This window comes from Paracholeplasma brassicae, from assembly GCF_000967915.1.
In the GTDB taxonomy this organism is placed as follows: Bacteria; Bacillota_I; Bacilli_A; order Acholeplasmatales; family UBA5453; genus Paracholeplasma; species Paracholeplasma brassicae.
This window is the reverse complement of the sequence record NC_022549.1, coordinates 922,741-1,038,083: the sequence shown is the minus strand read 5'-3', so window position 1 is coordinate 1,038,083 and position 115,343 is coordinate 922,741. Positions and strand designations below refer to the sequence as shown.

The window sequence follows — 115,343 nt, the reverse complement described above, 5'->3', positions numbered from 1 at the left end:
ATGATCCATTCACGACTCAGTTTTATAAGGCGTTAAAGAGTGGGTCAAATACGGTTTATCAAAAAAACATGTCAGAATCAAAAGCGTTTGATGAAACATGGATTAAAACCATTGAATCCTATTTTCCTAGTTTAGATAAAATCACAAAAAATCCGAAATCGTCTTTAAAATACGATGAAGAAATCGTTGCGATTGAAAGGGCAAAAAAAGTCAATAGTCAATCAATCAGACATTTAGCCTCACATACTCATATGATTAAAGAAGTTAGAAGAGACGGTTCTGTGATGCCTAAAAAGATTATGGTTCAAGAATCCGACATTGATTACGGCATTTATGAAAACCGGTTTATTATGACGTTAATTGAACGTTTATTTCATTTTGTGAGATCTCGTTTAGATACGATCAAAGAGAATTTTGATTCGTATGAAAAGAAACATTTTAATTACCAATCAGCGTTTAAGCTAAATCAAACAAATGTGGATCTATCGATTGATGTGACATTAAAAGATGAACTTGATAACCCTGAATTAAACGAATACAATAAAAAGCTGTTAAAACGGGTTGAACACTTAGACAAACTGGTTGCTTCTTTAAAAGGTTCACAGTTTATGCAATTAATGGAAGGGCAAAAAAAAGTCATTCCACCGATTATAAAAACACAAATCATCTTAAAGAATGTGGATTTTAGAAATGCTTACATGCTTTGGTTATTTCTTGATCGTTATAATTTAGTTGCCTACGACGTAACGGTTAAAGAAAAGGATTTAACTTTTGATAAGGCGTATTTAAAAGACGTCGAACGTCTTGCAATGACGTCGTTTATTACCATTACTGCAAATCAAAACAAGCGTAAAGAATTATACGATGAAATTGAGCTTAAAGCGTATCGGAAGAAACACTTTAATGTATCAACAAAACACATTGATGATGTGATTGAAGAACCTTCAGGAATTGAACTCGAAGATACCAACCTAAATCAATACTTTTTAGAACAAAACAAAAAGTTGTTTAAGAAGGATTTGGACGAACAGTTAGAAAAGTCATCCACCTATGAAGTGGGCTTAAAACGTGCCATTCGTGATTTAATCAATATTACGAATGGGGTTTATGAGTCACATTTTCAATTAGATACTGAAACTGATGTGTTTAGACAACTAGTCAAAAATGATGATCCTGAGGTTTTGTTAAAAGAACTTAAAGAAAAACAACGTATTGCTCGAATCATTAGAGAGACAAAAGAAGTCGATTACAACAATGCCATCCGTCTTGAACGTAGTTTGTTAAAAGAAATCGAAAAGAATGACCAACGATTGATCTCAAGTTTATCCAAACGCCAAGAAAAATCAATAACCGAACAAAAAGAACTTGAACGATTAAAAAATGAAAGACAAATGGCCAAAGAAAACGATAAACTGTTGGCTGAAAGCTTAAAGTATACGTCTAAAATGAAAGAAGAACTTCAAAAAGAACGCCAACAAACAGAAGAACTACTCAAAAAATCAGTTGAAGAGCGAAATCACTTAGAAAATGTGAAACTCTTGGCTGAAAAAGAGAAGCTTGATAAGTCTTATGAAGAAAAACTCGCTAAAATAACATCCAAATTTGAGCTTGAAAAGAAACAACAATCTCAAGAAGTAGAAAAGCAAATCAAAGCATTTAAAAAGGAACAAGCAGATAAGCTTAAAGAAGAAAAGAAACGCATTAAGGCTTATTACATGGCAGAATTAAAACAAATTAAAGAAGAAAAACGTCAAAAAGAAGCGCACATTAAAGTCAAACTGCGTGCACAACACGAAAATAATCAAGTTAAGCTTGAAAGTAAGTTTGAAAAACTAAAAGAGCGCACGCTTCACAAACTTGAGGCTGAAAAGACTGCCTATGAAAATGTCTTGAAGTTAAAGAACCAAAAAGAAAAAGAGAAATAGAAGTAAGGAGGGTTAATTATGAGAAGAAACCAAAGTAATCGTTTGTTCTTCTTGACCATTGGGTTATTCATATTAACCCTTGGTCTATTTACGAGCGTTGTTTTCGCATGGATTTCACAGTCAAGAAACGCAAGTGTTTCTCCTTTCGTGGCAAGCGTCAAAGATTTAGCAATCGACTTTGATTTCTATAGATATAACGATGAAGATACATTTGATGGTAGTAGTTCATACACATTAGAAAACAATACGTGTAATAACACAACGTTTTGTTACGATTTCTTAGAAAATCCTACAGCAAGTGCGGTTATACCTCAAAAATTAAAACCTTCTGATAAACTTAGTTTTGCGATTACCATTAGTAATCGTTCAACAACCGATACGACACTCGATTTAAAACTTAATGGTGTTATGTCACTCGGGTTTAACCAAATCAACAATCAAATACAACGCGCTTTTAAATATGAAGTTAAAGCCGTGAAATATCTAAACAACAGCGTAGAATCTGCCGATCAAAAGACCTTATTTAGTTACGCAAACACTTACTTTGTGCCTGAGGTCAGCAATTACACGTTAATTGATGATGTCTCGCTTGCCAAACAAAATGACGCTAATAGTGTGGTAATTATATTTTTTGATTTATATTTTGATCCAAGTATTGGTTCTTATGATACAAATAATGTCCTTCAGAATAATTCTAATGCATTTATGAACCAAGTCTTTAAAATCGATCAACTCTTGATTGATTACGAGGATTAATTATGAAAAAAATCATGAAAATCACAACTTACCTATTAACTGCTTTCATGCTTGTGATCATATTTTCACTTGTTTACGCAGGGACGAAAGCGGTAAGAAACAATGGAATTGTAACGCTGTTTAACCGTGGCTATTCAGTCGTTATGACGGATTCAATGGAACCGACCATTCAAGTGGGTGAGTTCATCATAGTAAAAACTATTAGCTATGATGAGGCTTATCGAATGGTCGAAAACGATGAAGATCCTGTGTTAGTCTATAAATCGTCTCGTGGAATTCACATCGTTCATAGAGCCATTGATATTTCTGATGGCAGTATTCTAATGAAAGGTGATAACCCTAAAGCACCTGTTGACAGTGAATTAGTAACACAAGATAACCTTGTTGGAATAGTGATAGGTCAAACGATGGCATTTGGACTTGGGAAGTTACTAGTCAACTCAAGAAGCTTAATTTTCTTAGTGGCAATCCTTGCATTTGTTGTGTTATTAGTCATGGAAATTTCTTCTATTTTTAAACAAGTAAAAGAACGTAACGAACTAAAGCTTAATGCGCAGTTTGAAGCGGAAAAAGCGCGTATAATAAGTGAAGAAAAAGAACGATTAAGAAAAGAACTCGAAGAAGAATTAAAAAAAGAAGATACAACAGATTAAATTTCTTGACTTATGTGTTCATTAAAAGTATAATATAAATAGAAAATTATATAGGCAAAACTAGAGAAATCTAGCGACGCAAAGCTATAGGGCCTGAAAACGGTAGCCAGTTGCACTTAATCTTTAAGTGGCTGGCTTTTTTTGTCCCTTAAGGATTATTTTTAATCTCGGCAAAACTAGGGAAACCTAGTGACGCAAAGCTATAGGGCCTAAAAATGGTAGCCAGTTGCATCTAAGAAATTAGATCGCTGGCTTTTTATTTTTATAAAGGAGGTGCTAGTGATGAAAAAACGTTCGTTAATCCCATCAATCTTAATCGTTTTGTCATTAATGATGTTATTACCAACGTCTGTTTTTGCTTGGTTTAGCTTCCAAAATAACGTCACACTAGTGAACCTTGAAACGAGTCAAATGGATGTATCGATTGAAGTAGATGAAAATCAATCAGTTCAAGTGATTAGTCAAACCATTACGACAAACACACTTACATACATAGATTTTAATAAAGATATTGTCTTAAATACCTCAGGTGCACTAAACCACATCGCTTCATCTATTGGTATTACCTTATCAAATAGTGAAGACAGCATCACCGTTAAAAATAGAATTAATTTAGATACGTTAAATGAGCAAGCCCTCATTTATTTAGTCGTTGTAGAAGGCAAAAACATCGAAGAAACTCATGAATACATTCGTGACTATTACAACTACATTCAAACCATCATTTCAAGTGGATCTACACTCGAACAACAAAGAAACTTAATCGACTCACACAATCAAAATATGTTACAATATATAGAGTCTGTTTCATTATTTGCCTCTGAAACTTTAACCTTCCAATTGGTGTTTTGGGCAGATTATGATTTATATCAAGGCCCTAATTATTTAGACCATGTCTATAATTTAGCCTTAAATATCGACTCAATCCAAGTGGATGGTGAGTTCTAATGAAGTACATTTCAAAAAAAATAATCGTCACCGTGATTATATTTAGTTTATCGGCATTACTCTTGACCATCAGCAGTTTTGCCTGGTATCGCAGTCAAAGAGTTTTGCCGATTATTTTAGAAAATGGTGAGTTTGATGTTGTGCTCAAAGTTGATTTTGATGGCTTAGAGGTTGGTTTAAATAGTCCTTACTATGACAATCAAAAAAAGATTATCATCATTGATGGTGGCGATTCAAGTGCACCTAACTACATAGGTAAATTAAATATAAGCGTAGAAGTCACAAGTTCTATTGCCTCTAGGTTTCGCTTAAGACTTCAAGATGAGTGGCAATTATTTAGACATTACTATCAATCGAATACTACTGTCTCAAGTGTGATTTATCATGAAAGAACGCCTGAGGGACCAATCGATAACCCATTCATTGTGGATTCAGGATTCTCATATCTTAGTGATAATAACGGATATATCTATTATGACAACATATTGATACCTAATGTGGCATATGAGTTTAAGATAATTGATCGAGGCACGAGATATAACGTTCGTGAAACTGACAATTACTATGAAGAGTGTATTGTACACCTCGATTTCTATTTTGATATTGTACAAGCCAACCGATTTAGCGAACGTTGGCAAATCAGTGAAACTTTCTTTAATTAACGTTTGGAGTTGATCGTATGAAACGACATTATTTAATCAAATTAATGATCGCAGCTTATGTTTTCATAAGCTTTTTTGGTATTGTTTCCTACGTGAATGAAAAAACAATTATTGCACAAGATAGCATTTATGAAAAAACAACAACATTTGATGGCGAAGGTCTAAAAACACCTGTTCAACCAATCGCCTTTACAAATAACTTTATTAAATTTAGTCGTCTCTACTTAGGACAAGAAGCTGTTAATCCGGCTAAAACATACGTAATTGAAAATGCCGTTGATCTCTATTATTTTTCATTAAAGTCCAAAGAAGAACCACAAACGTATTTGAATCTCAATTACGTTTTAGGTAAAGACATCGATTATAATGAAGCATCAACTCAAGGTTTATTCTTTATTCCGGTGGGGTTTAATACCCCGTTCAATGGGACGTTTGATGGCCAAGGTTTTGAAATTACAAATCTATTTTTCTCACCAATTATCCAAGAGTCCGTTTACATCAATGAATACGACGAAGCACTCGTCCATTATTCGATGTTTTCAAACGTTGGAGCCACTGGACAAGTGGTTAATCTTGGGTTAAAAAACGTCTGGATGTATCAACCGATTGCTTGGGGTCAAATGATTTACGCCTCAACCATGATTGGGAAAAATGACGGCCTTGTTTCTCACGTCTACTACATCGATGACCGCTTAGAACCAGGGTTAAACGTGGATGGTGATTTTGAGGTATCTGGATTGATATCGATTAATAATGGGATCTTTAAAGAGGCGTTTGTTTCATTGGTTACCGTTTTATCGGACGCGTCAACCTCAACAATCAATCACACACCGGTCATCAATACAAATAATGGTCAATCATTAGTAAATGTGTATTATGACCAACAAAAATATACAAAAAACAAGTTATCAACGGATTTAAGTGTTGGTTTAACGACGGCACAATTTCAAGAGAGTAACCGTTTTGATTCAAAATGGTATTTTAATAACTCTTATTCTACTAATAACCCGCAAGCGTTAAGAACATTGATTTACCCAACATTAAAAGGTCTAAAGAAAGACCTAACTGGCAACCTATTGATTTCAAACGCAAGAGATTTAGTTGTGATGTCACAACTATTGAATGAAACGAATTATTTTAGAAATCAAAACTACCGTATCAATAATGACATCAATTATGATTCGGTTAGTAAAGACGCTTACATTACGCCTAAGTTTGGTTTTTCAGGTTCGTTAGAATCATTACCTATTTCAAATCCTAGTCAGACGACGCTCTACACAAGAAATTTCATAGTTGGCGCAAGTAACTACTATAGTATTCTTAATCTAGAAATCAACAAAGAAGTAATGATTAATAACTTAGTGACCTATGGCTTATTTGGTGTCTTATTCGGACGAGTTGCAAATTTGAATGTGATTGATATGAAAATGGGAATTACAAATATTACCACACACAGCGAACGTCCTGAGGTATCCATTGGTTCAATTGCTGGTTATTTAAGTGGTGGATCAATTAATAACGTGCATGTCTATGCGGGTATTCAAATCGCTAATGGGACTAACCCAAAAACCTATGTTGGTGGTTTAGTTGGTAAGGCTTTGGTCTTATCAATGAAACGTCGTTTAACGGATTTATTGACACAGGTGTTCATACATATCGAAGTAATGTAAATGAATCCGCAGTTGGTGGGTTAATTGGCTATGCTGAAGGCATTAGTGTAATCAAATCAACCAATAAAGCACCAATCACAGGCTTTAGCTATTTAACGACGAATCAATCGTCTATTTCTTATGTGGGCGGAATTGTTGGCTATGGCCATATCAATCAAATGAATCAGGTCATCAATTTAGGACAAATACAAACATACAATCAAAACCATGCGCACACAAGCATTTATGCTGCTGGTATTATCGGTAACGTCTTATCTGTTGGTGGTGAGTTAAATCACCTCACGAACAAAGGTAATCTTAATTTTCATTATCAGTCATCGACAAGTTCACGAATTTCTGGTGTTTTAAACCTTCATTTAGTCAATGATTTTGTGATGCACGGACTTACGAATGACGCGATTATTAACATTACTTATCCGACATTCACAAACGTAAATTTAAATGCTATCGTTTCAAATGGCTCTTTAGAGGTTGCTGGTAGTGTGTTTGCTTATGGTTCAACAGGTTCATTTTATGGGCTTTATAATAATAAGAATTTTGAAATGAACTTAAGTCTATTTAATCGTTATGCTGGCGTCTTGTTAGCAAACAATGATTTTGTATCAACAGGTAATTATAACAACTTAGGTGTAACTAACGCTAGTAGTAGTTATATCAAGGTTTTTCAGGCATACAATAAAGGGAATATTTCAGTTACCTCAAGTAATACCATTTATCACAATTGGGTGAAAATCAGTGGTGTTGTGGTAGGTAAAAATATGGATTTCGAACAATTAAGAAATAACGGTTCGATTTCGATTAACTTACAAAATGAGATGCCAAATGCATTATTATACTTGCCAAGTGGATCAATTGATGGTTTAGCAAACCCACAAAAGACTTTTAAAGTTAATGGTGTATTTGAAGAAGTCTCACAAAACAGAACTGCAAGAAACATTTATAATGGTGGTAGACTTTCGTTTTACAACGCCAATACTAATTTAGTAGCCAACCTATTCATTTCAGGTATTGGTTACAAAAATGCTAATACGAATTTATATCAACAAAAAGGTATCGATTATACCTCTGTTGATTTCTCACCAGTAGAAGGATCAATCCACAACGCAGTCAATGACGGTGAGATATATGTCGATGCACGAATTAAGGGACAGTCTCGCATGGCTGGTATCGTTTTAATTAACGAATCCATGCTTACAGGTGTAGCAAACACCGGGGATATCTATAATTCTAACGCCATTCAATCATCAAGTGGAACAGGTGTGAGTTGGGAATTTGAAGTTGAAACAGGCGGTATTACGTTCTTGATGGCAACTAGATATGCTCAAATTAGAGACTCTGTTAATTATGGAAACATCGTTTCCTATAGTTCAACAACAAATGGTTGGGTCAATGCCTCGGGGATCGCAACAAGAAATGATAAAAATGAATATAACGTCGATGCAGGTTCTCAAAATAATTTCCAATATTTTGCAAAAATTGCGTTTAGTATTAATTATGGTGACGTCATTGCCTACAACGCAAGAAATAGCGATGGATTAAACATCGCTAACGAAACACATAATAAATCATCGGGCATTTTGTCACTTGGGTTGTTAAGTAGTGTTAATAACCTAAATTATGGTAACATTTATGGTAAAAATTTGGGTAGTGGCATTTACGGATTTGTATTTGTTGATAAATTCGTGAAGTATGGTACCGTAAATAATAATGAAATTTTCATTTCAAACTCGATTAATTATGGCAACGTTAGACGTATTACTAGCGCAAATGCATTTGTTTACAATGGCATCAATCAGGGTATTTCAATCAATCATTCATTTGTCGTAGCATCGAATTTATCAACTAATGCCAATGCATTTGGTGGTCTAATCGCTAAAATTCACACAGGTAGCAACAATAACTGGAACTACAGTACCGGTAACTTCTCAATTGCCCGTGTCACGTTTTCTTATTTAGTCAACTTTGATAGCACTGTTAACGTTTTAGGAAACGCCCCAGCCATCACTGGTTCTAATCAAACGATTATTAACCAAGTTAGTGGCAATATGGCAACGACTAAAGCGGATGACACATCAAAAGAACCATTTAATTTAATTAAGAGTTATTCACTAGATGCAGCAGCACCTACTGGACAAAGTGGGCTTAATAATACAACATTCAGTGGTATTTTCCATACCTCATTTCCACTTAGAACAGCACCAGCGGTTAATAACTTCATGACCGATCAATACATTTCAAACTTTATTCAGTTTATACCGAAATCAAAAGTTAGTGCGCCACTCCTAAATAAGATTGGCTTCCAAAACATCAATCAAACGGCTGGTATTTACGCATTATCATCAACCAAAGGTATTGGTAATGGGTTATTTATGCCAGATAACATTGACTTGAATGCCTTAAATCCAATCACTTATGTGGATGGGGTTGCAATGAGTGATCAAACCTGGCAAGATGAGATTGTTTCAAGAGGACAAAGTATCTACTATAAATTCTTTAGTGGTATGAAACAACTTGAAAAAGCGATAGCAACAACCATATTCGATTTAGAATTATACAAAGAAGACGATCCGAGCGTGACACTAGGTGAACCTGAAATTGATAACGTCAATGGAACAATTATTTATTACGTTGCTAGTAACAGTGATGCGGCTTATGAAACACAACTTCAAACGGTTGTAACAGACTCATACGTACCAATCAATCAACAAACGGCAAACACAAGTATTGCGACATGGGTACCAAATAGCTATGGATCGAATACGGGTACCTGGGTTGGTCATTATTACTTTGATCAAGCATCTGGCAATTATGTTTATGATACCAATCGTTTGTATAACACAACCGATGGGACACATAATGTGACATTTACATCAAACAATCAAAGTTATGAGGATGGAAACCCTACGTATAATCGGTCCACATTCAACCGTTCGGGTACGTCATATGAGTTATTTCAAGTGCGTTCCTCAGGAAACGGTAGACGAGTTAGTTCGGCTACAAACGTTGGTGCTGGGTATGGGGCGTATCGTCAATTACAAGACACTTATGAAGTTTGTACTCGTCAGTTTTGGGGATTTTGTTTGACATGGGAGACTGTGACTTACAATTATTACGAGTACGCAGGACCTAATCAAGAGGTCACCTACCAACGAATTACAACGACAATGACCGAATACACACCTTCAAGTAATTTTGCAATCAACTACAACGACGAAAGTACGTATGAACTCGCATATGGTGCATCATTAAAGTTTAATGGTCAACCTCACAGTGGAAACGATAAAGCGACGATTTTAACTACTTATGGTCCTTATAACATTGATGGTGAGCATTCAGCTTCGCCAGGATTAGACAGTTATCAAGAGCACTATGGAACCGTGCGGGTCTACAGTGAATCATTTACAGGTGATCAGAGTGATTTTGATTATGACGTTACTTATAGAGATTATAAAATATTAATCAAACGAACAAATGATCAATCATTATCATCGATTACAAACGTGCAAGTTGATGGTGTAAACACGACGTTTAGTGGGTCTAACCCAACAAATGTGACTCTTAATACTCAAGTGAACTATCAAGCGACAAATAACCCATCGGTTTCATTTAGATACAACACGGTCAATTTAAAAGATACTTATGAGCTATTGGATCAAATTAAGCTCTATGATGCAAATGATGTCTTAATAGACCCATCACTTTATAGAATCGAAGGTGGCATTGTCAGTGCGCCTGGTGGGTTTAATAATGCAAACGCAACGTATGCAAATGGGACCTTAGACATTCAAGTTTATTTGGATGACGAACTCGATAGTGGGAACTACAAACTAGTGAGCAGCTTATCAGTACTTGCTGCAAACCAACAAGATTACGTGGTTAATTTTACAAAACGACCAAGTAGTGAAAAACTGATTAAATCGATTACTTATGGTGGCATTACGTATGAAATAACGAATAATCAAACCTTAACAACTACCATACCTTATGGGATCTATTTTGATGCTTCAAACCCAGAGACATTTATCGTAGATTTTTCAACGATGGGAAACACAGATAATCCAAGTTACATCAATGGGTTAACGTTATCTCATAAAGCGACGATTGTGAGTGTTGTATTACAAACACCAGTTGTGTTTAACACAACGACAAACCAACATCGTTATACGATTGTTTATACAATTAGAGCTGAGGATAACTCAATAACCACGTTTACACATCGATTAGAAGAAGCAGCACCAGAGCCGAACATCACCAAATCATTTAAAAATGGGGATGCAAGCACAGGACTATTATCTGAATTTAATGTGTTAAGACAAGAAATTGCCAATATTCGCGTGGAATATAACTTGTTAAATGCCTTTGTTAACGATGATAACTTTACAATTAGTTCAACTTATCAAGGGCCAGAACCTCAAACGGCTGTCTTGGGACTTGATTACTTCATCAACCGAATTGATGAGGTCGGATTTGAAGTTGATTTTAATCAAAGTGCGTCGATCGGTGATTATGTATTTAACGTTTCTTATGTTCAACAAGTAAACGTAGCGGGCTTTAATTTAACTTGGAACTATCAAGCGTATGAAGATTTTACTGTTCGCAAACTAAAGAGTGACGATTCACTTATTTCTAATGTGACGTTCATCTCAGATACGGTATACGCTGGATTAAACATTATTATGGACTATGAGTATATTTCAACTATCGATTATGTGGCGTATTTGGATAACCCTGCCTCAAGAACAATCGTCACACTACCATCAACAGGTATTAATTATAACGCGTATGACGATTACAATGCCTACTACATTATCGGGCAAGTACAAATGAGTGATTTATCATTTTATAGCCCAACGTTTTATTTGCCATTTGGTTCAATAATCAGACGAATTACAGATATAGATAATGCAGCAAATCCGGAATTACAATCAGAATTATTATCAACAGATTTTAGTCCAGGCGATGACGACTCGGTCTTTAATTTCATTCAATACCGTGTGTATGCTGAAGACTATGACCAATTTGACTCTAATTATAATACACATTACACTGATTACTTTGTTGCGGTACAAGACATCACGAACAACGTCTATTTTGACTTGACCATTCGTTACGATCAAAACATTGTTAATTTCAGTTTAGAAAAAGTCTTTGTTACCTTTGATTTATTCCAAAGTGGAACAAAAAAGACTTCAATGTCGTTATTTAGTCATTTTAGTGGTTCAAATGTGGGTAGTAACCTACAGTTTAGAAGTTCAATGAGTGGAAACTATAAAGTCAGTATTGATCTACCAGAGGGCTTTACGTTTGTGATTCAGTTTGAATCTTCTTCAATCAATGTATCTGCTGATTCATTTAACATCCCATCGGATATCATTCCAAGGAAATATGCGCTAACCATTACGGTGGTTAGAACCAATCAAACACCGCCGTGGGGACAACAAGAAATTGTTGATTTTAATCCAACGACTTAACACCAGAGAAATCTGGTGTTTTTTTTCTTACTATTTCAATTAAAGTACCGCTTAGTAAGCAAATGAAAAGTAAAATGGCGTGAAATATGTTTTAATAGAATTAAGACAGGAAGGAAGGAATAAGATGAGAAAAGCTTATTTTTCAGGTGGCAGATTTTATGGTTTAATTGAAATCTTCCGATTTACCCCAGGTGTGATAACAGTGACTGGGGGAACAGGTCATTATCGTAATAACAAAGCAGAAGTAGTTGAAGTCAGTTATGACTCATTGTTGCTTGATTACAACTCACTAGTAGACAACTACTTAAAACAAATCGATTTTACGGATAATTTGGGTCAGTTTAGTGATCGTGGTGAGGCATTTAAACCCATCATGTTCTATCAAACCGATAGTGAATTACTCGTCATTCAAGATTCACTAGAGAAACTGAAAAAACGGTTTTCTAATGTGCTTGTTGAATATCAGCAAATCGATTCATTTGAGATTGCTAGTAGTGATCCACTAATGACGGATCAACAGCGCATTTTAAAGCACGAGTTACTAAAAAAGAAAGAGGGTCGTCTTCAAACGATTGCTTTGCTTTGGAAGGATTCTTACAAAGAAAAGCTAAAGACATTAGCGCCGCTTGCCTTTGAAGTTACAAAGAAAAATCACACCGAACGACCTTTTACAAGTTCATTTTCTAAGGGCAATGAACCAGGTATCTATGTTGATGTCATTTCAAATGAGCCTTTATTTTCAACGATAGACCAATTTGATGCTGGCTGTGGCTGGCCTAGTTTTACTAAACCAATCACACAAATTGTAGAGAAAAACGACTTTTCATATGGTATGCACCGAATTGAAATTAGGTCCGTACACTCAGATAGCCATTTAGGCCATGTATTTGATGATGGCCCAATTGAAAAAGGCGGCTTGCGTTATTGTATCAATGGTGCTGCACTTCGTTTTATTCCTTTAAAAGATCTCGAAAAGGAAGGCTTTAAGGCGTATCTTGCCTTATTTCAAAAAAACTTATGATGTATGAAGTAAAAGATCGACTAAAAACATCCAAGTTTATGCTCGTGGGACTATTATTTTTTAGTTTCTTTATTGGTATTTACACCACGCTAGATTATTTTAATGGTGGTTATGCAAAAATGGTAAGCGATTATGGCACTTACTTGGTGATTATTAATGTCATATTAAATGTTGTGATGGCACTTGTATCAGCGCTTATGTTTAATTTATCGACCGCTTTGTTTGATGTAACTAAAAAAGAAGGTAAAGGCACATTTATGACGATGGTATCGGTATTATTTGGTGTGCTTACTTACGGATGCACGAGTTGCGTTATTTCATTTTTTGCTGTCATTGGCATTACTTTTTCAGTGGCGGTGTTACCATTTGCTGGTCTACCATATAAACTATTATCACTCGTGATATTAGCAATTGGGTTTTTATGGTTACTAAAAGAAGTGAAAAATGCCAAGTGTAAGATTTAATAAAAAGGCTTTCAAACGCGTATAAAATATTATTTGATATATGAATGTATTTTCATGTTAATTTTCATAGTAAAGTCCTGTGAATTCCTTATAAAACGATAGATATCAACTAAACGGCTTTTATGATAGTATTTTCATTCAATTGACAGCTCACCTATAGGTGCGTATTTATCTGTCTATTTAATCATATTAAACTCTTTAAAATGGCGATAAAGCGACATTTTGAAAACAAAAATATAAGAACTAAAAAGATTGCATCTTACGTGCAATCTTTTTTTCTTATGATTTCTCATATTATTTTGAAGTTCTTACCTCTTTTTTAAAATATAATTATGTAAGCGCTTGACATCTTGTTTATATTAATTTAAAATGAAAATGTGATATGAATTTTTATTCATGAAAATCATTGACGATTTAAGAAACAGGAGGAGCCAATGAGTAATAAAGTATATATTGTAGGTGCAAAGAGAAGTCCAATCGGCAGTTTTCTTGGTACGTTAAAGGATTTACACCCGGCGGAAATCGGTGTGCAAGTGTTAAAACAGCTTTTCATCGAGTCTAAGATACCAAGAGATCAAATCGATGAAGTGATTGTTGGTAATGTGATCCAAGCCGGTTTAGGACAAAACGTTGCTAGACAAATTGCGATCAAATCAGGTGTACCTCAAGAAGTGCCAGCCTACACTGTCAATATGGTCTGTGGTAGTGGTATGAAGACCGTGATGAACGCATACGTGAGTATAAAAGCAGGTATGTCTAATTTGGTTGTTGCTGGTGGGGTTGAATCCATGAGCTATGCACCGTATATTGTCGATGCTAAAATACGCAGTGGTAATAAGATGGGGAACTTGGAAATGAAGGATTCAATCTTAAAGGATGCGCTTCATGACTCGTTTACTGAAGGCATGCATATGGGCATCACTGCTGAAAATATTGCGTCTAAACATGGTCTTTCAAGAGAAGCACTCGATCAATTTGCTTACGAAAGTCAACAAAAGGCAATCAAAGCGGTAGACGAAGGTCGTTTCAAAGATGAAATTGTTCCAATCGAGATTAAAACAAGAAAAGAAACAATAATATTTGATCAAGACGAATACCCAAACCGTCAGACAAGTTTAGAAAAGATGACAAAACTTCGTCCAGCGTTTAAATCAGACGGTCTTGTGACTGCCGGTTCATCCTCTGGAATTAATGATGGTGCAAGCTTTGTGATATTAGCAAGCGAATCAGCGGTTAAAGCACATAATTTGACGGTGATTGCTGAGGTCGTAGGCATTGGACAAGCAGGTGTTGATCCAAATGTGATGGGCTTAGGTCCAGTTCCAGCAGTGAAACATGCGCTTAATCATGCGAATTTAAAACTAAGTCAAATTGATTTAGTTGAACTTAATGAAGCATTCGCTTCACAAAGTTTAGGTGTGATTGAAGAAGTGATTGCTGAACACCACGTCGATAAAGAAACATTTATGCAAAAGACCAATGTGAATGGTGGGGCAATTGCACTAGGACACCCTGTTGGTGTTTCTGGTAACCGTATTATTGTTACGTTGGTGCATGAAATGAAAAAAAGAAGTCTGACTTATGGCCTCGCTAGCCTTTGTATTGGCGGCGGCATGGGGACAGCGCTCATAATTAAAAGAGGAGAATAAACATGAAATTAGAAAATAAAGTAGCTGTTGTTACCGGTGGAGCTAAAGGGATTGGCATGGAAATTGCCAAAGCCTTTGCTAAAGAAGGCGCAATTGTGATTGCAGCAGATATGGGTGACATGGCATATGAAGAAAAAAATGTACATGGCTATAAACTAAATGTAACTGATTCAGAGGGTTGCAAAGCATTCTTTGATGAAATTATCAGTAAATTTGGAAAAATCGATATTTTAGTTAACAACGCAGGTATTACAAAAGATGCAATGACACGTAAAATGACTGATGAACAGTGGGATGCAGTGATCAATGTAAATCTTAAAGGCGTGTTTAATCTAACACGTTACGTTGGTCCAAAAATGGAAGCACAGGGAAGTGGATCAATCATTAATATATCAAGTGTTGTTGGCTTATTTGGCAACATTGGTCAAGCTAACTATGCCGCAACCAAAGCAGGTGTTATTGGTTTAACCATGACTTGGGCTAAAGAATTCGCAAGAAAGGGTGCTCAAGTGCGTGTCAACGCGATTGCGCCTGGCTATGTCATGACAGACATTTTAAAAACAGTGCCACAGGAACTTCTTGATGGTTTTGCTAAGCTTACAATGCTTGGAAGACTTGGACAACCTGAGGAAGTGGCTAAAGTTGCATTATTCTTAGCATCCGATGACGCCTCCTATATCACAGGTCAAACCATCAGTGTGAATGGCGGTATGCGCTTATAAAATAAAAGTTGCCAAACCTCGGTTTGGCTTCTCTAATAAGCTAGCAATATAGAAAGAAGGTAAATTATGAAGACACACGTTGGGATTGTCGGTACCGGGATTTATCTACCAAAGGGTCGTATGTCTGCTAAAGAAATCGCAGAAAAGACAAATGGTGTTTGGTCTACAGAGGCAATCATCGATAAACTTGGTATCGTTGAAAAAGTAATTCCAGCTTCAATGGAAACCGATGGTACACAAGAAATGGGGGCACTTGCTGCCTTAGACGCAATAAAGAATACAGGGATAAATCCAAAAGATATCGATGTGATTTTATGTGTCACAGAGGAATGGAAAGAATACCCTCTAACCACATCAGCCTTATACGTTCAAGATCGCATTGGTGCGACAAATGCGTGGGGGATTGATGTTCAAAACCGTTGCTGCACGACCGTTTCGGCATTAAAAATGGCGAAAGATATGTTAATTGCCGATGACGAATGTCACGTCATCATGGTCGTTGGTGGGTATCGTAATCTTGATTTTGTTGATTACTCAGATAAAAATATGTCAATGATGTATGATTTAGCTGCCGGTGGTGGTGCCATTATTTTAAAGAAAAACTATGGCAAAAACATGCTACTCGGACATCACATCATCGGTGATGGTTCATTGGCCAGAACGGCTGGTGTTGAGATTGGTGGTATTTGTAACCCAATTACAAAAGATAACATCGAAGAAGCAAAAATGTCGCTTCGTTTAATGGATCCCATCAAGATGAAAAATCGTTTGAATGAAGTATCCATGCCAAACTGGTATAAATGCATTAACGAATCGTTGAGAAAATCACAAATCACAAGAGAAGAATTTAGTAATGATGGCTTTTTGGCAATCCTTCACATGAAACGTTCTGGTCACGTGTCGTTATTAAATGATTTGGGGTTAAAAAAAGAACAATCGATTTATTTAGAAAATTATGGGCACATTGGACAAATTGACCAAATCTTATCCCTTCACCTCGCATTAGAAAGCAAACAAGTTAAAGAAGGCACCATTGTTTGTATGCTTGCGGCAGGGATCGGTTATGTATGGGCAGCTAACATTGTTAGATGGGGGTAATTTATGGCGTTTTTTATTGATATAGTCATTTCGGGCATATTACAAAGTGCCCCACTGGCCTTAGCAACGTTTGCAATCGTTTTAATCTTTAGAACCTCATTTACAACCAACTTTGCTCAAGGGATGGTCGGTACGGTTGCGGCATTTGTTGTTACCTACTTATTAATGCCCTCACCAGATTTAACGGGCTTACTTCCAACCCCGACGTTTTTCCAATATTTAATTGCGATTTTAGCTGGGGTCGTTGTGAGTTTCTTTATCTCAATGCTAATTGATGTGTTGATTTTTAGAAACTCCAAGTTCATCAGTCCTGTGGGAAAACAAATCGTTACCATGGGTGTGGTTTTAATCATTACAGGGTTACTACCAATCGTGTTTGGTATTCTTGATCGTTCATTACCTCGAATCGGATCGAACCTATCAAGAGAAGGAGTTGGGGCATTCTTTTATTTCTTTGTCGATTTGTTTGCCAAAATAAATATCCGTGTTGGTTTGCACACGATGATCTCATTTTTCCTAAGTGCGTCATTACTAACGATCTTATTTGTGATGCTTCGATTTACAAAATGGGGACTCGGCGTACGTGCGACCGCATCGAATGAAAAGGTTGCAAGTATGATGGGGGTTAACACGAAATTTATTACTGCAATGAGTTGGGCGATTGCTGGTGGCCTCGGTGCAATTGCAGCAATCCTAATTTCATCCAGTAAAAATACGTTTGGTAACGTCACGACTTATTTCATGATATCAATTCAAGTTCAAGCCTTTTTCTCTGCCATCTTAGGTGGGTTTTCAACGTTTTATGGTCCAGTGATTGGTGCTGTGATATTTGCAGTACTGAATAACCTCTTTGGTGTTTATTTTAACCCTTGGGGAACCACAGTACTTTATCTAACCATTATGGCCATCGTCCTTGTAAAACCACTAGGTCTATTTGGTAAGAAGATTGCGAAGAAGGTGTAACTATGAAAAATATAATGACTATTTTAAAACAAAAACTGAAGAATCCACTGTATCAATTTATTGGGTTTGGATTCTTACTATTATTAATTCCGATTTTTTCAAGCTTTATTAGTGTCACCATCTTAGATGCATTTGCTAAGACCTTAATTTTCTTTATTGTTGCGCTTGGCTTTGCACTATTGATTGGTTATGGTGGACTTGCTTCCTTAGGAACGTCATCGTTTATTGCGATAGGCACGTTTGTTACTTATGCCGCACTTGATGAATTCAACTTACCGTTTATTCTAACACTGGTGTTAGGTATTGTGATTGCATTACTCGTTGGATCGATTTTTGGGATTGTCTCACTTCGAATTGAAGGAATGTATTTGGCGATTGTCACCTTAGGTCTTTCAGAAATCATGATTGAACTATTCAAAAACTTTGATGATTACACCGGTGGTGTCTCGGGTACGACTTCCTCAGCAATCAAACTGTTTGGGACCTCACTAAACTCAAATCAAACCTTGATTTTGGTGATTGTTTCGGTAGTGATTGCGATGTTGCTAACGTACAATCTAATCAATTCACCCATGGGTAGAGCCTTATTATCAATTAAAAATAACGATTCTGCGGCGCAAGCCATGGGCATTAGCGTGATCAAGTATCGCTTACTAGCCTTTGTGGTATCCACCGTTTACGCCGTTATTGGGGGGATCCTCTACATGGGTTATGTTAGATTCTCGATGGGCTCAACCTGGGGACTTGCAATCTCGTTAAACATACTTGCGGCAGTCGTTGTTGGCGGTGCGAAGTCTATTTGGGGTGTATTACTAGGGACTTTCATGATATTTGGGCTTGATTTAATGGTGTTTAAAGGCATTGATTTCTTAAAAGAATCCAAATGGGCGAATCTTTCATTTGTCTTTAGCGGACTACTCATTATTTTAGTAACCATGTACTACCCAAATGGCTTGGTTGGATTGATTAATCAAATCAAGTTTAAACTAAAGAAAATTAAATTAGAACGTCAGGCAGGTAAAAAATCATGATGAATTTAAATGAAAAAATACTTGCTAGAGATACCAGAAGAATGGCAAGACTTGAAAAGAAAATCAAGTTTTACGAATTAGAAGAAAAAGACCAATCAAATAAAATCAATCGGTTGAAAAATCGAATCAATCAACTTGACGAGAGAGCAACCAAACGATCGTCAAACATTCAATCAGAAACCTTATTAAGAATTAATGCAGTCAAAGAAAAGCTTCAAAACGAAACTAGTTTGACAGAAATTGAAAAATTACAAAAAGAACTTTCGGTGTTTGAAGATAAAGAAACGGCTGTTAATGACGAACATCATTTGATTTCACTTTCGCACGTAACCATGAAGTTTGGTGGTTTAAGAGCGGTGGATGATTTAAGCTTTTCAGTAAAAAAAGGTGAAATATTTGGTTTAATTGGACCCAACGGTGCGGGTAAAACGACGGTGTTTAACTGTATGACACAGTTTTACAAATCAACCGAAGGTAACATCTATTACACCGATAAGTTTGGTGATGTTCATAACCTAAATGATTTTAAAGTCCATCAAATCATCGACTTAGGTATCGCTCGTACGTTTCAAAACGTCGAACTTGTTTGGGAACTATCGATCTTAGATAATTTACTCGTTGGTGCACATTCTCTCTTTACTGCGTCATTCTTTGATCAATTGTTTCACACACCAAAATTGAAAAAAGAAGAACGACTATTAAGAGAAAAAGCATTAACCATTCTAGAATCACTTCAACTCTTAGCCTATAAAGATTTAATCCCCTATGGGCTTCCCTACGGTATTCTTAAGAAAATTGAACTTGCACGTGTCTTGATGACAAACCCAAGATTGATTATTCTAGATGAACCAGCCGCAGGTCTAAATGATCAAGAAACGATGGAACTTGCAAAAACAATCAAGGAAATTCGTCAAACATACGACGTAACCATCATTTTAGTTGAACACGATATGGGGTTAGTCATGGACATCTGTGATCGAATTTGTGCCATGTCATTTGGCCAACGCTTAGCCGTTGGTACACCAAAAGAAATACAGTCCAATGAACAAGTTCAAACGGCCTATTTGGGAGGTGAATGTCGTGAATGCACTAGAAATTAAAGACTTAGTGGTTGATTATGGCATCGTAAAAGCAATTAAAAAAATCAATATGGAAGTTAAAAAAGGATCGATTGTTGCGATACTTGGTGCCAATGGTGCAGGGAAAACCACTTTAATTAAATCGATATCTGGCGCTGTCAAGGTACAGTCCGGACAAATCTTACTTAATGGCGAAGCTATTCAAAATAAAGATCCATATAAGATTGCACAAAAACAAGTGTTGCAATCCCCTGAGGGAAGAATGATTTTAAGAGGGTTAACCGTTGAGGACAATTTATTAGTCGGTGCTTACTCGATCAAATCAACTAAAAAAGAGGTCGAGGTTGATGGGGTTAAAACGACAATCAAACTGTCTAAGAAAAAAAGAGTTGCACAATTACTTGATGTGGTTTATGGTTACTTTCCAGTTCTAAAAGAAAGAAAAAAACAACAGGCATCAACACTTTCAGGTGGTGAGCAACAAATGCTTGCGATTGGCAGAGCGTTAATGGGCGATCCAGAGCTCTTACTACTTGATGAACCCTCCTTAGGGTTAGCGCCATTAATAGTAAGAGATATTTTCAATATTATTTCGAAAATTAGAGATGAAGGCAAGTCAATATTAATTGTTGAACAAAACGCCTATCAAACACTTAAAATTGCAGACTATGCATATGTCTTAGAACTTGGTAAAATAAAGATGGAAGGGAAAGCCCTTACATTGTTAAATAACGATGAGCTAATCAATGCTTATCTTGGTGAAAAGAAATAAAAATTTAAAAAAGGGAACTATCCAAGAAAAAAACTTGGAAAATATAAAGGAGAAAAATATGAAAAAATTAGTATTGGTATTCGTTTTTATGCTAACTTTAACGTTAGCGGCATGTGGTACTTCACTACCTAATCTTGATGTTGAAGAATTAGATGTGCCTGCTGTACCATCTGGTTTAGTTCAAGGCGTCACTGCCACTGAAATTAAAGTAGGAAACACAGCCTCAAAGACTGGTGTTTTCGGGGCAGTCGGTGTGCCATTTAGTGCGGCAATTAAAGCTGTATTTGATGCATACAACGCTAGAGAAGATGTGATTCAAAAGATTAATTACATCACTTACGATGATGCAACTGACCCTTCAATTGGTCAAACTAACGTTAAAAAACTAGTCGAAGAAGATAAAGTATTCGCACTTGTTGGCCACGTCGGTACAGGTACCGTTGGGGCAACCTTGCCATACTTACTTGAAAACCACATTCCAATGGTTTACGCAGCTACTGGTATTAACCAATTGTATTTCGGTGACACCCCAGGTAACCCAATTTTCGCTGTTCAACCAATTTATAAGACAGATGGACGTATCGCATACGCTAGAGCAATCAATGAAAAATTATTCGGTGCTAATGGCGATCAAAAATTAGCAAGCGATGCTAAGGTTGGTGTCCTTTATACAAATGATGATGCTGGTAAGTCAATTGCTGCTGGTATCATTGAAGAAGCGAAGAATCAAAAGAGAGAAAATGACTTAATCGTTATGTCATTCTTAACGGACACAACCGAATCAGTGGTTAAGAGTATGATGGCTAAAAACCCTGATGTGATCATTGTTGCTGGTAACCAAGCACCGTTTAATGAAGCGTTAATCGCATTAGATGACCAAGGTAGTAAAACACCAGTAATCACCTCTTATGTGAATACAAATGCGTCAACCATTACAGTTCAAGAATACGGTTTTGATGTTTATGGTTCTGCATGGATTGACATCGTTGATCCAGAAGGTACTGCCGGTTTTGCTCAATCTTATTGGGATTTTGCCAATTTAATGATCGCTTCAGGTAACGCACAATACGCAGCGAACGCATTCGCGATGGCTGGTTATGTTGCCGCTAACGTATTCTTATCAGGTCTTCAAAGAGTTGAAGGCGAATTAACGTTTGAAACATTCATTCAAGCAATGGAAGCTGGTCCAATTGATGTACCAATGGGTGGCGAAATTGATTTCTCAGACGGTAAACGTTGGGGTATTGCATCCATGGCGCTATCAAAATTAGTTTATACTGCTGAAAGTGTGGGTGACAATCCAGCGACAGCAGATGTCGTTGAAACAGACTTTGTTACACCAGCATCACACGCATTCGTTAAAGTGGCTGGTATCCAATCACTTGATGAAATCTACGGTAGATAATTAACAAATAAGCTCAATGATTAAGGGAGTCAGTGAGGCTCCCTTAATCACTTTAATAAGAAAGAGGGTTCTTTTATGAAACAACCAACGTACATTTCCATTCAAGAAATGCTAGATTTAGTTAAAGATCAAGATGAGATTGTGGTAGGAATGGCAGCTAATGAACCACAAACGTTCATGGCGAATCTACACAAAATCGCAAATCGTATTGAGCACGTCTCTGTAACAAACTGTTTACCAATTACAAATGCGGATTTTTTTATTGACGAACAATATCGTCATAAGTTTACACTTGATGGCTGGTTTTATACCGGTGTATTAAGAAAAGCACATCAACATGGCAATATATCGTTTATCCCAAACCATCTTCATTTGGCGGGGTATAAACGTTTATTTCATAAAAAACCAAACATTTTTATCTCTGCGGCTGCAATGCCTGATGCCAATGGTTATGTTTCCTTATCGTTATCAAACGTTTATGAAAAACAAATGATTGAAGCGGCAGACATTGTGATATTAGAGATTAATCCGAATTTTCCTAGAACCTTAGGTGACTTAGAGGTTCATCTATCAGAAGTGGACTATTTAGTTAAAGTTGACTACCCAGTGCCGACCCTTCCAGACATTGAACCAAATGAAAAAGACATGGTTATTGGTAAGTTAATTGCTGAAAAAATCAATGATGGCGATACCATTCAATTAGGTATTGGTGGGATGCCAAATGCCGTTGCAAAATCACTCTATGGTAAAAAAGATTTAGGTATTCATACCGAAATGTTTACAAGTGAAATGGCAAAATTAATCAAAGCAGGGGTAATCACAGGGAAAAATAAAACATTACATCGAGGAAAGCACGTGTGTTGTTTTGCCTATGGAAATCAAGAACTTTACGATTTCATTAACGACAACCCGTCGGTTTGGATTTTGAATGGTCACTACGTCAATGATCCAAACGTGATCGGTAAAAATAAGCAACAAGTGTCGATTAACTCAACCATTGAAATTGATTTATCTGGCCAATGCGCAAGTGAGTCTTTGGGTACACAACAATTTTCAGGAACTGGTGGTCAAGCAGATACGGCCATTGGTGCACAAATATCCGAAGGCGGCAGAAGTTTCATTGCGTTATATTCAACGGCGATGGTGAAGAACCCTGAGACGGGATTAAGAGAAGAAACCTCTAAAATTGTAACGACATTAAAAACCGGTGCTGCAGTCACTTTATCTAGAAACGACGTGGATTATGTGGTGACTGAGTATGGCATGGTATCACTTAGAGGAACGAACATTAGAGAGCGAGCACTACTACTAATTAGTATCGCACATCCGAAGTTTAGAGAACAATTATTAAAAGAAGCGATTGAAGTGGGTTACTTACATGAGTCATTTTTGGTATAATAAGTATAAAGTATATTATTGTGTTGAAGGAAAAGGACGACCGATTGTTTTACTCAATGGGATTATGATGTCAACCAAAAGTTGGCAACCGTTTGTCAATAGCTTTACCAAAAACAATCAATTGATTCGTGTGGATTTCCTCGATCAGGGTGGCTCAGATCGATTAGAGGGTAATTACACACATGAAATTCAAGTGGATTTGGTTAAAGCACTGATCGATCACTTAAACTTAGACAAGGTAAACATTGTTGGGATTTCATATGGCGGTGAAATTGCCTTAGAGTTTGCGATTAAATACAAAGAAAACGTTGACCGAATGGTGGTTTACAACACCACATCAAGAACATCGGAATGGTTAAGAGACATCGGTAGAGGGTGGATCTTGGCCGGAAGAACTAGAAACCCGGATGCGTATTACAATGTGGCCATCCCAGTGATTTATTCACCAATCTTTTATCAACAAAACATTGAGTGGATGGAACAAAGACGAAAAGTATTAAAACCGGTATTTAGTGACCCTGAATTCCTAGATCGAATGGAACGATTAACTAACTCGAGTGAACCTTATGACATCACAGACAAATTAAGTGAAATCGAGGCATATACGCTAATCATCTCAGCCGAAGAAGACTATTTGACGCCAGTAAAAGATCAAGAATTACTGCAAAGACAAATAAAGAACGCTTCTTGGGTCAAGATACCTGGGGCTGGTCACGCATCGATGTATGAAAAACCACTTTTATTTATGACGTTTTGTTTAGGCTTTATCAACACAGCAGATACGAACTATCTTATATAGGAGGTATTTCTCATGGGAAAGAAATACATAGAACTAAAAAACGGTGAAACCTACGCGTATCTTGAAAAAGGCAGCGGAGATAACGTTTTGATTTTGATTCACGGTAATTTATCCTCTGGGCTCTATTTTAAGCCATTAATGGATCGATTACCTGATGATATTCACGTGTTTTCTCTTGATTTAAGAGGATTTGGCGACTCTAGTTACCAAAATCCTTATCACTCGTTAAAAGAACTTGCGACAGACGTTAAGTTATTTATGAGTGCATTAAAGATTGAGAAAGCGAGTATTGCAGGTTGGTCATTAGGTGGTGGGGTTGCGATGGAGTTTGCAGCCATTCATCACAGTTCCGTTGATAAATTAATTTTAATCAATTCAACAACACATAAAGGCTATCCGATATTTAAGAAAGACGAGTCAAACGCACCAATCTTTACCATGGGCTATAAAGACAAGGATGAGATGGCAAAAGATCCGGTTCAAGTAAAACCAATGCTTGAAGCATTGGCTACTCAAAACAAATTTTTTATGTCTTATGTCTATGATTTAACTATCTACTCGAATCACAAACCAACACAAGAAGACAACGACCTCTACATCAAAGAAACACTCAAGCAACGTTGCTTAGTGGATGCCGATTGGGCTTTAGCAAACCTAAATATGTCTGATATTCCAAATCTTTATCACAAAGGTGATGGAACAATTAAACAAATTAAAGCACCCGTGCTAATGTTTTGGGGCGCCATGGATAAGACAGTACCTGAATACATGGTACTAGATAATTATAATGCGCTTAAAAATCAATCAAAGTATATCCGTTTTGAATCTTGTGGTCATTCACCACTCGTCGATAAACCTGATGAACTAAAAGAAGCGATTTATGATTTTATCAAATAATCTTTAGCCAAGCATTTGCTTGGCTATTTTTTTTGAAGGTATTAAGTGATTTCTAGATTACGTCTTAAAAAAAGACGGATTCTATTGTATAATAGAAGTACCAGGAGGTTTTCATATGGCAACCGATTTAGAAAACAAATTACTTCATGAAACCTTATTACAAACACCAAAAGAATTTATCGATGAAACCGAACGCTACCAAGAACTCATGATGACCTACTTTGCGGCAATGAGGGAAGTTCAAACCAAATTAGAAATCCTTAATGATGAATTTAAAGTGGTCAAACGTCGTAATCCAATTGAAATGATCAAAGTACGTCTAAAAAAGACCGACAGTATCATGCAAAAATTACATCGTTATGGGTTATCAAAAACACTTGATAACATCAAACAAATCAATGACATTGCGGGCGTAAGAGTGATTTGTACCTATTTTGATGACATTTATGAGTTAGCGAACATGTTAGTTAAACAAGACGATGTCATTTTAGTCCAAATTAAAGACTACATTAAAAAACCAAAACAAAATGGGTATCGTAGCTTACATTTAGTCGTCGAACTGCCGGTGTATTTTTCAACAACCAAGCGCATGATGCGAGTTGAGGTTCAAATTAGGACCATTGCGATGGATTTTTGGGCAAGTTTGGAACACGACATGAAATACAAAAACAACAATAATCTCGATCCAGGTTTAAAAGACGAATTACGACTTTGTGCGGATGTGATTGCAGACACAGATAAACGGATGCAAAAAATCAAAGCTGAATTAGATAAGATGGGGTAGATGACATGATTAGTTTATTCGATCCAATTACAATCAAAGACCAAACCATTAAAAATCGTATTGTGATGCCACCCATGTGTATGTATAGTGCCGAGGGTGGTTATGCAACGGATTTTCATGTAATTCATTACGCAAGCAGGGCAATTGGTGGGGTTGGACTGATTATTGTTGAGGCAACCGCCGTTCTACCAAACGGACGAATTACAAATCAAGATTTAGGCCTTTATGAAGATGAACACGTCAAAAGCTTAAAATGGATAACCAAACAAATAAGGCAATACGATTCGGTTTCTTGTATCCAATTGAATCACGCCGGTCGCAAATCAAAAGCGGATGGCAAACTAATGGCACCTAGTGCAATTGCATTTGGTACGAATGACGTACCTGTTGCCATGTCAATTGATGATATTAAAGAAGTTATTAATGCTTTTCGTAGTGCGGCTCATCGAGCCCTTGAGGCCGGATTTGACATGATTGAAATACACGCCGCTCATGGGTATTTATTACATGAGTTTATGAGTCCGCTAGCAAACAAACGTACGGATCACTACGGTGGCATTCTTGAAAATCGATCACGATTACTGCGTGAAGTAGTAGAAGCGGTAAGGGATGTATTTCCAATGGATAAACCGGTATCATTAAGAATTAGTGCCGAAGATTATGTCAAAGAAGGGCTACACCCAACTGATTGGGTTGAAGCAATCAAATTGATTCCTCATGGTTACGTTGATCTAATCCACGTCAGTTCTGGTGGCATTGTTTTAGTTGATATTGACGCTTATCCAGGGTATCAACTGTCATTTGCAAAAAAAATCAAGAGAGAGACACGTATACCGACCATTGCAGGTGGACTTATTGAGGATCCTTTTATGGCAAGTGGTGTGCTACAGGAAAATGAAGCTGATTTAATTTATTTTGGAAGATTAAGTCTAAGAGAACCATATTTTCCACTGCGATTTGCTAAACAGTTACGCATTGATTTGCCTTGGCCCAAGCAGTATGAACGTTCAAAAAAATAGAATTTTTCTTAATAGCCTCGAATTCGAGGTTTTTTTCTTGTTTTAGTCAATGAGATATCATATACTAAAGATACCCTACCAGGGGGGGAGGTATATAATGAAACATAAAGACGCATTAAGTTCCATCAAAATTGCCAAAGGGCAAATTGATTTTATTCAAACAATGATTACAGAAGACCGATATTGTATTGATATATCCAATCAAATTGAAGCGGTCGTCTCATTATTGAGAAAAACACAAAAAAGCATTGTTAAGAATCATCTAGATCACTGTGTCAAAGAAGCAATCGAATCAAAAGATGCGACACAAAAAATCGATGAGATTAAACAATTACTAGATAAGGTGATAAAATGAAGAAGCAGTTAAAAATTGAAGGGATGACCTGCAGTGCTTGCGCTGTCAGTATTGAAAAGTCAACAAAAAAACTATCAGGTGTTACCTCGTCTTCAGTAAATTTAGCGACTGAAACACTCCAAATCGATTTTGATGAATCGAAACTTTCACTAGATGAGATTAAATCAACCATTGAAAAGACCGGGTATAAAGTGAAGAAAAACGAAACAACTGAGACCTTTGATGTCAGCGGTATGACTTGTAGTGCTTGCAGTAGAACTGTCGAGCGAATCACGAATAAACAAGTAGGTGTCATACAGGCTAATGTCAATTTAGCTCAAGAGAAACTGACGATTACATATAACGACGAACTAAATTTGAATGAATTATTTAAAAAAGTGATGATTGCTGGCTACAAAGTAACAAAAGCAGCATCTTATGAGGATAACAAAAAGAAGAAAGATAAGACAATCTCAGTCATGCGATTTAAACTGATTCTCGCGTTTATCTTTATGTTACCGCTACTTTATGTCTCGATGGGTCACATGATCGGTCTGCCATTACCAGCCGTACTGCATCCGACCCATGAAGCCTTTAATTTTGCACTTGCTCAATTAATTCTAACCATCCCAATAGTGATGGTGGGTTACAAATTTTATACGATTGGGTTTAAGACATTGATCAAAGGCAATCCAAACATGGATTCACTGGTTGCTTTGGGTACCTCAGCGGCTTTCATCTTTGGTGTCTACGCATTTATTCGAATCATTGCAGGGGACGTCCATTACGTTCATAATTTATATTTTGAGACAACAGGTGTCATCATTACTTTAATTCTCTTAGGTAAGTACTTTGAGACCGTTTCAAAAGGTAAAACAAGTGAGGCCATTAAAAAACTGCTTGATTTGACGCCAAAAAAGGCAAATGTCGTCAAAGATAATCAAATCATTGAAACACCGATCGAACAGGTATTTGAAGGCGATATCATTTTAGTCAAACCTGGTGAGCGATTACCAGTCGATGGCATTATTATTGAAGGTGAAACTGCCATTGATGAATCGATGATTACGGGTGAATCAATGCCAATCGAAAAAAGTGTGAATGACAAAGTCATTGGTGCAAGTATTAACACCAACGGCTCAATCAAATATCAAGCAACCAAAGTAGGTAAGGACACGGTCCTTGCACAAATTGTTAAACTCGTCGAAGAAGCTCAAGGATCAAAAGCACCAATTGCTAAACTAGCAGATCAAGTCTCAGGCATTTTTGTTCCTATCGTCATGAGTCTTGCCATTTTGTCTTTTATCTTTTGGTTACTAATGGGTAAGGAATTGACATTTGCCATCGAAATTCTCGTTGCCGTTTTAGTCATTGCATGCCCGTGTGCCTTAGGACTTGCGACACCAACAGCAATCATGGTTGGTACTGGTAAGGGCGCAGAACTAGGCATTCTAATTAAAAGTGGCGAAGCACTTGAGGTGTTTCACAAGACGAATGTCGTTGTATTAGATAAAACAGGAACGATTACAAAAGGTGTCCCAGAATTAACAGACATCGTAACAACGAATATTTACGATGAAATGCAAATATTACAGATTGCAGCATCTATCGAAGCTAAAAGCGAACACCCAATTGCCAAGGCAATCGTTGATAAAGCGAGTCAAAAAGGCATTAAACTTAAAGAAACAACGGCATTTAAAAACGTTGTCGGACATGGGATAGAAGCCATCATTGATGAAAAAACAATTCTTATCGGTAATAAGCGATTGATGGAAAAATATGAAATAAAACTCGGTCAAACGCTTAAAATAACCGACGAATTAGCAAGTGCTGGAAAAACACCGATGTATTTGGCCATCGATAAAACGCTATCAGGAATCATCGCTGTTTCAGATCCAATTAAGCCATCATCAGTTAATGCCATAAAACAATTGAAGGCACAAGGCCTACGAGTGGTCATGCTGACAGGTGATAATGAAATAACAGCAAAAGCGATTAGTAATCAAGTGGGTATCACTGAATACGTGGCAGAGGTTCTGCCAGAAGACAAAAAAGACGAAGTAGAAAAACTTCAAATTGAAGGCAATATTGTAGCCATGGTTGGCGATGGCATTAATGATGCGCCAGCACTTGCCATTGCAGATGTTGGTGTTGCTATCGGATCAGGTACCGATGTAGCGATTGAATCGGCGGACATCGTCTTAATGAAATCCGATTTGAATGACGTTGCACTTGCAATTGATTTATCGAATAAGACAATCAAAAACATTAAAGAAAATCTCTTTTGGGCATTTTTCTATAACGTGATTGGTATCCCGGTTGCAATGGGCGTATTGTATTTGTTTAATGGGCCATTATTGGACCCAATGCTTGCGGGTGCTGCGATGAGTTTTTCTAGTGTATCCGTGGTTTTAAATGCATTGAGATTAAAAAAATTACAAAAAAGGAAGAATTTTAAAATGACAAAGGTAATTAAAATAGAAGGAATGAGCTGCATGCACTGTGTAAAAAGAGTGGATCAAGCGTTAAAGACACTTGATGGTGTGACTGGTGTTAGCGTGAACTTAGAGCTAAAACAAGCGTCTGTTGACTACCAAGGTTCAATTAACGATGAAGTCATTAAATCAGTAATTGATGACGCAGGCTATGATGTTTTAAGTATCGAAGAAAGTCTTTAAATCGAATCATAACGTACAAAAAAAACTCGCGACACATGACTGTGTGGCGAGTTTTACTCTTATTCGTTAATCTCATCATAAATGGGTGACATGATGTGAGTGATTGCTTCTAATACTTTATACATTGGAATATCACTGCTAATCGTATTGTCTTTATCCCCAGCAAAGTGAATGCCAACAAGTCTACCAGCGGTATCAAAAACGGCACCACCAGAAGAACCAGGGCCTTGAGATGCGCTGGTTTGAAATGCGTCACAACCGGTTTGACACAAGGTATCTTGATCATCTAAGAATGTGTCATAGTCTAGTGTGACAACCACACCTTCTTTGACGTCATTAAAGTTTTCAGGACCACCTGGAGAACCAACGGCAAATATGGTTTGATTTAATACCAAATCCACTGGGGTTTTGGTTATGAACTGATCATCATCTAAAACAGTCAGTACTTTTTGATCATAAGTAATCTTAATGATCGCAAGATCCGTATCAATTGTGTATAGACCGATTAACTCACCACCGGCCTTGTACGTGTGTTCTGAAAAATATACTTGGAAATGATCCCCACCTAAGACAACATGCGCGTTAGTAAGAATATAATAATCATAGTAGGTTTTTGTCGTTAAAGGTGATACTTGAACGGTTCGCTCAATCATATCGAAAATCACACCAGACCCCCATGATTTACAACTAACACCAGCCAAGTCTTGTGTACAATTTCTAATACCGACGACACTTTTTGATTTCTCAGTAACAATGGCATCATCGAGTGATTTAAACGCAAATGCTTTTAGGTTTAGTTCAAGTAACTGCGTCATGTTTTTACGTTCGTAACTAATGGAGGTAAGAACAAGCGTCTGGTTAGGCTCATTTTCCTCAAACGAAACGAATAGAGGAATTTCAACCACTAACTTAGTACTTGATGACTTTATTATCTCAAATTCGTCATAATAAACATCATCAATTGTTAACCCTAGCAGTTCATCCTTACTAACAAATGTCATTGTTACGACAGCAAAGTATTGATTTTCTTCATCTTTTCTTATTTTAAAATCGCTAGCTGTCGGCTCTTTTTTAAACCAATCAACCATATCATCAACAAATTGATAAGTATTTTTACCTGCGTCTAAAAAAAGTTGATTCAGTGAATGACCTTCAATTCGGATATCCACGAAAAAACTGACGACAAACAACAACCCCATGCCAACAAAGATGTTCTTAATTGCTTTGAAGAATTTCTTCATCTAAATCCCTCCCCAACGATAAACACAAGTAATAATTCGTTATAATTATAACACAATAAGCTCGTATTCGACCAGCAAAAAGAATAATTTTATGTATTTCAAGTTAGATAAAAAAACAACAATAATTGTGTGATAACGCACGATTTTAGGTTAAAAACATTTACAAAATTTTATGTTATGTTATAATAAAATAGGCTTAGGAGGAATATAGATGAAATTTGAAAAAATATCAAGTAATCGTGTAAAGTTTACGTTTGAAGTAACCCCACACGAATTTGAACATGGATTAGACCACGCTTTTGAACACGCGGTAAAAGATGTTGAAATTAAGGGATTTAGAAAAGGTCATGTACCAAGAAACATTTTTGAACAAAAGTTTGGTGTGGAATCATTATTCGAAGACGCATTAAACCACGTTATCTCACATAAATATCAAGAAATTTTCACTGTAGATTCAATTGTAATCGTTGGTGAACCAAAACTTGATTTAGACCCAACTGCGGTTAAGAGAAACGAAACATTTGAATTATCAATTATTGCAGCTATCAAACCAGAAGTAGAGTTAGGTGAATATAAAGGACTAGAAGTGCCTAAAAAAGACGTAACGGTTTCTGATGAAGATATCAACAAAGAAATTGAAACATTATTAAATCAAAACGCATCATTAGAACCAAAAGAATCAAACGTATTAGAAAATGGCGACACCGCTATTTTTGATTTCGAAGGATTCCAAGATGGTGTTGCTTTTGATGGTGGTAAGGCTGAAAACTACGAAATGGTTATCGGTTCTAATCAATTCATTCCAGGATTTGAAGAACAAATGGTTGGTATGACAATTGGTGAAGAAAAAGACATTAACGTGACTTTCCCAGAACAATATCAATCAGAGTCACTTGCTGGTAAACCTGCCGTATTCAAAGTGAAATTACACGAATTGAAAGTTCAAAAAGGTGAAACGTTATCAGATGAATTCGTTAAAGGATTAAATCGTGATGGTGTTGAAACCGTTGAACAATTAAAAGAAGACATCAAAAAATCATTAACTTCACAAAAAGAAGTTTCTGAAAAAGATCGTATTACCGGATCAGCTGTGAAATTCGCTTGTGATAACGCTAAAGTTGAAATTCCAGAAGAAATGATTCAAGCGGAAGTTGCACAATTAAGACAAAACGTTGAAAACCAAGCAAAACAATATCAAATTGATTTTGAAATGTTTGTTCAACTTAATGGCTTAACGATGGAACAATTCAATACAGAAATGGAAAAACAAGCAAACGATCGCGTGTTAACCTCACTTGTTATTGAAGCGGTTGCTATCAAGGAAAACTTGAGTGCGACTGAAGAAGAAATAAATGCAAAATACCAAGAAATTGCTGACATGTACAAGATGCCTGTTGACGCAGTTAAAAAACAATTAACTGACGACGTTATAACTAACGAAGTATCTTTTGGTAAAGCGGTTGACTTCTTAACAGCTAACGTCAAAGAAGTTTAATTCACACAAAATTCACATAATGGACACGCCTTGTGTCCATTATTTTAAAAATTGCATTGGCACTCTTGTGTTTTGATTGCAAATATTGTTGAATTATGCTATATTAATGACAAGACAAGAGAAGTTGTCTATAATAAATAATAAAAGAGGTGAACACATGGAATCGAAAAATCTACCTGCCATCGTTGTGCGTGGTTTAGTACCATTACCAAACAATGATTTCAGAACTGAAATCGGAAGAAATATTTCATTTAAGGCATTAGAAGAATCAGAAACATCATTTAATAATTATGTCTTAATTCTGATTCAAAAGAATCCCATGATTGAAAATCCAACACCGAATGACATAGAAGAGTACGGTGTCTTGGCTAAAACGACAATGAAATTAAAATTGCCAAATGGCAATCTAAAAGCGAAATTTAATATTCTATCAAGAGTGAAAGTTAAAGAGTATTTCTTAACCAATCCATTTTTTGTTGCAGAATATGAGGAAGCACAAACAATCGCTGGTGATACGGACGAAGAAATGACGTTAGTCCGTATGGTTATGAATGAAGCGGTTTCAAATGCCAATTTGGTTCTAAATAACCCACAAGAAGTCGTTAGAAATGCGCAATCAGGTGTGACAACTGAAAAAGTTGTCGATATTCTTGCAAATGGTTTAAGAGGCAATGAAATCGAAAAATACAAGTACTTGCGTGAGTTAAACCTTAACGTCAGATTAAAAATGATTCTTGAGGACATCGCAAGACAAAAAATGGTATCAGAATTAGAACAACACATCAACGAAGAAGTCAAACGTTCAATTGATGAATCCCAAAAAGAGTATTACCTAAGAGAAAAAATGCGTGCCATTCAGTCAGAATTAGGTGATAAAGCACGTAAAGAAGATGAAGTTGACGAACTTAGAACTAAAATATTAGAGGCTAAAATGCCAAAAGATATTGAGGAAAAAGCACTTCAAGAACTTCAACGTTATAGCTCAACACCACCGGCAATGGCTGAATCTGGTATTATCAAAACCTACCTCGATTTTCTTGTGGCTTTGCCATGGAAAAAATCAAGTAGAGATTCAAATGATTTAAATAAGGTTCAAAAGAATCTTGACAAAAATCACTATGGATTAACAAGCGTAAAAGACCGTATCATTGAGTACCTAGCGGTTAAAATCAAAACGAGAAAAAACCCACAAACGATTTTGTGTTTGGTCGGTCCTCCTGGGGTTGGTAAAACATCACTTGCAATTTCAATCGCTGATGCGCTTGGACGTAAGTTTGTTAAACAATCCTTAGGTGGTGTCAGAGACGAATCAGAGATTAGAGGACACAGAAGAACTTACATCGGCGCACTTCCTGGTCGTATTCTAAAAGGAATGAAAGACGCTGGTACTGTCAACCCAGTCTTCTTACTTGATGAAATCGATAAAATGGCGTCTGACTACAAAGGCGATCCTGCTTCGGCAATGCTTGAAGTATTAGACCCGGAACAAAACGCTAAGTTTAGTGATCACTATCTTGAAGAACCTTATGATTTATCTCAAGTGATGTTTATCACAACAGCAAACTATCTAGGAAACATTCCTGCACCATTAAGAGATCGTATGGAAATTGTTGAATTAAGTAGCTATACTGAATTCGAAAAATTTAACATCGCGATTAATCACTTAATTCCAAAACAACTAAAAGCACATGGTGTCTCAGATAAAGAGTTTAGTGTCACTGATGAATCTATTTATTACATCATTCAACGTTACACCAGGGAAGCTGGGGTTCGTGAATTAAACCGATTTATTGGTACGTTAATTCGTAAAGGCATCAAAGAAATACTAATGGATAAAAAAGAATCCATTGCCGTTACGATCGATAACATTGAGCATTATTTAGGAAAACCACGCTTCATGCACAACCTTGCTGATCAAAAAGATCAAGTTGGTGTTGCCACAGGGCTAGCCTACACTCAATTTGGCGGCGATACATTATCGATTGAAGTCACGTTCTATAAAGGCAAAGGCAACTTATCCTTAACTGGTAAGCTAGGCGATGTAATGAAAGAAAGTGCGATTACGGCACTCAGTTATTTAAAGGCTAATGCAGACAAATTCGAAATTAACCCTACATTCTTCCAAGAAAATGACATCCACGTTCACGTACCTGAAGGTGCAACACCAAAAGATGGTCCAAGTGCGGGTATTACCATCACGACGGCTTTATTATCAGCAATCACAGGTAAAAAAGTGAAAAAAGAAGTTGGTATGACGGGTGAAATGACGCTAAGAGGCTACGTTTTACCAATTGGTGGGTTAAGAGAGAAATCAATTGCTGCACACAGAAGTGGATTACAAACAATCATTATCCCTAAAGAAAATGAAAAAGACATTGAAGAAATACCAACGGAAGTGAAAAATGCATTATCTATCATTCCTGTTTCAAATGTTTTAGAAGTATTTGAGATTGCAATTAAATAGTATTAAGACACGTCGATGCATATCGATGTGTTTTTTTAAATCATTTTTACAATGAAAACGAAATAATCGATTTACGCTTTTATATTGTGTAAATATTTGATATAATTGTAAAAGAAATGAGTGATTACTATGTTTATAATTCATTCTTCTGAATTTATCAAAAGCGGCACCAACATGTCGCATTTTCCAGAAGACTTAAAAAGAGAATATTTAATGCTAGGTAGGAGTAACGTCGGCAAGAGTTCATTAATTAATGGCCTCTTAAACCGAAAAAATCTCGCAAGAACCTCAGGTGAACCTGGTAAAACAGTCACGCTAAACTTTTTTTTGATTAATGACGATTTCTATTTAGTTGACGCCCCTGGTTATGGGTATGCAAGACGATCGAAATCTCAAATCGAAGAATTTGGTGTGATGATAGAGGAATACTTAAGCAAAAGAGAAAACTTGAGTGCTGTTTTTTTACTAATCGATTTTAAAGTTGGTCCAACAAAAGATGACATCATCATGTATCAATACTTAAGACATTTTAAGAAAGACATTTACGTTATTGCGACAAAAATAGATAAAGCAAATCAAAGTGAACGGGCAAAAGGTGAAAAAATCATCCGAACCCTGTTTGATGACCCAACGCTTAAACTGATCTTAACCTCTAGTCAAAAGAAGTTTGGATTCAATAAAATCTATCAAATTTTTGAGGAGGATACGCATGAATAAAATCGTACTAGTTGCCGATTCGACTTGCGACTTAAGCAAAGAGATAATTGAACAAAGGAATATTAAAATTATACCTCTATACGTGACGTTCGATGAGAATACTTATCGCGATGGCGTTGATATAACTACAAAAGAGCTATATGAAAAAGTAGATCAAACGGGTAAATTACCAAAAACATCAGCCATCTCACCCGGTGATTTTATCTCATTTTTCGAACCGTTTATCGAAGAAGGAAATGAAGTCATCTATATCTCAATAGGTTCAAAATTATCGGGTACTTACAACTCTGCAAATCTTGCAAAAGATAGCTTTGATGACGGTAAAATCACCGTAATTGATTCGAAAAATTTGTCTTCTGGGATTGGGCTACTCGTTCTAAAAGCGTCAGACATGATTAATAAAGGGATGACACCAAAAGAAATTAAAGAAGCCGTTGAACTATTAGTTCCAAAAGTGCGTAGTCAATTTGCAATTCCGACGCTAGATTATTTATACAAAGGTGGCAGATGTTCAACACTATCAATGCTTGTTGGGGGTGTTTTACTTGTTAAACCAATCATCCAAGTCAAAGATGGCGCAATGGATGTGTACAAAAAGGCAATGGGAAAAATGACCCGCGCATTAGACATCATGCTTGACGATTATGAGGCTTTAAAAGATGACATTGATGACACCTATGTGATGATCACACATTCAATTGCAGAAAAATCAAGTCAGTATATGATTGAAGAAGTAAACCGCCGTTATCAACCAAAGCAGTTGATTGAAACTCAGGCTGGTTGTGTCATTTCCTCACATTGTGGCAAAGGCACCATCGGTATTTTGTATCTGATGAAATAATAACGATTTACAACGAGATAAATTTATGTTATTATGTATAAAACGAAGACGTAGAGGAGTAAAAAAGAACCTCATTTAAGAGACAAACTGGTTGGTGAAAAGTTTGATGAGCCTTTTTGAAGGTAGCTACTGAGTTGAGAAGCTGAACAATCAGTAAGTTTTTCCGTTTGCTGCGTTAAAGCCGAATGAAGAGCTGATTTTTTATAATCAGAATTAAGGTGGTACCGCGATAATTCGTCCTTAGATTTTAATCTAAGGGCTTTTTTTTACGTTAAAAGGAGAAAAGACATATGATAAACATCAACACAGAACGCCTTTTATTAAGACCACTAGCAATTAGTGACGCTAAAGACATGTTTGAATACGCAACAGACGATGAAATTGGTCCATACGCTGGCTGGACGCCTCACAAAACAATCGATGAAACAACCGGGGTAATCGACTTTATGATGCGAGAAAATGACGTCTATGCGATTGTATTAAAAAGTGAGAATAAAATGATTGGCACGCTTGGTCTTCACAAAAGAGACTATGACCCTGGTGTCAAAGAACTCGGTTATGTTTTAAATAAAGCTTATTGGGGCAATGGCTATGTGACGGAAGCCTCAAAAGCGTTGATTGTTCATGCGTTTGAGTTTTCATCGATTAACAAGATTGTTGTCAAACACTTTAAATACAACGAGAGAAGTCAACGAGTCATTGAGCGTTTAGGATTTACTTACACAAACGATGAACTAAAAATAATCAAGTTATATGGCATCGAATTAACACGGGAAACCAGGTGTTATGAACTATTAAAATCAGATTATGAGAGGAAGTTATTACTATGGCAACAACATTAAATCCAAAATATGACCATCAAGAAGTCGAAAAAGGTTTATATGAGTATTGGTTAGAAAAAGACTACTTTAAAGCGACTGGAAAAAAAGAAGTCCCATTTACGATTGTGATTCCACCACCAAACGTCACCGGTAAATTACACTTAGGTCACGCATGGGATGGTACGCTACAAGACATCATCATCAGAAGAAAACGTATGCAAGGGTTTGATGCTTTATTTTTACCTGGGATGGATCATGCGGGTATTGCGACTCAAGCAAAAGTTGATGAACGACTTAAACAAATGGGAAAAAACCGTTATGAAATCGGACGTGAAGGCTTTTTAGAACAAGCTTGGGCATGGAAAGAAGAGTACGCAAGCTTCATTAAAGAGCAATGGAAAGTACTAGGGCTATCACTCGACTACTCAAGAGAGCGTTTCACCTTAGATCAAAAATTAAATGATGCGGTTAATCATGTGTTTATTACCCTATATAATAAAGGACTTATCTATCGTGGTAATCGAATCATTAACTGGGACGTTGAAGCAAAAACAGCCTTATCAAACATCGAGGTTGAATTTGTTGAGACAAACGGTAATTTGTTTTATTTTAGATACCCATTTACCGATAATTCAGGTCATTTAGTCATCGCAACAACAAGACCTGAAACCATGTTTGCTGACCAAGCATTAATGGTTCATCCTGAGGATGAACGGTACCAAGCATTTGTTGGTAAAAAAGTATTTATCCCTGGAACTAAAACAGAAATTCCTGTCATCACAGATGATTACGTTGATATGAGTTTTGGTACAGGGGTTGTTAAAGTAACACCAGCACATGACCCAAATGACTTTGAAGTTGGAAAAAGACATAACCTAGAAATGCCACTTTGTATGACAGAAGATGGGCATATGAATGAACTTGCAGGTAAATACCAAAATCAAGAGCGTTTCTTATGTCGTAAGAATTTAGTTGCTGATCTGACAGCGTTGGGATTAGTCGAAAAAATAGAAACACACATCCATAACGTCGGTCACTCCGAACGTACGGGTGTAGTAGTTGAACCGCGCTTATCTTTACAATGGTTTATCAGAATGAAGCCGCTAGCTGAACAAGCGATGGAAAAAGCGACGACTGAGTTTGTGCCAAAGCGATTTGAAAAAGTCTATCAAAATTGGTTAGCAAACATGGAAGATTGGTGTATTTCACGACAATTATGGTGGGGACACCGTATACCGGTTTGGTTTAAAGAAGATGAGATTAAAGTTCAAGTCGAATGTCCAGGAGAGGGCTATGTTCAAGATGAAGACGTCTTAGATACTTGGTTTTCAAGTGCATTATGGCCATTTTCTACGCTTGGTTGGCCAGAAAAAACAGCTGACTTAGAAAGATATTACCCAACCAATGTCCTAGTTACAGGTTATGACATCATCTTGTTTTGGGTAACCCGTATGATCTTTCAAGGCATTGAGTTTACAGACCAATCACCATTTCATGACGTATTGATTCATGGCTTAGTTAGAGATAATCAAGGCAGAAAAATGTCAAAATCTTTAGGCAATGGTGTGGATCCAATCGAAATGTCTGAAAAATATGGCACCGATGCATTACGTTATTTCTTATCAACAAATAGTGCGCCTGGTCAAGACCTACGTTTTGAAACAGAGAAAGTAGAATCTAGTTGGAATTTCATTAATAAGCTTTGGAACATTGCGCGCTTTATTATGATGAATGTTACAAATTCAAATAGAGAAATTGATGAAGAAAAATTATCACTCTACGATAAGTACATCTTAGAACGCCTTGATCAAGTGATAACAGACGCGGATTTAAATTATGAGAAATACGAATTTGGTGAAGTCGCACGCACACTGTACAACTTTACATGGGATGAATTTGCTTCTTGGTACGTTGAAATTGCTAAAGTACAGTTAAAAACGGAAAACAAGGAAAACACTGAAGCGGTATTGGCTTACGTTTTAAAAGCCATTCTAAAACTAATGCACCCGTTCATGCCTTTTGTTACGGAACGTATTTATCAGGCGTTTACTGAAGAAGAGTCTATTGTCATTTCTGCTTGGCCGACCATTAATCAAGCACATAACTATGACGTTGTTGATCAAACAAAACTGATTTTTGATTTAATCTCAAAAACCAGAAATCTACGTCAAGAGATGAACATTGCGCCATCTAAACCACTTCAAATCGAAATAAAAACGAATCTTAGTTATTTGGCTAATGAAAAACCGATGTTAGAATACTTCTTGAAAACAAGCGAGTTAACCATCGGTACTTCTCAACAAATCACCGAGGAAACAATCTTAATTACAGGCAGTAATTATGAGCTTTATGTTCTAAAAAGTGACATCATTTCTAAAGAAGATGAGGAAAAGAAACTTAGACAAGAGTTAGAACACGTAAAGAGTGAACTTGATCGCGTGGTTAAGATGTTATCTAATGAAAACTTCATCAAACGAGCCAATCCTGACAAAGTCAAGAGTGAACAGGAAAAAAGAGACAATTATCAACAACAGTACGATGCATTATTGAAGAGACTTAACAAATGAAATTCATAGATATTAAAGAAGCGATTCAATGGATAGAATCCCAAGTCAAGTTTAAACCTAAAACTGATTTGACACGTATGCACTTGGCTTGTTTAAGTTTAGGAAACCCACAAAATAGCTATAAAATCATACATATCGCTGGGACAAACGGTAAAGGCTCGGTTGCTAGTTATTTGACAACAGTCTTAATGAAACAGTTTAAGGTAGGTAGATTTACTTCACCTTACATCGTAAAATTCAACGAACGTATATCCGTTAATCTAGAAATGATTGATGATGTTCACTTGCTACAATACATCAATTTTATCTATGATTTTAATGAACAGTTTTTTAATGAGCATCAAGAACGATTATCATTCTTTGAACTGATCACACTCATTGGTTTCTTATACTTTAAAGATCAAAAAGTTGATTATGTTGTTTTAGAAGTTGGTATTGGTGGTTTACTTGATTCGACGAATGTCGTATCGAGTCAGTTGGCATTAATCACGAACATCGGTTATGATCACATGAACACCTTAGGCAATACGTTAGAAGAAATCGCTTTAAACAAACTAGGGATTGTCAAACACGGGGTCACACTAATTACGACGGTTCAAGACGAATTGCAGGATCTTTTTAGAACTTATACGAAAAAGGTCGGTAGTCAAGTCCACTTTATCACCGATGACCACATTAATCTGGTTTGTCCTGATCCTGTGGAGTTTAAATACGAGTATCATCGATATCACTTGAGTTTAAAGGGATTACATCAAATCAAAAATGCTGTACTGGCAATTAAGGCAATTAACTATTTAGAGCCTAAGATGCCACTACAATTAATTAAGGATGGCATTAAAGAAACCACATGGCCAGGTCGGTTTGAAGTGATGCATCAAAACCCACTTGTGATACTTGATGGGGCACACAACACACACGGCATTCATGCATTGATTGAAACAATCAGCACGATTTATAAAAACAAACGGATTCACTTTATTTTCTGTGCAATGGCGGATAAAGAAACCAAAGAGATGTTAGGGATGTTATCTGATATTGCGACTTCAATTACCTTGACCCACTTTGACTACAAACGAGTCAGTCCACTTGAAGATTTGATTAAACAAACAAATCTCAAACAAAAGTACGCGTACAACGACCCTTTTGAAGCCATTAAAGAAACTTTGATCGACAAAAATGAAGAAGACATCATTGTAATTACAGGATCACTCTACTTTGTTAGTTTGGTTAGACCTTATTTCTTATCGTTTACTTAAAGAGACCAATTTTGGTCTCTTTTCTTTATTTTTAGCGCTGTCTTTGTAGTATATAGATAGAACTACGGAAAGGAAGGACTTGAAATATAGTCACTGTATAAAAATGAACTATTTAATCAAAGAAATGCCAAAAGAAGAACGACCAAGAGAACGGCTACAAACTTATGGGGTGGATGCATTAGCAAATTATGAGCTATTGGCCCTAATACTACAGTCAGGTAGTAAGGAAGAATCGGTAATCGAACTATCAAAAAGGGTCTTATACCGATTAGATGATTTGAAAGAGCTTTTTAAGATTAGCTATGAAGAATTAATACAAATCAGAGGTATCGGGCCGGCAAAAGCATCCATTTTAACGGCCTGTGTCGAATTATCAAAGCGAATTTATCAAGCTGAAAAAGAGTCCAATCCAGTGATTACCTCACCTCGCGAGGCTTATTTGTATCTTAAAGACGAACTAGAGTCGCTTGAGCAAGAGCATTTTGTTTGTCTGTATCTGGATACAAAAAACCGAATTATCGCCAAAAAAGTCCTATTCATAGGGACACTTAATCAGTCGCTTGTGCACCCTAGAGAAGTCTTTAAACACGCGGTAAAATACGCAGCTGCCTCCATTATTTTGTCTCATAACCATCCCAGTGGTGACTCAACCCCATCAAAAGCTGATTTACAAGTACAGCAGTTATTAGAGAATGGTTCAAAATTAATGGCCATCCAAATTACCGATCATGTCATTATCGGAAAAGATGAGTATTACAGTCTAAGAGAGCAACGAAAACACATCGAATTCAAGTAGGTTAATCTATTTATTATTGCCAACTTGTAGTATAATATTTAAAAAGGAGTGATTCGATGACCAAAGATAAGAAGCGTAACCGAATCTGGTATCTCATTGCATTTGGTGTCATTTTGTTATTTTTATTAATTTTAGTCAGTTCGGTGATTAATGTTGGCGAACGCCTAAGAACAATTAGTGTGTACCTAGAATATGGGTTTTATGTGCTTTCTGTCATACTGGTATATTTCTTAATAATTAATCCGGTTAGAATAATCTTAGTATCCCCGGCGTTTTCAATTGAGACGGTGATGGATAAACCATCTAGACGTCGTTATCAAACTTACAAAAAAGTTGCGAGCAATTTAATGAGTCGTGATGACATCAGTCAAAAAGAAAAAGAAAAATTAAAAAATGCAATGTCAGAGCCTGAAGAACTTCAAAAGACATTGAATGAAATCTACAACTCGACAATGAAAAAGTTGATGAATCGAGTCATTTTAAAAAATGCAAAGACAGTCTTGATTTCAACAGCGATTTCTCAAAACGGACGTCTTGATTTATTCACTGTTTTGGTCGTAAACATTAAGATGATTAAAGAACTAGTCGTCCTTTGTGGGTTTAGACCAAGTTATAAAAACTTAGCAAAATTGACAATTAATGTCTTTACAACCGCGTTGATTGCAGAAGGATTAGAAAATGTTAATATCAATGACCTAATTCCCAATTCAACAGCGAACATGCTTGGTGAAATTCCCTTAATTAAACCGGTCATGTCAAGTGTTGCACAGGGCATAACTAATGGGTTACTCACCATCCGTATTGGCATTGTTACTCGCAAGTTTTTATTCGCAGATAGTAAGGAATTGACACGAAATGACATTCGTAAAGGCGCCTTCATCGAATCGATGAAATTCTTGCCAATCTTAATCAAAGATTCACTCGTTAGCTTACCTCAAAAGTTCTTCGATATGTTTAAAAAGAACAAACCAGAAGAAAACGTTGACTTATAAAAATAAATGAAAGTATTTTATTGACATTAATCAGTAACTAGTGTAAAATAATATCGTTGCAAAGAATACCACATAGAACAGGTCATAAATCTCAATCTTGAGTACCTTTGATAGTGAGTCTTCAAAAAATAAGGAGGTGTTTTGTAATGTACGCAGTAATTAAAACTGGTGGAAAACAAGTAAAAGTTGAAGTTGGACAAGAAATTTACGTTGAAAAGTTAGACGTTCAAGTAGATGAAGTGGTTACTTTTGATGAAGTATTACTTGTTGGAGGAGAAACCACGAAAGTTGGAACTCCAGTTGTTAGTGGCGCAACCGTTACGGCAAAAGTCTTAAAACAAGGAAGAGCGAAGAAAATTATCGTTTTCAAGTATAAACCTAAAAAGAACTATGCACGTAAACAAGGTCACAGACAATCGTATACAAAATTATTAGTTGAAGCAATCAACGCATAAACCGATGATTAAGTACGAGTTTAAAAAAGTAAAGACGATCGTCGAACTAACAGTCAGCGGACACGCGAACTATAAAAAACATGGGGAAGACATCGTTTGTGCTTCAGTATCGACAGCCCTGATACTCTCAGCTAATCTGATTGAGCGCATGGGTTATATTAAACACATTGAACTTGAAGTGAATGACGGCTACTTTTATTTAAAAGTCCATCAATCAAGTGAAGTGGTAGAACAGGTTTTGATCAATTTGGTCGAAACATTAATTGAATTAGAACAACAATACCCTAAATATATTAAAAATCAAAAGGAGGGATAACATGTTAAAATTAAACATTCAGTTATTCGCATCTAAGAAAGGTACAGGTTCGACTCGTAACGGTCGTGACTCTCACTCAAAACGCTTAGGCTTAAAACTATCTGATGGTCAATTTGCTACATCTGGATCTATTATCTATCGTCAACGCGGTACTAAGATTCATCCAGGTAACAACGTTGGACGCGGCGGCGACGATACTTTATTTGCTAAAGTAACAGGCGTTGTGAAGTATGAACGTGTCGGTCGTACAAAAACACAAGTTTCTGTATACGAAGCATAGTAAATTTTAAGGATAAGTTGACTTATCCTTTTTTTTCAATTAAAGAGGTGGAATCATGTTTAAAGATGAAGTAGTCATAAAAGTTAAAGGCGGTAAAGGTGGCGATGGTATCGTTGCATTTAGACGCGAAAAATACGTTGAGTACGGTGGACCAGCCGGGGGAACCGGTGGTAATGGTGGAACCGTAATTTTTACTGCAGATGAAGGGATGTCTACCTTACTTGATTTGGCTTATAACAAACACATTAGTGCCGATAACGGGCAAAATGGTATGTCTAAAAGTCAAAATGGAAAGAATGCCAAAGACACATACATTCGCGTACCAGTTGGTACCGCGGTTTATGACAATGAAACCGGCCTTTTACTAGGTGATTTGGTTTTACATGGACAAACTCTAACGGTGGCTAAAGGTGGCAAAGGTGGTCGTGGTAACGTTGCGTTTGCAACGCACAAAAACCCTGCACCTGAAATTTGTGAACGTGGTGATCTAGGTGAGTCAAAAGAATTAAAAATAGAATTAAAAGTACTTGCTGATGTCGGCTTAGTTGGCTTTCCATCCGTCGGTAAATCAACGTTGATTTCACGTGTTTCAAAAGCGAAACCAAAAATTGCAGACTATCCATTTACAACGCTACAGCCACATTTGGGCTTAGTTTATCAAGGTCCAAATCAAAGCTTTGTCATGGCGGATTTACCTGGTTTAATTGAAGGTGCGTCACTTGGTGCTGGCTTAGGTATTCAGTTTCTTAAGCATATTGAACGTTGCCGAGTCATTATACACGTTGTTGAAATGGATTCACTCGAAGACAGAGATCCATTTAGTGATTTTGAAATAATCAACAAAGAACTAGAAAGCTATAATTTGGACTTATTAAAACGTCCGATGATCGTTGCGGCATCTAAAATGGATATGCCTGAGGCTAATGAAAAGTTAAGCCATTTTATGCAACAAATTGGTGAATCATACGAAGTATATCCAATCTCATCAATTACTGGTGAAGGCCTTGATAGACTTTGTCATCGTGCCATGCAATTGGTCGAAGAGACGCCAAAATTTGAAGTAAAAGATCTTCACATGAACTACATCAAACATAAAGAAGAAAACTTCTTTACGATTGAGCGTGGGGAAGACGGCGTTTATAACATCACAGGTGATGGGTTATTTAGATTATTTAGTAAAACTGACTTTACAAGAGATGAAAATGTGAAACGTTTTGCGAGACAATTGCGTAGCTATGGTGTGGATGAAGCACTAAGAAACGCTGGTGTAAAAAACGGTGATAATGTTCGTATCTTTGAATATGAGTTCGAATTTATCGATTAAGCAGGCAATTTTGCCTGCTTTTTATTTTTTTTAGCAAACTTGTATTATAATAAGACTATGGAGGTATTACTTATGCAAATCTATCATGAAACACATTTTGTTGAGAATGAAAAAGCACGAATATTCATTGTCCATGGGATTGCTGAGCACAGCAAACGCTATGATCATGTGGTAGGATTTTTAAACGCTAATGGCTATTCAGTCATCACTTTTGATTTAAGAGGTCACGGTAAATCCGAAGGGAAACGAGGCTACATCAATAAGTATGAAGTATTTTTAGATGATATACACGAATTGTTTCATAAGTACCACTCAAATCATGTGAAAAATATTTTACTAGGTCACTCCATGGGTGGTTTAATTACACACTTATATATGATTACCTATGATGATTTTGATGCCTGCATTGTTAGTGGAGCACCGACCGATTTTATAAAGGACGTATCATTACTAAGATTTATAGGATTTAGATATTTTGGCTTTATCTATAAGAAAAATGAGCTTTCTTATGGCAAGTTGTCACACATCAAAGACATTGAAACCAACTACATGAATGACCCTTTAGTCTTAAAGTCATTTTCAATACGTTTGGTTGGTGAAATGTTTGTCCGTGGGGTAAGACATTTAAAGGCGAAGCATCATTTAAATCGAAAACCTATTTTAATCCTTCACGGAAAACTTGACAAAATTGTTCCTGCCAAATTCTCAGAAGCGATGTTCCATAAACTACCTCAAAAGAAAAAACTACTTAAAATATATGAAAATGACTTTCATGAGATTTTAAATGAAGTAAATCAAAATGAGGTTTTAACAGATATAAAAACTTGGATTGATAGCTTATGAGAAAGTTCTTATTCTCAATTGACCAAGGAACGACAAGTTCACGGGTACTAATCATCAATGAACAAGGTCAAATTCAACAAATCTTCCAAAAAGATTTTAATCAACTATACGATGGGGCTAAAGTACTTCAAGATGCATCGGTTGTATATGATACGGTTAGATGGTGCTTAGATGAAGCGTTTAAATATGCGATTAATGACGAAGTATTGGCAATTGGTATTACAAACCAACGTGAAACGACTGTTTTATTTGATCAAACAGGTATCCCATTGGACTACGCGATTAGTTGGCAATCCAAACACACAGAAGAAATCTGTGAATCTTGGAGACAACTAGGTTTTGAGCCCTACATAAAGAAAAGCACTGGACTAGTAATTAATCCGTATTTTTCAGCCTCAAAAATACGTTATTTATTAGATAAACACATAAACAAAGACTTAACTAACTGTTATTTTGGGACGATGGATACTTATATTCTATATCGTCTTACCAGTGGGAAGTCATTTAAAACCGACGTCAGTAATGCCTCAAGAACAATGCTTTATAATATTCACCAAATGCGATATGATCAAAAAATACTCGATTTAACGGGCATTCCTAAGCACATGTTACCAGAGGTTTGTCCATCAAATTCGTTATTTGGTTATTACAATGGTGTACCTATTACTGGTATATTGGGTGATCAACAAAGCGCATTATTTGGTCATTTAGCATTAAATCCTGGTGAGATGAAAGTAACCTATGGGACCGGTTGTTTTATTCTTATGAACACTGGAAATAAAGTTCATATGTCAAAAAAGGGATTGATATCTACGGTAGCTTGGCAAATTGATGATGAAGTGACCTACGCGCTTGAAGGGTCAATATTCGTAGCGGGTAGTTCAGTCAAATGGTTACGAGATCAACTTCAAGTGATAAAAACAGCGGAAGAGTCGGAAAAATTGGCAATGGATGCCACTCATGATTTATATTTTGTCCCTGCATTTGTTGGCTTAGGTGCACCGTATTGGGATACCGATGTCCGTGGCACGATGTTTGGTATTACAGCAGACATTGATAAAAAAGACATTGTTAGAGCCACCTTAAATGCGGTTGGCTATCAAGTTAAGGATGTCGTAGATGTGATGATATCAGATACCGAAATACCACTTGAAACCGTTGGAATTGATGGTGGTCTTTCTAACAATAACTACCTAATGCAGTTTCAATCCGATTTGCTTAGATGTCCGTTAAAACGAATTGCGACACCTGAGGTAACAGGACTTGGTGTTGCGTACTTAGCAGGACTTAAAACAGGTTTTTTTCCATCATTGGAAATCATAGCGAAACAAGCCGTTATCAAACAGTTATTTACGCCTAAAATGTCATTAAAAAACGCCAAACGTCTCTATCAAGGTTGGCAAAAGGCAGTTAGCATCAGTCAACTTTATAAATAAAAAAGAGTTAAACCGAATTTCGGTTTAACTCTTTTCATTGGTTAAGATAATCTTGATGGTGGTAAAACATTATTTTTTGTTAGATTTTTAAAATTAAGTTTTGTTATTGGTCTTAAGGACTTATAGCCTCTTGAACGATAGATTTCAATTAATTGACGATCAACCTCAGCACCAGCACCTTTTAATAACTTAACACCGATAAATTTAGAGTATTGTTGCATTTTTGCTAAAAATGCGTACCTTGCAATGATCGATGCTGCAGCCACACTAATGTGGACTGATTCAGCTTTTGTATAGAATTCAATTTTCTTAAATACGGACTTTTCCCCTTTTAAGTAATTGAAATAGACACTAGGGTCACAAAACTGATCAACGATGACCGGTACGTCCCCTTCTAATTTCTCAACCGTCTTTAAGATCGATTGATTATGTAGATAAGCCTTTATTTTATTCATATTAAATCCCTTACGAATCATTTCATTGTATTTTTCAGGGGTTAGGATTAATATAGAATGAATCAACTTCTTTGCCAAAATCGGACCTAATTTGATGATTTGGTTGTCCGTCATGTTCTTAGAATCCCTTACACCAAGTGATTCAAGATACTTGATATCATCTAAAGAAGTAAAACAGCTACAAACGACGATTGGTCCAAAAAGGTCACCTGTACCAACCTCATCTGATCCAACCGCTTGATAACTTTCTATCCCCAATACTGATTTAATGTATTCGAGTTCATTCTGATAATCCCCTTGAAGTACTACTTTGCCACTTTTGTAACCTTGTATTAGTACACCTTCTTTTGAAGCTTGAAACAAGATATACTGGTTACTATTTTCTTTTTCATAAGTCTTATATTCGTTTAAAAGTGCACTCAATTGCTCTTGTGAAACACTTAGACTATAATTTGGCATTAAAATCACCCACTTTTCTATATCATTATACCATAAAATTTGTTAAAATGTAAGTGGTGATAAAATGAGTTATGCCCTTAAAACATTAGAATTCAATGTAATACTAAACGAAATTAGTAAATATGCCTATACCCAAACAATAAAAAAAGAGATTATGGACTTAACGCCCTATAAATCGATTGAACAGGTAAAACATGAATTGCTTCAAAGCAATGAAGCATTAAACGTTATTTATCGTATTGGGTCGTTCGCTTTAATCGACGATTTTGATATCGATTCTATATTGAATTCACTAAAATTAAATCGCGTGTTATCAATTACGGATGTTTTACAACTTCGGCTTTTTATTTCAATGACTCAAGACGTTATATTGCAAGAAAAAGAGTTTGTAAAACTTAAAATCGTTTATGAATCGTTACGGTCTTTATTTGAAGGTTTAGACCCGTTAAAAGAAGTTAAAAAAGAGATTGAGTCAATACTTGATCCAGATGGCGTTGTATTAGATACAGCATCAGATGCATTAAATCAACTAAGAAAAGAAATTAAGAAATTAGAACAATCAAGAAAAGAAAAGTTGAATCAGATTCTAGTTAAAAAAAGTTCAATGTTAAATGAGAACGTCATCGTCATAAGAAATGACCGTTATTGCTTACCCGTCAAAAAAGAATACAAGCACGCATTTAAAGGGATACTTCAAGACGAGTCAAGCAGTGGAACGACTTGTTACATCGAGCCAATCGAAACCGTCGAAGTGACTTTAAAAATACAACGATTCGTTTTTGACGAACAACAAGAGATTCTTCGTATTATGACTGCTTTATCTAAGTTTCTTGCGGATTATATTGACCCTCTTGAAGATAATTTAGCTTCTTTATTAAGACTTGATTTTATACAAGCAAAGGCGAAATATGCTAAATCCATTGATGCAAATTTAGTTTCAATCAATGAAGAGGGTTACATTAATCTTGTCAAAGCAAGGCACCCGTTATTGGATCCTAAAAACGTCGTACCAATCGATTTAACCTTAGATAAAGAAAAGAAAACCATCATGATTACCGGTCCAAATACCGGTGGTAAGACGGTCGGTTTAAAAACGGTCGGTTTACTATCATTAATGGCTCAATCAGGGCTTTTAGTTCCTGCGAAGGAGACAAGTTCACTTTCATTGTTTGATGGCATCTACGCCGATATAGGGGATGAACAATCAATCGTTCAATCGTTATCGACTTTCTCGTCTCACATGACAAAAATAAAACACATCTTGTCCGTTGCACGCGATAACATTCTTGTGTTGTTTGATGAATTAGGTAGCGGAACTGATCCAATCGAGGGTAGTGCGCTCGCGATGGGGATTCTGGATTACTTAGAACCTTATGATTTACGTATGATTGTAACAACGCACTATTCACAATTAAAGTTATACGCATACACACACCCACACATTTCAAATGCGAGTGTGGCGTTTGATTTAGAGACCTTAAAACCACTGTACCATATCAATTTTGGTATTTCTGGTTCATCGAATGCCTTAATTATTGCAGAACGTTTAGGCATTCATTTAAAGGTAATCGAAATTGCAAGAAATTACATGCAAGATAAAGACTCTGACTTATCAAAAACAGTCAAGCTGTTTGAAGAAGAGACACTTTTAGTCAAAGAAAAAGAAGAAGCATTAAGCAAACGTCTGATTGAATTAGAAAACCAAATCGTTGCTTATGAACAAAAAAACAAGGCAAATCGAGATAGATAAGGATAAAATTCTAAAAGAGGTCAAAGACAAGGCAGACAAAGAGCTAATCGATGTCAGAAGACGTGCAAGTGAATTAATTAAAACACTCGAAGATCAGACATTAAAAGATCATGAGGTAGCGGATTTAAAATACAATTTAAAACAACTCGGAATAGACGATATATCAACTAACGAGGAAGTTAAAACGTTTAAACGAGGCGATTACGTACACATTAAATCTTACAACCAAACCGGTCAAATAACTGGTGTAAATAAAAACAGGTATAAGGTTAAATTTGGTGTCTTCGAGCTAGAGTTTGAAGCCTCAAATCTAACGAAATCGCAAAAACCTAAAATTACCTCAAAAGAAGTTAAGAAATCGACGGTTACAACAAAAACCTTCTCAGAGGCCAAAATGACACTTGATTTAAGAGGGTTCAGATACGAAGAAGTTTATGAAGAAGTTGATAAGTTCTTAGATACGGCAAGTTTAAATGCCATACATCAAGTGATTATTATTCACGGCTTTGGGACAGGCGCCGTAAAAAAAGCGGTCATGGAAACGTTAAAACGTTCACCTTACGTGAAATCACATCGTCCTGGTGTCGAGGGTGAAGGACTTAATGGCGTCACCGTCGTAACATTGAAATAAAATAGTTGCTTATGCCTTGAATATTCACCTTACATGCTTTATAATTAAGGCAGTAAAGATAATAAATGGAGGGGTTTAATTATGCTTAAAGCTTATGAAGGTCAGGATTTTAACGAAGTTATTGGCCAAGACAGATTTGTATTAGTGGATTTCTTTGCTACATGGTGCGGACCTTGTAAAATGTTAATGCCACAATTAGAAGCATTGAGTGAAGAACAAAAAGATGTTCCTATGGTTAAAGTTGACATCGATAACTATCGTGCACTTGCTAAAGAAACTTATGGAATCACAAGTGTTCCAACACTTGTATTATTTAAAGATGGCGTTGAAGTCGGACGTCAAAGTGGTTTTGCTCCAAAAGAAAACGTTTGGAAATGGATTCAATCATTTAAATAATTAATTAAAAAGCAACAATTCGGAGGAATTGTTGCTTTTTTCTATTCAAGTAGCATTTCTTTATGTGGTAATCCGTCCTCTAAATATTCCTCAGAGACGACTTTAAAACCAAAGGAGCTGTAATAATCGATTAAATACGTTTGAGCAGAAATACGGATCGTACGCGTCTTAAACTCATTAAGTATAATTTGAATACCTTGAGAAATTAACGCTTTAGTGTATTTATTTTTTCGGTAGTCTGGATCGGTTACGACTCGTCCAATCGAAGCGTCTGTTTCATAGCTCAACCCACGAGGTAAGACCCTGACATAAGACACAATCAAATCCTCATCGTTTTTGATAAACAGGTGAATCGATTCTTGATCTTTATCATCTAAATCTTGATAAGCAGCCTGTTGTTCAACAACAAAGACTTTGGCTCTAAGCCTGAGTAAATCATATAATTCATTAATTGTAAGCTCATTAAATTGCTTTTGGTAAATACGCATAAAAACACCCCTTAGAAAATATTATACACAAAATGAGGAGTTTTTGTCTAATTATCTATGATAATGGTGTATAATTGTAACGGTGATTAACGATGGATGGAATCTATTTAATAAATAAAGAAAAAGACATGACCTCGCATGACGTTGTCAATATATTAAGAAGAAAACTGAAGACTAGACAAATCGGACATGCAGGAACACTTGATCCGATGGCCACAGGGTTGCTTGTGGTTTTGGTGGGCAAAGCCACAAAGTTATCTGATTTGTTGTTATCTGAAAAAAAAGCCTACACAGGAACAATCAAAATTGGCTATAGTACGGATAGTTATGACTTTACTGGTAACGAAATTTTACGATCTGAGGCATTTGAACTCTCAAAAAGAGAGATTAATGAAGCAATTGATCAAATTAAGGCGATGGAAACACAGTTACCGCCAATGCATTCAGCAATCAAAGTCAATGGAAAAAAATTATACGAATACGCTCGAAAAGATCAGACCGTTGAAGTCCAAAAAAGACCGATTTCGATCGAGTCTTTTGAATGTACATCGTTTACAAAAGATGACTTTGGTTATACCGTAGGTTTTAAATCCATTGTCTCAAAAGGCACTTACATCCGTAGTATTGCAAATGATTTTGGACAGTTAATTGGCATACCGTCGCATTTATCTTCTTTAAATCGAACCGCCTCAGGTCAGTTTGATTTAAAAGATGCCTACACATTAGATGACGTCAATGAACTCACGATACCCTCGCTTTCTTTAGAGGATTATGCAAAGACATTAGATGAAGTCATATTAAGTGATTATTTGAGTAAACTTGTTAGAAATGGCATCAGACTAGATGAGAGACAAACCACGAGTGACGGACCGATTTTAGTAAAGAATAACTTTAATGTCGCAATAGCAATTTACATTAAAGACGGAAAGACTTACAAACCAATCATTCAATTATAGAGTAAAGGGGTTTTAAATTGAACAAAATGATTTTACATAAAGGGCGCTTTGAGTCCTTTGTTAATCGTAAACCGCTCACAATGACCATCGGAAATTTTGACGGATTACACATTGGACATCGCGCACTAATTAATAAATTAAAGTACGAAGATAGTGATTCTGCGGTATTAACTTTTTATCCTCATCCAATGAAAGTCTTAAGAGAGATGAGTCAACACCAAGTAGTGACCTCAATCGAGCAAAAGATTGAACTGATCGAACAATGTGGTGTTAATCATCTATTTCTTGCCGATTTTGATCGAAAAACGGCATCAATCACAAAAGAAGAGTTTATTGGGATTTTAAAATCACTGAATGTCATTCGTTTGGTACTTGGGGTTGATTTTAGATTTGGTCAACACGCAAAAGGCCATATTCAAGACTTGATGGACGAGTTTGAAGTTGTGATAGTAAACGACATTAAACACCTTGAGACACGTGTATCAACGACCTACATCAAAGACTTAATCTATTCTGGTGAACTTGATAAAGCAGAACGGTTGTTAGGTCGCACCTACAGCATTCGAGGTGAGGTCATTCATGGCGATAAAGTTGGTAGAACCTTAGGTATGCCGACGGCAAACTTAGACGTGGACTCTTATGTCTTACCACCGAATGGCGTTTATTTTGTTGGGGTAATTGTCAAAGGACAAACCTACACGGGTGCTCTAAACATTGGGTACAACCCAACCATTAATTACTCAGTAAAAAAGAGAGTTGAAGTTTACATTCTTGACTTTGATCAAACCATATACGGCGAAACCGTCGAAATCTTCTTTAAGAAATACTTACGAGCAGAAAAACAGTATAAATCAAAAGATGAATTAATGACCCAGCTTAGAAAAGATATCGAGGACGTCAAAATATTATCTAGTATTTAATTGATATACTTAATTATTTTTGCTATAATTAGATATAAGGTGGTGTTGGATATGAAACTAGTACTAGCAATTATCTCAAATGACGATGCGGGTAAAGTATCAAAAGCATTGGTTAAGGAAAACTTTTTTGTAACCAAATTAGCAACAACAGGTGGTTTTCTATTAACCGGAAATACGACTTTTCTAATTGGTACAAACGATGAAAAAGTTATTCGCATTATAGAAATCATAGAAGAACACAGTAAGACGCGTTCAAAATTAGTCCCAAATTCAATTGTATCTGAATTCGGTATGTTTTCATCGCTTCCGGTAGAAGTAAAAGTAGGTGGTGCGACGGTCTTTGTAATGAACGTCGAACAGTTCTTAAAAATTTAAGTTTTTAACTTGCATTATTTTGATAATGTGTTAAAATAGATAATGTCGTAAACAAGGGTTGTGGGTGCCTCCCAATCTTTAGTTTAACGGGTAAAGGAGAAATACAATTATGGCACTAACAAAAGATCAAAAGCTAGCAATCATCAGCGAGTACGCTACAAAAGATGGTGACACTGGTTCAGCAGAGGTTCAAATCGCAATCTTAACGAAAGAAATCAATGATTTAAATTCGCATTTACAAAATCATATCCACGATTTCCATTCAAAAAGAGGTCTATTCCAAAAAATCGGACGTCGTAAAAGATTGATGACTTACTTAAAGAACAAAGACTTAGCTAGATATCAAGCGTTAATTTCAAAACTAGGCTTAAGAGGCTAAAAGATTGCGTAAGCAATCTTTTTTTTCTTCTAGTAAATCAAGCGTAAATATTGTATAATTAATAGGTATGATAATATAAGATAGAAGAAAAAATATAAAATGAAGGAGATTTTTATATTATGAGTGTTAAACGAGTGTTTGAGACCACAGTTGGTGGACGTGTATTACGCGTTGAAAATGGCGAAATTGCTAAACAAACCAATGCTGGTTCAATGATTTACTACGGCGATTCAGCCGTATTGTCTGTTGTCGTTTCAAGAAATGAACCGTCAACGATGGATTTCTTTCCATTAATGGTTTTATACGTTGAAAAACTATATGCCGCAGGTAAGATTCCAGGTGGATTTTTAAGAAGAGAAGGTAGACCTTCTGAGCATGAAACATTAACATCTAGATTAATTGATAGACCAATCCGTCCGTTATTCCCTGAGGGATTTAGAAACGAAGTTCAGATCATTAACACTGTAATGTCTAGTGATCCAGATGCAACACCTGAAATGACTGCATTGTTCGGTTCATCACTTGCGGTTGTGCTATCTGACATTCCATTTAAAATGCCTGTTGCTGGGGTTCAAGTTGGTCGCGTTGATGGAAAATTCATCATTAACCCAACGGTCGCAGAACTTGAAAAATCGGACATCGATTTAATTGTTGCTGGGACAAAAGAAGCAATCAACATGGTAGAAGCTGGCGCAAAACAAGTCTCTGAAGAAGACATGTTGGAAGCCTTAATGTTTGGACACGCTGAGATCAAAAAACTTTGCGAATTCCAAGAAGAAATCGCTAGAGAAATCGGTAAAGAAAAACAACCAGTCGACATTTTCGTTGTGGATCCTACCGTTGAAAAAGAAGTAAAGGAATTTGTTGAAGAACGTATCGTTGCTGCGGTAAGCATCAAAGGTAAATTAGAAAGACAAAAAGCAATTAACGATTTAGTGGATGAAACCATTGCTAAATTCGATCAAAAAGGGTTCTTTAAAGAAGTTGAGGGCGTTAAAGTTCTTGATTTAGATGCTAAGAAACTCTATATGAAATCCGTCAAACAAACCTTAGAAAATATCGAAGTAAATGAGGTTAGACGATTAATTACTGTTGATAAAGTAAGACCTGATGGCCGTCAATTAGACGAAATTAGACCACTTGACAGTCGTACGGATATTTTACCTAGAGCACACGGTTCTGCCCTATTTACAAGAGGACAAACCCAAGCACTAAGTGTAACTACCCTTGGTTCACTCGGTGAAAACCAAATCATCGATGGTCTTGGTGAAGAAGCAAATAAACGCTTCATGCTACATTATAACTTCCCTCAATTCTCTGTTGGTGAAACTGGTAGATACATGTCACCAGGCAGAAGAGAAGTTGGACATGGTGCCTTAGGTGAAAGAGCATTATTACAAGTCCTACCAAACGAAGAAGAATTCCCATACACAATCCGTGTTGTTTCTGAAATCTTAGAATCAAACGGATCATCTTCGCAAGCATCAATCTGTGCTGGTACAATGAGCTTAATGGCTGCAGGTGTTCCAATTGTTGCACCGGTTGCTGGTATTGCAATGGGATTAGTCATGCACGACAATAATTACTCTGTTTTAAGTGATATTCAAGGTTTAGAAGACCACTTTGGTGATATGGATTTTAAAGTAGCAGGTACGAAAAATGGTATTACTGCCCTTCAAATGGATATCAAGATTGATGGCTTAACCGAAGAAATCTTAAAAGAAGCACTTGAACAAGCAAAAGCTGGACGCTTACACATCTTAGAACATATGATGCAAACCATTAATGAAGTAAGACCAGAATTATCAGAATATGCGCCAAAAGTGAAAACAATGCGTATTAATCCTGATAAGATCAGAGACGTTATTGGTGCTGGTGGTAAAATCATTAGCCAAATCATTGAAGACTGTAACCAAGTCAAGATCGATATTGAACAAGATGGACGCGTATTTATTATGCATTCAGAAACCGTTTGGATCAATAAAGCGATGGAAATGATTGCGTCTTTAGTTAGAGAAGCCAAAATTGGTGAAATCTACGAAGGTAAAGTCGTCAGAATTGAAAAATTTGGTTGTTTTGTTGAGTTATGGAAAGGTACTGAAGGACTTGTCCATGTATCAAAACTTGCTAAAGAACGAGTTGAGAAGGTAGAATCAATTGTTTCAGTTGGTGATATCATCTTAGTTAAATGCATTGGCATTGATGATAAAGGCCGTATTGATTTATCAAGAAAAGATGCTTTAGAAGCTTAAAAATAAACTAAAGACAGAACAATAAAATGTTCTGTCTATTTTTTATCATTGGGAGGAAATACGATGAAAACATATAATATTAAAGCAGATCTACCTTCAAAACTGGATGCAGGCAAGCGTTTAGCTGAATTAATTAGACAAAATCAATCGGAAAAAGTAATTAAAATTATCCATGGGTATGGCTCAAGTGGTGAAGGTGGATCGATCAAACAATTGGTTCACAAATCGCTTAGAAACCACAGAAAAAAAGGAAATATACTAGACTTTATTCCTGGAGAAGCAAGAAAAGAACTATTAGGTTTTGATGAGGTAATTAGAACTTATAGTGATTATGTAAAAAATGATCATGACTTTATGATTGGAAACCCAGGAATTACCTACGTAATTATTAAATAGTGATTGACTTATTCTTTAAAATCGGTTAATATAATCAAGTCAGTAGAAGGTAATCGAGCCACTTAGGTGGTTAGGAAAGTCCATGCTAGCACAACCTGTGATGGTTGTAGTGTTTGTGCCTAAGGAAACAATAACTTAGGGTACATCTTCGGATGTAACGGCGGCAATCTTGCTAAGACTTAGGTTATGCAGGAACCATAAAGTGCCACAGAAACGAATCACTTGGAAACAAGTGAATGAAACGCGGTAAACCCCTCAAGCTAGTAACCCAAATTTTGGTAGGGGCACTTTGAAAGCAGAACAGAATGCATTTCAGAGCTAGAAATAGAGATAAATGATTACACTCGAAAGAGAACAGAACATGGCTTATGCATATTGACACCCAAAAAAAGACCTTAAAGTCTTTTTTTTGTATTTTAATGAAAAAAAGAGTATTGGACTCATCCAATACTCGAATTTTGTAAGATTATTTTCCAGCTTTAGCGAATAAGTCAGCTAATACTGTGTAGTATGTATCTGTTTTAACTGTTACAGCAGCATATCCATCAACGATAGTAGTTCCATCGATTGATAAACCTTGACCTTTGATTGATTTGATAGCTGAGCTCCAACCTTTTTCCATTACATATTTAGTAATGAGATTAGCTTGTTCGTACCATTCAGTTTGTGATTTACCATCAACAACCCATGTGCCGTCTACCAATTTGTATCCAGGACCAACATTTTTCATACCGTATTCTTCTTTTAATTGTTGTTTAGTCTTAGCATTCCAAGCGAAAGTGCCCTTAGCAGCTTCAGTCTTGTTCATTTGTAGTGTGTCAAGAACTAATTCAGACACTTTACCTTTTGAATCAACTTTCATTGAAGCAGAATATAAATCAGTACCACTGCAATAAATTGCTTGGAATTTACCTTCTTTAGCTAATGCAACAGCTTCTTTAGCGATAGCTGTATAAGCATTTTTCATTGTAACACCAGCCATGCCGTCAACTGATGGATCAAAAGCAGAACCAGTAGCAACACCATCTAATGAATCAACGCCATTTTTTAATAAGTAAGCTTCGATTTTAGCTGCTTGTTCAAACCATTCTAATTGGCCTTCTTTTGTAGCCATTCCGTATTCATCGCCAAGTTGTTTTTTGGTTTTTTCATTCCAAGTATAAGTGTATTTAGTAACAGCAGCGTCACCTTCACCCTCAACTGTGGAAGTTTTCTTAGCTTGTCTTACGTCAATGTTATAACCATCGATTTTACCATCTTTGATTGTAACTGTTACATAAGTAACTTGTTGTGCGCCATTTGAATGCACTTGTGCTTCATAAGCAGTAAATTGGCCGTCTACTGCGAACTCTTTTGGTTCATCTTTTTTACAAGAAGCCAAACCAAAAGTAGCAACTACTAATAATAGTAGTAAACTAATTCTTTTCATTATTAAATTCCTCCTATGAATTGTTTTCTTACAGGCTTATTATATCTTTTTGTCAAGTAAAATGCAATCTAACTTTTTATATTAATTTTATGAAAACGTTTTTTCGATTAAAAATGACTTGGTTACTTAAATATCTTGCTAAAAACAACGTTTAATGATAAAATTTTAACGATTAGAAAGAGATGTGTATTCAGTGGATAAAAAACAAATTATCGAAAGACAAAAATATATAAGAAACTTTTCTATTATTGCCCATATCGACCACGGAAAGTCTACGTTGGCTGACCGAATTTTAGAGTCAACAAAAAGTGTATCAGCACGTGAAATGAAGGCTCAATTATTAGATGGTATGGATTTAGAAAGAGAACGTGGAATAACAATTAAATTAACAGCGGTTGAATTAGAGTATCTATCAAAGGATGGGCATACGTATACCTTTCATTTGATTGATACCCCAGGTCACGTCGATTTTACCTATGAAGTCTCACGATCATTAGCGGCGTGTGAAGGTGCTATTCTAGTTGTCGATGCTGCACAAGGCATACAAGCACAAACGTTAGCAAACGTTTATTTAGCACTAGACAATGACTTAGAGATCATTCCTGTTATCAATAAAATTGACTTACCAAGTGCCGACCCAGATCGTGTTAAACAAGAGATTGAGGACGTCATTGGGATTCCTGCCAAAGATGCTGTACTTGCAAGTGCGAAATCCGGTATCGGTATTGAAGAAATTCTAGAACAAATTGTTCATTTGGTCCCAGAACCAAAAGGATCCATCGACGAACCTCTTCAAGCCCTAATTTTTGACTCTTATTTCGATCAATATCGTGGCGTTATCCCTTCGATTAGAATTGTTAATGGGATTGTTAGGAAAGGCGATATCATTCAAATGATGAGTAATGGCTCTACATTTGAGGTAATTGAAGTTGGTGTAAACACACCAAAAGAAGAAAAAAGAGAGTTTCTGGCTGCCGGTGATGTTGGCTACTTAACAGCCGCTATCAAAGACATCGATAAAGCACGTGTGGGTGATACAATTACCTTAAGAGACAATAAAGCTAAAACAGCGCTCCCTGGCTACCGTAAAATGAACCCTGTGGTGTTTTGTGGCTTGTATCCAGTCGATAATGCAAAATACAATGATTTAAAAGACGCGCTAGAAAAATTGGCACTTAATGATGCCTCATTAATCTATGAACCAGAAACATCACAAGCGCTAGGGTTTGGGTTTAGAACCGGTTTCTTGGGTCTACTACATATGGAAGTTATTCAAGAAAGATTGGATAGAGAATTCGGTATAGATTTAATCGCAACTGCACCATCGGTTATATACAAGATTAATCTAACAAATGGAAATCAAATTATCATTGATAACCCTTCGAAACTTCCAACACCGCAAGAAGTTGAATCGATTGAAGAACCTTACGTTAAAGCAACCATGATGTGTCCAAGTGAATTTGTAGGATCAATCATGGACATTTGTCAAAAGAAGCGTGGAATTTTCATGGACATGGTCTATTTAGATAAAACGCGTGTGCAAATACGTTATGAGTTGCCATTATCAGAAATCGTTTATGATTTCTTTGATCGTCTAAAATCTTCGACCAAGGGCTATGCGTCTTTTGACTATGAAATTAGTGACTATAAAGTATCAAAACTTCAAAAAATGGATATTCTATTAAATGGCGAAGTTGTCGATGCTTTATCAATCATCGTTCATAGAGACTTCGCGTATGCTAGAGGAAAAGCCATCACAGAAAAACTAAAAGACTTAATACCACGTCAAATGTTTGAGATTCCTGTTCAAGCGGCAATATCGAACAAAATTGTTGCACGTTCAACGATTAAAGCGATGCGCAAAGACGTTTTAGCTAAATGTTATGGTGGCGATATTTCACGTAAACGTAAATTGCTTGAAAAACAAAAAGCAGGTAAAAAACGTATGAAAGCGGTTGGATCAGTTGATATTCCACAAGAAGCTTTCATGGCAATTCTATCAAATTCAGATGAATAACAAAAGATTTTCAATTAAGATCACGGCGATCATCCCCGTGGTCTTTTATTTATCTCTTTTAACCCTTACTATTATTCGAACTCATCCATGACCTAATCGGGCGATTTTTAGGTAAAATCATAGATAATTAGGGTAATATCTTCGCTCTATTACGTGTTATAATAAATTAAAGGGAGAGTGAAAATATGTTTGTAGCAAATAAAGACCGTTACGAAAAAATGATATACCGCCGATTAGGTAAAAGCGGGCTAAAACTACCAATTTTCTCATTTGGTTTATGGCTAAACTTTGGTGAAGTCAATGACTATGAAGAATGTAAGAACGTCATTTTTGAAGCGTTTAATAACGGCATTACACATTTTGATTTAGCGAATAATTATGGTCCGCCACCAGGCAGCGCGGAAAAATTATTCGGTAACGTTTTAAACGATGGTTTAATGAACTATCGCGATGAGTTTATTATCTCTACGAAAGCCGGATATTTCATGTGGGAAGGCCCTTATGGTGATTGGGGTTCAAGAAAATACTTAATGGCAAGCATTGATCAATCCTTAAAAAGACTTGGTATCCCTTACGTTGATATTTTCTATCATCACCGTTTTGATCCAAACACGGATTTGAGAGAAACAATGTTAGCCTTAAGAGACATCGTTCTACAAGGAAAAGCTTTATACGTTGGTTTATCAAATTACAATAGCGAGCAGCTCCGACGTGCACACTTAATACTCGATGAACTGAATGTGCCATACGTCATTACACAACCAAGCTACTCGATGTTGAATCGTTGGATAGAGAAAGATGGCTTACTTGAGACTCAGACAGAGCTAAAAGCAGGTACCATTTGTTTTAGTGTCTTACAACAAGGTAAACTTACCAATAAATATATTGGCGGTATCCCTGAAGATTCAAGGGCTAAAAAAGCTTACATTCAATTCTTAAATGAAAAAGACATTGATGAAACGTTACGAGAAAAACTTATCAAACTCAATGAAATTGCTAAAAAGAGAAATCAAAGCATCGCACAAATGGCACTTGCATGGGCAGTAAGAAATCCAAAAATGACTTCCGCACTCATTAGTGTTTCAAAAATGAGTCAGTTAAAGGAAAATCTTGAAACGCTTAAAAACTTAACATTTACAGAAGACGAGTTAAACGAAATCGATCAGGTCTTAAAATAAATTCATCTAAAATACCTTCAAACGTGTCTTTTTGACATAAAAATGAATGTATTTTTTCTTTTTTTTCTAGTCCATATTATGTAAACCATGTTATAATGATTATAGGTGATGTCCTTGAAAGGTTTATACGTACACATACCTTTTTGCGAACACATATGTTTCTACTGTGATTTTGCAAAAAGAGTTCCGAAAAATAAACAAATGATCGATGAATATCTCGATTAATTTAAAAAAAGAATACATGACTATCCCAAGCCATCATAAGTTGTTTGATACAATTTATATTGGTGGTGGTACGCCAAGTATGCTTGATACGAATCAACTAAGAAAACTATTTGAACTCTTTAAAGACATGAACCCAATCGAGTATACGATTGAAGTTAATCCAGAAAGTTATTCACATGAAAAAGGATTACTTTTTAAAGAATATGGTGTGAACCGAATCAGTTTAGGGGTTCAGTCCTTTGATCAAGGAATCTTAAATTACATTGGGCGAAAACATCAAACATCTGATGTTTTTTATGCAGTTAATGACTTAAAAAAGCTTGGTATTGATAATATAAGTATCGATTTAATCTTTTCAATTCCAGGTCAAACAATAAAGACAATAGAACATGACTTAACTACGCTAAAACAACTCGATGTCAATCACGTCAGTTATTACGCATTGATTTTAGAAGAAAAAACCGTATTCTATCATCAATATCAACAAGGTCTTTTTGTTCAAAATGACAGTGATTTAGAAGCTGATATGTATTTATATGTCATGCAAAAACTAAGCGAACTTGGATTTGAACAATATGAAATCTCTAATTTTTGCAAGAACAAACTTTATTCGAGACACAATTCATTGTATTGGAGTTTAGAACCGTATTTAGCCATTGGTGCTGGTGCGCATGGATTTGATGGCAAAATTCGCTATCACAACCATCGCAATTTAATTGATTATTATCAAACGTTTACAAAAGAGATTATACATTGTGAGGAAGAAACCCTTCTTAGTGATGCGTTAATCTTTGGTCTAAGAAAGATTAAAGGCGTTAATATCAATGAATTAAATGATCGGTTTAAGGTTGACATTATCGAAAAATACAGTGAGTTAAAAAAGTTCTTTGATTTACATCTAATCGAAATTGATAATGGTTACTTGAGATTAACTAAAGAGGGTATTTTACTAGGTAATCAAATATTTGAGGTGTTCATATGAAATACGTCATTAATGACTATGGCTATTACTTAAAGCGTGAAAAAGGTTTAAGTGAGAATACTCTTTCGGCTTACCTAAGAGATTTAGAACAATATCGCTTGTTTTTAGAAAAGTATCATAACATCACAAAAGTGCATAAAATTGAAAAAAAACACATTGAAGCGTATCTAAGAACCTTGAAAAGAAAGAATTTAAGTTCTAAGAGCATGTCAAGAAAACTAACATCAATTAAAGGGTTTCATCAATTTTTGGTTATTGAAAAGGAAACTGACGATAACGTAAGTTTAACCATTGAAATGCCAAAAGTAGAAAAATCCTTACCTGAGGTTCTTTCAATTGAGGATGTCGTTAAAATCATCAATCAATTGAAAGGGGACGACCCTCTAACGTTACGCAATATTGCATTACTTGAATTGATTTATGGATCTGGCCTTCGTGTTTCAGAGCTTTTGAATCTTCAAATCGCTGACGTTCATTTAACTGCCGGTTACGTTCGAGTGACAGGTAAAGGCAATAAAGAACGTGAAGTTCCCTTAGGGGACATCAGTATCATCGCGTTAAGAAAATACTTGTCTAACGGTCGTCAGTTACTCGTTAAAATGAAAACAGCTGACCTATTCTTAAATGTCAACGGTAAGAAACTTTCAAGACAAGGTTTCTTTAAGATATTAAAAAAAATTGCTCAAGAAGCAGGGGTTACAAAAGAGGTTTCGCCTCACACACTAAGACACTCATTTGCGACCCATTTGCTTGAAGCAGGTGTTGACTTAAGAACACTACAAGAGCTTTTAGGTCATGAGGACATATCAACAACACAGATTTACACACACATCAGTCAAAAACATATTAAGGATGCGTATTTATCAAGTCATCCAAGAGCTAAGGAGAATATTTAAATGAAATTTGATCGTATTTTTTTAATTGTAATGGATAGTTTAGGTTGTGGTGAGGCGCCAGATGCTCATAAATACAATGACGTTGGGTCAAACACAATCTTACATATATCAGAAAAAATGAAATTAAACATCCCTAATTTACAACAATTAGGTTATGCCAACATCACTAAAATTAATCACGTTGAACCTGTAAATCAACCAAAAGGTTTATACACAAAAATACAAGAAGCTTCTAATGGTAAAGACACAATGACCGGACACTGGGAAATGATGGGCTTATACATCACAGAACCTTTTCAAACATTCACCGACACTGGCTTTCCTAAGGCGTTGTTGGATGAAATCGAAAAACAAACAGGAAGAAAAATTATTGGTAACGTTGCTGCTAGTGGCACAGAAATCCTGGTTGAGCTTGGTGAACAACACATGAAGACAGGCGATTTAATTGTCTATACCTCAGCAGATTCGGTTCTACAAATTGCAATGCACGAAGAAATCATACCAATTGAAGAGCAATATCGCATTTGTGAAATTGCAAGAGAAATCACAATGAAAGAGGAATGGAAAGTTGCACGTGTAATTGCACGACCATTTTTAGGTAAGGATAAGAATTCTTTTGTCCGTACTGCAAACAGACATGATTATGCATTAAAACCAACGGGTAAAACGACGCTTAACTTTTTAGATGAAGCGGGGTTTGATTCGATTGCACTGGGTAAAATCAATGACATTTTTGTTGGTGAAGGCATCAATGAGTATCATCGCACAGTCTCGAATACCGATGGCATGAATCAAATCATCGATATGGCTCAAAACCGTAATTTTAAAGGACTTTGCTTCTTGAACTTAGTCGATTTTGATGCTTTATATGGTCACCGTAGAGACCCAATTGGCTATGGCAAAGCCATTGAAGCGTTTGACGCACAATTGCCGGAACTTATGTCATATTTAGGTGAAAATGACCTTCTAATGATTACTGCTGACCATGGAAACGATCCAACACACCACGGTACTGATCATACGAGGGAGTATGTGCCACTACTTGTCTTCGCAAATCAAATTAAAGCGGGAAATGAGTTACCCGTATTTAAAACTTTTGCAGATATAGCTGCAACCATATCCGATAACTTTGGTGTCAAGAAAACTGAACACGGCACCTCATTTTTACCACTTGTAAAGGAGGCCTGTAAATAATGATTGAATGGTTAAAAAGTTTAACACCTGAATTTTACGTCACGATTGGAGGCTTAGTTTTATTATCATTATTTTCGATAATTCAACTATATCGACTCAACCGTATTTCAAACAAGGTTGGTGAACAAGAATTCTACATGAAAGAAATGATTCAAATGATCGATGGTCTTACCTATTTACATCTAACGGTCATCAATAAGTCATTTTCAAGTAATCAAATCAATATGATCAGCATTGCGAGACGTAACATTTCAAAAACAATTGAAGAAAAAACAATCATGATTGCGCCTCGAAGTAAATACAATACAAATTTTCTGATGGATGACTTGAAGCCATTTGTTTTTTCAAATCGCAAAAGTTATAAGAAATTTAAAATTTACGTAGAAAACGAAATTGGCCTTAGGAAAGCCATCAAGCCTAAGTATGCGAACAAATATCTAAAAAAAGAATTTAACAAAGAAAAACACCAAATGAAACTAGAACTCAAAGCGAAACGCTTTGAGCAAGGTACCTATAATCTTGCTGAACGTATCGGATTAATTGTTGGTTTACTCTTTAGACCGTTTAAGAAAATGTTTCAAAACATGGCCTATTCAACTAACAAAGCTTTAAAAGAATCTGAGATTCGTAGACAACAAAAGAAAGAACATGACGCAATCAAGTACAAACTTGAAGAAACTGAGGCGCAATTAAACTCAATCAGAATTCAGGAAGATGCACTTAAAGTCAATAAAACAAGAGAAACTGAATTACAATTGTTAAAGAAAGAAAAAGAGCTTGCACTTGAAAAGATTAAACTAATCGCCATTCAAGAAGCTTATGAACAAGCAAAAACTGACGTCATTAAACGCAACGTCGAAGAGGAAGCTAAATCATTCTTTCAAGAGAATCCAATTAAATTTGATGAGTTAACTGAACAAGCCCAATTAGAAATAGACAAGAATTTTGAAAATAACTCACTTGTATCAACAAATGATGTTGAAGAAACTGCATTCACTGAAGATGATGAAAAAATCGAAAAAAATAAAGATATCGAGTTAGAAAAATCAGAATTAGAAGATCAAATCCAAAAAAATGATGAAAAAATCGAAGAAACAGATGTAAGTGCTATAAATGGCTCAGGTAAGCCAGAAAAAAGAGCAAAGAAGTCTAAAAAAGAAAAGAATATTCCGTCTTTAGACGAATCGACTTCTGATCAACTTAGTGTAGAATAACCTGAATAAATTAAAAAACCTCAATTAAGAGGTTTTTTTTAATGTTCAAAGTAATCTTCAACGTTAACGTTTGCACAATTGACAGCAAGCATTAACTTAATACGAGCTTTAACACTCGATAAATCACCAGCAAACAAAACACCGATTTGTTTAAGGTGATGTCCACCACCTTCGTAACCATAGGAGTCTCGAACTCTACCCATAGGACATCTAGAGGTTAAAACAACTTTGACCCCTCTGTTAATTGCTTTAATCACACTTGGAACCATTATAGGCGGGATGTTTCCCCTGCCCATCGCCTCTAAAACAATGCCTTTAATCGTTGGCTGCTTAATCAAATAGTCAATTAAATGACCACTTGAACCGCTGTAAACTTTAACAATTTCAACTTCAGATGTTAGTAGAACAGGACTTAAATTTTGACGATGATAAGAAGAATCTCTATAATAAATCACTTCCTGTTCATCAACGATTCCTAAAGGACCAAATTCCATTGATTTGAATGTCCCTAAAGAAACGGTATGAGTTTTAGTAACTTCAACAGCGGCATTGATTTCATCATTTAGAACAACAAGAGTTCCTCGTCCATAGCTTTGCGGGTTAGCAGAAACTAATATGGCTGAAAGCAAATTAGAAAATCCGTCGTAACCTAGCTCTGAAAAATTACGCATCGATCCAGTTAAAACCACAGGAATCCGAGTACTCAAAAATATATCTAGGAAGAAAGCAGTTTCTTCAAGTGTGTCTGTCCCATGAGTAATTACACATCCATCAATTTGATCAGACTCGATTTTATCTTTAATCAGTTTTCCAATTTCTAGCATGTCAACACTAGTAATCGAAGGGGACGGTTTCATAGAATATACCAAGGTCAAAAGCTCAATATTTTGAAAGCGCTTTCTAATTTTTAATATTAAATCCGATTCATTGCTAGAGATCACTGATTTAGACGTCTGTGAATCTGAAGACATTGAGATGGTACCACCTGTAAAGACGATCAGTATTTTTTTGTTTTCCATTATATCACCAAGCATATTTTACCATAGTGTTAAGCAAAGTGTTGAATTAATTACTCACCAAATGATAAAAATGTTGAATGGTCAAAAATCAATCAAAAAACAAGATTAAAAACACCTACCACATGGGCAGCAGCCCAAAGTCTAGAAACATGTGATTATAAACTTAACCACACTAAAACCCACGTTAGCATAATAAAGCCATAATTACCCGGTTAACATAATATACATTATAGGAACAAATACAAAATTATAAAGAGTACTCTTATTGAATTAAAAGATACTACAATATTGTTCCTTATATATATTGTGAACCCTATTCATGCCTAAATAGCATTTTAATAATACTCATATAGTTGATAATATATCATTTAATGAATTAGAGAGACACTCCATTAGAAAATGACTATTTTGTTGCTTGATGATTGATTACATGGTTTTCTGATACGTTGTTTTTGCTTTGTTTTTCATTGATTTTCATTTTCTACTACTACTTCTTTACATGCCATAGGGTGTGTCTTTTAGTTTGTGTTCCTTTACATACACTTATTGAATCAACGACTCATCCTTTGTAGTCGATATAAGTTACACCTATTCGTGTAAACATTTAGTTGTTATTTAACTCGTGTTAATTATGACTTTTTATTCATGTTATAGAATAACAAAAAAAAGAATCTGATCATCATAAATACCATTTGGGGTATATACATGATTAGATTCTAATTTTGAATTTATCGTAATCCTTTATTCCTCATTAAATATGTTGAGTTGAGTTGGAGTGAATTTTTCTTGTTTCGAAGCAAGTCGTTGCCACTTAGCTGAGCGACCATTTCCGAGTGGTCTAATAACACCACGCTCCTTCATACTGATTAAGGTACGATTGATTGTTGCATCACTGGCGTATGGGTGCTGATCTCTTATCTCACTTTTAGAAAAGACATGAGGACCTTTCAAAATTGTGTTTTCAATACTGTCAGCTTTATTCATCTTACGCTCAAATTCATATTCGTGAGCTTTTATTTTCACATCTTCATGCATTTCGTGCATGACTGAAATAAAGACTCTTGAGAGGGCTTCAGTTTGAGAAAACCCCTCAATCCAATTGAAACTTGCTTGTATAAATGCCGTTTCGAATTGTGCTTTTTTAGGTAATAACTTCTCGAAAAAACTTTCATATCGGCATACTTTAAACTCTTTGGAAAGCATCGTATAAACTAGTATTAATGCAAGAACATCGTTTTTCTCTGTAAATAAATCCAGTTTAATGAAATCTATATAAAAGTTAGTTATTAATTGAATGACTTCGTATTTACCAGTTTTTTTTACTGAATTAAACTCTTTAATAAGGCGTTGTAATTGCTCATCGGTACTAAAATCCTCAAAATCCTTCGCTAATTTAGGTATTTTTGCTCTTGGATTAGTTTTTAGGCGAATGTCTTTATAGTTTCTAAACAAAGTGATTGAAAGATCTTTAACTTCATTACTAGTCATCTCAAAGGTATCTCCAATTGATTGAATCAAAGCAAGTGCCTCTTTAATGTTGTAAAGTAATGTTTCTTCTTTATTCTTAGTTACGTACTCTTTTTTTGCATCACTAAGCAGTTTAATACGTGCTGAGGTCAAGTTTAGGTCTAAATAGTAAGCAATTGAGTTTATGTCTGTTTCTAAGGTGTTTCTAGCCATAACTTCATCGTCACGCTGAAATAATTGTTTATAATAAAACGATTGACCTTTGGATTCGTATAACTTAAATAGTTGAATGACTAAATCTGAAGGCATATGAATGCGTTCCATATTGGTTAAACACTTCAAAATGACCCCTCCCTTATCGTTAAATTACTATACGTGAAAAACGGAACCGCCGATAAATTCTCTAAGCAGCGAGTTATTAGGTACTAATTCATCATCAATTTCTTTAAAATATTTCAAGAATTTGAGTAATCGGTTTGCTGTAATGAAATATTCTGAATCTCTAGGTATTGCATTTAATGTCTTAAAAGCGTGTTTTCTTAAAACCGCTAACTCGTATGATAACTCAGAATTAAAGACGAAATTAGCCTGTTCTTGATATGGATAAATCCATTTGAATTCACCGCGTCTTACAGATCCCCACATTGAGATAGTTTCTTCCGCAGGTGAGTTTCTATATTTTTGATCACGTACAATTCGTCTTAATAAGCGTAAATCCGTAAAGCTAATTGGTGTATGATCATCAATGTGCAATTGAGTTTGCGGCGCAATGAAGATCTTATACTTTTGGTGTTGTGGTACTGAATGCGTTAAACGGTCATTTAGCGCATGAATACCTTCAATAATGATTGGCGTATTCTCATCAATTTGGACAGTTCTACCTGGTTCTCTTTGACCAACTTTAAAATTAAAATGTGGAAGTGTCACTTTTTCACCTTGAATTAGTGCTAGCATTTGTTCATCAAATAAATTAACGTCCAACGCTTCAATGTGTTCTAGATCTGGTGCACCAAATTCATCTTTAGGTGCTTGTGTTTTTGGTTGATAATAATCATCGATTGAAATCATCAGTGGTTTGATTCCGCGACTTAATAATTCAATCCTTAAGCGGGTTGAAAACGTTGTTTTACCACTTGAAGATGGCCCTGCAATCGCAATTAAACGAATTGAGTCAATTTCTTTTTCAATTCGATCACCAAGATCAGTTAATTGTCTATTGTGTCTAGTTTCACACATATTAATGAACTCAGCCTCTAGTTTTCTTTCAACGTAACTATTCATTTTTGCAATTGTATCACCTTCGATGATTTTTCCCCATTTGGTTGCTTCTTTAATGGTTTTTGCAAAAATTGGTGCGTCATCAAATTCAGGAATTATTCCGCCCATTTCACTTCTTGGGTATTGAATAATAAACCCTGGGTGATACAATGCCAGAACAAATTCCGTTAAATAGGACGTTGATGGCACCATGTAGCCAAACATGTAGTTGACATAGTCACCACAAATATACATGTTGACATCCTCTTCATCACGATATTTTAAGACTTCGACTTTGTCATGATAACCGACTTCTTTATAGTAAGCGATGGCGTCTTCTAAATCCATTTTTTTGCGTTTTATTGGCAAATCAAGTGACACAAGACGTCTTACTTCTGCTTCAATTTTTTTTACAGTTGGACGATCAATTTTGTGGCCTAGATTTTCTAGTACACCTAAAATTGAGCGTGAGACACTATAATTAAACTTTACAGTAACCTCAGGGTAGATGTTTTTCACGGCCATAGCGATAACGTATCTTAAACTTGCTTCATAGATTCGCACAGCGTCTCTATTGCTCAAATCAAAGAACACAACGTCACAATCTTTGGTTAGTTTATAAGTTAGTTCTCTTATGCGGTTGTTTACAGTTGCTGCATAGGCAACGACACCTAAGTGATTTTTAACGTCCTCAAGTGTGACTCCAGGTTCAAATTGAACGACAGAGTCATTAAATCTTATGTTTATCATATTACTCCTTCCAATCGTCCTCATCAAACAGGGACAATTTCTTAATATGTATTTTCTTATCTTCGACTAATTCGTCTTTTGGTGCTTCAACTGATGCGTGGTCAATTGGTTCTTTACGTTTTGTTTCTTTTTTTGCGCGAACTTCTTGAATGAGTTCACCTGCATCTAGTATATCTTGTTCTTCAACATTTTCAATTGGGGCGTCTACATTGATGAATAATGCTTTTCCAAACTCTTCTTCATTAACATAAGCACGTCCATATTCAGCAACCGAGGGCTTCAACTCAGAGATAGGAAACTCAAGACTACCTTTTTTACAGGACACTAAAATCATAGAATCTTCTTTATCCTGCTGTGTGGTTAAGCGAGCAACGTCTCTAATAAAGTGCGGATTTTTCTTACGTTCACTAAACAAGGTTATCGGTGTCCTTAAGCGCTTGTTTAGCGGCATATTGACAACTCGCTCTCTTCTTATATTCCCTAAATGGGTTAAAACAAGGAAGTCATCCGATGTTGCTGCATAAATGGCTTTAACCACCTTGTCATTGGCAGCAATTTTCAATGATTTGATGCCACCAGACTGTGTGCCATAAATCGGAACCTCAGCGGATGGAAAACGTAAGACTTGAGCGCGTTTTGTAAAAACAATAACGCTACTTTTAGGCCCAAGTTCAACACTCGTTAATTCGTCACTTGAGGCAACTTTCATTGCTCGAATGGTTTTAGAATATCGAGTGACTAAAAAGTCTTTTAAAAGTACTTGTTTAATTAAACCATGTTCAGTCGTTAAAAGAAAGTACTGATTTGTTTCAAAATCAGAAATAGAGAATACCTTAATAATATACTCATCTTTTTCGATTGAAATAATGTTATTGATGTATGCACCTAGATCTTTCCATTTGCTCTCTTCTAATTCATAAACAGGCATAAAAATGTAGTTGCCCTTAGTTGTAAACATGAGAAGGGTATCTTTTGTTGAAACCTCTTGGTTAAACAACATGCCATCATTTTCTTTTAGTCCTGGTTGTTTTGAGGCTGTATAACTACGTAAATTAGCACGTTTAATGTAGCCATCTTTTGTGATACCAACACGAACCTGTTCATCCGCAATTAAGTCTGCTTTTTCGATTTTTATCGCTTCAATTTCATCTTCAATGAGTGTCTTACGATCTGTACCGAGTTTATTAGATACTTCTCTAAGTTCTTTTTTTATGACACTTAATAGTTTTTGCTCATCAGAAAGTACGTCCTTAAGCCATAAAATGCGTTCATCAAGCTCATTTGATTCTTTGATTAGTTGATCGATATCGGTCGACGATAATCGATAAAGTTGAAGTGTTACAATGGCCTCAGCTTGTAAATCGGTAAAGCCAAATTGTTTAATCAAATTATCCTTCGAGTTTGACTTATTTTTTGATCCACGAATTGTTTTAATAACTTCTTCAACAATATCGACCATTTTTATTAAGCCTGAAACGATGTGAAGACGTTTTTCAGCCCGGTCTAAATCGAAATTTGAGCGGTTGGTGATGACTTCTTTTTGGTGGTTTATATAGCTATCTAATATCTCCATAATGCCCATTTGTACGGGTCTTTGATGAGAAATCGCAACCATGTTGTAATTATAATTTACTTGTAAGTCTGTATTCTTAAATAAGTAGTTTAACACCATATCGGCGTTTGCGCCTTTTTTTAGTTCAATGGAGATGCGTAAGCCTTCTCTATCAGATTCGTCTCTGACTTCTAAGATATCTTCTAGCTTTTTATCGACTCTTAAAAGGTCAATAGAGCGAACTAATTCGGCTTTATTGACTTCGTAGGGTATTTCTTCAACAACAATTCTAACTTGATCTTTAGCCATTTGTTCGTAGACCGTTTTAGATCGTACAATTACTTTTCCTGCGCCGGTTTCAAGTGCTTGTCTTATGCCTTCTTTTCCTTGTACAATCGCTCCTGTTGGAAAATCAGGTCCAGTGACAATTTGTAAGATTTTATCGATAGACACGTTTGGCTTATCAATTTTTTCAATTGTCGCCTTGATGACTTCTTTTAGGTTATGAGGTGGAATTTTAGTTGCGTAACCACTACTAATACCAGCTGCCCCATTGACAAGAAGATTTGGAAACTTTGCTGGAAGCACCGTAGGTTCAAGTTCTTCATCATCAAAATTCGGGATAAATGGCACGGTTCTTTTTTCTATATCAGCAAGAAGTGCTTCCGCTTCTTTTGATAGCCTTGCCTCAGTGTAACGCATAGCAGCTGCGGAATCACCATCAATCGAACCATTATTTCCATGCATATCTACGAGTGTAACACCCATTTTGAAGTATTGGCTCATACGAACCATTGCCTCATAGATTGAGGAGTCACCATGTGGGTGGTATTTCCCCATAACCTCACCAGCGATTCTTGCTGACTTTTTATAAGGTTTATCTGAACCCATACCCATTTTGTACATGGCATAAAGAATGCGGCGTTGAACTGGTTTTAACCCGTCTCTTGCATCCGGTAAGGCTCGATCTTGAATAATGTATTTTGAATACCTACCAAATCGATCACCGACAATGTCTTCGAGTTTTTCAGTTACTATTTTTTCTTCAATGAAGTCATCAATGCGTGTTTTGATGTCTTTCTTACTCATACATTGCCTCCTTATTGATTTGATAGTCATCTTCGTCAACAAAATCGACGTTATTTTCAATCCAGGTCCTTCTTGGTGCAACTTGATCGCCCATCAAAATAGAAACGCGCTTTTCAGCTTCGCTTTCGTCATCAATTTTAACTTGGATTAATGATCGAGTCTTAGGATCCATGGTTGTTTCCCAAAGTTGATCGAAATTCATTTCGCCCAACCCTTTGTATCGTTGCAGCATAAAATTATTGCTTGATTGCGTATATTTTTTTAGTTCTATGTCATCCCAAGCGTAATGAACTTCGGATTTAGATCCTTTTTTGATTGTGATTTTATATAGTGGTGGACAAGCAAGATAAAGCTTACCCGCTTCAACTAGTGGTTTCATATAGCGAAAGAAAAACGTTAATAATAGGACTTGGATGTGTGCACCATCCGTATCCGCATCGGTCATAATAATGACTTTAGAGTAATTTGATTTTTCAACGTCAAAATCAGCACCAAAATCCGCACCAATGGTGTGAATAATCGTGTTTATTTCTTCATTTTTTAGAATCGCATCAACGTTTGCCTTTTCAGTATTAATAACCTTACCTCTCAATGGTAAGATGGCTTGAAAACGGCGGTCTCTACCTTGTTTTGCAGACCCACCAGCTGAATCACCCTCAACTAAGAATAATTCATTCTTTGTTTTATCTTTTCCCTGTGCAGGTGTTAGTTTACCACTTAGTGTGACTTCTTTTTTATTTTTCTTTTTGTCACTTCTTGCGTCATCTCTGGCTTTTCTTGCAGCTTCTCTTACTTTATAGGCGTCAATCGAACGTTTGATCACACCACTTGAAAACTCAGCGTTTTCTTCTAGATAGTAGGTTAGTTTTTCATAGATGATGGCTTCCATTGCATTTCTTGCCTCAGGCGAACCTAATTTCGATTTTGTTTGTCCTTCAAATTCGAGAAATGCTTCAGGTATTCTAATCGATATTACAGCCGTAATGCCCTCACGAATGTCAACACCATCAAGATTAGCGTCCTTTTCTTTTAAGAATCCGTATTTTCTTGCATAGTCATTAATTGCTCTAGTTGAGGCAGATTTAAATCCGGTTTCGTGCGTACCGCCATCACGTGTGCGTACATTATTTACAAATGAAATCAGCGTTTCGCTGTATTGATTCGTAAATTGAAATGCCGTTTCAACTTCAATGGCACTTGTTTTATTGATTTGATAAACACCTTCTAAATCCTTAACGTCATGGTATGTGGTTTTACCCTTATTTAGAAACTCAACGTATTCACTGATACCACGTTGGTATTGAAATACTTCTTTCATGTTATTTCTTTCATCGTTTAGTGTAATTTTAATGTTCTTAATTAAAAAAGCACTTTCTCTGATGCGATCACGAATTGTCTCATAGTTATATAACGTCGTTGAAAAAATCTTTGGGTCAGGTTTGAACCAAATTGATGTTCCCGTGCGCTTGGTTTTTCCAACTTCCTCTAAAGGGGATATTACTTTGCCACCTTCTGAAAAACGTTGTTTGTGGATTAAGCCATCACGGTAGATAGTTACCTCTAAAAACTGCGATAGTGCGTTTACTACCGATGCCCCTACACCATGTAAACCACCGGAGACTTTATAGCCGCCCTCAACTGAGAACTTACCTCCGGCGTGTAGAACAGTAAAAATGACTTCTGTCGTAGGTCTGCCGCTCTTGTGTAATCGATACGGTAATCCTCGACCAAAATCATTAATTTCGATGCTATTGTCGTTTTTGATTGTTACATTGATTTCATTTCCATACCCAGATAGAGCTTCGTCAATTGCATTATCAACAATTTCCCAAACTAGATGATGCAAGCCTCTTGCATCAGTAGAGCCGATATACATCCCAGGACGTTTACGAACTGCCTCTAAGCCTTCTAGTATTTGTATTGAATCTTCTGTATAATTTTTTTTGATGTCTTCCATTAAATCATTCCCTACTTTTCGTATCTATATTATACCAAAACGCTTACTTTTTAACAACACAAAACATAGTCATATAGTGGTTTTTATATATTTTAGTTGGTTTTTTTTTAACAAGTGATATAATTATTTTGTACAGGGGTGAAAATATGGAGATTATCTTATTACAAATCGGTTTATTTATCGCATCATATTTGATTGGATCGATACCGAGTGGCATTATTGTTTCAAAAGTATTTATGGGGATTGATTTGCGTGAACATGGTTCAAAAAACATTGGAACATCAAATGCAATTAGAGTGATGGGCATTAAGCTTGGAATCCTTGTATTTCTACTCGATGCACTAAAAGGTGCGCTACCAATCTTGTTGGTTCGTTTGATGGGTCACTTAGTTGGTGACATGTCAACTTACATAACCATTTTTAATCAATCGTTCAATTACGAAATTTTGTTTGGTGTCACAGCGATTCTTGGACACACATTCCCACTTTATATCGGCTTCAAAGGTGGAAAAGCCGTTGCAGCTTCCTGTGGTGTCGTTCTTGTCTTAACACCAATTCCAGGTGTATTATGTATACTTGCCTATATTATCGTTGTTGCAATCACAAAATATGCTTCTTTAGGTTCAACGATTGCGGCATTAGTTGTTTTAATATCCACATTGGTTCAATTATTGGTCCAAGGCAGACTCTATGAAGAAATGTTTATGTTTGTTTTTTATACACTACTCGTTATTTTCATTTTTGTGAGACATAAAGATAACTACAAACGTCTACTTAACGGTACAGAAAACAAAATGAGTTTTAAAAAGAAATCATAAAAAAGAAACGCTCATTATAAGAGCGTTTTTTTGTTGATTTTGTCTAACCAAATTGTTGCAATACGGTTATTGGTCATTGCAATCGGAATCATTAAAGCAAACCATAAAATAATGACCAGATAAACTTCGGTTGATAATTCTTTAATCGAAACAACTGCAATTGTTGCTCCAATTAATATATAGAGTATTAATGTTAGTACTAGATTCAAATAGATGCGCCGTTTATTTTGACTACTTTTAATTCTTAAATGATTTTTAAATAGATTTGCATTAATAAGTAGGAATATAACAAGTGATACTATGATGGTTATCCCAAGTAAGATACCAGCAATCAAATCATGGTACTTAAGAATCGAAATAGCCGCAGCAACAGCAATGATTAGTAAGAAACTACTTGTTAAGATGTTTGCTACGGTTCTGGTATACTTGATTGCATTAATGTACTTCACTTGAATATCATACGATAACTCTGGATTTTTTTGAGTTTCTTCAATCATTTTTATGTATGAAATGTCAATAATCTCTTTGTCTTCGAGATAGCGATTATAATCAATGATCATAAACGATTCCACTAAAATGTTTGCAATAAACAATGGAATTGTTAAAATGTTTAGAATCAAATATGTATCAAACACAGCATTTGTTGCACGAAAAGCAATAAAAATGATGCTAATTTTTAGCAATAAATCCAAAAAAGTGAAACGACGAATGTGTTTTAGTGTCTCAGTAAATCCAATCAGTGTTGCTATTGCACTAAATAAAATCGAAATAGTCCAAAATGGGTGTATGGATTCTAACCCATCGGTTCTAATTTGATAGTTTAATAACATAAGATTAAAATAGGAGAAAATGGTTAGAACAATCAATGCTTTTAAATACGATTTCATATCATCTACCTACCTTCTAAACTATTTTATCACATTTATACGTCAGGTAAAATAAAAAGGTGCGTAGCACCTTATTTTACTTGATTCATCGAACTCATTACTTGTCTTACTTGTTTTTCAGAAGGTGTTCTACCCATTTGTCTCATCATTTCACGAATCATACGCTCGTTTACAGGTGGATTTTTCTTCAAATAATTCTTGAACCATGCTCTTGCGATAAAGAATCCCGCAGCCGCACCAATAATTAATGCTAGAACGATGTAAATAATTGCTTGCCATAGTTTAATATCCATATTAGTCACACTCCTTTAATAGCCATATCTATTTTACTAAATCTATCTTTTAAATGCAACAATATCGAGATAAATACCTTAAAGGATATTTTCTATTTACATTTTGCTTGACATCGTTTAAAATAATAGTAAGGAGTGATAATTATGCCAAGATGGATTAATGACACATGTATTGCTTGTGGCTCATGCCAAGCAGAATGTCCAGTTGATTGCATTAGCGAAGGCGACATCTATGTGATTGACGAAAGTATTTGCATCGATTGTGGCGCTTGCCAAGAAGTTTGCCCTGTAGGAGCAATCGCAGAACGCTAAGCAGTCTGAAAGTAAAAACGCACATTAAGTGCGTTTTTTACTTTTTAATATACTTTTTTATTAAACGAATTGTTAATAAACATAATATGACTGCCGATATACCGTAGCTAATCGAAAATCCTGTTTTTCTTGATGCACATAAGTTTGAGTTTATCACATGCCAAAACTGATTAGATGAAAAAAATATTCCGAGAATCATCATGATGATTAAAAAGATAACCGTTGAATAATCAATCCATTTTTTCCATTTAATGCCGACTTGAAATGGCAAATTAATCACGACTATTGTGATTAGAATTCCCAGGCTTAACCGGATTAAAATCAGATTTGTCTTTATCATTAAATCGGTATTGATTGGTCTTGATGCTAAAAATATCAGATAGGTAATTGTCAAAATTGAGATCACCCAATGAATCACTGTCTTATTTTTCATGATATTGATACACGCCGATTTTCTTGATGCCATGTACTTTTTCTTTTAATAAACTGAACTGAGTATAAGACTCGGGTAATTGAGTTTTTTTCTCAACTTCAATGACTATCACTGTCTGATTTTTTACAATTAGAGAAACAACGTCAAATAAATGTTCAATGTTTGTCATTTTATAAGGTGGGTCTAGAAAAATATAATCAAACCTGATGCCGTTTTTTTGATAGTACTCAATTGCTTTTTGATAATCTAGATTCGTTATCACGCACTCATTATCTACTTTTAAGGAATCCTTGTTCTCTCTTAATGAACGATACGCTAGCATGTCTTGATCATTTAGATAAACCTTTGAAAGACCCCTACTTAATCCTTCAAAGCCGTAAGCGCCAGAACCACTAAATAAATCAAGTCCAATGCCTTGGACTTGAAACAACATATTGAAGACAGCTCCTCTAACCATACTTGAGGTTTCTCTAGTTTCTTCTGAGTAACTCACCAGCGTACGGTTTTTATATTTTCCTGCGATTATTTTAAGCTTAACGTTTTTCATTGAAATAATTTGAGCATTGCTTTATTAAAATATTGGTTTGAAAAGTAGGTTGATTTTTTACTAATAATACCGAGTTCCATTAAATCTCTGTACCGCTTAATAATTGTTTTTGAGAGTACGTTAAACTGTTCTTGTAAAGGTTCATTTTCTAAGTACACCACACGATGGCTCACGTGTAACATTTCTAACAATCGACGTTTTTGATAAATTGTGTGTGCTGATTTTTCTATTAATTTTTCTTGTTTGATTTTCAATGCGTTATAGCCTTTAATCATGCGTTTTGCATCAATAACAGCGCTCTTTATTGCTTCAAGAAAATAGATAATAAAGCCATTTAAATCGCCTGTTAGTCTGGCTTCTTCCCTTTTTTCTTCCGCTATAGTCAAATGTCTGGATAATGGAATATAGTGTTTGATTCCATCAAACTCCATTAAATAAAGTTGACTTGTCAGTCGTGCAAGTTCCAAATTACCGATTAGAAATGGTAATGCGGTTGCGATTTGATAATAAAGCAGCGCAGATCTCACATAGACACTCACATCATCACGGTACATAAACAATTCCATTTCATCCATCAACCCGATCATATCATTTGGATTAGGGGGTATATAAGTTGCTTTTTCAATCGATTGACCAACAAACGATTGAACCTTACGAAATTCACCTGGGTAAAATTGGAAATGATTTTGAAACATTGCATAGTGCAAGTCTTTTAAGTAACGATTTGCGTAACCTATTTTTTTCATATGCTGTGGCGCATACTCATACACATCTAACATCTCCATTAAGTCTTTATGGAATAAGTTAAATCCTGAAGGTGCGTATAAATCAGCTAATTCATAGTTACTTCCTGTCAATCGATACGAATCAATGACTTCCTGGCTTAACAAAAGCTTATAAAAGGTTTTGTTAAGTGGGGTTTCAATTGGTAATAATTCATCAATTTCATGAACCAATTGATCGATTCTACTGTCTTTCTTAGACGTTATAAATAGTCCGTTTAAAGTGTAGGGCACAAAGACATCGATTTCTTTTGTCCCATACATTTGTTTTTCATAATTACCTAACATAATATCACCTACATTAATTATATCATTGAATCGCCTCAAATAGCAAAAAAAATCGCATAATCCGATATAAAAACTCAATCGAAATCAAATAAAAAACCAGAGCAAATTGCTCTGGTTTTCAAATTAGTCGATACGTTTAACTTTAATGGTTTTACCTTTGTAGGTTTTACCATTTAATAGTAAGATACGGTTTGTGGATTGCTTACTTAGTTCGAAAGTCGAATCTTGTTTTGCAATTTTAATGTCGCCGACATTCGTTGCATATAAGTCTGCTTCTTTTCTAAATAAATCAATTAAATTAACTGGTCTAATTTGTTCTTGTTGACCAATATTGATCGTAAATAGTACTTTATCGTTTCTACCGCCACGTTGTGGACGATCCTCACGTGACTCTCTACGCTCACCATTACCTCTTGAAGGACGATCACTATTTCTTGGACCGCGATCTCTGCGATCAAATGAACTTGAACTGCGATCACTATAGTCTCTACGTTCACGACGTTCAGCTGGAATCTCACGGTATTCTTTATTTTGATCATCAACGTTTAATGTCATTAAGGCATTGATGATATCAATCCCGTCATAACCGTCGGCTAAAAGCTTTTGAATGACCATCTCATACTTATTTGTACGTTTTTGGTTAATCATGTCAACAATTTGATTGTAAATGCCTTTAACACGAACCGCATGAATATCATCAATTGAAGGAATTTCTTTTAATTCCATTGGTGATTTTGTGAAGTTTTCTAATTCTCTTACACGTCTTCTGTTCCAAGCATTTGAGAACGTAATTGCATAACCATTACGACCCGCACGACCTGTACGTCCGATTCTGTGTACATAAACTTCCAATTCTTGCGGAATATCATAGTTAAAGATTGCTTCAACGTCGTCAATGTCAAGTCCTCTTGCCGCAACGTCTGTTGCAACTAGAATGTTGACTTGGTTACTTCTAAATGAATTCATTACACGGTCTCTTTGAATTTGTTTTAAGTCCCCATGTAAGCCATCCGCATTGTAACCTAAATTTTGCAAGTAAGACACAAGGTCATCGACCGCTTTTTTAGTATTAGCGAAAATAATGATGGATCTAAAATGATAAAAATCAAGTAAGCGAATGAGTAAATCATCCTTATACTCTTTTTTCACTTCATAATAAACTTGTTTAATCTTTTCAACCGTTAATGTTTTAGCTTCTACCTTAATGTGAACTGGATTCTTTTGGTATTTACTTGCCACATTCTTAATAAATGGTGGCACGGTTGCTGAAAACAACACAGATTGTCTTGTTTCAGGTGTGTCTTTTAAGATGGTTTCTAAATCTTCTTGGAAACCCATCTTAAGCATTTCGTCAGCTTCATCCATTACTAACGTTTCTAAGTTAGAAAAATCGAGTGTTTTTCTATTCATGTGATCGATGATACGACCTGGTGTACCGATGATAATTTGTGGACGTTCTCTTAAACTCTTAATTTGTCTGTCAATAGACTGTCCGCCATAAATCACCGTTACTCTAATTTGTTTAGAGAATCTTATTAATTTTAAGACTTCAGAGTAAACTTGAAGAGATAACTCTCTTGTAGGGCACAAGATCAATGCTTGTACGTTTGGTTTACTGATGTCGATTTTTTCGATGATAGGAATGGCAAATGAGAATGTCTTACCTGTGCCGGTTTGAGCTTGACCAATCATGTCTTTTCCTTGTTTAATCACAGGGATGGACTGTGCTTGGATGTCTGTTGGATGTTCGAAACCTAATTTTTCTAAGGCTTTTAGAATATCCTCTTGTAAATCTAATTCTTTGAATGTAATCAATTTTTTACCTCTATTCTTTTTTAATACCTTTAATAATATACCACACTTATATATTTAATCATAATGTTTTTCTCAATTATTTTTAAATAAAAGTGTTTTCATAGAAAAAGCCTCGAAAGAGGCTTTAATATCGAATTTACCTAGAAAGTTGTGTTGAACGAAAATATTGTAGAGTGGGTAAAATCTTTACATACTTTGTGATTCCTTAATTTAAAGGCATTCAACCCCGTATGCACTCAATTCCCGTTTCGGATGGTTGGGTTCACAGCTTACCTTCTAGGCACTTTCATTTTATCACTACTCGTTAAGACTGTCAAATGATAAAGCCACTTACAAGTTTTCGATTTCTTTAATTTTCTTTTGAAGTAATTCAACAACTTGTTGTTTTAAATCATCTCTTTTTAAACTGAAATCAAGTGTTGCTTCGATGTATCCGATTCTTGAACCAATGTCGTATCTAAGGCCGTCAATATCGTAAGAATAGACATTTTCCTCAGCCATCATACGCTTGATTGCATCCGTTAATTGAATCTCATTACCCGCACCTCTGTTTTGTGTTTCTAAGTATTTAAAAATCTTTGGTGAAAGGATATATCTACCCCCGATGGCTGAAAGTGACGGTGCGTCTTCTGTTTTTGGTTTTTCCACGACACTTTTTAGCATACTTACTCGTGGTTCTTCCACAGATACTGGATCACAAATACCATATTTTGATGTTTCTGATGGTTTTACTAAGAGTGTCCCTAAGATACTGCCATTGTACTTATTGTGCACATCGATTAATTGTTTTAACACTGGTTTTTCATTGCCGACGTATAAATCATCGCCCAATAATAGTGCAAAAGGTTCATTCCCTATGAATGCTTTTGCACACAAAACGGCATGACCAAGGCCGAGCTGTTCTTTTTGTCTGATGTAGTGAATATTTGCAAGATTCGATACGTCTTGAATTATTTTTAATTCTACATGCTTGTTCTTTTCTTTTAAAATGCCTTCCAATTCTAAGTTTCTATCAAAGTGATCCATGATAGCATTCTTGTTTGCAGAAACAATAATCAATATTTCTTCAATCCCTGATTCAATGGCTTCTTCAACGATGTATTGAATTGTTGGAGTATCAATAATTGGAAACATTTCTTTAGCTAATGCTTTTGTTGCAGGTAAAAATCTAGTTCCATACCCTGCGGCTGGTATTACTGCTTTTTTTATCATTTCATACGCTTGTTACATTATCTTAATGTAACATCCTTTCTTTCTCTTATTTTAATAATACAACATAATACGCACAAAAGTGCCCTTATGTACCATAGCTTCTAGTAAAACATCTCTTACGTTGTTTTCAATGATGTAATCAAAATTAATACACTTGATATTAGTTTGAACAGCAATCATCCCTTTTTCTTCGATCTCACTTAATCGAAAAGAAGGGTATTTTCTTGAAAACTGATTAACTTCTTTTTTCTGGTTAAAGTAAAATACAAAACTAACAATCACTTCGGTTTTTATTTCAAGTTCATTTAACAAATGAGCTAATCCTAACGCTCGAGCAACAATGTATTCTGTGTTGTGAAAAAAGCGTTGTTCATAGAATTTTTTTGCCAAGTCACTCAATTGTCTCAAACCAACATGGGTTTTAAATAGTGACGATAAAAATAATTGAAATTTGTCTTGTCGTTTTTCTTGTTTCTTATTAAACTCTGCAAAAATATGGATGTACTTTTTGTCATGCGTGTAAGCAGTAATAAAAAAACGATGTAGGTTTGCGTAGATCAGTATTTCTTTAAAATGTTCTTCAAATTCATTTAAAGAGATTTCGATACCATAATTGGCAATCTCTGTATAAGAATCATTATAAACAAACGGTTCATATAAGGCGTTAGCAAAGACTCTTTCTTGTCTGTTTGCATCCTCGTACTTATAGGATTGATACGATACCCTTGTATAATAGGTAATCACTTCGTAGACAATCATTGTAATACCAAATAGAATAATTGCTATGAAAAGCCCAAACTGGATAATACCAGTGACTTCATCGGTTGAATAAACCAAATAAAGCATGGGGACAAATATCGAAATTCTCAATGCTCTTAACATCGTTGTAAATCCTTTTTTATGGATAAATATCAACATGATATACAAGATTGTTATGACGTAAAGGGATAATATGTTTTCAATTCGAATCACCTTTAAGTCGAAAATATCGTTTGTTGTGTAAAGTAATAAGAAAACGATAATTCCAAAGATGGCGATTGAGGTCAATTGTCTTGAGGTTTTATACCATGGCTTTACGTAAAGTTTTCTTGTTTGAGGTAAATGATAATAGTTTTTCATTTCTTTGCGATAAGCATAATAAGGTTCATAGATCCCCTTAACTTTGATTCTTATGGGTTCAATTTCATTATCTGCTAATCGATCCGTCAAGTAGTGTTCAAACCCTGAGAGTGGATTTAGCATAAATATCAATGTGGTAACAAAAATGACGATGACGTCGTAATCAGGTGGTGTCATCCTCAAAACGATTACAGAAGAAAATCCGTAAACAAAGAAGATGATCAATTTAGCTAGACCACCAAATAAATAGATTGATACGTATAAGAAAAAAATACTACTGACTAAACTGTAGACCACCGCGTCTGAATTCGTTAGTAACGTGGAGGCAACAAAAACGCCAATAATTATTAAGATTGATAGAATTAATGCAATCCAAAGTCTTCTTGACATAAAACACCTCACTAGTAATTAAAATTATACAAAAAAAAGAATGGGATGTCCATTCTTCTTAAGTGTTATTTTGCTTGAGCGTCTAAAATAGCTTCGATTAAATCCGCTTTCTTTAAAGCAGAGACACCAGTTAACTCTAATTGACTTGCAATTTCTTTCAATTGTGCAACCGTTAAAGCTTCTAAGTCTGCTTGAACTTCTTCTCTAGTTACTTCTTTTTCAACTTTTTTAGCTGGTGCTTTTTTAGTTTCCACTTTTGCAGCAGCTTTCATTTCACCGGCATTGCCTTTTTTAGCAACTTCGATTAATGCTTTGAATGCATCCATGTCTGTCACAGCTAAGTCAGCTAACATTTTGCGGTTGATTTCAAGTCCAGCTTTTGCTAAACCACTAATTAATAGTGAGTATTTGTAGTTGTTTAATTTTGCAGCTGCATTAATACGGCTGATCCATAGTTTTCTAAAATTTCTCTTCTTTTGCTTTCTATCTCTATAAGCATAGTTTAATGAACGCATAACTTGTTCGTTAGCTGTTCTGAATAATGTGCGTTTTGAACCAAAGTAACCTTTAGCTAATTTTAATATTTTTTTACGACGTGCACGTGTCACTTTTCCGTTTTTAACTCTTGGCATGTTCTATTCCCCCTACTTTAAGCCTGAAATCAGTTGTTTGATACGTTTGTAGTCCGATTTATGAACACCTGTTTCGCCTCTTAATTGTCTATTTTGTTTTGTTGTTTTGCTTGATGCTAAGTGATTTGAATAAGCGTGGCCTCTTTGAAGTTTACCAGTACCTGTAACTTTGATTCTCTTCTTTAAGCCACTGTGTGTTTTTTGTTTTGGCATAATTATTGGTCTCCTTAAAATTAATTATTTTGCTTTTGGAGCAATCGTCGCGATTAATTGACGACCTTCCATTTTTGCTGGTGATTCAATCACAATTGTATCACCAAGTTTTTCGATGAATCCGTTAACCACTGCATAGCCTTGTTGACTATGAACGATCATACGACCTCTAAAACGTAGAGTGATTTTAACTTTATCACCTTTTTCAATGAATTTCATTGCTTGGTTTGCCTTGGTCTCAATGTCGTGTTGACCAATGGTTGGTGACAGTCTAATCTCTTTGATATCCACCACGTGTTGATTCTTCTTTTGTTCTCTTAATTTGCGTTGTTGATCATATCTGAATTTAGAATAGTTCATGATTTTAGCAACGACTGGTTTAGAATCTGGTGATACAACAACTAAGTCTAATTCACGATCTCTCGCTTCTTTTAATGCTTGTTGTAATTTTATAATTCCTAGCTTTTCGCCTTGGTCATCAATAACAAGTAATTCTCTTGCTGTGATTCCTTCGTTTACTAAAGCATTGTCTTTGTTGTTCGTATTATTGCCTCTTGTTGGCTGCTTAATATGCCTCACCTCCATTTGTAAGTTTAATAAAAAGAAAAAGTGCGTACATTTCGTACCCACTTATAACGTCAATTGTTTGATTAATTAACGTGACATTTTGCCTACCAAATGATTGATCAGGCGAGAAGTAGGTACTTCTTCTTTCCACTATTTTCAATTCCTTATGTATTATAATCAATTTTTAGACTGATGTCAAGTTTTTTTATCATATTTCTTTTGTTTGTCTTAAAAACACGAAAAACAAATACAACAAGATAACTAAATAGGCATGGACTTGATTTGTAAATGGCGCATCAAGTGCTTCTAATGGTAGGATAAAACGAATGATTAGAACAATCCAATGATTCAGTTCAAATAATCTCATTAACAAAAAATAGCCCATCATCAATACCAGACTGACAAATAAATGATTACTTCTACTAGTAAATAGTAACACAAAACAATGAATTAACCAAGCATTTGTTATTAGTCTTGATAGAAAGTTCATATTGATGAGCCACTGTGAATAAAGTGTGTACCCTACAAGTTGAAATAACAAATAAAAGATGATACAAATCACCGAGTAAAATCCCAAGATCGTTAAATGTTGGTACATAAAATAAGCACGTTTCTTTGTTAGTGACCGGATTAGATAGTCTTCAATCAAAACAACTTCTTTACTCATAAAAAGCGTCATTATTACGATGAATAATCGAAGCAATTCAAAACTTTCATTCGTATAATTAATCAAGTAAGCTTTTTGATTTAACGCACGTTCGATAACCGATTCAAATCCATTTGCCAGATAAAACAATGCAATTACAAGGAGTAAGCAAACAACGATGATAAGCAAATTATGTCTTTTTTTGTTGATGATTAGAAGATGATACTTAACCCATGGCATCAAAATGGATCACCCTAACTTGACTATCTTTGAATTTTTCTGGTTCATGTGTTGAGACGATAAACGTTGTCCCTTTTTTTGGTACTCTTTAATCAGTAAAATAAGTTCATCTTGAGTTTCATCATCTAAACCATCAAATGGTTCATCTAGTAAGATAAGCTCCGCCTGATGTGAAAAACAAAGATAGACCATGATTCGTTTTTGATTTCCCTTGGATAATTGATGAATCCCTTTTTCAAGGTTTAAATTCAACCGTTCAATGAGTCGACTATCCATCATTGTTTGGTTGATTTCGTGAATGGTCTTTATGTAGTCAAAGGCATTGATAAATAACGGCATTTCGATTTTTTCTGGCAAGTAACTATGACGCACAAATTGCCTGATAATATTTCCATTTGTCAATGGGATGATTCCTGCAATCAGTTTTAAAAGTGTTGATTTTCCAGAGCCATTCTTACCGATAAGCAACATAAGTTCACCTTGATCTATGGTCAAATTTAGTTGGTTTATGACAACTTGATTTTTAAACGATTTGCCGACGTTATCGAGACTAATTAAGCTCATAAATTGTGTTTACCTCACCTAAGGTCTCACTTTTTGCCTTAAAATCAAAAAATAAGAAGCCATCAATTGAAGAACTATAGGTATTCCCTTGGTGTACATACTCTATTCTTATGGCAGAACGCTGATAGATTAGGTCGCTTGGGTTTACTTTGATATGGAATGTTTTTTCAGTTGTGATTACTTCGTTAGGTTCAATCCAATCAAAATGATTCAAAGTGATTTTCTTGATCGTGATTGCTTCCTTGGGATCTATCGTAATTACGACCTCACTTAGTGATTGTTCGTTTGAGTCATCATTTAAGCCATATAAATCTTTTACGTATAAGTGTGATTCATTTTCATTACGTTGATTCGATAGAAAACTGACTTGTCCGATGTAAAAATGATAGACCTCGTCATTTTTTAGCACGATCGTTAGATAGCTTTCATTTATGTGGAAGTCGTTACTTAAATCCTTAAAAGACAAACTAAATCGATACTTTTTGAAGGATTGTCCAATGAAATTCCGTTTGGCTAAATAGGAAATTTCAAATGTGCTTGTGACAATTTTCTTTGTTTGATTTTGATCGGCTATATACAAATACTCGATGGCTTCTTTATTCATGAGTAGGTTTTCTTGATTAAAAAAGAGATCGACTTCGAGTGTGAATGTCTCATTTTGCATCACTGAATATCGTGTTTTTTGGCTAATTGCAAGTGATTGATTGGGCTTGATGGTTGCTTTATAGTTTATGAGCAGCATCAATACGATCAATAGCATAATCACTGGGGTCAAGATTTTCTTCATATTTGAACCTTCTCTAGTCGGTAATATTGTGTGGTTACTGTAAATATTTCATAACCACCTTTATCCACCAATATCCAAAAAAGATACCTCGCCGCCACACCATTTGATATTTTTCCTTCACCATACGTATAAAGGTTTGCCATTGTCCCTGGATCGACTTGAAGTTTAATCTTCCATGTTTCTTTTTCACTTAGACTGTTTTTATCTTCATAAGTCAACTTCAGTGATGTGTCAAGACCGCCTTTAAACTTTTTAATTGTCCCTGAGGCAGAAATTGAAATTGAACCCGTTGAGGTTATGTTGATGTTACTCGATTCCTTTTTTTCGTACTCATAGGTATACTCAATCGGTGTTGTTCCATCATTGTAATACGAAAAGACCGTTTCTGCTTTATAACTAACACCCGCATTTTCTGTGACCTTATGAATATTCCACCCTGAAAACTTTCGCTTTTTAACTTTCTTGTAGTAGGTTTCATATTCTTTTTTACTGAAATTTGTCAAAAACTTCCCTTCGTGTATCGTGATTTCTTGATAGTTTTCATAATCACTATTTGAAAGTAATTCTTTGGTTGTTATTGTATAGAGTACCAACAACAATAAAATACAATACCATTTTTTCATCCTTAAAATCCTCCTTTGTTTAATAACTACTCTATTTCTATGTGAATTACTTTTAAACAAAAAAAAAACTTCTAGAAAAATTTCTAGAAGTTCAATCAGTTAGTTTTTTCGGTTTTTCATGAATGCTTCGATATCATCGACTTCTTTGATGATTGCTTTTGAGAGATTAACTGGACCATTTTGGGTAATTAAAATGTTATCTTCAATTCGAATCCCTATATTTTCATCTGCAATATATAGGCCAGGTTCAACAGTAACGACTTGATTTTCTTCAAATGGTCTTGAATAATCACCAACGTCATGAACGTCGATACCCAAGAAATGGCCAAGACTGTGATAATAATATTGGTTTATCTCTTGATCTTCTTTGATTTTACCAATACGTTTTAGTCCATCGATTAAACACCGTCTTCCAAAATCATTAAACTCTTTATTGGTTAGTCCAGGTTTTAAAATCTCAATCGATTTTTTGTTCGCTTCTAAGACAATTTCATAAATTTCTCGCTGTCTTTTTGTAAATTTACCATTGACAGGGAATGTTCTTGAAATATCTGAACAGTAAAAGTCTTTATAAACACCAAGATCAAATAGTATTAAATCACCATCTTTTAGAGTGTCATTGTTATGTTCATAATGAAGAACGGTTGCATTTTTGCCGCTTGCAGCGATGGTTGTAAAAGATGGTTTAACGCCATGATAGTTCAAATGAAAGTTATAATGAGCTTCTAATTGATATTCTTTCATACCTGCTTTTGCATTTAGCATCAAGGACTCAATCGCGTCTTTTGTAATATCAACTGCTTCTTGCATGTGTTTGATTTCAATCGCGTGTTTAACACTTCTAAGACGTGATAAAACCAAATGAATGTTCGAAATGATAAGATTTGGGTACTGTTTTTGCATGCGTCCAGCAAATTGATTACTTGGTGAAGGCAATTGATTTAAATCTCTGCGTTCTAAATCAACATATAAATATTTAAGCTCCCCAAAGATAGCGGCTCTTGAATCCGTTAAATACCTAGAAATCATACCATCGAATTGGTTTCGATCAAGTATCGTTTTAATGCCTGAAAGATTCGTTGCTTTTTCTTTAGTTAACCCCTCACCGACCCATAAGGCTTGAACTGGGTCAATTGGTTCTAAAAATAAAATCTCTTGAACGTTTCCTTCGCCTTTTAGTAATACTAAAATGACGTTTTCTTGATTAATGCCCGTCAGGTAATAAAAATTACGGTTTACCTCAAATGGGTAGGTTTGATCTGCACTTTTTTGAGGCGCAATACCTGAAAAAAAGACTGCAAATGAATGATCATTCATTTGTTCAATTACACGTTGTCTGTTGATTTGATACATGGATAAATCCCCCTTTTTTTTAGTTGATTAACCCCATAACCGTTTCTTTATAGGTTAATAGAGTATTTTCTGCTTGTTCTTTTTCTTTGCCATTGACTGAAAAATATATTTTCAACTTTGGCTCAGTTCCACTCGGTCTAAAGACCACCCATGAGTTGTCTCTAAAGATGAACTTAATGACATTGGATATTGGTAGTTCAATGTCATTAATCCCTATTTTTGTCCATGATTTTTGAGTTAAGTTATCGTCAATCTGAATGAGTTCTTTATTCTTAATGGCTAATGGATGCTTTCTAAACCTGCTCATAATTGATTCGATTTTTTCTTGTCCTTCTTTACCAGCTAGACTGAGTTGAATGGTTTCTTCAATGATGTAACCATGTCGTTGATAGAGTAATTCAAGCTGATCAATTAGCGTCATGTTTTTTTCAAGGTAATAATTTAACATCTCAGAAAGCATGAAGACCGCTTGAACGGCGTCTTTGTCTCTAACAAAATCTGATATGAGACTGCCGTATGATTCTTCACAACCGAATAAATACGTGCCGGTTGTCTCAATTTCTTTGGCCTTTTCACCAATGAACTTAAATCCAGTGAGCGTCGTAATCATCGTAACACCATAAAACTTAGCGATGTGAGACATTAGAGGTGTCGAAACGTTTGTCGAAAATACGTAGCCATCGTTTGGTAGTTTTTTTTGTTCTTGTTTGCGATTTAAGATGTATTCCATGGTTAATGACGCGGTTTGATTGCCATTTAAATAAACATAGTCGTTCTTGTGTTTCACAACCACACCAAGACGATCGGCATCAGGGTCCGTTAATACCACCATGTCAGCATCAATTTCTTTTGCATAAGCGATGGATGCTTCGTATGCTTTTTTCTCTTCAGGGTTCGATGATTTTGTGTTAGAAAACTCACCATCAATGATCATTTGTGACTGAAGCGGGTATACTTGATAACCTGTTTGCTTTAGTAAATTAGGTATCAAAGTCGCACCTGTACCATGAAGTGGTGAATAAACTATTTTTGCATCCTTATTACTTGGGTTCTCTAACGAAATTGCTTTTACATTGTCTAAGTAGATTTGATCTAACTCATCGTGAATGTATTCAATTAGAGGTGAGTCAGTCATCGAGTCAATATCGAAATACGTAATCACCTGATTCACTTTGTCAACCAGTTTTTCGGCTAGTTTAGGGACAAGTTGGCAACCTTCTTCGTCATACGCCTTAAAACCATTATCTGTCTTTGGATTGTGTGAGGCAGTGATCATAATGCCACCAGCAGCTTTTTTTGTACGCACAAGGAATGACAAAAATGGTGTTGGTCTTAATTCATTCGTTATATAAGATTTAATGCCGTAACTCGCTAGTACCCCAGCTGAAATTAAAGCGAAATATCTTGAATTTATGCGGTTATCGTATGAAATAGCGACACCTTTTTCTTTGGCGCCCTTGATTTCCAAGAGATACAGGGCATAACCCTTAGCAATTTTCTTAATGGTATATTCATTTAAACGGTTTGTTCCAGGACCCATAACGCCACGCGCACCAGCGGTCCCAAATGATAAATCCTTATAAAAAGAGTCTTCAATATCTTTTTGGCTCATTAAAGCCATTGTGTCTTTCATTTCTTTTGATAAACTGGGTTCTTCTAACCAAGTTTGGTAAGTTTTTAAATAATCCATGCTAAAAGTCCTCCTACAAATGAATATTATACAACATAACAGCCGTATTTTAAAGGTAAAACGGCATTAAATCATAAAAAAAAGGGTTTCATGTTTTTATCAAAGCATGTCCCTTTTTTGCACTATTTGATGAAATTTCGATCTAAGATATTAAGTAAACCAGTCAGTACCAAATGATCGTTTTGAACCACTTTTTCTTCCAAAAGTGGCGTAATTATCACTGATAAACCACCCGTTAAAATAACATCAAAGTCTTTATTCACTTCTTTTTTGATGCGTCTAATTAAACCATCAACTTGTGCGGCAACACCATAGGTTACGCCTGATTGCATGCAAGTTATCGTATTTGTACCTAACACTTTAGAAGGGACTTCGATATCAATTTGAGGAAGTAATGCGGTATTTTGGACGAGTGCTTTCATCGAAATCATGACACCCGGACTAATGACAACCCCTTTAATCGTATTGTTTTCAACGTAAATGTATTTGGTTGCGGTTCCTAAGTCAACGATTAATGCAGGTCTTTCTTTCGTATTAATGCCTGCAGAAGCACAAATCAAATCCGCACCAACTTCTTTTGGGTAATCGGTCTTTACATTGACGCCAGTTTTGATGCCAGGACCAACAATTAAAGGCACGATATTAAGATATTGTGATGATATTTCCTTAAGCGCTTTAGTAATCGATGGGACGACACTTGAAATCGCGACACGATCAAATGAATACTCTTCGATAAAAGGTTTCATTTGAAAATAGTAGGCATCACTTGATAGCTTACTGTCTGTGATTAAGCGGTACTTCTTAAGTATCTTTGAGTTTGATGCAATACTAATTTTTACCTCAGTGTTGCCAACATCAAATAATAAATCCATAATTAAATATCTCTTTTCTGATAGTTTTTTAATGCAATAACAATTGGTGTCCCTATGATAACTGCAAGTAATGCCTCAATTAAGCTACTTGTTCCAAGTGAACCATAAATGAGTGCAGAGCCTGTGGTTCCAAAGTACTCTGGTACGGTTTGAGAGACCATTTGAATGATGTTTTGAGAATCATCGTAGACAGGTAGCTTAACCGTAATGGTGGCAAGAAATGTGAGGACAATTAGACTATGAATCATCGATGATAAGATAAAGGTTGCTGGAACATAGACGATTTCTTCGTCTTTACGTTTTTCAATCTGAAAGTAATACACACCGATGACAAGGACAGAAATAACCAACATAATGGGTGTAACCACATTTAGATTCCAACCAAGTTGTAAGGATAATCCCCTGCCGGCAAAATATAAGAACAATACGGTCACTAAGGAAACCGTCATAAAAATCAATGTGCTACCATACGTCTTGATGGTCATTAGTTTCTTTAAGAATACCATTGCACCATAAGAAATAAAGCCGACAATCACGCGAGGAAGAATTGAAATCAGCGGGTTTTGAAATGCGTAATCCACCGGGCCACCTGGTCGCCATAGTGCAACCACAAATGAAGTGACACCAAATAAGGTGAACAATCCAACCGATTGTTTAAAACCTAATACCATTAAACCGATGATTACTGGAATGTGTATGATCGTTAGCGATGCAAATCCAGGAATAAATGTGATGTAGCCAATGTTCGGCACGAGCGCTAGCATAATAACGATCGCTGAGAATGAAGACATTAAGATCATGTCTACTACTTTTTTTTCTTTCATTTTTTTCTCCTTTTTAGGCCCTTATGGGTCCCATAAGCAGTTTTATTATATGAAATATCATTCATGATTGCAAGAAAAAAGGCACAAAATTGTGCCTTTAAGTTAATTTATCTTGCTAACCATCCACCATCAACTGCAATTGTAAATCCGTTGATGTAGCTAGATGCTTCACTTGCTAAGAAAACAATGGTTCCCATCATGTCCGAAGGTAGTCCCCAACGAGCAGCAGGAATACGTTCTAAGATTTGACCTGCTCTGTTTTCATCGTCTCTTAATTGTTGTGTGTTATTCGTTGCCATATAACCTGGTGCAATCGCATTGACGTTGATGTTGTATTTCGCCCATTCGTTTGCCATTGCCATCGTAATCCCCTTAACAGCGGATTTTGAGGCTGTGTATGAAGGTACTCTAATGCCACCTTGGTAAGATAACATTGAAGCCACACTAATGATTTTACCGCCAGTTTTTTGAGCTACAAATTGATTTGCTGCTGCCTGTGATAAGAAAAAGACAGTTCTTGAGTTGATGTTCATAACATCGTCCCAATTTTTTTCAGAAAACTCTAATGCATCTTCTCTTTTGATGATACCAGCGTTATTTACTAAAATGTCCACATGACCAAATACAGTCACTGCTTCTTTTACTAAGTTTACTAAATCGTCTTTTGATGCTTTAATTAAATCCATTTGAATGCCATGGAATTTTTTACCCATTGCTTCAACGGTTGCTTTAGTTTCTGGCATTGCAACATAATCAACACCGACAACATCCGCACCTGCTTCAGCTAGTCCATAACACATCCCTTGTCCTAGGCCTGTAGAGGCACCTGTGACAATGGCTACTTTTCCTTTTAAGCTAAATTTATCTAATATACTCATTACCCTTATCTCCTTATTTTAAGTCTTTAGTTAATACAAAGTCCATATCGTCGTATGCTTGGTTTTCACCACACATACCCCAAATAAATGTATAATTGATTGTCCCCACACCCGTATGAATACTCCAGCTAGGTGAAATTACCGCTTGTTCCGGTGCCATGACGATATGTCTGGTTTCTTGTGGTTGTCCCATAAAATGGAAAACACGTTGATTTTCATCAAAATTGAAGTAGAAATACACTTCCATACGTCGTTCATGCGTGTGACATGGCATCGTATTCCATGAAGAGCCTTCGGCCAATACAGTCATTCCCATTTGTAGTTGACAAGTGGTTAGAACCGCCGGATTTAGATATTGATAGATGACACGCTTATTCATTTGTTTTTCATCACCAACAGCTCTAGGATTAGTGATTGAAAATGGGATATGTTTGTTTGGATAAGTGGTATGTGCTGGTGCACTGTTCATGTAAAATTTAGCTGGATTTTTAGGGTCAACTGATCCAAAAACAACTTCTTTTACACCCTTACCCAAGTAAATACCGTCTTTTTCAGCCATTTCTTGTCTAACACCATCAATTAGGATATAACCTGGACCACCAACGTTAATTGCACCTAATTCTCTTCTTTCTAAGAAATAAGTGGATGCCAATTCTTTTGGTGCGCCTAATAATAACTCTTTATCGACTGGTAGAATACCACCGGCAATAATACGATCTTGGTGTGAGTAAGTCAGTAAGATATCATCTTTACTAAATACCTCTTCAATTAGGTATTTTTCTCTTAACTCCTCTGTGTCATAATACTTTGAATCTTCTGGATGATTCGCATAACGTACATCGATTTTCATTTTTGTTTCCTCCTTAATTTTTTAGGATGCTTCGTATAAACGCCAAGCTACTTTGTAGGTCTTCTTTTTTTACCCCTTCAAAGACATAGTAAGCATCTGGGTTGGATTTAACCATTAGTGGTAATATTTCATGATACTTCATGAGGCCTTTACCTAACCCTACTTGGACTAATTTGTCATTTTCTACGATAAAATCTTTTAAGTGGAACACTTTAATTTTATCTTTCATCAACAACAGTGCTTCTTTAAGTAAGTCAACATGTTGGTGATAATTTGAAATATTTAATAAATTGTAGACATCAATGATTGCGCCTACATTTGAAGAATTAATGGTTCTAATCATGTCATTAAGCACGCTAGGACTATAGGCTACATGACCATAAGCGGCTTCAATCAAAACAGTCTTATTGTATTGTTCTGCTATAGTTACCAAGGATTTAAACACTGAGGTTACGTAATCAATGGTTTCTTTTTTATGGTTGTTTGGATGATAAGTCCACTGATCATCGTTAAAAGAGCCCGTTTCACTTGCAACAAATTCACAATCAAACAAATGCGCGTATTTTAATTGGGTTGAAAAACGTTCTAAGCCTTCAGCCACTTTTTGCTTATCTGAGTGAATTGGGTTAAAATAACTGCCCAATAACATTATTTTTTTATCGCTTTTAAAGCCTTCAGCCACTTTTTTTAACGTATTTTCTTCGAGTTGTGGGTTATCAATTAGTGCTTTATTTAATACCAATTGAATGCCATCAAAACCATAACTAACGAGATCATTATATAGACCTTCTGGGGTATTTTTCCCCATATCATGTCCTCTTACACCGATCTTAATAGTCACAGTATTCACCTAAATAACCCAAACGTCTTGAAATCAAATCACCAACTTCTAAAAAGTGTTTCGCCAGTTTGTTTGTATCTTCTGCTGATGTATGTAATGCGGCATAAGAAACAACGCCACAGCATCTGTTTTCAAAGTTATAAATCGGTATGGCTATGTTAACAACGTGATTTAAGTCACCTGATAATTCCATTACATAGCCTTGATTTAGTATTTCGGTAACCTCTTCTTCATTTAGTTTAATACTTGGTTGTATCTTTTTATCAAATGCCGCATAGCATCTACCAATGTGAGTGTCTAAGAAACTGTTATAAACGGTTCCAACGTCCATTGGTGAAACGATTTGGCTATTTGGTGACTGATAAGTGTGTACAAAAACAATCTTGTCATTACCAATACGCTTCGTCACAAATGAATTGCAGCCATGTTCATCTGAAAACTCTTTTAACAATGGTGCAGATGTTGTAATGAAGTTTGAATTCTTTGTATAGACAGAGCCAATCGCATACATTTTTGAGCCAATAACATACGTTTTTCTAAACGGATCTTTATAATAGATGGCATCTGCCTTATAAAGCGTTTGTAAAAAATCATACGCCGTTGCTTTTGGCATATCAAGTGTACGATAGATTTCCCCCAAGGTAAGCCCATCAGGGTGTTTTGATATTAGTTCTAAAATGGATAAAATGCGATTAACCGAACGATTGTCTTTCATATAAGTCACCTCTACTATTATTTTTAACGTTGAACGCGGCCAGAACCGTCTCCTTTGGCTAGCGTTTCAACTTCTTTTTCGTCAACTAAATTATAATCTCCAAAGATTGTATGTTTTAATGCACTTGCAGCAACTGCAAATTCAAGTGCTTCACCTTGTGTTGGTTTTGTTAATAACCCGTGAATCAAGCCTGCTGAGAATGAATCCCCACCACCGACACGATCAACGATACGGATTTCATATTTTTTTGAATAATAAAATTCATTACCGTTATAAATTAACGCACTCCAGCCGTTATCACTTGCTGAATGTGATTCTCTAAGTGTTGTCACTACGTATTTAAAACCAAATTCTTTTTGCATTTGTTCGAAAATACGTTCGTAACCTTTGTGATCTAGTTCACCTTTGGTTACATCGCCACCTGGCTTAAATCCTAAGGTTAGCTCAGCATCTTCTTCATTTCCAATGCATACGTCAACGTATTGCATTAAATCCTTCATTACTGCTTGAGCTTGTTCAGGTGTCCATAATTTCTTACGATAATTCAAATCAACTGAGACTGTCACACCATGTTTCTTAGCAGCGATACATGCTTGCTTAGTTATTTCAGCCCCTTGTTTTGAAATTGCAGGGGTGATTCCTGAAAAATGGAACCATTTTGCATCTTGAAAAATAGCGTCCCAATCGAATTCATCTGCTTTTGCAAGTGCAATAGCAGAATCGGCTCTATCATAAATCACTTTTGAAGGTCTCATTGATGCACCATGTTCTAAATAATAAATACCAACACGTTCACCGCCCCTAACGATAAATTCTGTATTTACACCAAATTTTCTAAGTGAATTTACTGCACTTTGACCAATTTCATGTTTTGGTAGTTTTGAAACAAAATATGCGTTGTGTCCATAATTAGCTAATGATACCGCAACGTTGGCTTCACCGCCACCGTAAACCACATCAAAACTATCCGCTTGAACAAAACGATTTTTATCTGATGGAGATAATCTTAACATGATTTCTCCTAAAGTAACAACTTTACTCATCCTATTTACCCTCCGATAACTTTATTTTAAATACTGCTTTGATAACTTCAGTATTAGGTTTATTTTCTAATTTAGGCATGTGTAACTCGTCTTTTAAAACAAGTGCAAACATCCCTTCGGTTAGCAATACTCTTGTGAAATCACTGGTTGCTTGACCTTTTAACACGTCTTTATCTTGATCATATTCATGTGTTACCCTAAAAGACGTTGTGTCTTTTGGCATGTAACCAAAATATTCTTCACCTTTTAAGACTAGTTGAATATCACCAAATAGTTGATGAGATTCAAAAAAGCACTCCTCTTGTGGTCTAGCGACATAATTCTCGCGTAACAACTTAACTCTATTTGTAACCACGTCATATTTACCCGGTTCAATCGTAATCAAATTCGTTTGTTTTATATAATCAACAACGGTTTGAATTTCTTTTGACAAACTGACGTATTTATCTAAATTACTAATATGATCGACAATCATCTGATGACTTTCCCGCTTTCGTTTTGCATGTAATTAAGGACATCTTTTTCGTATAGATTTAAAGAGTCTCCCCAAATGGTATGTTTTAATACGGAGGTTGCGAGTCCAAATTTTAAGACAAACTCTAAATCCTCTTCTTTATTTAATAGACCGTGAATGATCCCTGCAGCAAATGCATCCCCACCACCAATACGGTCATAGATGTTAAACCTTATTGGGCTTACCTCGTGGGTTTCTTTTAGTGTCATAACGTAGGCACCAAGCGCATTATCGGTCGCTGTATAAATCGTTCTTTTTGTCCCAAACAAATACTTGATTTGATAGGTATCCATCAATTTTGTTAACAAATCGGTGTCAATTTTTTCTTTTATCGTTTCACTTGAAGTGATACCAAAAAGATTAATTGCGTCAAATGGTGATGTAAAACAGACATCAACGTATGGCATCACTTTCTTATAAAATGGTTTTGGATCAATCTCTTGCCACAATGTCTTTCTGTAGTTACAATCAAAACTGACCGTGACACCATATTGTTTGCAAGCCTCTAGAAATTGTAGAAGTACATCAACAACTTGTTGACCTAAAGCCAAATTTATACCTGAAAAGTGAAACCACTTTGCATCTTGAAAGATTTCTTTTAGATCAAATTTTTCAATATGTATCGATGTAATTGCGGCGTATTTTCTGTTATAGATCACTTTGGATGGTCTTCCACCAAAGCCACTTTCAAGAAAATAGATGCCAATATTACTTCCACCACGATCAACAAACGATGTGTTTACCCCATTGCCTTTTAGATGCTTAATGGCACTATCACCAAGTTGATTATTAGGTAATCGTGAAATAAAGTAAGTATCGTGCCCAAAACGTGATAAACTGACTGCAACATTTGCCTCTCCGCCACCGTAGTTTGCGATAAAATGATGTGCTTCTTCAATGGTATTATACTCAGGTGAGGTTAGCCTTAGCATAATCTCACCAAAAGTTAATATCTTTGTTTTGTTAATCATTAGCTTCTCGCGCGCTTAACCGCCTCAACAAATGCTCTTGCATTAGCAGTGACGCCTTCAAAATCACCCGTTTTAGCTGGTGCAGTTAATTCACCGCCAACACCAACTGCAACCACACCATTTTTTATCCATTGTTCAACGTTATCTAAGCTAACGCCGCCCGTTGGCATGATGTTAATGTTAGGTAATGGTCCTTTAACTGCTTTCACATACCCAGGGCCAAATGCACTACCTGGAAATAATTTAACGACTTCTGCCCCTGCTTTTTGAGCCGTTAACATTTCTGTTATTGTCAAACAGCCTGGCATGTATGGCACACCTAATTTTTGACAAAGTTGTGCACTTTCTAAATCGAAACCAGGGCTTACAATGTATTTAGCACCTGCATCGATCGCAATTTGTGTTGTTTTTGCATCAAGTACTGTACCAGCACCCAAAATTAAATCCTTAGGATCGATTGTCTGAGCCAGTTTTTTAATTACTTGATCTGCGTTTGGTACGGTAAAAGTAAGTTCGATTGCTGGTAGGCCGCCCTTAATGCATGCCTCAGCGATTTGAAATGCTTCTTCTGCGGTAGTTGCTCTAACTACAGCGACGACACCAACGTCTGTAATACGTTTAAGTACGTCATTTTTCATTGATAAATCCTCCTATTTCCCCATCGTCTATTATATCATACGCTATGTTATAATCAAATACTTGTTTATTTATAATTGAATATCGCTGTGTTTTACACTAATTAGTTCAACGGCTTTTCCATCATGACCTTGGATATCGACATTCTTTACAAAAACTTCATCCACGTGATTGAAATATAAACCTTGCTTAATGCGAGGTTCTAAGAAACTCATCATAGCAGGTACATCCGCAATCGGTTCATTAGAGTAAGTGAATTTGATATTTTCAAGCGAAATCTTTTTGATTGGCTGTTCAGGTAATCCGTAAAAGAAACCTGCGGACACGTGTGCATTTTCACACACCATGTCTTTAAATGTAAACTCACCTAAGTAAGGTGTACGTTCATCGACTGGATGTGTTTCTTTACTCCAAACGTATTCTGTTTTCCCATCTGGATCACAAAAATAATACATATTCATCACTAGCGGTGTTAAAACATCTTTCATATAAATGTTTTCAAATGTAATACCATCGATGATCGCATCTTTACCTCTACCACGTCTTGTCTTAATACGAAGACCACGGTCGGTTTGATTGAAGTAACACTGTGTTACAAATATATTTTTCATGCCACCAGCCATCTCGCTGCCTAGAACAACCGCACCATGACCAAACTGCATAATACAGTTTCTAATGTAGACATTTTCACATGGCGTTTTATACTTTCTACCCATCTCATACTTACCTGATTTTAACGCAATACAGTCATCGCCAACTGAAAAATTGACACCGATGATATTGACATCTTTACACGACTCAGGATCACAACCATCGGTATTTGGTGATTCTTTTGGTGATTCAATCACCATATCGATAAAATCTAAATTGTTTGAAAAATATGGGTGTAGGTTCCAAGAAGGTGTGTTTTTTACTGTAATTCCTTGGAATCCAACGTTATTTGAATGTGCTAGATACAAGCCATTTGGTCGCCATGCACCACGTTTAACACGATGGTTTTCCCACCAGTCACCATTTTGTGCATTGCCATCAAAGACGCCTCGTCCAATCACTTTTGTATTTTCAACATTAAATCCTGTAATCATTGAAGCAAATTGATTATCAGGTGTCCCTTCCCACGTGCCTAACTCATAATTTGTCCCGTCATGAAAAACGGTATGCGATGGCATTTGAGGGTACTTGTTTCGATCCGTTAAATAAATCAAGGTTGCTTTTTCATCAAGCTCAAGTAATAAATCACTCTTTAAGAAAATTGGGCCTGTAAGATAAGTGCCCTCAGGAATGAATACTCTTGCCTGCTTTGGTGCCGCCATGATCGCCATTTGAATGGCTTGTGTGTCTTCTTTTATACCATCACCGATTGCGCCAAAGTCTTTGACATTTAGTGAGGTTGACTCCATGTCTGTTTCAAATGTAATACTTTCACCTAAAACCGACACGCGATATGTCGTCTTTGGTTCTAAATGATAAATCGAAAACACATTGGTTTTAACTTCTTTTAGTACGACTTGATCATTTACTAAGACATCAAATGGATTTTTTGAATAGTAAATATCTTTGTTATCTAATTCGAATGTAAAACTTCTTGAACTTTTAAAAATACATTTAAACATTACAAATCTCCCTATTTTTTATTTTTATGTTGTGCTAATATGACTATATTTCTCAGGTTTATCCAGAGATAATCGATCAAGAAATAGAGTATTCCAAAGGTAAATGGTCCAATTGAGTTTGATTTTCCAAACAGTAATGAGTCAATTGATAAATGATACGGTCCAATCACCCATTCAGTTAATAAAAAAATCACAAGAACAACAATAAACTGATAAAGAAGTGATAACCAAATTGATAAATATCGTTTATCAGTGCGATATTGTAAATACTGCAAGGTTGGTTTTTTATCATTATTCATCATCTTGATAACATTTTGAATCAGATATTCACCAGCTATAGTCAGTAATAAAACCAACATAACGTATCGATCGAGCGAATCAAAATTAGGCATCAAAGTGGCAAATGCAAGCATGAATACTGCGCCACCAGTCCAAAACTTCAAAAACCCGATTTTTATACCGGGTGGAATTTTTGAAAATTTGTCGATTTGATATGGACTTAATACTTTTGGATCTTCTTGTTTCTTAGACAATTTACTCAGCTACCTTTACATATTTATAATTCGTATATAGCCATGCAAAAACGTTGGCAATTACATATAATACCCCAGATATAACCATGATTAAAATTGATTGATTCATTGTTGCCGTTTTTTCTACCACTTGATTTACACCATTACGTATAACACCTGTAGTAGTTTCAAAGGAAATCAATTTGATGTATTGAAAAATAACGAATAATTGAACTAAAGTGACTAAACTAAACACAACAGACGATATCGGTGATTGTGTTTTACCAAATGCGAATACCGTAAACATTATCAAGACTGCTAACATCATGACAACGAACATATAAAACCCACTAACTGCTGAAAATAATGGTGTAATTGCCTGAATGTGGGTTCTCATTGTTGAGGTCAATATAACAGAACTTAATACGGTAAGTATTACTGGTATTTGATGTCTAGAATACTCGTACCATCTCGTTAAATTAAGTTTTATTTTAGATAATATGGTTTTATTTTCCATTCTTTACCTCCATGTTGATACGAACAGTTGTATTTTTGTCAAAGAAATGTGATTGGTTTATATCAAAATTGAGGATTACTTCCTCACCAATTTTATACTCTTCTCTAGAATCAATTTTGGAAATAATTGCTTGGTTGTTAAATTTAGCGTGTAACAAGCTATGAGCACCCAATAATTCAAATAAATCAACGGTCGTGTGAATGCCTAAAGAAGTTTCATCTAAACACTTACGCTTGACTTCGATAAATTCTGGTCTTACTCCTAATATGATAGGTTTGTCCAGTTGGTTTTCTTCTTTAAGTCGGTTCATGATATTCACATCAGAGATTTTGATTTTATCTTCACCAATAACGAAATAGCCATCTTTCGTCACCACACCATCAAAGAAATTCATTGGCGGTGTTCCTAGAAATCCAGCGACAAACACATTGTGAGGAAAGTCAAATAGTTCTGAAGGGGTACCTACTTGTTGAATGTACCCGTCTTTCATTACTACAATTCGATCCGCAAGTGTTAATGCTTCGATTTGGTCATGGGTAACATATATCATCGTAACGCCTAATTTACCGTGTAATTCTTTTAATTCTTTTCTCATGACACCTCTTAACTTAGCATCTAAGTTCGAAAGTGGTTCATCTAATAAAAATACTTTTGGATCTCTAACAATTGCGCGTCCTAATGCGACACGCTGTCTTTGACCACCTGATAAAGCTCTTGGTTTACGATTTAAATAAGGTAGTAACCCTAAACGAGTTGCTGCATCCATGACTCTTTCATGGATAATATCGGAATTTTCTTTTCTTAATGTTAAAGAGAATGCCATGTTATGATAAACGGTCATGTGTGCATAAAGTGCATAATTTTGAAAGACCATCGCAATGTCTCTGTCTTTTGGAGCGACACTTGCCATTTCTTTTTGATCGATAATTAAACTACCTTTTGTAATTTCTTCTAGTCCTGCAATCATTCTTAATGTTGTTGATTTACCACAACCAGATGGCCCAACTAAAACAATGAATTCACCATCTTTGATGTCTAAATTGAAGTCAAACACAGCTTGAACCCCATTCGGGTAAATTTTATTTAAATTACTGATTTTTACTTCTGCCATGTCTTAAACCTCCTTTAAATACGCTTCTAGCTTACTGCTCTTTTGAAATGCATCTAAGCCAGATAATATGAGTAGTGTGCCTGTTATGCTTAAAAATACGATTGATCGAACTTGAACTCGATCGTATTCTTCCGCCTTACTTTTTAATTGATTTGCTTGTTTAATTTCTTGTTCGGTAGGTACTTCTTTTTCCAATAATAACTCTGCTTGTTCTCTTGAATCTGTTGACCATTCACTAATGTTCATTGGCATCCAAAAAATACGAGCAAAGGCAAGTACACCGATTAGCATAACGATAACACCCCAACGTTTGTTATACACTTTCATTTTTTCCATTCCTAGAAAAACAATTAAAAGCATAATGATGTTTAGAAGAATCTTTACACCGATTTGAAATGTTGGTATGACACTGGTTGAATTAATCACTGTAAATAAGTTAACAACGTTAAAAAGAATGGCAAGTAAAGCTAGATAATAAGAACGTTTATTTGGTTGATAACGTAGTTTTTCGACTTTTGGTCTTGTTAATTTCACTTCATTCATTTTTACTTACCTGCCTTTCTCTTATTTGCACTAATTTGGTATTTCTTAATTGTAACGATTGCAACAGGAACTGAAATAATAACCATAACACTTGATAATACATACCCAATAATAAAGGTATTTAGATTGTAACTACCACCATTAAAAACAAAAGCTAAACGAGCTGGGCTATCTTCTGGTCCAAAGGCTTCGATAAATTCTTTCATTAATGGTGTAATACCAATCACTATCATTATGGCCGAAACGATAAATAATAAACTCGATAATAGTCCTAAAATTAAATTACTGATGTAATAGTTTTTTCTTTTTTGTGATTCAAACATTAAGTTTAACCCGCCCAGTGCAACTGCCATTAAGCCAAACGTATAAATGACACGGTTAACTTTTTGTGCATGGTTAAAAAATTCTTCATAACCAACCGTTTGAGCATAAGCAAAATTGGTTGCGAAGCCTAATGCGTAAATAAATAGGATAATAGCTAACAAAAAATAGCTTAGAAAAGAAATTTTTTGCCACTGTTTTAAATTCAACATAATAAAAGCTCCTAACTTTAAGGGTGATGCGAGGCCTGTTTCCAGGCCTGCACACACGTTTTAATTTAATTATTTACCGTTAACTCGATCTAGTGCTCTTTCATAAGCTGGTAAATAAATGGTTTCATAAGCATTGACGTTGTTATACATCATCGTTGCCATGTATTCATTTCTTGTTAATGATTCACCTTCACCGCTGAATCCGTATTTAACTAATAATACTACTTTTTCTGTTGACCAAACGTCTCTATAAGTTGCTGATAAAGCGATTTGATCTGATTCTGACTTAGTTAATGCATAAACAGAAGGTGTTTGAGCGAACCAAGGGTTAGTTGATTCTGTTTGACCTGCAAGTTTAAATACGCCTGCATTTACTGCTGTATTAATTCTTTCAATACCTGTCTTACCTTGATCAGATAATGTTTGATATTCAAGACCTAATGTACGGATATGACCAACTGGCATTGTACCACCAAGGTATTGACGGTAATAGTTAATCATGTTACCACCAGCAAGTTCATCACGTTGAGCTTTCGCTGCGTCTGAGATTTTTGGAATTTCAACACCATTATACATGATAGTTCCATCTTGCCATTCGTCTGGTCCGAAAACAAATAAGTTTTCGCCTTCAGTTGAATATAGATAGTCAACAAGTACTAAAGCTCTTGCTAATTTTTCTTTACCGTTTGATCCATCAAGAATTGTTGAAGGAATGCCCCAAGCTTCTGATTTTAATGAACGGCTTGATTCTGTGAAATGGAAGTAGTTGCCATCACCTAACCAGTCGTTAACTGGAGGTAAGATTGCTTCATTTCTGAATGTTGAATCAATTGCTGTTGCTGAGGTAACATAACCTGTTGTTGTTGATGAAGCGTTAAAGTCAAAGCCCATGAAACCTGTAGCTTCTTTAACTAGGTTGTCTCTAAATGAACCGCCGCCACCTTCAAAACCTAATTCAGGGTTTTGAACGATTAAACCATCACCATATAGGTTTGATAAATTATCAACCATGTCTAAAGTCTTCGCTTGTGTTCTAGTATCAACTAATTTACCATCAGTTCCATAGTAGAAATATTCATTTCTTGACATAACGCCACGAATACCGAATGTTTCACCAAAACGAACTAGATTTAGTAAACGTGAACCTGACTTATCACGTGGATATAAGACTTCAACACTTGACTTGATACCATCACTGTGTTCTCTAGTTAAATATTTAGGATTTGCTTTAAGAACATACATTAATGCAATCATTTCATCGACATGGTATGATGCATCCGTACCAACAAATACGTCAGCTAATGAAGCATAACCTTGGTCGCCATAAACGTCTTCCATGTAAGCGATGAATGCTTCTGCCATTGTTTTACCTGTCTTAGTAGGTAAGTCTTTTAATACGTCAATTACGTTTTTAGCATACGTTTTAGATACAACGCGAGTTGTGCCATCCGCATTTGCAACGGTTACTTTAACGTCAGTCATTGAATTTGGATTTGTCTTAACATAAGATATAGATCCTGTGTAAGCTTCTGAATCAAAGTCAACTGTCCCTTGAGGTGCATTTTCTTTGTCTAAGATATCAGTAATCCAGTCAATACGTGCCACTTGCATTAATTCAATTTCACCAATACCATCGAAGTAAGGTGTAAAGTAAACACCACCATCTGCTGAAGTCATAGATTGTTTGATTGCAGGATTTGCAGTTAGGAATGCTTCAAGATTAGGCATTAAGTACATGTAATCATTTAGATCAATGAACTTACCTGCAACACCTTGTTCAGCAATACCAGCACCTGTACCGTTAACTAGGTCTATACCATCAAAACCTTCGGTAACTAAGCGAGTAAATTGTGCATTTGTGTTTTCATCTGACGATGAAGAACCGTTTGAGAAGTTAATATTTAAGTTTTCACCAATAGCTTCCCAAATTGGCATAATATCACCTTTACTATAGGTTTTGCCATTTAATGCCACATACGGTGTGTCCTTGTTGTAGGTAATAAAGTTATTACCTTGATAGTTAATTGCTACATTTAATGCAACATTCTTTGTGGCGTCATTGACTAATTTTTCATCGTCGTTTCCACCATCGCCATTAGTGTTGTCACATGCTGCTAATCCAACAAGTGCAAAAACCAATGTTAAAACTGTGAGAATTCTTTTCATTTGTTTGTCTCCCTTTCTATGAATATTCTCTAAAACTCTATTCTTTAACCCCACCAACGTTTACACCTTGTGCAAAGTATCTTTGCAAGTAAGGGTAAATGATGATGATAGGTATAATAGACATCACAATCATCGCATAAAGCATGGACTGAGTTGAGTAGTTGTAATTAAACAAACTTTGATCCGGGTCATTAACGGTCGTATCTAAATAGATTCTTAGAAACACTTGTAATGGGTGATCAACATCCGGAACTAAAATACGATTCCAGAAATACCCGTTCCAACGATTTAATGCGTAAAACAGTGTTACAGTTGCCATCGCAGCTTTTGACATCGGGATGTAAATCTTCCATAGCACTTGAAACTCATTTGCGCCATCAATGATTGCTGCTTCTTCGATTTCCTTAGAAATACCCGAAAAGTAGTTTCGAAGTAAAACAATATTAAATGCTTGTGCACCAAAGGCAAAGATAATTCCCCAACGGCCATCGACACCTAAACGTTTATAGTTTAAGTAGGTCGGAATCATCCCAGCACTAAACCACATGGTAAATACGATTAAGAAGTTAATTTGTCTTCTAAATATCAATCGGTCTTTTGATAGTGCGTATCCGGCAAATACCGAAATCAACATACTAAATAATGTCCCATACAAGGTATAGAATATCGTATTTGAATAAGCTATCCAAAAACCTTTAGCGTATTGTCCTCTGATAATATCATTAAATGCATCCCATTGAACATCAACAGGAAATAAGACGACGGATCCTGACTCAACCGCTTGTCTACCAGAGATAGCGGATGAAAAGGTGTATATAAATGGATAAAGTGCGGCTATTGCAAATAATGTAGCTACAGTATACGCAAGCACTTTAAATATTAATTCTGTTTTATCTAATCTGTTCATAAGTGCCCCCTAGAATAATGACGTTTCAGATACACGTCTGCTTACAAAGTTCGCGCCTAGAACTAACATCATCGCGATAAGTGAGTTGAATAAATCCGCTGCTCCGGCAAATGATACAGAGATTTGAGATCCCCCTCCGGATGCACCACCACCGCTCATTAAGCTACCCAAACGAATGACGTAGGTTGATAGTACGTCTGAAGTTGAGTAGTTTTGTACGTCATAAAGTAACAATACTTTTTCAAAACCAACCGATAGTACTGATCCAATTCTTAAGATCAACATGATCGTTAAGGTCGGTGCCATACCAGGTAGGGTCACGTATCTAACTTGAGCTAATTTATTAGCACCATCAATACGAGCCGCTTCGTAGCTGACTGGGTTAATCCCCATGATTGCAGCAAAGTAGACAATCGAACCATAACCAGCCCCTTGCCAGATATCTGAGATGATGTAAATAGATCTAAAATATTCTGGTTCAATACGGATATTGACACCTTGTTCGACAACACCTAGATTAATTAAGAGTTGTGTGATAACACCTGGTGCAACCGTGCCACTTTGATTACCACCAGCAAGCATCAAGGAAACAATACTTGTGATAACAACCATCGATATGAAATTTGGTAAGTAACTCAAAATTTGAGTGATACTTCGATAAAGCTCATTCTTAATTTCACTAAAGAATAACGCCAGGATAATTGGAATCGGAAACCCGAAAATTAGGCCATACATACTAATCGAAAATGTATTTCTAAAGGCTCTCCAAAACTCTACCGTACGTGTTTGATCAGAGAACATTAAATTTTTAAGAGCAAAGAACCCATAAAAATCTTGATCACCAATCGCTAATGCGTTGTCGTAATTCTTAAAAGCAACCATAATACCAGATATTGGTAAGTATCGTACTAGAAAGAAAAACATAATGACTGGAATTAACATTAAGTAAAGCGCCCAGTCTTTCTTTACTTGTGCCCAATAGCGTTTCCACTTAGTGCGTTCCATTTCATCGATAATTTTTTCTCTGCGCTCGACTTGAAGCACATCTTCTTGAATGATTATTTGATCATTCTTCATCATTCCACATCCTTTTTATGAAAGTTATTCAAATACTTTCGCATGTCTACTAAGAAATTCGGTTGTATGCGCATCACTATTATTACAATTAAGCCTAAAATGAAATTAGCTAAATGGTAGAGCAGTAAGGCAACTATACTAAACTGAACCTGAAACATGACTTGTGATAGCCCTTGCAGACTAATTAAACCTAGATATCCAATGATATAGTAAAGCAATGAGGTATATATGTCTGTTTTAATATCAATTGAACGTTTACTTAAATAGTTCAAATAGATAAAACCGACGACTAAACCTAAATTAGATAACGCACGTACCATCATTAATGAAGTACTCATCGATGTAAACATGATCAAATCAGTAACAATTATTGCCAAATTCAACCACAACCCTTGTTTGCCCCAGCGTACATAAGCAGCTAAAATCATTGGGTAAGAAAGTGTGATTAATATGGTGCGATTCATCCCCATAAATCCAAAGATTTCACCAGCAATTTCAGAAAATACGGCAATACTTGCTAGAATAATTAAATCAATGGCCATAAATTTGTTAATACTCATTTGATCATCCTCACTTGTGTAATCAAACACTTCCGGTTATAATTATTTTTACGGAGGATAAGTTATGATTACATTACATTTAAATCAATTGAACAACTTAGATGACGTTTTGTCATCTTACAACTCGGAGGAACCCATTAAAATTTTCTTGGCGGAAGGTATTTATCATTTAAAACTCACCATATCAAGAAATAATCTACATTTTATAGGCATTCCAAATAAAACCGTTATCACCAATAGTGATTACGCTTTCAAATTACACCAAGATGGCCTTCTTTACAATACGTTTCGTACACAAACCGTTTTAATTACAGGTTCAAACGTCGTTTTTGAAAACATTACCATCAAAAATGAAGCAGGTCGAGGTGACCGCATTGGTCAATCCATCGCATTAAGTGTCTTTGGCAACCACAACCGGTTCATCAATTGCGACTTAATCAGCAATCAAGACACCTTATTTATTGGTCCATTGCCTAAAGAACTCTCAGTTAGATACGATCATATCTTGTCGATTGATGAGCAAACCACGTCTGTGGGTCAACATTATTTTCAAGGTTGTCGTATTTCTGGTGATGTGGACTATGTCTTTGGTAGTGGTACGGCACTTTTTGACGCTTGTACGTTTATTTCAAGTGAATCTGGGTACGTTTTTGCCCCATCGACATTTGAAGAAACGCCTTATGGTTTCATAAGTTACCAAAGCACTTTTAAATCAACCAGTGATACCTATAAAGTCATTTTAGGCAGACCTTGGCGAGATTTCGGCAAGGTCCACTTAATTGATAACACATTTTTATCACCCGTTGAACCTAATCGATTTGACGATTGGTCAAAAGATGCGTACTTCTTTTTTGAATCCCCCTACGTTAATTCCCCTTATAGTATCCCCGTAAGTGATGATTTAATAACGAAACTATTAAAGTTTATCGAAGAAATTCGATAACTTTTTTTTCTACATTTTGAAGTATTTGTTTGCATTCTCATAAGAAATGTTTCTAACCACTTCGCCTAAGAGTACTTCATCATTTGGAAATAACCCTTCTTCGACCCAAGTACCGATTAAGTCACAAACCAAACGTCTAAAGTATTCATGTCTTGGGTAGGATAGGAAACTTCTTGAGTCTGTTAACATACCAACAAATTGGCTTAATAACCCATTATTAGCTAACGCAATCATTTGTTTTTTCATGCCATCGATGTGGTCGTTAAACCACCAAGCCGAACCACATTGTAGTTTGCCGCTTACTTTACCATCTTGAAATGCTTGCATTAATGTAACCACAATGTCATGGTCTCTTGAATTTAATGCGTAAATGATTGTTTTAGGTAATTGGTCATTTTCTTCTAATTTATTCAGTATTTGCGATAATGGTTTTGCAATTGGATCATCGTTAATGGCATCATAGCCAGTGTCAGGTCCTAAAAGCTTTAACATACGTGAGTTATTATTGCGTAGTGCACCAATGTGATACTGTTGAACCCATTGACGCTTATGATACGCTTTACCTAAGAATACCAAAACATGACCTTTGTACTGCTTAATTTCATTTTCTGATAACGGCTCGTTGTTTCTTGCTTTTTTGAAGATTTTTTCAATTTGTTCTTTACTAGACTCAACATAAACAATTGAATCAAGGCCATGGTCTGATAAACTACAACCATTTTCAGTAAAGTAATCCATACGTTCTTCAAGCGCTTTTTCTAATGAATCAAGATCATCTATACGATAACCAACAACACTTGAAAGTTTATTAACCCATTCATTAAACCAAGAAAGTTCAATATTAATCGCTTTGTCTGGTCTAAATGCAGGTAATACTTTAAAGCTGTTGTTTTCATTTTTTAACAATTGATGGTAATGAAGGTCATCGGTTGGATCATCGGTGGTACAAACAATTTTAACATTGCTCATTTCAATAAACTTCTTTGGTGTCAAATGAATTAATTGTTTGTTTGCCTCTTCATAAATTGATTTGGCTGTGTCTTTGTTTAATAACGTTTGAATCGAAAAGAATCGTTGAAGTTCTAAGTGGGTCCAGTGATAAAGTGGACTACCAACTAGATAAGGTACTACTTCTGCCCATTTTAAGAATTTTTCGTAATCAGGCTTATCCCCTGTGATATATGCCTCATCGACGCCATTTGCTCTCATTAAACGCCACTTATAGTGATCGCCACCGAGCCAAACTTTCGCTAAGTTTTCAAACGGCTTGTTTTCATAAATTTCTTTTGGATTCAAGTGACAGTGATAGTCAATGATTGGCATTTTAGCTGCGTGTTCGTGATATAGTTTTTTTGCAGTTTCACTATTCAACATAAAATCTTTGTCTAAAAATGGTTTCATTATAAGATCACTCCCGTCTTAAATATACCAATTTCTCTAAAATGATTAATTTCGTTTCTTGTCTTTTTACCATTAACAACAGAAACGATAAAATCAACAAATTCTTCAAGTAGTTCATCCATTGATTTGCCTTCGGTCAAACTACCCGCATTAAAATCAATCCAGTTTGGTTTTTTCTTATAAATATCGGTATTCGTTGATACTTTAATCGTTGGAATAAACCCGCCAAAAGGTGTACCTCTTCCAGTTGAGAATAAAACGAGTTGGCAACCACTCATCCCAAGGGTTGTTACTGAAACTAAATCATTACCTGGGGCTGAAATCAAATTCAGTCCTTTTGTTTTAAGTCTGTCCGTTTGACTTAAGACATCACAAACGATGCTGCTTCCTGCTTTTTGTGTACAGCCTAATGATTTATCCTCAAGTGTTGTTATGCCACCATTTTTATTTCCTGGTGAAGGGTTATCGTAGATTACTTGGTTATTTGCTTTATAGTATGCTTTGAAATCGTTAATTAAATGAACTGTTTTGTTAAAGACCTCTTCATTTTTTGCACGACGCATTAGAATTTTCTCTGCACCAAACATTTCAGGGACCTCAGTTAGTACTGATGTACCGCCATGATAGGTGATATAATCACTTAATTTACCTAGTAAAGGGTTAGCTGTGATTCCAGAAAAACCGTCTGATCCACCGCACTTTAATCCGATTTTCAACTCTGAAACGTCCGCTTTTGTACGGCGATCATTTTTCATCTCATCATATAGTTCTGTTAGCATTTCAAGGCCGGCTTCAAGCTCATCTTCTACGTCTTGCATGACCATGAATTTGACTCGGTTAGGATCGTATTCACCAAATGATTCTCTAAACTCTTTGACCTGATTGTTCTCACACCCTAATCCGAGCACTAAAACAGCACCTGCATTTGGATGTTTTGCAATATTTTGAAGGGTTTCTTTTGTGTTTTCATGGTCATCCCCCATTTGAGAACATCCAAACTGGTGTCCAAAAATATGTATACCATCAAAATTCTCTGAGTCCGGATTGACTTCTCTTAAGAATAAATCAGCCAGTTGACGTGTTTGGCCAACAATACAACCAACGGTCGGTACAATCCATAACTCATTTCTGATACCAACTTCATTGTTTTTACGGCGATAAACGTATACGTCTCTATTTTTTACTTTCACGTCGTAATTTTCAAATTGAGGTTTGTATTCGTAATTTAATACGTCATCTAAGTTGGTTGCCACATTGTGAACGTGTACGTGTGCCCCTTTAGTAATCGGTGACTTTGCATGACCGATTGGAAAACCGTATTTAATGATGTCTTCTTTTTCGTTTATGTCCTTTAGAGCAACTTTATGACCTTTGACTATATCTTCTTTGATTTCAATGCCATTAATGAATTCACCCTTTTTAAGATCCACTAATGCGATCATCACGTTATCTTGTTCATTAATAATGATGTATTTTGTATTTTCCATATTAAACCTCCATCATTTTTTTAAGTGCTTCTCTCATCCCTAGAGTTAAAATATCTTGAACTGAAGAGGTTACAAAATGAACGACTTTTTCATTCATTAACCAGGAAGAATCAAAATGTTTTGATGATAGAACCGTTTTAACTAAGTTCGTAACGTCACCAATTGCCCATAAATCATTAAATAAGTCAATGAACACTTGATCGTCTTGAATATTGATTATTTCATCGTTACGTTTGCCTCGATAGAAAACGAGTAAACTTGCTAAACTGAATAACGCACATTTTGGCATTGAGCCTTTTTCAAGTGTTTCTTCAACTGTAGGTAGAATCCTTGATTTGTATTTGCTCATTGAATTTAGGGCAATACTCATTAACTCGTGTCGAACAAATGGGTTTAAGTATCTTTCTAATACACTGTTTGCAAATTTGTCCATATCTTCTTTTGGAAGATTGATGGTTGGAATAACTTCATCAAAAATATAACTTCTAATGAATTTTCCAACTAAAGGATCATTGACTGATTCTTTAACCGTATCAATGCCTGATAAATACGCCACTGGTACCATTGCGGTATGTGAACCGTTAAGAATTTTAACTTTACGTTCTTTATAAGGTTTAAAATCATCCACAAAGTAGACATTTAGACCAGCTTGATCAAACGGTAAACGTTCATTCAACCCTTTTGGCCCTTCAATCACCCAAAGATGGAAAATTTCACCTTTAACCATTGAGTGGTCTAGATAACCAAATTTTTCTTCTAATGCGCTGTGGTTTTCTCTTGGAAAACCAGGTACAATACGATCTACTAAGGTATTGTAATAACGATTTGATTCACTCATCCAATTAATGAAGGCTTGATCAAATCCATTATAGTTTGCTAATTCAATTAGCACACTTCTTAATGTTTTACCATTGTAATCAATTAGTTCACAAGGAATGATATCTAAGGATGCTTTTTGCCCTAACACATCGTATCTGGTCTTTAAGAACATGAGTAGTTTACCTGGAAAACTAGTCGGTGTGATCTTTGTAGATACCTTTTCTTCTAAAAATTGAATACCAGCTTCTGTTGTATTTGAAATAATGGTTGTAATATTTGGATCTTTTGCAAGATTTAAATAACCTTCATAATCCTTAAAGGGATCATAAAATCCACTGATGACGTCGATCAAGCGATTTTGATTGATGACCTCACCTTGATCAAGACCCTCTAATATTAGTGTATAAAGTCCGTCTTGCTCTTCTAAATCTTTAACGCGTCCAAATGGCATTGGTTGAACCACTGCTACGTTACCATCAAACAGCCCTTTTTCATTAAGTGTTTGAATAAATGGCTCGATAAAAGCACGTAAGAAATTACCTTCACCAAATTGAACCACTTTGATTGGTCTTGATGGTGCAGGTTTAATTGTTCGAGACAATCTCTCCATAAAATCCCCCTAGATGTTTAATTGTTATTTTAACCGGCATGAATATCAACCGTTTGTATATGCGAACACCGTTTAAATACACTTTATTTTAACATTGATGTATGACCTTGTCAATGATTTTTTGTAATCTAATGTAACCGTTTTACAAACTTGCTGTTTTCGATCTTCTAATGGCCGCTTATATAATATATATAGAAATCATTTAAAAACAAAAAAAGAGCTAGAATTTTCATTCTAAACTCTTAATATTGGATTATGCTTGTTTGACAAAACTATTGTTATCTGGATCCGTATAAACGCGTCTGCCACGATTTAATAGATTGATTGCTTCGACGTCTTCTTTGGTTAATTCAACGTCTTGCGCATGTAAATTTTCTATAATTCGTTTTGGTGTGACGGATTTTGGAATCATAAAGACACCTCTTGCAAGCCCCCAAGCAATAACGGCTTGTGCCACCGTAATA

General features: G+C 35.7%; 106 protein-coding genes, 1 other RNA gene, 2 pseudogenes, 2 riboswitches and 2 other annotated features (2 of these 113 only partly in view). Of the genes and pseudogenes, 58 read left to right on the top strand and 51 right to left on the bottom strand.

Going from position 1 to position 115,343, the window contains the following annotated elements; translation table 11 throughout:
* The 24 genes from BN853_RS04795 to BN853_RS04680 all read left to right on the top strand — a co-directional run.
* A protein-coding gene (locus tag BN853_RS04795) for a DUF2357 domain-containing protein (protein ID WP_030004826.1) crosses the window boundary here: on the top strand, positions 1-1,925 show its 3' portion. The gene continues 70 nt to the left of window position 1, outside the view; only the last 1,925 of its 1,995 coding nucleotides appear in the window; the start codon falls outside the window, past its left edge; it ends in the stop codon at positions 1,923-1,925.
* Positions 1,926-1,943: 18 nt separating this feature from the next.
* Positions 1,944-2,681, top strand: coding sequence for a hypothetical protein (locus BN853_RS04790; RefSeq protein ID WP_030004825.1), 738 nt, complete (start codon positions 1,944-1,946; stop codon positions 2,679-2,681).
* A gap of 2 nt (positions 2,682-2,683) precedes the next feature.
* On the top strand, positions 2,684-3,334 hold the full coding sequence (locus BN853_RS04785) for a signal peptidase I (protein ID WP_030004824.1): 651 nt from the start codon (positions 2,684-2,686) through the stop codon (positions 3,332-3,334).
* Between the two features lie 43 nt (positions 3,335-3,377).
* Positions 3,378-3,452, top strand: a riboswitch (cyclic di-GMP riboswitch).
* 41 nt (positions 3,453-3,493) lie between these two features.
* Positions 3,494-3,568: riboswitch (cyclic di-GMP riboswitch) on the top strand.
* 48 nt (positions 3,569-3,616) lie between these two features.
* Entirely contained in the window at positions 3,617-4,282 is a 666-nt protein-coding gene (locus tag BN853_RS04780; protein WP_030004823.1) for a hypothetical protein, read from the top strand.
* Positions 4,282-4,944, top strand: coding sequence for a hypothetical protein (locus tag BN853_RS04775; protein ID WP_030004822.1), 663 nt, complete (start codon positions 4,282-4,284; stop codon positions 4,942-4,944). Before BN853_RS04780 ends, BN853_RS04775 begins: the two co-directional genes overlap by 1 nt.
* Before the next feature lie 17 nt (positions 4,945-4,961).
* The gene (locus BN853_RS04770; RefSeq protein WP_030004821.1) at positions 4,962-6,614 is read left to right on the top strand and encodes a hypothetical protein; all 1,653 of its coding nucleotides are present in this window, start codon (positions 4,962-4,964) and stop codon (positions 6,612-6,614) included.
* A gap of 122 nt (positions 6,615-6,736) precedes the next feature.
* The gene (locus BN853_RS04765; protein ID WP_030004820.1) at positions 6,737-12,085 is read left to right on the top strand and encodes a hypothetical protein; all 5,349 of its coding nucleotides are present in this window, start codon (positions 6,737-6,739) and stop codon (positions 12,083-12,085) included.
* A 124-nt stretch (positions 12,086-12,209) separates the two neighbouring features.
* On the top strand, positions 12,210-13,106 hold the full coding sequence (msrB, locus tag BN853_RS04760) for a peptide-methionine (R)-S-oxide reductase MsrB (RefSeq protein ID WP_030004819.1): 897 nt from the start codon (positions 12,210-12,212) through the stop codon (positions 13,104-13,106).
* Complete coding sequence (locus tag BN853_RS04755; RefSeq protein ID WP_052591255.1) at positions 13,103-13,570, top strand: hypothetical protein; 468 nt, start codon at positions 13,103-13,105, stop codon at positions 13,568-13,570. The genes msrB and BN853_RS04755 overlap by 4 nt, the downstream gene beginning before the upstream one ends.
* Before the next feature lie 434 nt (positions 13,571-14,004).
* A complete protein-coding gene (locus BN853_RS04750) occupies positions 14,005-15,219 on the top strand; it encodes an acetyl-CoA C-acetyltransferase (RefSeq protein WP_030004817.1) in 1,215 nt (404 codons plus the stop codon).
* Between the two features lie 2 nt (positions 15,220-15,221).
* A complete protein-coding gene (locus BN853_RS04745; protein WP_030004816.1) occupies positions 15,222-15,941 on the top strand; it encodes a beta-ketoacyl-ACP reductase in 720 nt (239 codons plus the stop codon).
* A gap of 66 nt (positions 15,942-16,007) precedes the next feature.
* Positions 16,008-17,039 (top strand): 3-oxoacyl-ACP synthase, encoded by a 1,032-nt coding sequence (locus BN853_RS04740; RefSeq protein WP_030004815.1) that lies wholly within the window; start codon positions 16,008-16,010, stop codon positions 17,037-17,039.
* A gap of 3 nt (positions 17,040-17,042) precedes the next feature.
* Positions 17,043-18,002: a branched-chain amino acid ABC transporter permease gene (locus BN853_RS04735; RefSeq protein WP_030004814.1), complete on the top strand. Its 960-nt coding sequence runs from the start codon at positions 17,043-17,045 to the stop codon at positions 18,000-18,002.
* Between the two features lie 2 nt (positions 18,003-18,004).
* On the top strand, positions 18,005-19,033 hold the full coding sequence (locus BN853_RS04730) for a branched-chain amino acid ABC transporter permease (protein ID WP_030004813.1): 1,029 nt from the start codon (positions 18,005-18,007) through the stop codon (positions 19,031-19,033).
* The gene (locus tag BN853_RS04725) at positions 19,030-20,133 is read left to right on the top strand and encodes an ABC transporter ATP-binding protein (RefSeq protein WP_030004812.1); all 1,104 of its coding nucleotides are present in this window, start codon (positions 19,030-19,032) and stop codon (positions 20,131-20,133) included. The genes BN853_RS04730 and BN853_RS04725 overlap by 4 nt, the downstream gene beginning before the upstream one ends.
* Positions 20,114-20,884: an ABC transporter ATP-binding protein gene (locus tag BN853_RS04720; RefSeq protein ID WP_197539969.1), complete on the top strand. Its 771-nt coding sequence runs from the start codon at positions 20,114-20,116 to the stop codon at positions 20,882-20,884. Before BN853_RS04725 ends, BN853_RS04720 begins: the two co-directional genes overlap by 20 nt.
* Before the next feature lie 58 nt (positions 20,885-20,942).
* Complete coding sequence (locus tag BN853_RS04715) at positions 20,943-22,289, top strand: ABC transporter substrate-binding protein (RefSeq protein ID WP_030004810.1); 1,347 nt, start codon at positions 20,943-20,945, stop codon at positions 22,287-22,289.
* A gap of 75 nt (positions 22,290-22,364) precedes the next feature.
* Positions 22,365-23,687: an acetyl-CoA hydrolase/transferase family protein gene (locus BN853_RS04710; protein ID WP_030004809.1), complete on the top strand. Its 1,323-nt coding sequence runs from the start codon at positions 22,365-22,367 to the stop codon at positions 23,685-23,687.
* Positions 23,668-24,486 (top strand): alpha/beta fold hydrolase, encoded by an 819-nt coding sequence (locus BN853_RS04705; RefSeq protein ID WP_052591251.1) that lies wholly within the window; start codon positions 23,668-23,670, stop codon positions 24,484-24,486. Before BN853_RS04710 ends, BN853_RS04705 begins: the two co-directional genes overlap by 20 nt.
* Positions 24,487-24,498: 12 nt before the next feature.
* On the top strand, positions 24,499-25,383 hold the full coding sequence (gene phaZ / locus BN853_RS04700; protein WP_030004807.1) for an intracellular short-chain-length polyhydroxyalkanoate depolymerase: 885 nt from the start codon (positions 24,499-24,501) through the stop codon (positions 25,381-25,383).
* A 115-nt stretch (positions 25,384-25,498) separates the two neighbouring features.
* A complete protein-coding gene (locus tag BN853_RS04695) occupies positions 25,499-26,167 on the top strand; it encodes a GTP pyrophosphokinase (RefSeq protein WP_030004806.1) in 669 nt (222 codons plus the stop codon).
* A gap of 5 nt (positions 26,168-26,172) precedes the next feature.
* The gene (namA, locus tag BN853_RS04690; protein ID WP_030004805.1) at positions 26,173-27,186 is read left to right on the top strand and encodes an NADPH dehydrogenase NamA; all 1,014 of its coding nucleotides are present in this window, start codon (positions 26,173-26,175) and stop codon (positions 27,184-27,186) included.
* A gap of 97 nt (positions 27,187-27,283) precedes the next feature.
* Entirely contained in the window at positions 27,284-27,541 is a 258-nt protein-coding gene (locus BN853_RS04685) for a metal-sensing transcriptional repressor (protein WP_030004804.1), read from the top strand.
* The gene (locus BN853_RS04680; protein WP_030004803.1) at positions 27,538-30,198 is read left to right on the top strand and encodes a heavy metal translocating P-type ATPase; all 2,661 of its coding nucleotides are present in this window, start codon (positions 27,538-27,540) and stop codon (positions 30,196-30,198) included. Before BN853_RS04685 ends, BN853_RS04680 begins: the two co-directional genes overlap by 4 nt.
* 59 nt (positions 30,199-30,257) lie before the next feature.
* On the opposite strand, the gene BN853_RS04675 is transcribed toward BN853_RS04680, so the two are convergent.
* On the bottom strand, positions 30,258-31,439 hold the full coding sequence (locus tag BN853_RS04675; protein WP_030004802.1) for a S1C family serine protease: 1,182 nt from the start codon (positions 31,437-31,439) through the stop codon (positions 30,258-30,260).
* A gap of 211 nt (positions 31,440-31,650) precedes the next feature.
* On the opposite strand from BN853_RS04675, the gene tig reads away from it, so the two are divergent.
* From tig to BN853_RS04600, 15 genes are all read left to right on the top strand, one after another.
* A complete protein-coding gene (tig, locus tag BN853_RS04670) occupies positions 31,651-32,934 on the top strand; it encodes a trigger factor (protein WP_030004801.1) in 1,284 nt (427 codons plus the stop codon).
* A 157-nt stretch (positions 32,935-33,091) separates the two neighbouring features.
* The gene (lon, locus tag BN853_RS04665; RefSeq protein ID WP_030004800.1) at positions 33,092-35,398 is read left to right on the top strand and encodes an endopeptidase La; all 2,307 of its coding nucleotides are present in this window, start codon (positions 33,092-33,094) and stop codon (positions 35,396-35,398) included.
* A 129-nt stretch (positions 35,399-35,527) separates the two neighbouring features.
* Entirely contained in the window at positions 35,528-36,115 is a 588-nt protein-coding gene (gene yihA, locus BN853_RS04660; RefSeq protein WP_052591249.1) for a ribosome biogenesis GTP-binding protein YihA/YsxC, read from the top strand.
* Entirely contained in the window at positions 36,108-36,956 is an 849-nt protein-coding gene (locus BN853_RS04655; protein ID WP_030004798.1) for a DegV family protein, read from the top strand. Before yihA ends, BN853_RS04655 begins: the two co-directional genes overlap by 8 nt.
* A gap of 36 nt (positions 36,957-36,992) precedes the next feature.
* Positions 36,993-37,201, top strand: a binding site (T-box leader).
* Between the two features lie 45 nt (positions 37,202-37,246).
* On the top strand, positions 37,247-37,798 hold the full coding sequence (locus BN853_RS04650; RefSeq protein WP_030004797.1) for a GNAT family N-acetyltransferase: 552 nt from the start codon (positions 37,247-37,249) through the stop codon (positions 37,796-37,798).
* Positions 37,783-40,344 (top strand): valine--tRNA ligase, encoded by a 2,562-nt coding sequence (locus BN853_RS04645; RefSeq protein ID WP_030004796.1) that lies wholly within the window; start codon positions 37,783-37,785, stop codon positions 40,342-40,344. Before BN853_RS04650 ends, BN853_RS04645 begins: the two co-directional genes overlap by 16 nt.
* Positions 40,341-41,600, top strand: a complete 1,260-nt coding sequence (locus tag BN853_RS04640; RefSeq protein ID WP_030004795.1) for a bifunctional folylpolyglutamate synthase/dihydrofolate synthase — start codon at positions 40,341-40,343, stop codon at positions 41,598-41,600. The genes BN853_RS04645 and BN853_RS04640 overlap by 4 nt, the downstream gene beginning before the upstream one ends.
* Before the next feature lie 79 nt (positions 41,601-41,679).
* Positions 41,680-42,396 (top strand): RadC family protein, encoded by a 717-nt coding sequence (gene radC / locus BN853_RS04635; RefSeq protein ID WP_157869935.1) that lies wholly within the window; start codon positions 41,680-41,682, stop codon positions 42,394-42,396.
* A gap of 56 nt (positions 42,397-42,452) precedes the next feature.
* Complete coding sequence (locus tag BN853_RS04630) at positions 42,453-43,388, top strand: YcjF family protein (RefSeq protein ID WP_030004793.1); 936 nt, start codon at positions 42,453-42,455, stop codon at positions 43,386-43,388.
* 146 nt (positions 43,389-43,534) lie between these two features.
* Entirely contained in the window at positions 43,535-43,843 is a 309-nt protein-coding gene (gene rplU / locus BN853_RS04625; protein WP_030004792.1) for a 50S ribosomal protein L21, read from the top strand.
* Between the two features lie 4 nt (positions 43,844-43,847).
* Positions 43,848-44,159, top strand: coding sequence for a ribosomal-processing cysteine protease Prp (locus BN853_RS04620; protein ID WP_030004791.1), 312 nt, complete (start codon positions 43,848-43,850; stop codon positions 44,157-44,159).
* Between the two features lies 1 nt (position 44,160).
* Complete coding sequence (gene rpmA, locus BN853_RS04615) at positions 44,161-44,439, top strand: 50S ribosomal protein L27 (protein ID WP_030004790.1); 279 nt, start codon at positions 44,161-44,163, stop codon at positions 44,437-44,439.
* A 55-nt stretch (positions 44,440-44,494) separates the two neighbouring features.
* The gene (gene obgE / locus BN853_RS04610; protein ID WP_030004789.1) at positions 44,495-45,763 is read left to right on the top strand and encodes a GTPase ObgE; all 1,269 of its coding nucleotides are present in this window, start codon (positions 44,495-44,497) and stop codon (positions 45,761-45,763) included.
* A 72-nt stretch (positions 45,764-45,835) separates the two neighbouring features.
* On the top strand, positions 45,836-46,606 hold the full coding sequence (locus tag BN853_RS04605) for an alpha/beta fold hydrolase (protein WP_052591247.1): 771 nt from the start codon (positions 45,836-45,838) through the stop codon (positions 46,604-46,606).
* On the top strand, positions 46,603-48,042 hold the full coding sequence (locus tag BN853_RS04600) for an FGGY family carbohydrate kinase (protein WP_030004787.1): 1,440 nt from the start codon (positions 46,603-46,605) through the stop codon (positions 48,040-48,042). Before BN853_RS04605 ends, BN853_RS04600 begins: the two co-directional genes overlap by 4 nt.
* Before the next feature lie 41 nt (positions 48,043-48,083).
* On the opposite strand, the gene rnhC is transcribed toward BN853_RS04600, so the two are convergent.
* Positions 48,084-48,956: a ribonuclease HIII gene (rnhC, locus tag BN853_RS04595; protein ID WP_030004786.1), complete on the bottom strand. Its 873-nt coding sequence runs from the start codon at positions 48,954-48,956 to the stop codon at positions 48,084-48,086.
* Between the two features lie 64 nt (positions 48,957-49,020).
* Here rnhC and BN853_RS04590 point away from each other — a divergent pair, with 64 nt between their 5' ends.
* From BN853_RS04590 to trxA, 3 genes are all read left to right on the top strand, one after another.
* Complete coding sequence (locus BN853_RS04590; protein WP_030004785.1) at positions 49,021-50,706, top strand: endonuclease MutS2; 1,686 nt, start codon at positions 49,021-49,023, stop codon at positions 50,704-50,706.
* On the top strand, positions 50,672-51,337 hold the full coding sequence (locus BN853_RS04585; protein ID WP_030004784.1) for a Smr/MutS family protein: 666 nt from the start codon (positions 50,672-50,674) through the stop codon (positions 51,335-51,337). Before BN853_RS04590 ends, BN853_RS04585 begins: the two co-directional genes overlap by 35 nt.
* 81 nt (positions 51,338-51,418) lie before the next feature.
* The gene (trxA, locus tag BN853_RS04580) at positions 51,419-51,733 is read left to right on the top strand and encodes a thioredoxin (protein WP_030004783.1); all 315 of its coding nucleotides are present in this window, start codon (positions 51,419-51,421) and stop codon (positions 51,731-51,733) included.
* A gap of 41 nt (positions 51,734-51,774) precedes the next feature.
* Here trxA and BN853_RS04575 read toward each other — a convergent pair whose 3' ends face one another.
* Positions 51,775-52,221, bottom strand: a complete 447-nt coding sequence (locus BN853_RS04575; RefSeq protein WP_030004782.1) for a GNAT family N-acetyltransferase — start codon at positions 52,219-52,221, stop codon at positions 51,775-51,777.
* A gap of 92 nt (positions 52,222-52,313) precedes the next feature.
* On the opposite strand from BN853_RS04575, the gene truB reads away from it, so the two are divergent.
* The 7 genes from truB to rnpB all read left to right on the top strand — a co-directional run bounded on the left by truB (position 52,314) and on the right by rnpB (position 57,873).
* On the top strand, positions 52,314-53,177 hold the full coding sequence (gene truB, locus BN853_RS04570; RefSeq protein WP_030004781.1) for a tRNA pseudouridine(55) synthase TruB: 864 nt from the start codon (positions 52,314-52,316) through the stop codon (positions 53,175-53,177).
* 26 nt (positions 53,178-53,203) lie between these two features.
* On the top strand, positions 53,204-54,097 hold the full coding sequence (locus BN853_RS04565) for a bifunctional riboflavin kinase/FAD synthetase (RefSeq protein ID WP_030004780.1): 894 nt from the start codon (positions 53,204-53,206) through the stop codon (positions 54,095-54,097).
* Positions 54,098-54,148: 51 nt separating this feature from the next.
* The gene (locus BN853_RS04560; RefSeq protein ID WP_030004779.1) at positions 54,149-54,472 is read left to right on the top strand and encodes a cyclic-di-AMP receptor; all 324 of its coding nucleotides are present in this window, start codon (positions 54,149-54,151) and stop codon (positions 54,470-54,472) included.
* A 109-nt stretch (positions 54,473-54,581) separates the two neighbouring features.
* On the top strand, positions 54,582-54,851 hold the full coding sequence (gene rpsO / locus BN853_RS04555) for a 30S ribosomal protein S15 (RefSeq protein WP_030004778.1): 270 nt from the start codon (positions 54,582-54,584) through the stop codon (positions 54,849-54,851).
* 119 nt (positions 54,852-54,970) lie between these two features.
* Entirely contained in the window at positions 54,971-57,103 is a 2,133-nt protein-coding gene (locus BN853_RS04550) for a polyribonucleotide nucleotidyltransferase (RefSeq protein ID WP_030004777.1), read from the top strand.
* A gap of 63 nt (positions 57,104-57,166) precedes the next feature.
* A complete protein-coding gene (locus tag BN853_RS04545; protein WP_030004776.1) occupies positions 57,167-57,499 on the top strand; it encodes a MutS protein in 333 nt (110 codons plus the stop codon).
* Positions 57,500-57,540: 41 nt separating this feature from the next.
* Positions 57,541-57,873: RNase P RNA component class B (gene rnpB / locus BN853_RS08745), an RNA gene on the top strand.
* Positions 57,874-57,965: 92 nt separating this feature from the next.
* Here the strand turns inward: rnpB and BN853_RS04540 are convergent.
* Entirely contained in the window at positions 57,966-58,928 is a 963-nt protein-coding gene (locus tag BN853_RS04540; RefSeq protein ID WP_030004775.1) for a hypothetical protein, read from the bottom strand.
* 193 nt (positions 58,929-59,121) lie between these two features.
* Between BN853_RS04540 and lepA the strand changes: the two genes are divergently transcribed.
* The 6 genes from lepA to BN853_RS04510 all read left to right on the top strand — a co-directional run bounded on the left by lepA (position 59,122) and on the right by BN853_RS04510 (position 66,634).
* A complete protein-coding gene (lepA, locus tag BN853_RS04535) occupies positions 59,122-60,945 on the top strand; it encodes a translation elongation factor 4 (RefSeq protein ID WP_030004774.1) in 1,824 nt (607 codons plus the stop codon).
* A gap of 185 nt (positions 60,946-61,130) precedes the next feature.
* On the top strand, positions 61,131-62,123 hold the full coding sequence (locus BN853_RS04530; protein WP_030004773.1) for an aldo/keto reductase: 993 nt from the start codon (positions 61,131-61,133) through the stop codon (positions 62,121-62,123).
* A gap of 208 nt (positions 62,124-62,331) precedes the next feature.
* A complete protein-coding gene (hemW, locus tag BN853_RS04525; RefSeq protein WP_030004772.1) occupies positions 62,332-63,330 on the top strand; it encodes a radical SAM family heme chaperone HemW in 999 nt (332 codons plus the stop codon).
* Entirely contained in the window at positions 63,327-64,226 is a 900-nt protein-coding gene (gene xerD, locus BN853_RS04520) for a site-specific tyrosine recombinase XerD (protein WP_030004771.1), read from the top strand. The genes hemW and xerD overlap by 4 nt, the downstream gene beginning before the upstream one ends.
* A complete protein-coding gene (locus tag BN853_RS04515; RefSeq protein ID WP_030004770.1) occupies positions 64,227-65,420 on the top strand; it encodes a phosphopentomutase in 1,194 nt (397 codons plus the stop codon).
* Complete coding sequence (locus BN853_RS04510; protein WP_030004769.1) at positions 65,420-66,634, top strand: hypothetical protein; 1,215 nt, start codon at positions 65,420-65,422, stop codon at positions 66,632-66,634. The genes BN853_RS04515 and BN853_RS04510 overlap by 1 nt, the downstream gene beginning before the upstream one ends.
* Before the next feature lie 38 nt (positions 66,635-66,672).
* On the opposite strand, the gene BN853_RS04505 is transcribed toward BN853_RS04510, so the two are convergent.
* The 5 genes and pseudogenes from BN853_RS04505 to parE all read right to left on the bottom strand — a co-directional run bounded on the left by BN853_RS04505 (position 66,673) and on the right by parE (position 75,725).
* A complete protein-coding gene (locus tag BN853_RS04505) occupies positions 66,673-67,653 on the bottom strand; it encodes an asparaginase (RefSeq protein ID WP_030004768.1) in 981 nt (326 codons plus the stop codon).
* Between the two features lie 741 nt (positions 67,654-68,394).
* On the bottom strand, positions 68,395-69,462 hold the full coding sequence (locus BN853_RS04500; RefSeq protein WP_157869934.1) for a hypothetical protein: 1,068 nt from the start codon (positions 69,460-69,462) through the stop codon (positions 68,395-68,397).
* A gap of 27 nt (positions 69,463-69,489) precedes the next feature.
* Positions 69,490-71,127 carry a nucleoside kinase gene (locus BN853_RS04495; RefSeq protein ID WP_030004766.1) on the bottom strand — a complete coding sequence of 546 codons (1,638 nt, stop codon included), beginning with the start codon at positions 71,125-71,127 and terminating at the stop codon, positions 69,490-69,492.
* 202 nt (positions 71,128-71,329) lie between these two features.
* Positions 71,330-73,768: pseudogene (gene parC, locus BN853_RS04490) on the bottom strand (DNA topoisomerase IV subunit A); the annotation flags it as partial.
* Entirely contained in the window at positions 73,761-75,725 is a 1,965-nt protein-coding gene (gene parE / locus BN853_RS04485) for a DNA topoisomerase IV subunit B (protein ID WP_030004764.1), read from the bottom strand. The pseudogene parC and the gene parE, both read right to left, overlap by 8 nt.
* Positions 75,726-75,871: 146 nt before the next feature.
* Here parE and plsY point away from each other — a divergent pair, with 146 nt between their 5' ends.
* Positions 75,872-76,543: a glycerol-3-phosphate 1-O-acyltransferase PlsY gene (plsY, locus tag BN853_RS04480; RefSeq protein WP_030004763.1), complete on the top strand. Its 672-nt coding sequence runs from the start codon at positions 75,872-75,874 to the stop codon at positions 76,541-76,543.
* Between the two features lie 14 nt (positions 76,544-76,557).
* Here plsY and BN853_RS04475 read toward each other — a convergent pair whose 3' ends face one another.
* Both BN853_RS04475 and BN853_RS04470 read right to left on the bottom strand, forming a co-directional pair.
* Positions 76,558-77,430, bottom strand: coding sequence for a hypothetical protein (locus tag BN853_RS04475; RefSeq protein ID WP_030004762.1), 873 nt, complete (start codon positions 77,428-77,430; stop codon positions 76,558-76,560).
* Positions 77,431-77,501: 71 nt separating this feature from the next.
* Positions 77,502-77,723, bottom strand: coding sequence for a YneF family protein (locus tag BN853_RS04470; protein WP_030004761.1), 222 nt, complete (start codon positions 77,721-77,723; stop codon positions 77,502-77,504).
* Between the two features lie 144 nt (positions 77,724-77,867).
* Here BN853_RS04470 and BN853_RS04465 point away from each other — a divergent pair, with 144 nt between their 5' ends.
* Positions 77,868-78,035 carry a DUF362 domain-containing protein gene (locus BN853_RS04465; protein WP_030004760.1) on the top strand — a complete coding sequence of 56 codons (168 nt, stop codon included), beginning with the start codon at positions 77,868-77,870 and terminating at the stop codon, positions 78,033-78,035.
* Between the two features lie 37 nt (positions 78,036-78,072).
* Here the strand turns inward: BN853_RS04465 and BN853_RS04460 are convergent, their stop codons facing one another.
* The 36 genes and pseudogenes from BN853_RS04460 to BN853_RS04290 form a co-directional block, all read right to left on the bottom strand.
* Positions 78,073-78,468 carry a hypothetical protein gene (locus BN853_RS04460; protein ID WP_030004759.1) on the bottom strand — a complete coding sequence of 132 codons (396 nt, stop codon included), beginning with the start codon at positions 78,466-78,468 and terminating at the stop codon, positions 78,073-78,075.
* Positions 78,458-79,015, bottom strand: a complete 558-nt coding sequence (gene rsmD / locus BN853_RS04455; RefSeq protein ID WP_030004758.1) for a 16S rRNA (guanine(966)-N(2))-methyltransferase RsmD — start codon at positions 79,013-79,015, stop codon at positions 78,458-78,460. Before rsmD ends, BN853_RS04460 begins: the two co-directional genes overlap by 11 nt.
* Positions 79,012-80,085 carry a Fic family protein gene (locus BN853_RS04450; protein ID WP_030004757.1) on the bottom strand — a complete coding sequence of 358 codons (1,074 nt, stop codon included), beginning with the start codon at positions 80,083-80,085 and terminating at the stop codon, positions 79,012-79,014. The genes rsmD and BN853_RS04450 overlap by 4 nt, the downstream gene beginning before the upstream one ends.
* Before the next feature lie 123 nt (positions 80,086-80,208).
* Positions 80,209-81,900, bottom strand: a complete 1,692-nt coding sequence (locus BN853_RS04445) for a DEAD/DEAH box helicase (protein ID WP_030004756.1) — start codon at positions 81,898-81,900, stop codon at positions 80,209-80,211.
* Positions 81,901-82,230: 330 nt separating this feature from the next.
* Positions 82,231-83,112 (bottom strand): UTP--glucose-1-phosphate uridylyltransferase GalU, encoded by an 882-nt coding sequence (gene galU / locus BN853_RS04440; RefSeq protein WP_030004755.1) that lies wholly within the window; start codon positions 83,110-83,112, stop codon positions 82,231-82,233.
* Positions 83,113-83,163: 51 nt separating this feature from the next.
* Complete coding sequence (locus BN853_RS04435) at positions 83,164-84,621, bottom strand: hypothetical protein (RefSeq protein ID WP_030004754.1); 1,458 nt, start codon at positions 84,619-84,621, stop codon at positions 83,164-83,166.
* Positions 84,622-84,686: 65 nt separating this feature from the next.
* The gene (locus tag BN853_RS09090; RefSeq protein ID WP_231857109.1) at positions 84,687-84,893 is read right to left on the bottom strand and encodes a Rho termination factor N-terminal domain-containing protein; all 207 of its coding nucleotides are present in this window, start codon (positions 84,891-84,893) and stop codon (positions 84,687-84,689) included.
* Between the two features lie 15 nt (positions 84,894-84,908).
* Positions 84,909-85,253, bottom strand: a pseudogene (gene rplT, locus BN853_RS09085) (50S ribosomal protein L20); the annotation flags it as partial.
* Between the two features lie 12 nt (positions 85,254-85,265).
* Entirely contained in the window at positions 85,266-85,466 is a 201-nt protein-coding gene (gene rpmI / locus BN853_RS04425; RefSeq protein WP_030004752.1) for a 50S ribosomal protein L35, read from the bottom strand.
* A 24-nt stretch (positions 85,467-85,490) separates the two neighbouring features.
* Positions 85,491-86,096 (bottom strand): translation initiation factor IF-3, encoded by a 606-nt coding sequence (infC, locus tag BN853_RS04420; RefSeq protein WP_231857064.1) that lies wholly within the window; start codon positions 86,094-86,096, stop codon positions 85,491-85,493.
* Positions 86,062-86,185 (bottom strand) — a sequence feature (ribosomal protein L20 leader region). (Overlaps the previous gene by 35 nt.)
* Before the next feature lie 56 nt (positions 86,186-86,241).
* Positions 86,242-86,922 (bottom strand): hypothetical protein, encoded by a 681-nt coding sequence (locus BN853_RS04415; RefSeq protein WP_157869933.1) that lies wholly within the window; start codon positions 86,920-86,922, stop codon positions 86,242-86,244.
* 6 nt (positions 86,923-86,928) lie between these two features.
* Positions 86,929-87,483, bottom strand: a complete 555-nt coding sequence (locus tag BN853_RS04410; protein WP_030004749.1) for an ATP-binding cassette domain-containing protein — start codon at positions 87,481-87,483, stop codon at positions 86,929-86,931.
* Entirely contained in the window at positions 87,470-88,270 is an 801-nt protein-coding gene (locus BN853_RS04405) for a hypothetical protein (RefSeq protein ID WP_030004748.1), read from the bottom strand. Before BN853_RS04405 ends, BN853_RS04410 begins: the two co-directional genes overlap by 14 nt.
* Complete coding sequence (locus tag BN853_RS04400; RefSeq protein WP_030004747.1) at positions 88,267-88,893, bottom strand: hypothetical protein; 627 nt, start codon at positions 88,891-88,893, stop codon at positions 88,267-88,269. The genes BN853_RS04405 and BN853_RS04400 overlap by 4 nt, the downstream gene beginning before the upstream one ends.
* A 99-nt stretch (positions 88,894-88,992) precedes the next feature.
* Positions 88,993-90,246, bottom strand: coding sequence for an aminopeptidase P family protein (locus tag BN853_RS04395; RefSeq protein WP_030004746.1), 1,254 nt, complete (start codon positions 90,244-90,246; stop codon positions 88,993-88,995).
* A 19-nt stretch (positions 90,247-90,265) separates the two neighbouring features.
* A complete protein-coding gene (locus tag BN853_RS04390) occupies positions 90,266-91,936 on the bottom strand; it encodes a phospho-sugar mutase (RefSeq protein WP_030004745.1) in 1,671 nt (556 codons plus the stop codon).
* A 122-nt stretch (positions 91,937-92,058) separates the two neighbouring features.
* Positions 92,059-92,808, bottom strand: coding sequence for a type III pantothenate kinase (locus tag BN853_RS04385; protein ID WP_030004744.1), 750 nt, complete (start codon positions 92,806-92,808; stop codon positions 92,059-92,061).
* 2 nt (positions 92,809-92,810) lie between these two features.
* On the bottom strand, positions 92,811-93,632 hold the full coding sequence (locus tag BN853_RS04380; RefSeq protein WP_030004743.1) for a hypothetical protein: 822 nt from the start codon (positions 93,630-93,632) through the stop codon (positions 92,811-92,813).
* Positions 93,633-93,739: 107 nt separating this feature from the next.
* The gene (gene kduD / locus BN853_RS04375; RefSeq protein WP_030004742.1) at positions 93,740-94,510 is read right to left on the bottom strand and encodes a 2-dehydro-3-deoxy-D-gluconate 5-dehydrogenase KduD; all 771 of its coding nucleotides are present in this window, start codon (positions 94,508-94,510) and stop codon (positions 93,740-93,742) included.
* A 13-nt stretch (positions 94,511-94,523) separates the two neighbouring features.
* Positions 94,524-95,360 (bottom strand): 5-dehydro-4-deoxy-D-glucuronate isomerase, encoded by an 837-nt coding sequence (gene kduI, locus BN853_RS04370; protein WP_030004741.1) that lies wholly within the window; start codon positions 95,358-95,360, stop codon positions 94,524-94,526.
* A gap of 13 nt (positions 95,361-95,373) precedes the next feature.
* A complete protein-coding gene (locus BN853_RS04365; RefSeq protein WP_052591238.1) occupies positions 95,374-96,201 on the bottom strand; it encodes a sugar phosphate isomerase/epimerase family protein in 828 nt (275 codons plus the stop codon).
* Complete coding sequence (locus BN853_RS04360; RefSeq protein ID WP_030004739.1) at positions 96,191-96,916, bottom strand: IclR family transcriptional regulator; 726 nt, start codon at positions 96,914-96,916, stop codon at positions 96,191-96,193. The genes BN853_RS04365 and BN853_RS04360 overlap by 11 nt, the downstream gene beginning before the upstream one ends.
* 23 nt (positions 96,917-96,939) lie before the next feature.
* A complete protein-coding gene (locus BN853_RS04355; RefSeq protein ID WP_030004738.1) occupies positions 96,940-97,959 on the bottom strand; it encodes a sugar kinase in 1,020 nt (339 codons plus the stop codon).
* A 1-nt stretch (position 97,960) separates the two neighbouring features.
* Positions 97,961-98,434, bottom strand: coding sequence for a NanQ anomerase/TabA/YiaL family protein (locus BN853_RS04350; protein ID WP_030004737.1), 474 nt, complete (start codon positions 98,432-98,434; stop codon positions 97,961-97,963).
* Positions 98,431-99,444, bottom strand: coding sequence for a sugar kinase (locus tag BN853_RS04345; protein WP_030004736.1), 1,014 nt, complete (start codon positions 99,442-99,444; stop codon positions 98,431-98,433). Before BN853_RS04345 ends, BN853_RS04350 begins: the two co-directional genes overlap by 4 nt.
* Positions 99,444-100,082, bottom strand: coding sequence for a bifunctional 2-keto-4-hydroxyglutarate aldolase/2-keto-3-deoxy-6-phosphogluconate aldolase (locus BN853_RS04340; protein WP_030004735.1), 639 nt, complete (start codon positions 100,080-100,082; stop codon positions 99,444-99,446). Before BN853_RS04340 ends, BN853_RS04345 begins: the two co-directional genes overlap by 1 nt.
* Positions 100,083-100,151: 69 nt before the next feature.
* Complete coding sequence (locus BN853_RS04335) at positions 100,152-101,693, bottom strand: glycoside hydrolase family 28 protein (RefSeq protein WP_030004734.1); 1,542 nt, start codon at positions 101,691-101,693, stop codon at positions 100,152-100,154.
* Between the two features lie 11 nt (positions 101,694-101,704).
* Complete coding sequence (locus BN853_RS04330; protein ID WP_030004733.1) at positions 101,705-102,226, bottom strand: hypothetical protein; 522 nt, start codon at positions 102,224-102,226, stop codon at positions 101,705-101,707.
* 1 nt (position 102,227) lies between these two features.
* Positions 102,228-102,722 carry a hypothetical protein gene (locus BN853_RS04325; protein ID WP_030004732.1) on the bottom strand — a complete coding sequence of 165 codons (495 nt, stop codon included), beginning with the start codon at positions 102,720-102,722 and terminating at the stop codon, positions 102,228-102,230.
* Positions 102,712-103,833 (bottom strand): ABC transporter ATP-binding protein, encoded by a 1,122-nt coding sequence (locus BN853_RS04320; protein WP_030004731.1) that lies wholly within the window; start codon positions 103,831-103,833, stop codon positions 102,712-102,714. Before BN853_RS04320 ends, BN853_RS04325 begins: the two co-directional genes overlap by 11 nt.
* A gap of 3 nt (positions 103,834-103,836) precedes the next feature.
* The gene (locus tag BN853_RS04315) at positions 103,837-104,376 is read right to left on the bottom strand and encodes a hypothetical protein (RefSeq protein ID WP_030004730.1); all 540 of its coding nucleotides are present in this window, start codon (positions 104,374-104,376) and stop codon (positions 103,837-103,839) included.
* Positions 104,377-104,378: 2 nt separating this feature from the next.
* Complete coding sequence (locus tag BN853_RS04310; protein ID WP_030004729.1) at positions 104,379-104,909, bottom strand: hypothetical protein; 531 nt, start codon at positions 104,907-104,909, stop codon at positions 104,379-104,381.
* A gap of 69 nt (positions 104,910-104,978) precedes the next feature.
* On the bottom strand, positions 104,979-107,075 hold the full coding sequence (locus tag BN853_RS04305; RefSeq protein WP_030004728.1) for a type 2 periplasmic-binding domain-containing protein: 2,097 nt from the start codon (positions 107,073-107,075) through the stop codon (positions 104,979-104,981).
* Positions 107,076-107,112: 37 nt separating this feature from the next.
* On the bottom strand, positions 107,113-107,982 hold the full coding sequence (locus BN853_RS04300; RefSeq protein ID WP_030004727.1) for a carbohydrate ABC transporter permease: 870 nt from the start codon (positions 107,980-107,982) through the stop codon (positions 107,113-107,115).
* A gap of 9 nt (positions 107,983-107,991) precedes the next feature.
* Complete coding sequence (locus tag BN853_RS04295; protein ID WP_030004726.1) at positions 107,992-109,059, bottom strand: ABC transporter permease; 1,068 nt, start codon at positions 109,057-109,059, stop codon at positions 107,992-107,994.
* Positions 109,059-109,619: a hypothetical protein gene (locus BN853_RS04290; RefSeq protein WP_052591235.1), complete on the bottom strand. Its 561-nt coding sequence runs from the start codon at positions 109,617-109,619 to the stop codon at positions 109,059-109,061. Before BN853_RS04290 ends, BN853_RS04295 begins: the two co-directional genes overlap by 1 nt.
* A gap of 64 nt (positions 109,620-109,683) precedes the next feature.
* Here BN853_RS04290 and BN853_RS04285 point away from each other — a divergent pair, with 64 nt between their 5' ends.
* Complete coding sequence (locus tag BN853_RS04285) at positions 109,684-110,562, top strand: pectinesterase family protein (protein ID WP_030004724.1); 879 nt, start codon at positions 109,684-109,686, stop codon at positions 110,560-110,562.
* A gap of 9 nt (positions 110,563-110,571) precedes the next feature.
* Here the strand turns inward: BN853_RS04285 and uxaC are convergent, their stop codons facing one another.
* The 4 genes from uxaC to BN853_RS04265 all read right to left on the bottom strand — a co-directional run.
* Positions 110,572-111,963 (bottom strand): glucuronate isomerase, encoded by a 1,392-nt coding sequence (uxaC, locus tag BN853_RS04280; protein WP_030004723.1) that lies wholly within the window; start codon positions 111,961-111,963, stop codon positions 110,572-110,574.
* On the bottom strand, positions 111,963-113,450 hold the full coding sequence (locus tag BN853_RS04275; RefSeq protein ID WP_030004722.1) for a UxaA family hydrolase: 1,488 nt from the start codon (positions 113,448-113,450) through the stop codon (positions 111,963-111,965). The genes uxaC and BN853_RS04275 overlap by 1 nt, the downstream gene beginning before the upstream one ends.
* A gap of 1 nt (position 113,451) precedes the next feature.
* Positions 113,452-114,879 (bottom strand): tagaturonate reductase, encoded by a 1,428-nt coding sequence (locus BN853_RS04270; protein WP_030004721.1) that lies wholly within the window; start codon positions 114,877-114,879, stop codon positions 113,452-113,454.
* A gap of 253 nt (positions 114,880-115,132) precedes the next feature.
* Positions 115,133-115,343, bottom strand: the end of a protein-coding gene (locus BN853_RS04265; RefSeq protein WP_030004720.1) for an aldo/keto reductase. The gene runs 638 nt beyond the window's last position; the window shows 211 of its 849 coding nt (coding positions 639-849); the start codon falls outside the window, past its right edge; it ends in the stop codon at positions 115,133-115,135.

What these genes read in the sequence shown, in the direction of transcription:
- kduI (WP_030004741.1), bottom strand. Translation starts at nt 95,360, where the DNA reads ATGAAAATCGATGTACGTTATGCGAATCATCCAGAAGATTCAAAGTAT.
- BN853_RS04275 (WP_030004722.1), bottom strand. Translation starts at nt 113,450, where the DNA reads ATGGAAAATACAAAATACATCATTATTAATGAACAAGATAACGTGATG.
- tig (WP_030004801.1), top strand. Translation starts at nt 31,651, where the DNA reads ATGAAATTTGAAAAAATATCAAGTAATCGTGTAAAGTTTACGTTTGAA.
- BN853_RS04460 (WP_030004759.1), bottom strand. Translation starts at nt 78,468, where the DNA reads ATGAAAAATAAGACAGTGATTCATTGGGTGATCTCAATTTTGACAATT.
- BN853_RS04495 (WP_030004766.1), bottom strand. Translation starts at nt 71,127, where the DNA reads ATGATAAACATAAGATTTAATGACTCTGTCGTTCAATTTGAACCTGGA.
- xerD (WP_030004771.1), top strand. Translation starts at nt 63,327, where the DNA reads ATGAAATACGTCATTAATGACTATGGCTATTACTTAAAGCGTGAAAAA.
- BN853_RS04680 (WP_030004803.1), top strand. Translation starts at nt 27,538, where the DNA reads ATGAAGAAGCAGTTAAAAATTGAAGGGATGACCTGCAGTGCTTGCGCT.
- uxaC (WP_030004723.1), bottom strand. Translation starts at nt 111,963, where the DNA reads ATGAAACCATTTTTAGACAAAGATTTTATGTTGAATAGTGAAACTGCA.
- galU (WP_030004755.1), bottom strand. Translation starts at nt 83,112, where the DNA reads ATGATAAAAAAAGCAGTAATACCAGCCGCAGGGTATGGAACTAGATTT.
- BN853_RS04620 (WP_030004791.1), top strand. Translation starts at nt 43,848, where the DNA reads ATGATTAAGTACGAGTTTAAAAAAGTAAAGACGATCGTCGAACTAACA.
- rpsO (WP_030004778.1), top strand. Translation starts at nt 54,582, where the DNA reads ATGGCACTAACAAAAGATCAAAAGCTAGCAATCATCAGCGAGTACGCT.
- truB (WP_030004781.1), top strand. Translation starts at nt 52,314, where the DNA reads ATGGATGGAATCTATTTAATAAATAAAGAAAAAGACATGACCTCGCAT.
- plsY (WP_030004763.1), top strand. Translation starts at nt 75,872, where the DNA reads ATGGAGATTATCTTATTACAAATCGGTTTATTTATCGCATCATATTTG.
- BN853_RS04405 (WP_030004748.1), bottom strand. Translation starts at nt 88,270, where the DNA reads ATGAAGAAAATCTTGACCCCAGTGATTATGCTATTGATCGTATTGATG.
- BN853_RS04655 (WP_030004798.1), top strand. Translation starts at nt 36,108, where the DNA reads ATGAATAAAATCGTACTAGTTGCCGATTCGACTTGCGACTTAAGCAAA.
- BN853_RS04300 (WP_030004727.1), bottom strand. Translation starts at nt 107,982, where the DNA reads ATGAACAGATTAGATAAAACAGAATTAATATTTAAAGTGCTTGCGTAT.
- rplU (WP_030004792.1), top strand. Translation starts at nt 43,535, where the DNA reads ATGTACGCAGTAATTAAAACTGGTGGAAAACAAGTAAAAGTTGAAGTT.
- BN853_RS04325 (WP_030004732.1), bottom strand. Translation starts at nt 102,722, where the DNA reads ATGGAAAATAAAACCATATTATCTAAAATAAAACTTAATTTAACGAGA.
- BN853_RS04600 (WP_030004787.1), top strand. Translation starts at nt 46,603, where the DNA reads ATGAGAAAGTTCTTATTCTCAATTGACCAAGGAACGACAAGTTCACGG.
- rpmA (WP_030004790.1), top strand. Translation starts at nt 44,161, where the DNA reads ATGTTAAAATTAAACATTCAGTTATTCGCATCTAAGAAAGGTACAGGT.
- BN853_RS04740 (WP_030004815.1), top strand. Translation starts at nt 16,008, where the DNA reads ATGAAGACACACGTTGGGATTGTCGGTACCGGGATTTATCTACCAAAG.
- BN853_RS04755 (WP_052591255.1), top strand. Translation starts at nt 13,103, where the DNA reads ATGATGTATGAAGTAAAAGATCGACTAAAAACATCCAAGTTTATGCTC.
- BN853_RS04510 (WP_030004769.1), top strand. Translation starts at nt 65,420, where the DNA reads ATGATTGAATGGTTAAAAAGTTTAACACCTGAATTTTACGTCACGATT.
- BN853_RS04295 (WP_030004726.1), bottom strand. Translation starts at nt 109,059, where the DNA reads ATGAAGAATGATCAAATAATCATTCAAGAAGATGTGCTTCAAGTCGAG.
- BN853_RS04550 (WP_030004777.1), top strand. Translation starts at nt 54,971, where the DNA reads ATGAGTGTTAAACGAGTGTTTGAGACCACAGTTGGTGGACGTGTATTA.
- BN853_RS04590 (WP_030004785.1), top strand. Translation starts at nt 49,021, where the DNA reads ATGAGTTATGCCCTTAAAACATTAGAATTCAATGTAATACTAAACGAA.
- BN853_RS04695 (WP_030004806.1), top strand. Translation starts at nt 25,499, where the DNA reads ATGGCAACCGATTTAGAAAACAAATTACTTCATGAAACCTTATTACAA.
- kduD (WP_030004742.1), bottom strand. Translation starts at nt 94,510, where the DNA reads ATGAGTATATTAGATAAATTTAGCTTAAAAGGAAAAGTAGCCATTGTC.
- BN853_RS04705 (WP_052591251.1), top strand. Translation starts at nt 23,668, where the DNA reads ATGAGTCATTTTTGGTATAATAAGTATAAAGTATATTATTGTGTTGAA.
- BN853_RS04350 (WP_030004737.1), bottom strand. Translation starts at nt 98,434, where the DNA reads ATGATTGTCGATCATATTAGTAATTTAGATAAATACGTCAGTTTGTCA.
- BN853_RS04305 (WP_030004728.1), bottom strand. Translation starts at nt 107,075, where the DNA reads ATGAAAAGAATTCTCACAGTTTTAACATTGGTTTTTGCACTTGTTGGA.
- BN853_RS04790 (WP_030004825.1), top strand. Translation starts at nt 1,944, where the DNA reads ATGAGAAGAAACCAAAGTAATCGTTTGTTCTTCTTGACCATTGGGTTA.
- BN853_RS04780 (WP_030004823.1), top strand. Translation starts at nt 3,617, where the DNA reads ATGAAAAAACGTTCGTTAATCCCATCAATCTTAATCGTTTTGTCATTA.
- BN853_RS04735 (WP_030004814.1), top strand. Translation starts at nt 17,043, where the DNA reads ATGGCGTTTTTTATTGATATAGTCATTTCGGGCATATTACAAAGTGCC.
- BN853_RS04290 (WP_052591235.1), bottom strand. Translation starts at nt 109,619, where the DNA reads ATGAGTATTAACAAATTTATGGCCATTGATTTAATTATTCTAGCAAGT.
- rsmD (WP_030004758.1), bottom strand. Translation starts at nt 79,015, where the DNA reads ATGAAAAACGTTAAGCTTAAAATAATCGCAGGAAAATATAAAAACCGT.
- BN853_RS04585 (WP_030004784.1), top strand. Translation starts at nt 50,672, where the DNA reads ATGAACAAAAAAACAAGGCAAATCGAGATAGATAAGGATAAAATTCTA.
- yihA (WP_052591249.1), top strand. Translation starts at nt 35,528, where the DNA reads ATGTTTATAATTCATTCTTCTGAATTTATCAAAAGCGGCACCAACATG.
- BN853_RS04355 (WP_030004738.1), bottom strand. Translation starts at nt 97,959, where the DNA reads ATGAGTAAAGTTGTTACTTTAGGAGAAATCATGTTAAGATTATCTCCA.
- trxA (WP_030004783.1), top strand. Translation starts at nt 51,419, where the DNA reads ATGCTTAAAGCTTATGAAGGTCAGGATTTTAACGAAGTTATTGGCCAA.
- BN853_RS04285 (WP_030004724.1), top strand. Translation starts at nt 109,684, where the DNA reads ATGATTACATTACATTTAAATCAATTGAACAACTTAGATGACGTTTTG.
- BN853_RS04475 (WP_030004762.1), bottom strand. Translation starts at nt 77,430, where the DNA reads ATGAAATCGTATTTAAAAGCATTGATTGTTCTAACCATTTTCTCCTAT.
- BN853_RS04685 (WP_030004804.1), top strand. Translation starts at nt 27,284, where the DNA reads ATGAAACATAAAGACGCATTAAGTTCCATCAAAATTGCCAAAGGGCAA.
- BN853_RS04560 (WP_030004779.1), top strand. Translation starts at nt 54,149, where the DNA reads ATGAAACTAGTACTAGCAATTATCTCAAATGACGATGCGGGTAAAGTA.
- BN853_RS04360 (WP_030004739.1), bottom strand. Translation starts at nt 96,916, where the DNA reads ATGAAAGACAATCGTTCGGTTAATCGCATTTTATCCATTTTAGAACTA.
- BN853_RS04345 (WP_030004736.1), bottom strand. Translation starts at nt 99,444, where the DNA reads ATGATTAACAAAACAAAGATATTAACTTTTGGTGAGATTATGCTAAGG.
- BN853_RS04400 (WP_030004747.1), bottom strand. Translation starts at nt 88,893, where the DNA reads ATGAAAAAATGGTATTGTATTTTATTGTTGTTGGTACTCTATACAATA.
- BN853_RS04540 (WP_030004775.1), bottom strand. Translation starts at nt 58,928, where the DNA reads ATGAAAAGAATTAGTTTACTACTATTATTAGTAGTTGCTACTTTTGGT.
- BN853_RS04715 (WP_030004810.1), top strand. Translation starts at nt 20,943, where the DNA reads ATGAAAAAATTAGTATTGGTATTCGTTTTTATGCTAACTTTAACGTTA.
- BN853_RS04515 (WP_030004770.1), top strand. Translation starts at nt 64,227, where the DNA reads ATGAAATTTGATCGTATTTTTTTAATTGTAATGGATAGTTTAGGTTGT.
- BN853_RS04505 (WP_030004768.1), bottom strand. Translation starts at nt 67,653, where the DNA reads ATGGAAAACAAAAAAATACTGATCGTCTTTACAGGTGGTACCATCTCA.
- BN853_RS04450 (WP_030004757.1), bottom strand. Translation starts at nt 80,085, where the DNA reads ATGTTAGGTAATTATGAAAAACAAATGTATGGGACAAAAGAAATCGAT.
- BN853_RS04605 (WP_052591247.1), top strand. Translation starts at nt 45,836, where the DNA reads ATGCAAATCTATCATGAAACACATTTTGTTGAGAATGAAAAAGCACGA.
- BN853_RS04340 (WP_030004735.1), bottom strand. Translation starts at nt 100,082, where the DNA reads ATGAAAAATGACGTACTTAAACGTATTACAGACGTTGGTGTCGTCGCT.
- BN853_RS04410 (WP_030004749.1), bottom strand. Translation starts at nt 87,483, where the DNA reads ATGAGCTTAATTAGTCTCGATAACGTCGGCAAATCGTTTAAAAATCAA.
- BN853_RS04390 (WP_030004745.1), bottom strand. Translation starts at nt 91,936, where the DNA reads ATGGATTATTTAAAAACTTACCAAACTTGGTTAGAAGAACCCAGTTTA.
- BN853_RS04530 (WP_030004773.1), top strand. Translation starts at nt 61,131, where the DNA reads ATGTTTGTAGCAAATAAAGACCGTTACGAAAAAATGATATACCGCCGA.
- BN853_RS04270 (WP_030004721.1), bottom strand. Translation starts at nt 114,879, where the DNA reads ATGGAGAGATTGTCTCGAACAATTAAACCTGCACCATCAAGACCAATC.
- namA (WP_030004805.1), top strand. Translation starts at nt 26,173, where the DNA reads ATGATTAGTTTATTCGATCCAATTACAATCAAAGACCAAACCATTAAA.
- BN853_RS04730 (WP_030004813.1), top strand. Translation starts at nt 18,005, where the DNA reads ATGAAAAATATAATGACTATTTTAAAACAAAAACTGAAGAATCCACTG.
- BN853_RS04750 (WP_030004817.1), top strand. Translation starts at nt 14,005, where the DNA reads ATGAGTAATAAAGTATATATTGTAGGTGCAAAGAGAAGTCCAATCGGC.
- BN853_RS04465 (WP_030004760.1), top strand. Translation starts at nt 77,868, where the DNA reads ATGCCAAGATGGATTAATGACACATGTATTGCTTGTGGCTCATGCCAA.
- BN853_RS04565 (WP_030004780.1), top strand. Translation starts at nt 53,204, where the DNA reads ATGATTTTACATAAAGGGCGCTTTGAGTCCTTTGTTAATCGTAAACCG.
- BN853_RS04770 (WP_030004821.1), top strand. Translation starts at nt 4,962, where the DNA reads ATGAAACGACATTATTTAATCAAATTAATGATCGCAGCTTATGTTTTC.
- obgE (WP_030004789.1), top strand. Translation starts at nt 44,495, where the DNA reads ATGTTTAAAGATGAAGTAGTCATAAAAGTTAAAGGCGGTAAAGGTGGC.
- BN853_RS04575 (WP_030004782.1), bottom strand. Translation starts at nt 52,221, where the DNA reads ATGCGTATTTACCAAAAGCAATTTAATGAGCTTACAATTAATGAATTA.
- parE (WP_030004764.1), bottom strand. Translation starts at nt 75,725, where the DNA reads ATGGAAGACATCAAAAAAAATTATACAGAAGATTCAATACAAATACTA.
- BN853_RS04745 (WP_030004816.1), top strand. Translation starts at nt 15,222, where the DNA reads ATGAAATTAGAAAATAAAGTAGCTGTTGTTACCGGTGGAGCTAAAGGG.
- BN853_RS04775 (WP_030004822.1), top strand. Translation starts at nt 4,282, where the DNA reads ATGAAGTACATTTCAAAAAAAATAATCGTCACCGTGATTATATTTAGT.
- BN853_RS04320 (WP_030004731.1), bottom strand. Translation starts at nt 103,833, where the DNA reads ATGGCAGAAGTAAAAATCAGTAATTTAAATAAAATTTACCCGAATGGG.
- msrB (WP_030004819.1), top strand. Translation starts at nt 12,210, where the DNA reads ATGAGAAAAGCTTATTTTTCAGGTGGCAGATTTTATGGTTTAATTGAA.
- BN853_RS04385 (WP_030004744.1), bottom strand. Translation starts at nt 92,808, where the DNA reads ATGGATTTATTATTTGATGTTGGCAACACTGAGGTAAAAATTAGTATT.
- BN853_RS04435 (WP_030004754.1), bottom strand. Translation starts at nt 84,621, where the DNA reads ATGTCAAGAAGACTTTGGATTGCATTAATTCTATCAATCTTAATAATT.
- BN853_RS04545 (WP_030004776.1), top strand. Translation starts at nt 57,167, where the DNA reads ATGAAAACATATAATATTAAAGCAGATCTACCTTCAAAACTGGATGCA.
- BN853_RS04380 (WP_030004743.1), bottom strand. Translation starts at nt 93,632, where the DNA reads ATGAAAGAAAAAAAAGTAGTAGACATGATCTTAATGTCTTCATTCTCA.
- BN853_RS04785 (WP_030004824.1), top strand. Translation starts at nt 2,684, where the DNA reads ATGAAAAAAATCATGAAAATCACAACTTACCTATTAACTGCTTTCATG.
- BN853_RS04645 (WP_030004796.1), top strand. Translation starts at nt 37,783, where the DNA reads ATGGCAACAACATTAAATCCAAAATATGACCATCAAGAAGTCGAAAAA.
- lon (WP_030004800.1), top strand. Translation starts at nt 33,092, where the DNA reads ATGGAATCGAAAAATCTACCTGCCATCGTTGTGCGTGGTTTAGTACCA.
- BN853_RS04675 (WP_030004802.1), bottom strand. Translation starts at nt 31,439, where the DNA reads ATGAAGAAATTCTTCAAAGCAATTAAGAACATCTTTGTTGGCATGGGG.
- BN853_RS04310 (WP_030004729.1), bottom strand. Translation starts at nt 104,909, where the DNA reads ATGTTGAATTTAAAACAGTGGCAAAAAATTTCTTTTCTAAGCTATTTT.
- BN853_RS04650 (WP_030004797.1), top strand. Translation starts at nt 37,247, where the DNA reads ATGATAAACATCAACACAGAACGCCTTTTATTAAGACCACTAGCAATT.
- BN853_RS09090 (WP_231857109.1), bottom strand. Translation starts at nt 84,893, where the DNA reads ATGAAAGCTGCTGCAAAAGTGGAAACTAAAAAAGCACCAGCTAAAAAA.
- BN853_RS04725 (WP_030004812.1), top strand. Translation starts at nt 19,030, where the DNA reads ATGATGAATTTAAATGAAAAAATACTTGCTAGAGATACCAGAAGAATG.
- hemW (WP_030004772.1), top strand. Translation starts at nt 62,332, where the DNA reads ATGAATATCTCGATTAATTTAAAAAAAGAATACATGACTATCCCAAGC.
- BN853_RS04710 (WP_030004809.1), top strand. Translation starts at nt 22,365, where the DNA reads ATGAAACAACCAACGTACATTTCCATTCAAGAAATGCTAGATTTAGTT.
- BN853_RS04470 (WP_030004761.1), bottom strand. Translation starts at nt 77,723, where the DNA reads ATGGATATTAAACTATGGCAAGCAATTATTTACATCGTTCTAGCATTA.
- BN853_RS04315 (WP_030004730.1), bottom strand. Translation starts at nt 104,376, where the DNA reads ATGAATGAAGTGAAATTAACAAGACCAAAAGTCGAAAAACTACGTTAT.
- BN853_RS04640 (WP_030004795.1), top strand. Translation starts at nt 40,341, where the DNA reads ATGAAATTCATAGATATTAAAGAAGCGATTCAATGGATAGAATCCCAA.
- BN853_RS04335 (WP_030004734.1), bottom strand. Translation starts at nt 101,693, where the DNA reads ATGTTTAAATGTATTTTTAAAAGTTCAAGAAGTTTTACATTCGAATTA.
- rpmI (WP_030004752.1), bottom strand. Translation starts at nt 85,466, where the DNA reads ATGCCAAAACAAAAAACACACAGTGGCTTAAAGAAGAGAATCAAAGTT.
- BN853_RS04630 (WP_030004793.1), top strand. Translation starts at nt 42,453, where the DNA reads ATGACCAAAGATAAGAAGCGTAACCGAATCTGGTATCTCATTGCATTT.
- BN853_RS04395 (WP_030004746.1), bottom strand. Translation starts at nt 90,246, where the DNA reads ATGTATCAAATCAACAGACAACGTGTAATTGAACAAATGAATGATCAT.
- rnhC (WP_030004786.1), bottom strand. Translation starts at nt 48,956, where the DNA reads ATGCCAAATTATAGTCTAAGTGTTTCACAAGAGCAATTGAGTGCACTT.
- phaZ (WP_030004807.1), top strand. Translation starts at nt 24,499, where the DNA reads ATGGGAAAGAAATACATAGAACTAAAAAACGGTGAAACCTACGCGTAT.